Below are 115343 nucleotides of genomic sequence, written 5' to 3'. Positions count from 1 at the left end.
GTCCTTCAGGCGCAGCGGCAGATGCTTGGCATCGACGAGGGCAACAACGGCGTCGAGTTCGGTCTTGGCGCGGACGTCATCATCCATGAAGAAGGTCTGGGCAACCGGAACCGGATCGGCGAGGCCGGTGGTTTCGACGATGATGCCGTCAAAACGGCCGGGACGGCGCATCAGGCCCTCGACGACGCGGATCAGGTCGCCTCGGACCGTGCAGCACACACAGCCATTGTTCATTTCGTAGATTTCTTCGTCGGATTCGACGATCAGGTCGTTGTCGATGCCGATCTCGCCGAACTCGTTGACGATGACTGCATATTTCTTGCCGTGGTTTTCGGAAAGGATGCGGTTGAGCAGTGTCGTCTTGCCGGCACCGAGATAACCGGTGAGCACGGTGACGGGGATGGGCTTCTGCTGTGTCTGGATCGCGTCGGTCATGAGAACCTCGAAAGTAGGATATTGACCCCGAGGGCAAAGTGCGGGGCCTGAATGGGTCGGTTTCATATAGGCGCTTGGAAGCGGCAGTTCAAAGGGTTTTGTATGTTATAAGATCACATTGCTTTCTATGCAAAGCCGCGCCTTCATCGCAGCGTTTCTGTGTCGAAAGCATCGACATCCTGCAGCAGCTCCACCAATCCGCTGACCGCATGGGCTATCAGCGCCTCACCCTTTTCTGCAGTCGCCTTTTTCGCATTGCCTGCAGCGCCTTGCGGGTTGAGATCGGACATCTTCCAGCCGAAGGCATGCGGGCCATAGGCGCGCAGGTGCTTGAAGCACCGGGCGAACTCTGTCTGGTTGGAAGGGAAGTCGGCAGCTTTCTCCATATCCACCCTGTCCGGATAGAGCGCCAGCATGACGGATGTTTCGATATCTCCGCCATGAATGTCTACAGCCTTTTCATCCGGCAAGATCACACCCTCCGGCAGGCCGAAGCGGGTCCAGCTCGTGGAGACGGCCAGCATGCTGAAGCGCACACGCGCTTCCGTGGCGACGATGGTCATCAGCGGCGAGTTGCCGCCATGGGCATTCAGCATCACGAATTTGCGGATACCGAGCTTCGAGAGGTTTTCAGCGATATCGAGCCAGCGCTTTACGGCTGTATCAAAAGGGAGCGTCTTCGTTCCTTCAACATCCATGTGCTCTAAGGAGTAGCCGACCGATTCGATGGGGAGTACGGTGACGGGCAAACCGGCCGGCAGGGCGGTTTTCAGCCTGTTGACGATGCCCTGCGCGATCAATGTGTCGGTTTCGAAGGGCAGATGGGGGCCGTGCTGTTCATGTGCGCCGAGTGGCAGGACCGCTATCCACCGGCGGCGTGCCTCCGGAGCGAGTGCCGGATCATTGTCCTCGAAACGGAACGACGGAACCAACATCGGCCTTGCCTCTTGTTTATGACGAGATGATGGGCAATGTCATAACCCAGCCTGGGCAGTGCTTAAAGATCAAAGGGATGGCAATGGGCAAGAAGCATAAGGACGGCAAGAAGCACAAGAAAAAGAAGGACCAGACCGAGTATACGCTTGTCGATCTTTCGCCGGCTCTGACGCAGGCTGCTCGCTCCATGCGTACGGTCCTGTCGCGCAACCTTCTTGAAAGTGGTCTCTATGCCGGCCAGGACGGGGTCATCACTTCCCTTGCCGAAAGCGATGGTATGACAGCCGGCGGGCTTGCCCAGAAGCTCGGTGTCAAGGCGCCCACCATGACCCGCACCATCGGCCGCATGGAGGCTCAGGGCTTCCTGGAACGCAAGCCTGACGCCGAAGACGCCCGCCTCACCAAGGTATACCTCACTGAACTCGGTCGTGGCAGCGTGCAGGCAATCGAGCTTGCGGCTTCCTCCTGCGACAAGCTGGCGACGCTTGATTTCTCCGAAAAGGAGATCCGCAATCTGGTGCGTCTGCTCAAGGCGATCGACGCCAATCTGCAGGCGGAGGCAGTGCATGTCGACGAAGATGAGGAAGACTGAAAATTTCCTCAAAAGGCGAATTGCCTGCGCCGCTTAAATCTTTTAATTAAACTTTTTAAGGCTGGCGTTGCACTGCGGCAGCCGTCGACCAGCTTCACGCGTTGCCTGGAGGAGGAGACGTGGTTCAGAAGATCAAGCTTTCGACGATTGCCGAAACACTCGGCATATCAACGGCGACCGTTTCCCTTGCCTTACGCGATAGTCCGCTGGTTGCCGGCAATACTCGCGAAAAGATCAAGGAACAGGCCCGCGCGCTCGGTTATATCTACAATCGCCGCGCCGCCAGCCTGCGGACGTCACGCTCCGGCATTATCGGCGTTGTCGTTCACGACATCATGAACCCGTTCTACGGGGAAATCCTGAAGGCGATCGAAAGCGAACTCGATCGCAGCCGCCACACCTTCATTCTCTCCAATCACTACGATTCCGTCGAGAAGCAGCGCACCTTCATCGAAACCCTGCTGCAGCTCGGTGGTGACGGGGTCATCATGTCGCCGGCGATCGGCACGCCGCCGGAGGATATCCAGCTCGCGGAAGAAAACGGCATGCCGGCGATCCTCGTCGCCCGTTCCATGGACAGCCAGGATGTGCCGACTTATCGCGGCGACGACAGCTACGGCATTTCGCTTGCCACCAACCACCTGATCGGCCTCGGCCATCGCACGATCGCGATGATCGGCGGTACGGACCAGACCTCGACCGGGCGCGACCGCTATCAGGGCTATGTCAATGCGCTGCGCAAGGCCGGCATCGAGGTCGATCCGAACCTGCGCATTCCCGGCCCGCGCTCGAAGCAGGGCGGTTTCGAGGCGGCGGTGCATTTCCTCTCCCTGCCGCAGAAGCCTACGGCGGCCGTCTGCTGGAACGATCTGGTCGCGATCGGTCTTATGAACGGCATAGCGCGTGCCGGCCTTGTGCCCGGCAGCGATATCTCGGTGACCGGCTATGACGATCTGGAGGAAGCCTCGATTGCCACGCCGGCACTGACCACCGTCTGGAACGGCCAGACAGAGGTTGGACGTCTTGCCGCCCGCGCCCTACTTGATCGACTTGCGGGCAGTCATGAGCCTGATGGCATCCATCTCATCAAGCCGGAAATGCGTATCCGCCAGTCCACAAGCCCTTATCGGCCGCGTTCCTGACCGCCGAAGCCAAGAGGAAAAGCCATGTCCCGCATTGCCGTTCTCGTTCCCGGGAAGATACATGATCGCGTTCTCGCCCAGCTGAAGGATCGTTTCGAGGTAGTAACTGTCGATCGCGACGAGACGCTGAAGCTCGATGCCGAGACGGCGAAACGTATTCGTGGAGTGGCGCTCAGCGGAGTTTTCCCGGCCGCCTGGTTCGAACAATTGCCGAATGTGGAGATCGTCGCCAGTTTCGGGGTGGGTTACGACGGCATCGATGCGAAGCTTGCAGGTTCGAAGGGCATCATCGTCACCAATACGCCCGACGTGCTGAACGACGAGGTGGCCGACACAGCCATTGCGCTTCTGCTTAACGCCATTCGCGAGTTGCCGAAGGCCGAGGCCTGGCTGCGGGGCGGCAACTGGAAGCCGGGTTCTGCCTATCCGCTGACGCGCTTTTCCCTGAAAGGCCGCCATGTCGGCCTCTATGGCCTTGGCCGCATCGGTCTTGAGATCGCCAAGCGCCTGGAACCCTTCAAGGTGAAGATCAGCTATCACACCCGCTCCCGCCATGCCGATGCGCCCTATGATTATCATCCGACGCTGAAGGGTCTTGCCGAGGCCGTCGACACGCTGATTGCGATCGTGCCGAAAACGCCGCAGACGCACCGTACGATCAACGCGGATGTTCTTTCAGCGCTCGGCCCTGATGGCATCGTCGTCAATGTCGGCCGAGGCTGGACGATGGATGAGGATGCGTTGATTGCTGCGCTCAATACAGGCACCATCGGTGGCGCCGGCCTCGATGTCTTCTATGACGAGCCGAACGTGCCGGCCGGTCTGCTTTCCGCACCGAATACGGTGCTGGTGCCGCATGTCGGCTCGGCCTCCATCCCGACGCGCAATGCGATGGCGGATCTGGTGGCGGAAAACCTCATCTCCTGGTTCGAGCAGGGCAAGCCGGTGACACCCGTGGCGGAAACCCCGGTCAAGCAATAGGCCGTTCCCCACTCCTTCCGTGAAGGCGGAGAGCGCGTTTCGCTTGTTCCTATTTTGCCGTTAGTCTTTTTCCTGTTTCCCACTTGGTCGACCGGGAAGGATTGGCTATGATTGGTTCCGGCCGCGTCCATTCCCAGCGGCCGTGATTTCATCGGCGGCATTTCGCCGTCTCAAGCTTACACATAGCGATTTGATCGGGGAGCGTCTGCTCCGCCCGGCGACTTTTCGTGCGGGCAGCCGGCGCCTCTGGAAGGAGGCAGAAATGGATTATCGCAAGCTCGGTCCCAGCGGGGCCATCGTCACCGCATATTGCCTGGGTACCATGACCTTCGGGAAGGAGTCCGACGAGGCGGCTTCCTTCAAGATGCTCGACGACTACTTCGCCTGGGGCGGCAATTTCATCGACACGGCAGACGTCTATAGCAACGGTGTATCGGAGGAGATCATCGGTCGCTGGCTGAAGGCGCGTCCGACGCAGGCAAAGCAGGCCGTCATCGCCACCAAGGGTCGCTTCCCAATGGGCGACGGGCCGAACGATATCGGCCTTTCCCGCCGCCACCTCAATCAGGCGCTGAACGACTCGCTGCGCCGCCTCGGCGTCGAGCATATCGATCTCTACCAGATGCATGCCTGGGATGCGCTGACACCGATCGAGGAGACGCTGCGATTCCTCGATGATGCCGTTCGCGCGGGCAAGATCGGTTACTACGGCTTCTCCAACTATGTCAGCTGGCACATTGCCAAGGCTTCCGAGATCGCCAAGGCACAGGGCTATACGCGCCCAGTGACGCTGCAGCCGCAGTATAACCTGCTGATGCGCGACATCGAGCTCGAGATCGTCGATGCCTGTCAGGATGCAGGCATGGGCCTGCTGCCCTGGTCGCCGCTCGGCGGYGGCTGGCTGACTGGCAAGTACAAGCGCGACGAGACGCCGACAGGTGCGACGCGCCTCGGCGAAAATCCCAATCGCGGCGGCGAGGCCTATGCTGCCCGCAACGCGCAGGAGCGGACCTGGGATATCATCAGCACCGTCGAGGAGATTGCCAAGGCACGCAGCGTCAGCATGGCGCAGGTGGCGCTTTCCTGGGTGGCCGCGCGCCCGGCCGTGACCTCGGTCATTCTCGGCGCACGCACATCCGAACAGCTCGCCGACAATCTCGCTGCGGCGGAATTCGTGCTTTCGGCGGAAGAGACGGCAAAGCTCAACGAAGTCAGCGCGCCGACGCCGGGGCAATATCCGTATGGTGCGAATGGCACCAACCAGCGTCACCGCAAGATCGAAGGCGGCCGCTGAGCCAATGAGTTGGAGATGAAGAAGGCCGCCGGAGCGATCCGGCGGCCTTTCCGTTTTCAGGCGATTGCTTGCGCCGGAAGCGATGGCAACTTACTGGCGGCGTAATCTCTGACGGCATCGCCGAAAGCGATAAAGAGCTTGTTCGAGGGCTTGTCGGTCTCGGCCCAGTATTCCGGGTGCCACTGTACGCCGACTGCGAAGGCCTTGGCGTCAATGACGGAGACGGCTTCGACCGTGCCGTCCTCTGCTGTAGCTTCGACCTGCAGGCGCGGGGCGGTCTTGGCGATCGCCTGGCGATGCAGCGAGTTGACGCGAATTTCGCCGGCGCCGATGATACCGGCGATGCAGGAGCCTTCCTTGACGAAGACGCTCTGGCGGATCGCATACATGCCGTCGCGATCTTTCACATCGGGTTTCCGGTGGTCCCAGATGCCGGGCTGGTCCTGGATTTCGCTCGCAAGCGAGCCGCCAAGCGCAACATTCAATTCCTGAATGCCGCGGCAGATGGCAAGAAGCGGGATGGCACGATCGATGGCGCGGCGGATCAGCGGCAGGCTCGTGGCGTCGCGGGCGGGATCAAAGGGGCCATCGGCTTCGGTGGCTTCGAGGCCGTAGAGCGAGGGGTGCACATTGCTTGCGGAGCCGGAAACCAGCACGCCGTCCACGCGATCGAGAATGGCATCTATGTCATAGCCTTCTTCAAAGGCAGGAATGATGAAGGCCATTACGCCGGCGGCATTCAGCGCCGCGCGCACATATTGATGCTGCACGGCATGCCAGGTTGCGCCATCAAGGCTGCGGATATCGGCGGGAATCGCAACGATCGGTTTCGTCATTTTTGCCCCGAAGAAAACAATATCGGACGTTTGTGCGGCCAGATCGACCGTGAAGTCAACGCTTGGATGCACGCGGTGGCCAAATTGCGGCGGTTCAAAAGTCCGGTGTTTAGTGGAAGTTGACTAAATAATTGATTTTAAAGTTTTCCAGCTCTTTCAAGTTTCAAACGCGACGATATTGGAATGTCGGTAAATACATCCAATATTGTTGGGGATCGTGTTGCCGAGTGTCATCCCTTGAATTACATTCCAGCCGATTTCTGCAACCTGTGTTCGTAATTTTCGTGCGGCTTGACCGTATCGTTAAGAGGACGGACCAAGAGGATTGACGGCATGTCGGAACCGAAGACGACGGCACTCGAGACGAAACCTGACTTCATGCCCTCGATCGCAGCCGGCGGCCCGCCCGCCGTCGTGACCGTCGTGCTTCCGCCGGAAAAGGCTGGCGATATCAGCGATCTAGCAGAGCGGTATCGGTTGGCGACGGCAGAGCCGCATACGCTTGTTACCTTCGGCCAGGAAGCTATCAGCAGTTTCGGTGCCAAGCTGGATACTATTCTCTCGCAGATTACCAACGCCCAGTCGCCGGTGCTTTTCGAGCTTTTCCGCACGATTCGCGAGGGTGTGAAGGATGCGGATCTGAAAGAGCTGGAGGCAAGCATCCGAGAGAAGCTGAAGGGAAGCTTTCTCGAACGTCTGCTGATGGCGGTCGGTCTTGGCGACCCTGCCAAACGGTTGAAGGCCGTGACGGATGAAGTGCGTGGCATGCTACAGAGCAAGGCGAAGTCGCTCAGCGATCTCATCAAGCCGATGGAAGCCCAGATTGATGAGGAAAGCGGCAAGCTCATTCTCGAAGTCTCGCGTATGAGCACCCTGGCGGAGGGATATCGCGATACGATCGTTTCGCTTGGGGTTTTCGTCGAGGCCGGCCGTCGCATCATCGCTGACGCAAGCAGGGATCTCGAACGACTGAAGCAAGAGGCGGTCTCGGGCGATCCGCTCAAGGTTCAGGAAGCTCGCGACTTCTCGCAGAAGCTGGATATCTTCCAGAACCGCGTGCTCGTTCTTGAAACGGCCTACGCCAAGGCGCCGACGGATCTCGACTCGATCGGCATTGCGCGGGGTGCGGCCCTTGCGACGCTCGCTGATACCGTCACCTCTGCCAATGCCGAATTCAACGACATCAAGTCGATCCTGATCAGGCTGCATGCGCTCTTCCAGATGCAGTCGATCCAGCAGATCAATGCTATGCGGCGTGAGCTGCGGGCCTCGCTGCAGCAGTATGGCTCGCAGGTGCTCGAAGATGTTTCGGTCAATGCGGTAAAGGCAGCCGGCGAAACCCGCCTTGCGGATGCCGATCTTGTGCTCGGTACCGCCCAGCGGCTGCGGGCGATCGCTGACAAGGTCGTTGCCGAAGGCGAGCGCAATAAGGAGCGCTATGCCGCCGCCCGCACCAAGCTTGAACAAGCACGCCAGATCGTGATTGCCCGCCCGATCTGAGACCTCAGGAGAAGACAGCGCATGGCAACCTTTAATCTCAACAAGGGTCAGTCGTTCCAGATCCAGAAAGAGATCCAGCTCGTTCATTCCGGACTGGTCTGGGATCCGCCGGAAGGCTCCGGCCCGGCCTTCGACCTCGATGTCCATTGTTTTGCGCTGGTTCATCCTGGTGGCGATTCAAACCGGGCGCGGCTCTACAATGACGGTTCGCATGCGCTGTGCTACGCGTTCGTGCGCAGCTCCAGCAATCCTGAGGGATCACTGTCCAAGAATGCCGACGGATCCTTCCAGACGGATGACGGCTCCATGTGGCATGAGCGCGACGACCGCACCGGACGTGGCGCTCTCACCAAGCCGGAGCCCGATGACGATGGTGATGACGATCATCATGGCGGCGGTCATCACGACGAGGGCTTTCGCGAGGAGTTCAAGATCGTGCTGGCGAAGCTGCCGCGAGAGATTTCCGAGCTCGCCGTCTGGGCAACGATCCACGATGCCGCTCGCAAGAAGCAGGATTTCGGCAAGGTCAAGAACGCCTATATTGAAGTCTGCGATGCCATGGACGATGAGCTCTGCCGCTATCAGCTGACGGCCGAATTTGCCGGCAAAACGACGATCCAGGTTGCGTCCTTCCTGAAGCAGGCGGACGGATCCTGGAAATTCTATGCCGTCGGCGCGGGATCGAATGCCGGGCTCGGCGATGTCATCCAGGCCTATCTCGGCTGAGCGGAGGCTCTGCTTGACCAGCGGCAAGGCAGATGAACCGCCGGAGAAAAAGCCGGGCGGATCACCCAGGGTGCTTTTCCCGGAAAGTGCCGCGCCTCAGGCTGTCGCCGCTCCGAAGGACGGAAATCAGCCGAAGATACTCTTCGGTGCGCCCCGTGCTCCCACGCCCAAGGGCGATCGCCCGCGGGTTCTAGCCGCTGGGGAGGTGAGGCAACGCATCTCCTGCGGCGTCGCCGACCTTCAGGGCATGGACGCGAACGCGACCGAGGCTGTCGCAAAAGCGGCCTTGCGGATCGTCGACAGCACCAATCTCGATGATCATTATTTCGATGATGTGGTCCGCTTTGGTGCTCCTCTGCAGACCGAGCACGGCAGACTGGCGGAAAGCGAACTCAAGATCGTCGGCAGTGAAGTTGTGGCAGAGGGGAGACGGTTTGCGGCCGAATTGTTGCAGTGCCTGATGGACCTCGATCCGGAAAGGGTGTTTGCTGTCCGCGGCGGTTTTCTCAATACCGTCAAGGCTCTCGCCGCGCCCCGTGATCCAGCCGGCCTTTTTTCTCGCCTCTATCCGGAGGTGCGGGCTTTGGCGACTGAACTTAATGCGCTTGCGCCCGAGATTGTCGCCGTTGCCAAGCAGGTACGCGCTGTCGGCAAGGCCTATAAGTCGCTCTCGAATAACCTTGCCGGGCATATTCTTGCCGGTCGATTCCTCGTCCACCACATCGACAGCCTTCAACTGCCCGACCGCGAGCGGCAGGCTCATTATGCCTCGCAGTCTGAAGCGCTGGAAACACGGACATCAAGCCTTTCGGCAACGAAGACGACCGTCGAGATGAGCATCTGGACCGTTGCGGCCGTCTCGCAGGAAATCGAAGCGCTCGCCCGCTTGGCCGAGGGCCTGCTGCAGGAAGACCTGCCTGCCTGGCATGCGGCATATTCCGCAGCCCTAACGGCAGCGCGAACCGCTCAATCGGCGGAGCAGGCAAGTACAAGGGTGCCGCTTCGCGACCTTCACACCCGCATTCTTGGAAAACTCAAACTGGAGAGGAATAGGCCGTGACGACATTCAAGCTACAGAAGCCGGAGGAAGAAGTTCGCCGCGTCGGCTTCGTTTTGCAGAAGCAGGGCATTCACGAGCGCATTCCGGCGCAGGTCGGCATCAATATCGATGTCTCGGGGTCCATGGGCGACCTTTTCAAATCCGGCGCTGTGCAGGCAGCGCTGGAGCGCATCCTTCCCGTCGCTCTCTATTTCGACGATGATGGCCATATCGATACCTGGGCTTTTTCCAACAAGCAGAATATGGCGTCGCTGACACCTGCCACGGCCAAGAATTACGAGGGCTACATTCAGCGCGAGATTGTCGGCAACAAGGATGTCCAGCCAATCCTGTGGGGTGGCACTGATTACGGTCCGGTCATCCGCTCGAACCTCATGACTTACGGGCTTATGGAGGAAGAAGGGGCAGGTGGCCTGCTCGGCATGATCTTCGGCATGCGGCGCGACGCCTTCGGTGAAGAAACGCGGTCGGGCATTCCGGCAATCAATTATTTCCTGACAGACGGGGAGAATTCCGACCGGGACGCGGCCTGGGACTTGCTGCAGAAGGCCGAACAGGCTGAATCGCAGATTTACTATGTCATGGTCGGTATCGGCGACGAGAAGTTTGAATTCCTGCGTAGCGCCGCGGAGCATTTCCCGAATGTCGGTTTCGTCAGCGTCAGGGATCTCGGAAAGTTCGTCGGCAGCGACGATGCCTACGAAAAACTGCTTCCGGCCGAACTCTGCACCTGGCTGAAACATGAGCATGACGACGAGGACGACGATCATCATTGATCCCGAAGGCAAGCCCGGTCGCTTCATCGCGGAAGCGGCCGGCACGATACAGCTAAGCTGCTGATTCCGATGGATGTGTGGCGTGTGCCACAGAAGCGTCGTGATCCCAAAGACTAATAGACTAAAGCTTGAAACGCTTCTTCCGCCATGCTTAGCTTTGCCATTACTGCGGGTAGGGGTGAGGATTGACCACGCAGTGCCATCTATACGGGAGGTTTTTGATGGATCGTCGTTCATTTATGAAGAAGGCGGGAACAGCCGGCGCCGGTGCCGTTGCCGCGACTGCTTTGGCAGCACCTGCAATTGCGCAGGAAAACCCGAAGATTGCCTGGCGTATGACCTCGTCGTTTCCGAAGAGCCTGGACACGATCTATGGCGGCGCCGAAGATATTGCCAAGCATGTTTCGGCTTCCACTGATGGTAATTTCACGATCCAGCCTTTCGCAGCCGGCGAAATCGTCCCCGGCCTGCAGGCCGTCGATGCGGTGGCGGCCGGTACTGTCGAGGCAGCCCACACCACCTCCTATTATTTCGTCGGCAAGGACCCGACCTACGCCATCGGAACTGCCATTCCGTTCGGACTGAACAGCCGCCTGACCAATGCCTGGTTTTACCAGGGCAACGGCAATACACTGATGAACGAATTCTATGCCACGCAGGGCATGTATGCCCTGCCGGCCGGCAATACCGGTGCGCAGATGGGCGGCTGGTTCCGCAAGGAAATCAATACGCTCGACGACCTCAAGGGCGTCAAGATGCGCATTGCCGGTCTCGCCGGTCGCGTCATGGAGAAGGTAGGCGTCATCCCGCAGCAGATCGCCGGCGGCGACATCTATCCGGCGCTGGAAAAGGGAACGATCGACGCGGCAGAATTCGTCGGCCCCTATGACGACCTGAAGCTCGGCTTCCACAAGGTGGCGAAGTACTACTATTACCCGGGCTGGTGGGAAGGCGGCCCGACGGTGCATGCCTTCTTCAACCTCGATAAGTGGAGCAGCCTGCCGAAGCACTATCAGGCAGCGCTCAACGACGCCTGCGCCTTCGCCAACACCAACATGCTGGCAAAATACGACACGAAGAACCCGAGCGCGCTGAAGCAGCTTGTTGCGGAAGGCGCAACGCTGCGGCCGTTCAGCCAGGAGATCATGGAGGCCTGCTTCCAGGCCGCGATGGGCATCTACGGCGAAATCTCAGGCACGAACCAATATTTCAAGAAGATCTACGATGACCAGACTGCTTTCAAGCGGGATGCCTATCTCTGGATGCAGCTTTCGGAATACACGTTCGATACGTTCATGATGATCCAGCAGCGCGCGGGCAAGATCTGAGGAGCCCCCGCCGCTAACATTGGTGGTTTACACGCACACGATACCAGAACCCCGGATTTCGATCCGGGGTTTTGCTTTTTTGCTGGCTATTTGGCAGGCGCCGGCGGCGCTCCCGGCAGGCCATTCAGCGGCGGCAGGGTCAGGCCCGGGATCTGCGGCGAGCCGTTGTTGCCGCCGAGCGGGGGCAGGCCGAGCTGACCGCCGAAGCCCGGGACTTCAATCTTGATCGAGTTCGGGTCGACCTTCGGGCCATGGTCCAGCCAGTAGGTCACCGATTGTGGCCAGAAGATCACGATCGCCACCAGGATCAGCTGCATGCCGACCCAGGGAAGCGCACCCATGTAAATATCCGAGGTCTTGACCTCGCGGCCGGCGATCGAGCGCAGGTAGAAGAGCGCGAAGCCAAAGGGCGGGTGCATGAAGCTCGTCTGCATGTTGACGCAGATCAGCACACCGAACCAGATCAGGTCGATGCCGAGATTGGAGGCGACCGGGGCGAGCATCGGGATGACGATGAAGGCGATCTCGAAGAAATCGAGGAAGAAGGCGAGCACGAAGATGAAGATGTTGACAAAGATCAGGAAGCCGACCGGGCCGCCGGGAATGCCCGATAGCATATGCTCGATCCAGCGCGAGCCGTCCATGCCCTGGAAGACCAGGCTGAAACAGGTGGAGCCGATAAGGATCATCACAACCATGGAAGTGATGTGCGTGGTCGATGTCATCGCCTCGCGGATCAGCGGCCAGGTGAGGCGCCGGTTCATGGCCGCGAGCGCCATGGCGCCGACGACGCCGAGCGCGCCGGCTTCCGTCGGCGTCGCAAGACCCATGAAGATCGTGCCGAGCACGAGGAAGATCAGCACGATCGAAGGCACCATGCCCATCAGCACCTTCATGAGCAGCGCCCAATTGAAGTCGCCGCGCACTTCCTTTGGCAGCGGCGGCATCGATTTTGGCCGGAAGATCGACAGCACCAGGATGAAGAGCACGAAGATCGCTACCTGCAGGATCGACGGGCCGATCGCGCCGCGATACATGTCGCCGACCGATTTGCCGAGCTGGTCGGCGAGAACGACGAGTACCAGCGAGGGCGGGATCACCTGGGTGATCGTGCCGGAGGCGGCGATGACGCCGGTAGCAAGGCGCGGATTGTAGCCGTAGCGCAGCATGATCGGCAGCGAAATCACACCCATGGTGATGACCGAGGCGGCCACCGTGCCGGTGATCGCGCCGAGCACGGCGCCGACAAGGATGACAGCATAGGCCAGGCCGCCGGGAACGCCACCGAAGAGCTTGCCGGTGCCTTCGAGCAGATCTTCGGCCAGCCCACAACGCTCTAGTATGGCGCCCATGAAGGTGAAGAAAGGGATCGCGAGCAGCAGATCGTTGGAGACGATGCCGAAGAAGCGCAGTGGCAGCGCCTGCAGGAAGACCTCTCCGAAATGCCCGGTCACAATGCCGATGATACCGAAGAAAAGGCCGACGGCGGCGAGCGAAAAGGCGACGGGGAAGCCGTAGAGCATGAAAATGACCATGCCCAGGAACATCGCCGGCGGGATGATACCGTAGTCAAACAAATTTGTTCCTCCAGGCGCGCGTTACTGCAGCGGCTTTTCGTATTTCGTATCGATCTCGATCGTGCCGGACAGCGCGGCGATCCTCTTGATCAATTCCGAAATGCCCTGAAGGGTCAGAAGCGCGAAGCCGGCAAAAAGCACCAGCTTCACAGGCCAGCGGATGAGGCCGCCGGCATTGGCGGAAACCTCGCCCTGCTGATAGGCGAGTAGGAAATAGGGCCAGCAGAGAATGGAAAGGAAGATGCAGGCCGGGATGAGGAAGACGATCAGGCCGACGATGTCGATCCACATCTTTGCCCTGTCAGAGACAGAGCCGTATATCAGATCGACCCGCACATGTTCGTTCTTGCGCAAGGTGTGCGAGGCGCCGAGCACGACGACGAAGGCGAAGAGATACCACTGGATCTCGAGCCAGCCATTTGAACTGTAGTTGAAAGCGTAGCGGACGACGGCGTTTCCGGCGCTGATCAGGCAGCAGAACAACACCATGTATTCGGATAGTTTGCCAATGAACTCGCTGATCGAGTCAATCAGCCGACTGACGGCCAGGAATACCGACATTCGCCTCCCCTTATTGTCTTGCCGTTTTCGGCAGTTCTCCCTCTGCAATCGGTGTAAACTAGGGTTTTTGAAATTGGAAGGATAAATGACCCGCCTTGGAGTATAGTCTTATGCGGCTAGACCCTGTGATCCCTTTGAAAAATTCTGGCAACTCAGGCGCGGATATTTTTTTCAAAAACCTCGCGAGAAAGCTGTATTATCGCGCCTTGGATGAGTAGCTCATCCTATGGTTTTAGAAAAATTGACCAAATGTTTGAACCGTTTGAAATCAATTTTTAAAGGGTTCGGTTTACATTTCCCGCGCACAGGGAAAGTATGGATGAAGCCACATAACCCGAACAGGGTCCCTAAGGATGTGTATCTGTCGTTTGTGAGTTCCCTCTCCGGGAACCGCATGACGCTTCTCGCTGGCGTCATTGTACACTCCGCCACTTTCCTTGCTGTTGCTGCTAAGACTGACTCTCCCGTCTATATATTCTTGGCTGTCGCCGTCATCATGGTGTTCTGCGCCCGCATGGCGATTTTCCGGCTGTTCGATAAGGTAGACAAGGAGAAGCTCTCCTTTGCCGAGATCGAGCGCTGGGAGAAGATTCTCGTGGTCGGCGCAGCCGGCATTACTACACTTCTTGGCATCGGCAGCGGCTATGCCATCTTTTTCACGCGTGATTCCTTTGCCGAGCTCGCCTGTATTGCAGTGACCATGGCGACGATGGTTTCGGTCGTCGGCCGCAACTACGGCTCGCGCATGGCGGTCGACCTGCAGACCTTCTCCTGCTGTCTGCCGATGATCATCTGCAGCGTCATGACGCTCGATTTCTACCGCGGCATCCTGTCAGTCTTCCTCATTCCGTTCTGGCTGACGACACGGGCCATGGCCACCGGCGTGCGCGAGTTCCTCTATGAGAACGTGATCGCACGCCGCGAGATCGCTTCGATTGCCGATCGCTTCGATACGGCACTGAACAACATGCCGCATGGCCTCGTCATGGTCGACGAGGAGAACCGGATCCAGGTCATCAATCGCAAGGCCTGCGAACTCTTGAAAATTGGCGTGCCGGACCGGCTGAAGGACCGCGATCTCGGCGCTGTGTTGCGTTACGGCGCACGCTACAGCTTCATGGACGCTTCGCAGCCGGAGCTGATCCTGCGGCAACTGACACAGGTGGCCGAAGGCAGCCTGTCGCGCACGCTCATTCATTTCCCTGAGGGACTGTCGCTGGAATTCTCGGCAAGCCGGCGCGCAGATGGCGGTGCGGTATTGATCTTCGAAGACGTTTCGAGCCGTGTGAAGGCCGAGCAGAAGATCCTGCATATGGTGCGCTTCGACGCGCTGACCGGCCTGCCGAACCGCGAATATTTCGGCCATCTCGTGCAGGATTATCTCGCCAGACATTCGAAGAAACGCGGTCCCCTCGGCTTTATGATCCTCGATATCGACGAGTTCAAGCATGTCAACGACATGCGCGGCCATGTGACCGGTGACCACCTGCTCTGCGCCATCGCCGTGCGGGTCAAGGAGATGGCCGGCAACGCCATCGTCGGCCGCCTGATGGGCGACCAATTCATCCTCTTCTTCCCGCATGCGCGTGACCGGCAGGTGTTGGATGCCGACATCCGCAAGCTGCATGCCGCGATCCAGGGTCAATATGAAGTCGATCAGGTGACCTTCCTCGTCTCGCTCAGTGCCGGGTACGCCGTCCTCGAGAGCGACGCCTTCGCCATGGACGAATGGAGCGTCAAGGCTGACCTTGCGCTGTTCGAAAGCAAGTCGCGCTTGAAGGGCGGCATCACCGGTTTCGAGCACGAAATGGACGGTCGCTATATCGAGCAGCAGAAGCTCAAAGCGGATCTGCGCGAGGCTGTGGCTGCAAATGCGCTGCACCTCGCCTTCCAGCCGATGTTCAAGGCTGATGGTACGCGCATCGAATGCGCCGAAGCACTGGCTCGCTGGGTGCATCCGGAAAAGGGCTCCATTCCGCCCGACGTCTTCATCCGCCTCGCTGAAGAGATGGGCATCATCTCGCAGATCACGCGTTTCGTGCTCTTCAAGGCCTGTGAAGAATGCATGAGCTGGCCGGATCATATCGCCGTTTCAGTCAACCTGTCGGCGCGCGACCTGCGTGACGCGGACATCCTGTCGGTCGTTGCGGACGCGCTGGCGTATTCCGGTCTTGAGGCATCGCGCCTGCATCTGGAAATCACCGAAAGCAGCCTGATCGACGAGCCGGCGGTCGTGCGCGCCATCCTCGCCGAATTGCGAAGCCGCGACATCACCATCGCCATCGACGATTTCGGCACCGGCTTCTCCAGCCTCAGCTATCTCGACACGCTGCCGCTCGACATCGTCAAGATCGACCGTTCCTTCGTGCGTAACATCGTTGAAGATACGCGCCGTCTGAAACTGTTGCGCGGCACGGTCCACCTTGCCCGCGAGCTCGGCCTCAAGATCGTCGTCGAGGGTGTCGAGACCCCGGAGCAACTGGCGCTTCTCAACAAGCACCGCAGCACGGATCTCGTACAGGGTTACGTCTTTTCCCCGCCAGTCCCCTCGAAGGAAATTGGCATCCTCTCCCACGCTCTCAACCGCCGCACGGCACCGCGTCGCCGCAGCAAGGTCGCCTGATCAGGGCGCTACCTGACGGTGTGACCACGGGCATACTCGCGGCCGTTAACCTTAATGATTCAAATACGTCCAAAATTCTTATCAAATCTTGCGCTTTACTGAATGTGGTATGATTAATGACCCGTTAACAACGGGGTGCATCTATGGCGTCTGTCCCTTTGAGTACGAGCGACTTTTCGAAAAAGGTTCTCGAAGTTCTTGATAATGTCGAATATCGCCGCGTCGAAAGCACTGAGGACATGGAAGGTGTCGAGCGGCTGCGCTACAAGGCCTACAAGGCGCACGACACGCTGGCGCTGGCCCCAAAGGGACTGCTCGACGACACGGATTTCGATAGCCATGCTCATGTTTTCGGGCTCTATTATTACGGCGAGCTGGTCAGCACGATCCGTATCCACCATGTGACACCGGAACATCGCGTCAGCCAGTCGGCCGGAGCCTTCCCGGAAGCAATCGATGCGCTTCTCGATGCCGGCCTCAGCTTGATCGATCCGGCGCGTTTTGCCGCCGATCCTGATCTGACCGCCGATCTGACCTGGATTCCCTACCTGACGCTGCGGCCAAGCATCGTCGCGGCCGCGCATTTCCGTGCACATCGGGTTCTGCAGTTCGTCCGCCCGCCGCATGCGGCATTCTACAAGCGTGTCTTCTATGCAGACACCGTCGTGCCGGGCCAGAAGGCCAAAAATTACGGGATCGACATGACGCTGATGGCGACCAACGTCGTCGAGGTCGGCCGCAAGCTTCTCACGCGTTTTCCCTTCTTCATTTCCAGCGCCAGCGAGCAGCGGATGATGTTCGCGCGCGGCCCGGAAAACACGCGGCCTTCGCTCACCATCGTTCCCACCGCCCGTTTCGTGCCGGAAGGCCAGCTCGGAACGGATCTGCCGCTTTGATTCTTCCATAGGGAACGCCCTCTCCACATCAGGAGAAGGGCGTTCCTGCGGCATTCTCATGCATTGCGCTTTCTCCCGTCATTGTGTAATCCCTGCGGGTGGGGATTTGCCTCGCCGAGGCGAGGGAATCAGGCAGCGCTAAGGCATTTCAGGGAGACGATATTCATGGCCGAACATCATACCGGACCGGTCGAGACCGGCGCGCCGATGGACTACAAGGAACATGAAAAGACCTACAACATGTTCATTGCCGGCACGAAATACGGCTCGATGCTTCTGATCGCCCTGATGCTTGCCATGGCTGCCGGTTTCTTCGGCGGCGCCGGTTTCCTCGGCGGCATCCTCGTCTTCCTCATCATCCTCGTTGCCGGCATCTTCCTGCTCCGCTAAGCGCGGCCTGCGGGAAGACACGGTCTTCCGAACTTTGTGATGTAGATGCTTGGCCCGTGCAGGCAAGCAGCCTGCCACGGCCCAGCTGACCCGGAGGAGGGGGCAGTTGGCCAATATCGTTTTCGTAGCAAAGGAAATCACGGGCGATGAGACGCGCGTTGCCGCGTCTGTCGAAACCGTGAAAAAGATAAAGTCGCTCGGCTTCGATGTCATCGTCGAAGCGGGCGCGGGGGCACTTTCTCGCATTCCGGATAGTGAGTTCGAGGCCGTGGGCGCCGCAATCGGCACGTTCGCAGATGCCGCGTCCGCCGATGTGGTCCTCAAGGTCCGCCGGCCGAGCGAAAGCGAAATTTCCGGCTATAAGACCGGTGCCGTCGTCATTGCCATCATGGATCCCTATGGCAATGACGAGGCGGTCGCCGCGATGGCCCGCGCCGGTCTTTCCGCCTTCGCCATGGAGCTGATGCCGCGCATCACCCGTGCGCAGTCGATGGATGTGCTTTCGTCGCAGGCCAATCTTGCAGGCTATCAGGCGGTCATCGAGGCAGCAGTCGTCTATGACCGCGCCATGCCGATGATGATGACGGCAGCGGGTACTATTCCTGCCGCTAAGGTTTTCGTCATGGGTGCGGGCGTTGCCGGCCTCCAGGCGATTGCGACGGCGCGCCGTCTCGGTGCCGCCGTTTCGGCAACCGATGTCCGCCCCGCAGCGAAGGAACAGGTTGCATCTCTCGGCGCGAAGTTCATCGCTGTCGAGGATGACGAGTTCAAGGCGGCGGAAACGGCCGGCGGCTATGCCAAGGAAATGTCGGCCGACTATCAGGCGAAGCAGGCTGCGCTCGTGACCGAGCACATCGCCAAGCAGGACATCGTCATTACCACGGCTCTCATTCCCGGCCGTCCGGCGCCGCGGCTCGTCTCGCGCACCATGCTGGCCTCGATGAAGCCGGGGGCGGTTGCTGTCGATCTCGCAGTCGAGCGGGGCGGCAATATTGAAGGTGTGGTTACAGGGCAGGTCGCCGATGTCGAAGGTGTGAAGGTGATCGGCTTTCCGAACATGGCGGGCCGTGTGGCGGCCAGCGCCTCAGCGCTTTACGCCAAGAACCTCGTCACCTTCCTGGAGACGATGGTGAGCAAGGAAACGAAATCGGTCGTGCTCAACCTCGAGGACGAGCTCATCAGGGCGACTATGCTGACCTATGCGGGGGATGTCGTGCATCCGGCATTCGGCGGCGCCAAGAAGGGGGATAACTGATGGCCAGTGAAGCAATGGACAAGGCTCTGGAGCAGCTCGACCAGGCCGTCACCGCGGTCATCACCGCTGCTGCCCAGGCGCCTGAAGCGGCAAGTGCCGCCACCGGCGGTGCGATCGATCCCTTCGTTTTCCAGTTCGCGATCTTCGTGCTGTCGATCTTCGTCGGCTACTACGTCGTCTGGTCGGTAACGCCGGCGCTGCATACGCCGCTGATGGCCGTTACCAACGCGATCTCCTCGGTCATCGTCGTCGGTGCGCTGCTTGCCGTCGGCATTTCGACCAGCGGTCTTGCGACCGGCTTCGGTTTCGTTGCGCTCGTGCTCGTCTCCGTGAATATCTTCGGCGGCTTCCTCGTCACGCAGCGCATGCTGGCGATGTACCGCAAGAAGGACAAGTGAGGGGCCGATGACCAATCTTGCAGCCTTCCTCTATCTCGTCTCCGGCGTTCTCTTCATCCTTGCGTTGCGGGGGCTCTCGCATCCGGCGACTAGCCGCAAGGGCAATCTCTACGGCATGATCGGCATGGGGATTGCCATCCTCACGACGCTGGTGCTGGCGACGCCTGACTTCGGCGGCTTCGTGCTCATCATTCTCGGTCTTGCCATCGGCGGCAGCGCCGGCGCCTATATTGCCCGCACCATTGCCATGACCTCGATGCCGCAGCTCGTTGCCGGCTTCCATTCGCTGGTTGGTCTTGCCGCGGTTCTGGTCGCGGCATCGGCGCTCTATACGCCTGATGCTTTCGGTATCGGCGAGATTGGCCAGATCCATACGGAAGCACGCATCGAAATGGCGATCGGTGTGGCGATCGGCGCGCTGACCTTCACCGGCTCGATCATCGCCTTCCTGAAGCTCGATGGGCGCATGTCCGGCAAGCCGATCCTTTTGCCCTTCCGCCACCTGATCAACATCGCCCTCGCTGTCCTGATCGTGCTCTTCATCATCGGTCTGGCGGTGACTGAGAGCCACCTGGATTTCTGGGCGGTCGTTGCGCTCTCGCTGTTACTCGGCATCCTGCTGATCGTGCCGATCGGCGGCGCAGACATGCCTGTCGTCGTGTCGATGCTGAATTCCTATTCGGGTTGGGCTGCCGCCGGCATCGGCTTCACGCTCGGCAATCTGGCGCTTATCATTACCGGTGCGCTGGTCGGCTCATCGGGTGCGATCCTGTCCTACATCATGTGCAAGGGCATGAACCGCTCTTTCCTTTCCGTCATCCTCGGCGGTTTCGGCGGCGAGATGGCAGGCGGCGCGGCGGATACGTCGGAGAAGATCGTCAAGCTCGGCTCGGCTGAGGATGCGGCCTACCTGATGGCGAATGCCTCCAAGGTCATCATCGTGCCGGGCTACGGCATGGCGGTGGCGCAGGCACAACATGCGTTGCGCGAACTCGCCGACAATCTCAAGAAGAACGGCGTGGAAGTAAAGTATGCGATTCATCCGGTCGCCGGCCGCATGCCGGGTCATATGAACGTGCTGCTTGCCGAGGCCAATGTGTCCTATGACGAAGTCTTCGAGCTTGAGGACATCAACTCGGAATTCGCCCAGGCCGATGTCGCTTATGTCATTGGCGCCAATGACGTCACCAACCCGGCGGCGCGCGACGACAAGTCCTCGCCGATCTACGGCATGCCGATCCTTGACGTCGACAAGGCCAAAACATGCCTCTTCGTCAAGCGTTCGCTCGGCTCGGGTTACGCCGGCATCGACAACACGCTGTTCTACAAGGACGGCACGATGATGCTGCTCGGGGACGCCAAGAAGGTGACCGAAGAGATCAACAAGGCAATCGCCCACTAACCGAAAAAGCCCGCTTCGGCAGGCTTTTCTTTTATCGGTGCATTGTCAGATCTCGCCCGGCACCAGCGTCATCTTCTCGACACCGATGGCGAGATTGAGACCTTCTTGCGCCTGCAGGTTCAGCGGCTGCAGCATGAAGGCCTTGTCGGTGCCACCGGCAATGACTTTGGCACCTCCACCGGCGCCGAGGCTGGCATCTGCGCCGATGCCGTAATATTCGCCGGCGAGTGCGAAATCAGGCATGTTGGTGCCGGTCTTGGCGAGCACCTGCCAGATCATCACGCTCTTGCCGGTCTGGCCGATATCGATGCCGAATTTCTCGATCTTGCCGGCATAGACCGCCTTAGGGCCACCGGAAGCCGGCGTATAGGTGCAGATTAGGTTTTTCTCAGAAGTGACGATCAGTCCCTGACCGCCATCCGATCCGCAGACGAGCCGGCCAAGCGACATATAGTCGGCTGCTGCGGCCGAGCTGGCCCAAGTCGCAGCCGAAACGATTGCAGCGGCAATCATGGTTTGCTTGAACATGGTCCTTCTCCTTTTGAATGACCTGTTCGAAACGGGCGATTGCAGTGATTGTTCCGGTCGCGCTACTCGCGCTCCATCGTCCCACGCTGGGCTGTGAGGGTCCAGACGAGACCTTCCGGATGGAAGTCGACATCGACCTTGCCCCGGAAAGCGGAGGCGGCATGCGCCTTGATGACGGTGGTCCCGAAACCGGTGCGCGACGGCGGGCTGACGGACGGGCCACCGCTTTCAGTCCAGGTGAAACGCAACATGTTGTCCTCTGCTGGCTGCCATTCGAAGCGCACACTGCCCTGTGGCACGGAGAGCGCTCCGTACTTCACCGAATTGGTGGCGAGTTCATGCAGCGCCAGGCCGAGATTCTGCACGGCATCGGGCTTGAGGATGAAATCCATGCCCTCGATTTTCACCTGCTCGCGAGCCTGTGGAAAGGCCTGGAGATGAATATCGATGACGCGATGCAGCGAGACGCCGGACCATTGCTCGCCCGTCAGAAGCTCGATCGAGCGCACGAGTCCTTCAAGGCGGTGAGCGACGGCCAGCCGGAATGTCTCGACGCTGTCGGCCTGCTTGGAGAGCTGGCGCATCATTGCGAGAACAAGCGTCAGCAGGTTCTTGGTGCGATGAACCAGCTCATGCATGACGAAGCGCAGCCGGTCTTCGCTCTGGCTACGGTCGAAAGAGGCATTGGAAAGCGCAATCGCCACCTGGTTGGCCTCGATGACACTGGTTTCGACGGGGGAGACGATATGGCCTTCGCCGAGCCGGTTCGCCATGTCTGCTATTTCGCGGATCGTCGAGCGGACCTGCCGGGCAACGGCATAGGTGGCAAGTACGGCAACGAGCAGCAGCACAAGGCCGCCGATCAGTAGGAAGCGCCAGGTGCTGAGGATCGGTGCCTGGGCGGTGGCGATCGGCCCCCATACCACGGTCTTCCAGGACCAGCCGGGAATCTGCGCATAGCCCAACAGGGCGTGCGGGAGGATATCGCTGTCTTCGAAAACGCCGCTGGATGCAACGAGCGAAGGCAGGATGCGCGGGTCGAAGGGTTCGCCAGGCTGCAGATTGGCAGGGCCGCGGCTCGCCACGACATGACCACCCTGATCGATGACCGCCGCTGACCAGCCGGAGGCAAGGCCCTCTGTCGTGACTAGCTTTGCAAGATCGGTGGCATTCTGGGTGATGATCAATGCGGCGACAGGATCCTCGTCACGCGGCAGCGTGACGTTATAGACCCACATGCCGCTCGTCGCGCCCATGAAGACGTCGGAGGCTTCGATCCGGCCGGACTTCATCGCGGCTTCCAAAGCCGCGATGTTCGTCGTCTTGCCGAGCGGCGTGCCGAAGGCGCGACGGGTATTCAGAAATTGCTGCCCGGCTCTGTCGACCGCGATCACATAGAGCGTATCGCCGCGCAGCGCTGTTTCCGTGCGATTGTAGAAAGACTCATAGTCGCCGCTCTCCAGCTCCGGCGAGGAGGACAGCAGCCGAAGCGTCGTTGCCATATCCTGAAGCTGGCGGTCGATGGTGCGTGAGAGGGCGAGCGCATCCTGCGCGGTTTCGCGCTTGAGCGTAGACCGCTGATTGTCTTCCAGCTGCATGAGAAGAAGGGCAACGAAGGCAAAGATCGGCAGTGCAATCGCCACGGCCATGGCGATAAGATATGTTCCGATGGAAGCTTTCGGAAAAAGACGTACGGCGAACCTCATCGATACCGCCCCCGAACTGCCGGGACTGGATGCTGGGGAAGCTCGGTTTCGCAGAGTCTAACGAAAGCAAGAATCCGCATCGCTCGCAAACGCCCCTTACATTTCGTACCGCCCAATAGCCCGCTATCAAAGCGGGGTCATGTTAGGGGGCGGGGCATTTGGTTGCAACCTACTAAAATAGTCAGGTGCAAAATCGTCAATTTTTTAAGGACTATCCTTCGTCGGTGAAGCGCTGCAACCGGAAGGGCGCGAGGCTTTCGTCACTCTTACCTGACAGAAGCTCGTCGGCAGCAAGCATGCCCGCAAGCGGGGCAAGCGTGACACCGGAGTGCATGACCGTGGCATAGAGACCCGGCAGGCCAGCATTGCCGATGATGGGAAAACCATCAGCCGGTGTCGGGCGATAGCCGACCGTGAAGAAATCAAGCTTCAGATCGGCATTGTCTATGATCATCGCTTTTACGCGTGCGAAGAGTTCCGCTGCACTTGCCTGATGATCTTCACCGGGATTGCCGCCACCGAAATCCGAGCCGGCGATGATACGGCCTTCCGCCGTCTGGCGCATATGCAGCTGCGGTGTCATGACGAGGCCGTTCAACCGCTTCGAGACAGGACGGGAGTGCACGATCAGGCCAGCTGGTGCAGACAGCGGCAATGTGATCCCCGCTGAGGCGGCGATCGGAACTGCGCCTGCACCTGCGGCCAGCACGACGTGATCGGCTTCGAGCATGCCTTCCGACGTTACGACCCCGACGATTCGTCCAGCACTCTGCAACAGACCGTTGACCGTGGCATGAACGAACGTCGCACCATGTGCTTCGGCATCAGCAAGCATCAAACGTGCGGCGGCAACAGGCTCCACCGCACCTTCTTCTGCGACATAGAGGGCGAAATCCGGATATTCGCCAAGGCCGGGTTCGAGCAGAGCGCTTTCTTCCCGGTTCAGCCGGCTGATACCGTAGCCCCAGCGGCCATGTTCATCGGCATAGGCTTCGAGATCGGCCGCCGGCATATCCCAGCAGAGGCTGCCGCACCAGGCGAGCGGCAGGCCGGGTAGTTCCCGTGCCAGTCGCTTCCATTCGGCCATCGCCCGACGGCGAAGATGGAAATAGAATTCGGGATTGCCCCAGCTTGCATTGATCCAGGCAAAAGAGCAGGGTGTCGCCACGCCGCCGAGTTCTTCGCCAACGACGGTGACTGCTGCACCCTTGTGTGTGAGATGCCAGGCAATCGAGGCGCCGATAATGCCGGCGCCGACGACAATCACATGCGGTTTCGCTGTCATCGTCGTCACCTCTTCCCGTTATCCGTCAGCCGGTGGTGCCGCCGACGCGGGCAAGTCCGTCCCGGGCCGGCTGGTATTTCGGATCGAGGCCAACAGCGTGGCGGTAGGAGCGGATGGCCTTGTCCTTCTCGCCGCGGCGCTCGTAGACGAGAGCCTGGTTTGCCCAGGATTCGGCGAGGTTGCCGTTGAGCTCGATCGCGTGGTTGAAGTCGGCGAATGCGTTGTCGTTGTCGTTCAGCGCGATATAGGAAATGCCGCGGCCATTATAGGGCTCGGGCGAGTTCGGCGACAGCGAGATCGCCTTGGAGAAGTCGTCGATCGCCTTATCCTGCTGATTACGCTTCTGATAGATCAGGCCGCGATTGTGATAGGCGCGACCATCGGTCGTGCCGAGCTGAATCGCTTTTGAGAAATCGTTGAAGGCCTGATCGTCCTGGCCGGCCATGCGATAGACATTGCCGCGACCGATATAGGCGACGTCATAGCTCGGATTGATCTGCAGGGCGGCGTTGTAATCGGCGATTGCCTGCGGCTGCTGACCCATGTTGCGGTAGACCAGCGCGCGGTTGGCATAGGCCTGGAAGAAGCGCGGGTTGATCTGCAGCGCGGTGTTGAAGTCGTCGAGCGCCTTGCGGAATTCGCCGGCGCGGCCATAGGCTGAGCCGCGAACGTTATAGCCTTCCGGATCGCGCGGATTGGCGTTGATGACGCCGGTCAGCGAAGCGATGTTTTCCTGCGAGCCCTGTGCCTTGTCGATGCGGATCACGGCATCCGAGGTGTTGGTCGTTTCACAACCGGCAAGGCCGAGCGCGGCGGCGAGCGCCAGCGAGACAAGCATGACCGATTTCTGCGAACGCAAAGAGCGGGACGGATTGAAGGTTATTACAGCCATTCGGGCTCGCTTTCCCCATGCATCATATCCGGACAAGCGGATATGCAATCTTCAGCGGCAAAAAATTAAAAAGGCGGCGGCGACACTGATCGCCCCCGCCACACATGCACCTGAAAACGTCGAAAAAACGACGGCACCGCCTCAGCGTGCTGCAACCAGACCTTCGCGCTGAGCGCGCTTGCGGGCCAGCTTGCGAACACGACGAACAGCCTCGGCCTTCTCGCGAGCACGCTTCTGCGACGGCTTTTCGTAGTAGTCGCGCATCTTCATTTCGCGAAAAATACCTTCGCGCTGCATCTTCTTCTTGAGAGCGCGGAGAGCCTGGTCAACATTGTTATCGCGGACAAGTACCTGCACGAGAATCACGTTCCTTTGGTTTGCTTAATGCCGAAAGGCGGCGCAGCGCCTGGGGCAAAAAAATAACGTTCGCGCGGCCGCGGCCTTGCGATTGGTGTTGCGAAATATCAGATCGACGGAATGAAGTCCAGACGGGATATGCGATCGGTTGGAAAAATCCCGCCCATGCCTCTACGGAGCTAGGAGCGTGGCTTCTCGGGTTTCGTTTCGTCCAGAGCTGCGATCGCTTCTTTCAGCGCGGCGATAACACGGGAGCGATCCGCCGGCTCAAGCCGAGCCGTGTCCAGATGCAGGTCCAGTCCGGCCAGATGTTCGCTGAGAATGCGGCTCTTGTGATCGGCGCCGAGCATCAGCCCGTCCACGGCGTAGGGTACGATCTCCCGCTGGATACCCTTCATGGTGATCGGCGGCAAAGGATGGGCATCRACRATATCTTTCACCAGCGCATAGGTTTCGTAGCTGATGACGATCTCCCCGCCCTGGGCGATCGATTGCAGGCGTGCGGCGAGGTTCGCTTCGGCACCGATGATCGTATAGTCCATGCGGTCACTGCTGCCGAAATTGCCGACGTTGCAATAGCCGCTATTGATTCCCATGCGCACCACGAAGGGCTCCTCCGTGCCGTTCCGGCGCCATCTCTCCTTCAGTTCGCCGAGCCGGCGTTGCATGTCGACTGCCATGCGCAGGCAAGCCTTGGCATCTTCTTCGGCTCCCTTGGTTTCCGGATCGCCGAAGAAGACCAGCATGGCATCGCCAATGAACTTGTCTACCGTGCCGCCATGTTTGAGCGCGATCGTGGACATTTCGGTCAGATATTCATTCAGCATTTCCGTCAGCGCTTCCGGCTGCAGACGCTCGGTCGTGGCGGTGAAATCCTTGATGTCGGAGAAGAAGATCGTCAGGCGCTTTCGCTCGGTATGGACGACCACATCCTTCTGGCCGCTGAAGATGCTCTTGTAGATCTGCGGTGAGAGATAGCGGGAAATCTTCAGGGAAACGCTGGCGAGGAATTCGTTAGCTGCTTCAAGATCGCGGTTGGCACTGTGGATGACGCGCGTCTGCTGACGCTGCAGAACAATGAAGCTGATGCCGATGATGGCGACGAAGAAGAAATAGCAGAGCAGATATTTGAAGGCGAGAACGTTGCTCGCATAGGGCTGGCGGATGATGACTTCCTGAATGCCGCGCACATCGCCTACCTTCCAATCCCTGTTCGGGCTTTCAGGATGAGTGTTGTGACAGGCGACGCAAGCCTGGCCCATGATCACAGGCGTGATAAGCCGCAGCGTATCGGTAAGTCCGACGCGGGTGAGGTCGGTCAGTGTTTGGCTGGAATTGGCGCGCAAGGATGCGAGTGAGGCCGTTTCGAAATTGTCGAGATCGTGAGGCGCGCGATTCTTGAAGGGCAGGTCAGAGAGGAAGCGGTAGGTGATGTTGGCCTGCTGCTCCTTGATGACGTCGCCGAGTTCCAGTGAAAGCGTGGCGGGTAGCGGAATGGCGCCTGGAATATTGGCATAGTTGTGTGAGACGACCGTGCCGCTGACATCGCCCGCCTGATGGGCGGCGAGCACTCTGCCGACGACATTCGCTGAATAATAGGAGCGTATGCTGGTGACGAGCGAACTCATGTCCCGCGCCTGCCGGCGCAGCGCACTTTCGGAGAGGTCGCTGATATCAAGCCAGACGGCGAGCGGCAGCCCGGCCAGCATCGCCAGCACGACGGCGATCAGCCAATAGCCGCTTCTGCGGGCGGCAGAGGCCGAGTTTTCCGCAGTTCTTGCCGTGGTCTCTCCTTGCGGATCTGCCATGGCTCATCCCTTCGACAATGATCGAATTGTTAAATCCCCTGAAGGAGAAAAACATTTCGTCGCATGCGCGGCAAGGCCGAAGCTGGAAAGTCTGGCCGCAACGGTTGGCCAAATCTGGAAGTAATTGCTTACTGTGTTGCTGTTACACCGGAGCGAAAATGCTTGGGCGGAACCGACAGCCATATTTCACACGGTTTTTCAGCTTCTGAGCATGAACGAATAGTCTTTGGCGTCAAACAAGCGTAGCTTGCCGGCGGACAGGAAAGCTTTGGTGCGCTTGTAAGGGACTTCGACGGAAGCATGACGCGTTTGCAGCAGATCGGTGTCCTGATCGGCCTCGTCATCGTGGCTGCACTCACGATGTTCCGAGCAAGCGATCCGCCGGTGCTCAGGCAGGTCCGCGACGTTACCTTCGACGAATATCAGCGCCTTGTGCCGCGCAGCTTTGAGGCCGTGCCCGTCAGAGTCGTCGATATCGACGAGGCTTCCCTGCGGGAGTTCGGCCAGTGGCCTTGGCCCCGCGACAGGCTGGCAATGCTGGTCCAGCGTCTCTCGGATATGGGAGCGGCGGCCATCGCCTTCGATGTCATCTTTGCCGAGCCCGACCGGATGTCGCCGCGCAATGTCATCCAGGAGGTGGAGGGCGTCGATCCAGCGCTTGCGGCGCAATTGCCTGACAATGACGAGATATTCGCGCAATCGATCGAAGGAAAGCCAGTCGTTCTCGGCTTCGGGCTTTCCAACGAAGGCAACTACAAGCCGCCGGTAAAAGCCGGTTTTGCCTTTATCGGCGAGAGTCCGCTGTCGGCACCTCCGCATCTTGGTGCTTCGACGCCGCTCCGGCCGGGGCTGGAGGCGAATGCCGCAGGGCTTGGCCATGTCAGTCTCAATCCCGGCAGCTCGTCATCGGTGGTACGCGCAGTGCCGCTGTTCCTTAGCGACGGAGAGCAGTTTTATCCCAATCTTGCGATCGAAGCGTTGCGGGTCGCGCAGGGTGCCTCGACCTATGTGCTGGCCGGCGCACCCGACCGGGCAGGGATCATCACCTCTGCAAAGATCGGCGATTTCATCATTCCGCTGACGGCTGCCGGAGAGATCTGGCTTTATGTGACGCCGAACCGGGCAGAGCGCTATATCTCGGCCGGAAAGGTCCTTGCTGCCGGTGGAGCGGCCGCTGATGTCGCTGCCCAGGTCGAAGGCAGCATCATCTTCATCGGCACCTCTGCTGTCGGGCTGCAGGACATTCGCGCCACCGCTCTCGGAGAAAATGTGCCGGGTGTTTCGCTGCAGGCACAGACTGTCGAGCAGATCCTTTCGGGACGCTACTTGTCGCGGCCGGACTGGGCCGACGGGCTGGAGATCCTGTCTATTGCCGTGGTTGGCTTCCTGCTCGTCATCATAACGACCTTCGTCAGTCCGGCCGTGGCGCTGGTCTGTGGCCTGGCGATCACCGCGATGGCGCTTGCCGCTTCGTGGCTGTGCTTTCTTTATGCCGGTCTGCTGTTCGATCCGCTGGCGCCTATTATCAGCGGCTCCATCACGCATTTCGCGGCAACATCGTTCCGCATCCTCGTCATCGACAGGGAGCGGCGGGAGGTGCGGCGCGCCTTCGGCCATTACCTCTCGCCTTCGCTGCTCCACAGGATCGAGCATACGCCCGATGCGCTGAAGCTCGGCGGGGACGAGCGCGAACTGACCATGATGTTCGTCGATGTGCGCAATTTCACCGAGATCAGTGAAAGGCTGACTCCGACCGCCGTCGTCCAGTTTCTCAATACGCTGCTCGATGCTCTGAGCCGTCATGTTGTCGGGAACGAGGGAACGCTCGACAAATTCATCGGCGATTCCATCATGGCATTCTGGAATGCGCCGGTCGATGTTTCGGATCATGCGGCAAAGGCGCTGCGGGCGGCGCTCGCCATGCGGGAGACCCTAGCTGAGCTCAATGCTCATGACGCCTTCGGTTTCGGCAGCGCTCAGCAGGTGAGAATCGGCATCGGCATCCATACCGGTCTCGCCTGTGTCGGCAACATGGGCGCGAAGACACGCTTCAACTATTCGGCGGTGGGCGACGCGGTGAATGTCGCGGCGCGCATCGAATCCTGCTGCAAGGACGTCGGCTTCGATATCCTGATCTCCGGCACCACTGCACGGGCGCAAAGCGGGGCGGCGCTCTTGGAGGCAGGAGCCATTCCGCTCAAAGGAAAGAGCAGCCGAACGCAGATCTTTGCCGTGGTCGGCGATGAGAAGGTCGCTGCCTCGCCGGAATTCGGCGCGCTGCATCTCGTCCATGAGGAGGTAATGGGGGCCTTGCGCGAGCGTTCGAGGAACAGCCGCAAGCTGATCGGTGGGGCAAAACTCACCGGGGTACAGGTCCTGGCCGGCCTCACGGAATTCTATGAGCGGATATCGGCCAGGAACGATCATTTTCGGGAGGATATCGGCCTGCCGGAACAGCAGTCCGTCGAATAGTCAGTCAGCGGTTGCGGTCCCGATTTCCGTTTCCGCCCCAGCCTCGATTTCGGTTCTGATCCCGATTGTGGCTACGGTCACGATCCCGATCTCTTCCCCCGCTCTGGTCATTGCCGGCAGTTTGATTTTCGCCTCCGCTTCTTTCCTGCGTGCTCGGTCTGTCCTGATGGCTGCGGTCCTGGTGACTATCTGCCCCTTCCGTGCGGCTCGGCCTGTCAGGTGCGTCGTGCCGGTCCGGGCGACCGAACCCTTCGTGCCGGTCCGGCCTTCCATGATCGCCATGGTGGTCGTCTCTATCGTGCTTGTCCCTCCAGCCATGCCCGTCGTGTTTGTCATGCCAGTCGCGCTCCGGCTTATCATGGTGGGGTTTATCATGGTGGGGCCTGTCATGATGCGGCTTGTCGTGATGCGGTTTTTCCGGCCGCTGCGTCGGCGGAGCATCCTGCTTCTGTGGTTGCTGCTGGGGCTGTGGATCCGGATCTCGCGGTCGGGGTGTCTGGCGAAGCCGGTCTTTGCGCTCAGGGTCGACCGAGGCCATCCGGCAGCCGCCAAGTAGACCGAGGCCGCCCGTTAAACTCTGATTGCCAGAGAGGAAGGGAAGGGCGCGCTGGTTGCCCAGCCTCTGCAGCACGCTGCGGTTGACAGGCTGAGCATCCGTCATGTTGCCGTTCGGCCGCGCAATGACGCAATCRCAACGCTGCTGCAATTGCCGGCAGCCGCCAGGACCGCAAAAGGTCGCCGCGCCATTCAGCAGCACCACGGCAGTCGTACCGTCGGGGCCGACGTAGAAATCGAAAGCAGTGCCGCGCACGCCGATCGTGCCCGCCGGCGTCTGGATTTGGTAAGCCGAGGATTTCGAATTGCCGCTGACCCAGCGGAACGTACCCTTGGCCGCCTTGATGGAGAGGCGTTTGACTGAATCGGTATCGTCGTAGACATATTTGTCGATGACAACGGACGAGCCCCAGCCGACGGCAAGCTTGGTGCCGTCGCGGAAGATGAACTGGCCGAGCCCCGATTGGGAGGTGCGGATACGCTCGTTGCGGTGGACTTCGTCATTGACGATGATCGGCCCGCCCTGTCCCGTCACTTCGGTTTTGATGAGAGTCGCCTGGCCGACGGGTTCAGCGGCGAACGCCGGCCACGCGCCTGACAGCGCGAAGCAGATGCCCGCGATCCGTATGCTACGCCAACCCAACATCGTACACCCCACATAAGGGGATACTAACATTTCCAGTAGGCCCGTTCTGCCTGCCCTGTTGGGTGAGAAAAGGGTTATGTCGCATTTGCGAAGGCCGATCGCCGCCAAGCGGCGCGATGCAGCCGTCGCCGTGTCAAAACAAAAGCTCTTTCACGTCGCAAAAGAACCGTTGTGCCGCAATTCGATTTGCGATTTGTATGGCCACGACGAAAATGCCTTTGCCTGAAGGAGATGATGGCGGATGCGGAAATATTCGGTTTTTGCCGTAGCGCGGGAGGCTCTGCGCGGGCACAGGGGCTGGGAAAAGCAGTGGACTTCGCCGGAGCCGCGACCCGAATATGACGTGATCATCATCGGCGGTGGCGGTCATGGGCTGGGCGCAGCTTATTACCTTGCCAAGGAGCACGGCATCACCAATGTGGCGGTGCTGGAAAAGGGCTGGCTAGGCGGCGGCAATACCGGCCGCAACACCACGATCATCCGCTCCAACTATCTCTATGAAGAGAGCATGCACATTTACGAGCATTCGATGAAGCTCTGGGAAGGGCTGTCGCAGGAGCTCAATTACAATGTCATGTATTCGCCGCGCGGCGTGATGATGCTGTCGCACAATGTGCATGACATGCAGAGCTTCAAGCGGCATATCCATGCCAACCGGCTCTACGGCATCGACAATGAATGGCTGACACCCGAGCAGGCCAAGGCCTACTGTCCGCCGCTCGATATTTCGGCGACGGCCCGCTACCCGATCAATGGCGCCGCCTTGCAGCGCCGCGGCGGCACGGCGCGTCACGATGCGGTTGCCTGGGGTTATGCACGTGCGGCGTCAGACCGCGGTGTGCACATCATCCAGAATTGCGAAGTCACCGGCATTCGCCGTGGCCCGGACGGTCGGGTCACCGGCGTCGAGACCAACAGGGGCTTCATCGGCGCGAAGAAGATTGGCGTGTCGGCTGCCGGCCACACGACAACAATCATGAAGATGGCGGACGTGCGCGTGCCGCTGCAATCGAGCCCGCTGCAGGCACTGGTTTCCGAGCCGCTGAAGCCGATCTTTCCCTGCGTCGTCATGTCGAACACGGTGCATGCCTATATCTCGCAGTCCGACAAGGGTGAACTCGTCATCGGTGCGGGTACGGATCAGTATAACTCCTACTCCCAGACTGGTGGCCTGCAGATCATCACGCATACGCTCGACGCCATTTGCGAGCTTTTCCCGATGTTCCGCCGCGTGAAGATGATGCGCCAGTGGGGCGGTATCGTCGACAATACGCCGGACCGTTCGGCCATCCAGTCGAAGACGCCTGTTCCCGGGCTCTACGTCAATTGCGGCTGGGGTACCGGTGGCTTCAAGGCGACACCGGGTTCGGCCAATCTCTTCGCCCATCTGATCGCCCGCGACGAGGTGCACAAGTTCAATGCCGGGCTGACGCTGGAGCGGTTCCGCTCTGGTCGGCTGATTGACGAGGCGGCGGCTGCCGCCGTCGCGCACTGACAGGAGGACGACATGCTGCTGATCTATTGCCCTTACTGTCAGGAAGAGCGCTCCGAGCTCGAGTTCCGTGGTGCCGGTGACGCTCACATCGTTCGGCCGGCCAATATCGCCTCAATCTCTGACGAGCAGTTCGAAGAATATTTCTTCCTGCGCGACAATCCGAAAGGCCTGATCTTCGAGCGCTGGCGGCACATGCACGGCTGCGGGCGCTTCTTCAACGCGGCGCGTGATACCATCAGCGACAAGTTCATCATGACCTACAAGGCCGGCGAACCGAAGCCTGCTATCGGGACTGCGGCCGAGCCGCATGCGCCGGTCGAGACCTACGAAGCAGTTGAAGGAGAGGCCCAATGAGCGGCGCGAACCGTATTGCCGGCAAGGGCCGGCTGACGCCCGCCAAAACCGCGCGTTTCACCTTCGACCGCAAGAGCTATACAGCGCTCGAAGGCGATACTGTTGCCTCGGCCTTGATTGCCCATGGTGTGCATCTTGTCGGCCGTTCGTTCAAATATCATCGCCCGCGCGGGATTCTTTCGGCCGGAGCCGAGGAGCCGAATGCGCTGATCGATGTTGCGCGCGACAGCGCCCGTAAACAGCCGAATGTGCGGGCAACCGTGCAGGAAGTCTTCGACGGCATGATCGTGAAGTCGCAGAACCGTTGGCCGTCGCTTTCCTTCGATGTCGGTGCGGTTAATAACCTGTTCTCGCCCTTCTTCGCGGCGGGCTTCTACTACAAGACATTCATGTGGCCGCGGGCCGCCTGGAAACGTGTATACGAGCCGATGATCCGCCGTGCTGCCGGTCTTGGCGTCGCGCCCACGGAAGACGATCCCGACCACTATGCCAGCCGTTATGCCCATTGTGACGTGCTGGTCGTCGGTGCCGGTATTGCCGGTCTTTCGGCAGCGTTGGCTGCTGCGGAAGCCGGAGCAAAAATCATCCTCTGCGACGAGCAGGCGGAAGCCGGTGGCGCATTGCGCTTCGATGCCGGCGTGAAAGTGGATGAGCTTGATGGTTACGCCTGGGTGCAGAAGACCCTTGCACGCCTGAAGGCGATGGAGAACGTGGAGGTCCTGACCCGAACCACGGCCTTCGGCTACTACAACCATAATTTCATCGGCCTCGTCGAACGTGTCACGGATCATATCGCCCGCCCCGGCCGCGATCTGCCGCGCGAACGGCTGTGGCAGGTCCGCGCCAAGCGCGTCATCCTGGCGACCGGCGCCATCGAACGGCACATGGTGTTTCCGAACAATGACCGGCCGGGCATCATGCTCGCTTCGGCCGGGCGGATGTATCTCAATCATTATGGCGTTGCGGTCGGCCAGAAGGTCGGCATCTATACCGCGCATGATTCAGCCTACGAGGTGGCCTTTGACCTGAAGAGGGCGGGTGTTTCGATCGCTGCGATCGTCGATAGTAGACAGGCGCCGGGTGCAGCAGTATTGGCCGAAGCCCGTACGCTCGGCATCGATGTGCTGACCGGTCAGTCGGTCGTCAATACGTCGGGTGCGCTGCGCATCTCGTCGATGACGGTCGCGCGCAACGGCGGCGGATCACCACGCAAGATCGCCGTCGATGCGCTGCTGGTCTGCGCTGGATGGACACCCTCCGTGCATCTCTTCTCCCAGTCGCGGGGCAAGGTTGCCTTCGATGCCGAGACGCAGCGTTTCCTGCCCGGCACCTATGCGCAGGACTGCCTTTCCGTTGGCGCCTGCAATGGCACTGATGGTCTGCAGCAGACCGTCGAGGAATCGCTTGCCGCCGGCGAGCTGATGGCGCAGGCCGTCGGCAGGCAGGCGGGCAGCAAGATCGGCATTTCTGTCGAGCAGGCCTTCGACTGGACGGGTGGCATGATTGGTGCTGCCGAAGGTGCCGGGCCGGAGACGAATGCCAAGGCATTCATCGACTTCCAGCACGATGTCTGCGCCAAGGACATCCGCCTTGCGGTGCGCGAGGGCATGCATTCGATCGAGCATATCAAGCGCTTCACGACGAACGGCATGGCTTCCGACCAGGGCAAGCTTTCCAACATGCATGGCCTGGCGATCGCTGCCGAAATGCTTGGCAAGGATATTCCGCAGGTCGGTCTTACCACTTTCCGCGCGCCTTACACGCCGGTGACTTACGGAGCGCTGATCGCACATTCGCGTGGGCCCTTGTTCGACCCGACGCGCAAGACGCCGCTGCATGCCTGGGAAGAGGGCCAGGGAGCAGTCTTCGAAGATGTCGGCAACTGGAAGCGCGCCTGGTTTTATCCGCGCGCCGGCGAAACGATGCATCAGGCCGTTGCCCGCGAATGCCGCACGGCGCGCGAAGTTGCCGGTATCTTCGACGCCTCGACGCTCGGCAAGATCGAGATCGTCGGACCCGATGCCGCCGAATTCATGAACCTCATGTACACCAATGCCTGGGACACGCTGAAACCAGGCAAATGCCGCTACGGCATCATGCTGCGCGAAGACGGCTTCGTTTATGACGACGGCGTCGTCGGCCGTCTCTCCGATGACCGTTTCCATGTGACGACCACGACCGGCGGCGCGCCGCGTGTTCTCAACCACATGGAAGACTACTTGCAGACGGAATTCCCGCATCTGAAGGTGTGGCTGACCTCGGTGACCGAGCAGTGGGCTGTAATCGCCGTGCAGGGGCCAAAGGCGCGCGATATCGTGGCGCCGCTGGTCGAAGGGCTTGATATATCCAACGAAGCCTTCCCGCACATGAGTGTCGCCGAGTGTAAGGTGGCAGGTATTCCGGCACGTCTCTTCCGTGTCTCCTTTACCGGCGAGACCGGCTTTGAAATCAATGTGCCCGCCGACTATGGCCAGTCGGTGCTGGAGGCAGTCTGGGCCAATGCCGAGCCACTCGGCGCCTGCGTCTACGGCACCGAAACCATGCATGTGCTGCGCGCCGAGAAGGGCTACATCATCGTCGGCCAGGATACGGATGGTACGGTGACGCCTGATGACGCCGGGCTCTCTTGGGCTGTCTCGAAGAAGAAGGCGGACTTCGTCGGTATTCGCGGGCTGAAGCGGCCCGATCTTGTCAAGGACGGCCGCAAGCAACTCGTCGGTCTTGCGACGAAGGACGCGAAGCTGGTGCTCGAAGAGGGCGCGCAGATCGTCGCCAACCCGAACCAGCCTAAGCCGATGACGATGCTCGGTCACGTGACATCGGCCTACTGGTCTGAGAATTGTGGTCGCTCGATCGCCTTTGCACTGGTTGAAGGTGGCCGCAATCTGGTGGGCGAAACGCTCTATGTGCCGATGCCGGACCGGACCATTCCGGTCGAGGTGACGGATCTGGTGTTCTTTGACAAGGAAGGAGGCCGTATCCATGGCTGAGGTCGCAATTCGCAAACCGGCTCTCTCTGGTCTCCTTGCTGGTTCGGCGACGGTGCGCCTGACGGTGGCACCGGTCGCAAGCCGCCTTGCGCTGCGTGCGCCGGCTGAATCCGTATCGGCACTCTCTTCCGCGCTGGGGCTGACTTTGCCGACATTACCCAAGACCTCCGGCCGTGCCGGGGGGCGTTCGGCGCTCTGGCTCGGCCCGGACGAATGGCTCGTAATTGACGAGGCTGGTTCGGATCTTCCGGCGCTTCTTTCAGGCGCTGATGTCCTGCATTCGGCGGTCGATGTCTCCCACCGCAACGTCGGTATCATTGCTTCCGGACCGGGTGCGGAGACGACGCTGTCCGCCGGCTGCCCGCAGGACCTCTCTCTGGAAATTTTCCGGGTGGGCGCTTGCTCGCGGACGATCTTCGGCAAAGTCGAGATCGTGCTCTTCCGCACCGAGGAGGATACGTTCCGGGTGGAATGCTGGCGGTCGTTTTCGGATTATGTCTTCGGGCTGCTCGCCGAAGGCGCCGAGGACGCGAGCCATTAAGGCCTGCAAAGGTCCTTAAACGTCTTCCGGCCGGTCTTTCGGGTCGAACTGGATGATGGTGATCCAGCGGGTGGTGAGCGCCGGCTTCTTTTCGTTCTCGATTTCGATCGAGACATCATAGGTCGTCATCAGCATGCCGGCGCCGCGGAAGCGGGCGTCCGAGAGCACGAAGTGGCCGCGGATGCGGGTGCCGCTCTTGACCGGCGACATGAAGCGGACTTTGTCGAAGCCGTAATTGATGCCCATCGTCTGCTCACGCACGTTGGGCAGGCAATTGTAATTCATCGTCGACAACAGCGAGAGTGTCAGGAAGCCGTGGGCGATGGTTCCGCCGAAGGGACTTTCGGCTGCTGCGCGAACAGGATCGACGTGAATGAACTGATGGTCGCCGGTTGCCTCGGCAAAGGCATCAATCATCTTCTGATCGACGAGGATCCAGTCAGACAATCCTGTTTCCGTGCCAACCAGCCCCCGGACATCCGAGAGCGAAATTTCCATGACCATGCATTCCTCGTAAAAAGCCGCAGCCGCAAGCCTTATCGCGCATTCGTGACGATTGCGATAACGATTCGTACTCGCGGGTTTCGTGGATCAATTTTCCACGAAATAGGCAACCGAACGCGGCTCAACGGTGGCGCGACCACCGACTTTCCGTGCGCCATCCGGCAGAAGCTGGCGCCAGTTTGCTTCGCCGGCTGAGGGAAGCGTGAAGAGTTGATGCTGTTCGGAGCGGTTGAAGAGCACGGCGAGGCGGGTCTCTTTGCGGTTGGAACGATCGTGCGTTGCAAGCACTATGCCGAGGGTGGAGAGCGAGGGCGTTTCCCATTCGCTTGTTGTCATCGGCTCGCCGGCGAGCGAAATCCACTCCACATCGCCGTTACCGGAAAAGAAGGCCAGGTCGGAGAAGACCGAGAAACGGCGGCGAAGCGTGGCGACGAAGGCGGTATGGGCGATCAGGTCTTCGTCCAGCAGCTTCCAGTCGACCCAGGTGATCTCGTTGTCCTGGCAATAGGCATTGTTGTTGCCGTGCTGCGTGCGGCCGCCCTCGTCTCCGGCCGTCAACATCACGCTGCCGCGGCTGGCAAAGAGGGTGGAGATGAGCGCTATGACATCGGCCTTGCGGCGTTCCCGGATGACGGGATAGGCGGTTTCACCTTCGACGCCGTTGTTCCAGGAATGGTTCTCGTTGTGGCCGTCGCGATTGTTCTCGCCGTTAGCCTCATTGTGCTTGCCGCTATAGGACACGAGGTCGAGGAGCGTGAAACCGTCATGGGCAGCGAGGAAATTGACGCTTCGGGTCTCTGTCCCGCCGTTGGCTGAGAAAATGTTCGACGAGCCGGCCAGCACGGTCGCGAGCGAACCCGTCTTCCAGCCATCGCCACGCCAATAGCACCTGATGTCATCGCGGGCACGGTCGTTCCACTCCAGGAAGGGTGCCGGGAAATTGCCGAGCTGATAGCCGCTTGGGCCGATATCCCAGGGTTCGGCGATCATGATGCGATCGGCGAGCAGGTCGTCGGCGAGGATCGCGGCCAGAGTGCCGTTGCGGTCGAAGCCGTTTGCTGTGCGGCCGAGAACGGGAGCGAGGTCGAAACGGAAGCCGTCGATGCCGGCATTGCGGACGAAATGGCGCAAGCTGTCGATGATGAGCCGCTGGACGTAGGGATGGTCGCAGGCAACCGTATTGCCGGTGCCGGTATCGTTGACGAGCACGGATGGCCGGTCCGCTACGTGGCGGTAGTAGCTGAGATTATCGATACCGCGCAGCGACAGCGTCGTGCCGTATCGGTCGCTTTCGCCAGTATGGTTGAAAACGAGGTCGAGGATGACGGCGATGCCTTCCTCATGCAGCTTCGCCACTGTTTCGCTGAGCTCTACGATACCACCCGGCACGATACGCGGATCGAGTGCCATGAAGGCAACGGGATTGTAGCCCCAGCCGTTCGTCAGGCCGAGCGGCGGCAGATGCCGCTCGTCGATCCAGGCGGTGATCGGCATCAGCTCGACAGCATCGACGCCGATGCGCTTCAGGTGAGCGATTACGGAGGGATGAGCCAGAGCGGCGACGGTGCCGCGCTGAGCTTCCGGCACGTCCGGATGCAGGATGGTGAAGGGCTTGACGGCCACCTCATAAATAAAGCCGCCCGGTTTGAAGAGCGGCTTTCGGCTTTTGAGGGGCGCGTCTTTGGTGACGACCGACTTCGGGATCAGGTGCTGCGTATCTTCGCCGAAGATGCCGAGCCGCGGGTCGTAATGGAAAGGCCCATCGACCGCCTTGGCATAGGGATCGATCAGCAGCTTCGAGGGGTCGAACCACAGGCCGTTATCCGGAGCGTAAATGCCGTCCGCGCGGTAGCCGTAGCGCGCGCCTTCCTTCAATCCATCGACAAAAAGACGGAAGATGTGGTCGCTGTCGCGGGCCATGGGGAGCCTCGCATATTCCTTGCCGTCATCGTCGAAGAGGCAGAGATCGACCTGCGCTGCATGATGCGACCAGACAGAAAACTCCACGCCTGTTTCAAAGACGATGGCACCGCCCTGTGCGGAACTGTTGCCCCCCATATGCCCCCCCGGGATCAGGTGATCACGGTCGGCTCGTTGCGTCCCGTGCGCTCACGAATGTTGGCGATGCTTTCGGCGGCCGCGATGAGATCGGCGAGCGCTTCCTGCGTTTCGATATTATGGCGAGTCGAATCCGGCTCATAGCGTTCGATATAGACGCGCAGGGTTGCGCCAGACGTGCCGGTGCCGGAAAGGCGGAATACGACGCGGGAGCCGCCCTGGAAAAGGACGCGGATACCCTGATGTTCGCTGACCGACTTGTCGACAGGATCGTGATAGGCGAAATCGTCAGCCTTCTCGACTGTCAGATCGCCGAAGGTCTTGCCGGGCAATGTGGACAGCTGGCTGCGCAGATTGTCGACCAGACTGTTTGCGGCATCGCTGTCGACACCTTCATAATCATGGCGGGAATAGTAGTTGCGGCCGTAAGTCTGCCAGTGCTGGGTTACGATTTCCTGCACGCTCTCGCCGCGGACGGCCAGGACGTTCAGCCAAAGCAGAACGGCCCAGAGGCCATCCTTTTCGCGGACATGGTTGGATCCGGTACCGGCGCTTTCTTCACCGCAGATCGTCGCCATGCCTGCGTCGAGCAAGTTGCCGAAGAATTTCCAGCCGGTCGGGGTCTCGTAGATGCCGATGCCGCGCTTTTCCGCCACACGGTCTGCCGCGCCCGATGTCGGCATGGAGCGGGCAATGCCGGCGAGGCCGCCGGAATAGCCGGGCGCCAGGTTGGCATTGGCAGCGAGGATTGCAAGACTGTCGGACGGGGTGACGAAAATGCCGCGGCCGATGATGAGATTGCGGTCGCCGTCGCCGTCGGACGCAGCGCCGAAATCGGGCGCATCCTCACCCATCATCTCGTCATAGAGTTCCTTTGCATGAACGAGGTTCGGGTCCGGATGATGGCCGCCGAAATCCGGGAGCGGCATGAAATTGCGAACGGAGCCGGAGGGCGCGCCGAGACGGTTCTCGAAGATTTCCTTGGCATAGGGGCCGGTAACAGCACTCATGGCATCGAAGGCGATGCGAAAGCCAAGGCTGATAAGATTGCGGATTGCGCCGAAATCGAAGAGTTCTTCCATCAACGCGGCATAGTCCTCGACCGGGTCGATGACCGAGAGGATCATGCCGCCCGGCAGCTCTTCCTTGCCGATGCGGTCGATGTTGACGTCGGCGAAGTCGGCGATCTTGTAGCTCTCGATCGCCTTGGAGCGGGCAAAGATCGCGTCGGTGATCTTTTCCGGGGCCGGGCCGCCATTGTTGACGTTGTACTTGATGCCGAAGTCTTCGGTCGGGCCGCCGGGGTTATGGCTGGCCGAGAGGATGATGCCGCCGAAGGCCTTGTACTTGCGGATGATGTGAGAGGCTGCGGGCGTCGAAAGAATGCCGCCCTTGCCCACCATGACCTTGCCGAAGCCATTGGCAGCGGCCATCTTGATGGCCTTCTGGATGACTTCGCGGTTGTAGTAGCGTCCGTCGCCGCCGATGACCAGGCACTTGCCCTGATAGCCCTCCAGCGAATCGAAGATCGACTGGATGAAGTTCTCCGCGTAGTTCGGCTGCTGGAAGACGGGAACCTTCTTGCGCAGACCTGACGTGCCGGGTTTCTGGTCCTGATAGGGCGTGGTGGGAACGGACTTGATCATTTTAGTTCACATGCCTTTCGAGACGAGGCTTGAATACAGGGCAACATAACGTTCGGCGCTCTTCTCCCAAGAGACATCCGACTTCATGCCCTGCTTTTGCAATTGGGTCCAGACTTTTTGATCCGCGTAAAGGTGCATGGCGCGGCGCAGTGCCTGTAGCATGCTTTCTTCGTTTACAGGTGCGAATTGTATGCCTGTCGCCACCTTTGCCGCAAGTGCGGCATGATTGGCATCGATCACGGTATCGTTGAGCCCGCCGGTGCGCGCCACGATCGGCACGCAGCCGTAACGCAGGCCATAGAGCTGGGTAAGACCGCAAGGCTCGAACCGCGACGGGATGATGATGGCGTCGCAGCCGGCCTGCATGAGGTGCGACATCGGCTCGTTGTAACCGATGGAAACACCGATGCGGCCGGGGTTGCGGTTGGCGGCGGCGAGCAGCGCACCTTCGAGGGCTGCCTCGCCGGATCCGAGCACGACGAGCTTGCCACCGAGTGCGACGATCTTATCTGCAGTGCTTGCGACAAGATCCATGCCTTTTTGCCAGGTCAGCCGGCTGATGACGCAGAAGATCGGCGCGTCGTCATGGTCGAGATGGAAGAATTCCTCGATCGATCTGCGGTTCTCCAGACGGTTTTTCAGCGTCGTCGGGCCGTAGTGCGTGTGGACGACCGGATCAGTCGCCGGGTTCCAGATGTCAGCATCGATGCCATTGACGATGCCATGCAACACGTCACGGCGGCTGGCGATGACGCCTTCGAGACCCATGCCGAATTCGGGAGTGAGGATCTCGTCGGCATAGGAGGGACTGACCGTGGTGATGGCGGAGGCAGTCTGCAGGCCGCCCTTCAGGAAGCCAACGGTGCCGTAGTATTCGATGCTTTCGGTGGCAAAGGCATGGGGCGGCAGACGCAGGCCGGGGAAGATATCGGCGCCGAACTGGCCCTGGAAGGCGATGTTGTGGATCGTCAGGATGCTCGGCAGTTCGGGTGTCGGATAATAGCGCATATAGACCGGCACCATGGCGGCCTGCCAGTCATGGGCATGCACGAGATCCGGCCGCCAGCCAGGCAACAGGCCCGCGGCGATTTCGGAACCAGCCAGCGACAGGGCGGCAAAACGGCGCCAGTTGTCCGGGTGATCCTTGCCGGTCGTATCGAGATAGGGACCACCCGGGCGGTCGTAATAGACTGGAGCGTCGAGCACGAGGATGTCGAGACCCTGGTGCTCCACCTCCAGCACTCTTGCCGGCTGGCCGAGCAAGTCCGGAAACTCCAGCCGGACGACCGGATTCTGCAGCATCCTCATGACGCTGGGATATCCAGGCATAAGGGTCTTGGTTTCAACGCCGAAGGATTTGAGGGCTATTGGCAGGGCGCCTGCCACGTCGGCAAGGCCCCCTGTCTTGATCAAAGGGAAGACTTCGGACGAAACCGAAAGAACTTTCATAAGTCAGATATCCAGCTTGTCGATCATCGGCTGCGTGATCAGGCAAATGCCGCTTTCGGTCCGTCTGAAGCGCCGCGCATCGAGCTCCGGATCCTCGCCGACGACAAGACCTTCCGGGATGACGACACCATGGTCGATCACAACATCTTTGAGCTGCGCGCGCCGGCCGATCTTCACGTTGGGCAAGATGACCGCTCCATCCAGCTTGGAGAAGGAATTGGCCCGCACGCCGGTGAAGAGAAGGCTCCGGTTGAGGCTTGCGCCTGAGATAATGCAGTCGCCGGCGACGACGGACGAGGTTGCCGAACCGCGGCGGTCTTCGTCGTCATGGACGAATTTCGCCGGCGGGGTGATCTCGGCGTAGGTCCAGATCGGCCAGGACTTGTCATAGATATCGAGGGCCGGAACGATCGCTGTTAGATCGATATTGGCCTGCCAGTAGGCATCGATCGTACCAACGTCGCGCCAGTAAGGCTCATGTTCGAAATCTGAACGCACGCAGGATTTGGCGAAACGGTGGGCGACCGCTTTACCGTGCTCTACGATATAGGGGATGATATCCTTGCCGAAATCGCGGCTGGAGGTCGGATCGGCGGCATCACGTCGTAGTGCCTCGATGAGGAACTTCGTGCGGAAGACGTAAATGCCCATGGAGGCGAGGGCGAAATCCGGCTTATCCGGAATGCCTGGCGGATCGGCCGGCTTTTCGATGAAGGCGAAGATTTCGTCCTTTTCGTTGACATGCATGACGCCGAAACCGACCGCATCCATGCGCGGGACTTCAAGGCAGCCGATGGTCACGTCCGCGCCGGTATCGACATGCTGCTGCAGCATGTATTCATAGTCCATCTTGTAGATATGGTCGCCAGCCAGGATGACCATGTACTCGACGCCGTAATCCTCGATGATATCGATATTCTGATAGACGGCATCGGCGGTGCCTTCGTACCACTGCGTTTCGGAAACGCGCTGGGAGGCAGGCAGGATGTCGAAGCTCTCGTTGCGCTCCGGCCGGAAGAAGTTCCAGCCACGCTGCATGTGGCGGATCAGTGAATGTGCCTTGTACTGGGTGGCGACGCCGATGCGGCGGATGCCGGAATTCAAGGCATTGGACAATGCGAAATCGATGATGCGCGCCTTGCCGCCGAAATAGACGGCTGGTTTGGCGCGTCGGTCGGTCAGTTCCTTGAGGCGGCTTCCCCTACCGCCGGCGAGAACATAGGCCATTGCATCGCGGGCAAGTGGCTGAATGCGCTTTTCTACCATTTTCTCCTCCCACCAGTCACTAATTCTCAGGTTCAAGCATGATCGTCGCCAACGGCGGCAGGGTTATCGAGCAGCTTATCTCGCCGCCGGCATCGACGGCCTGCACGCGCCCGCCATTGCCCTTTCCGCTGCCGCCATAGATGTCGGCATCGGTATTGAGGATTTCCCGCCAGCGCCCCGCCGAAGGCAGTCGGATCGAGTAGTTCTCGCGATAGACAGGCGTGAAGTTCGTGATGACGGCAACCGGCTTCTGGCCGGGCGCCTTGCGCAGCCAGGCGAAGACCGAGTTCTCGTAGTCATCTGCGATCAGCCATTCGAAGCCGTCGCCTTCGCAGTCGCGTGCATGGAGTGCTGCCTTGCTGCGGTAGGTGAAATTGAGGTCGCGCACCAGGCGGCGCATGCCTTCGTGCATGCGATATTGGAGCAGATTCCAGTCGAGCGACTTGTTTTCGCTCCATTCGGCCCACTGGGCAAATTCCTGCCCCATGAAGAGCAGCTTCTTGCCGGGATAGCCCCACATGAAGGCGTAGTAGGCGCGCAGATTGGCGAATTTCTGCCAGTCGTCGCCCGGCATCTTGGCGATCAGCGAGCCCTTGCCGTGCACGACTTCGTCGTGGGACAGTGGCAAGACAAAGTTTTCCGAATAGGCGTAGAGCAGCCCGAAGGTCAACTCATTGTGGTGATGCCTGCGGTGCACCGGTTCGCGGCTCATGTAGCTCAGTGTGTCGTGCATGAAGCCCATATTCCACTTGAAACCGAAGCCGAGGCCGCCTTCGTGAACTGGTTGCGAGACTTTCGGCCAGGACGTCGATTCCTCGGCGATGGTCATGACGCCGGGATGCTCACCATAGATGCGGGTATTGAGGCTTTGCAGAAAGCGGACGGCTTCGAGGTTTTCATTGCCGCCATACTCGTTCGGGATCCATTCGCCGTGCTTGCGCGAATAGTCGAGATAGAGCATCGAAGCGACTGCATCGACGCGCAGACCGTCGAGATGGAATTTCTCCGCCCAGTAGAGCGCGTTGTTGACGAGGTAAGATACGACTTCGGTCCGGCCAAAATTGTAGATCGCCGTATTCCAGTCCGGATGGAAACCCTTGCGCGGGTCTTCGTGCTCGTAAAGCGCGGTACCGTCGAACCAGCCGAGACCATGTTCGTCGGTTGGGAAATGTGCCGGTACCCAGTCGAGAATGACGCCGATGCCGACCTTGTGACAGCCGTTGACGAAGCGGGCGAACCCCTCCGGCTCACCGAAGCGGGCGGTCGGGGCATAAAGACCGGTCGTCTGATAGCCCCAGGAGGGGTCGTAAGGGTGTTCGGTAATCGGCAGGAATTCGATATGGGTGAAACCCATGTCGACGCAATAGGGGATGAGGCTCGAAGCAAGCTCATCCCATGACAGCATGGAGCCGTCCTGGCGGCGCTGCCAGGAGCCGGCATGAACTTCGTAAATGCTGATCGGCTGACGGCGTTTGTCAGTCTCGCGCCAATGCTTCAGATGCGGCTCGTCCTGCCAGTCCTGTATAAGCTCGGCTGCGGTCACGGAGGCCGTCTTTGGGCGCAGTTCGCTGCGGCGGGCAAAGGGGTCAGCCTTCAACGGCAACAGAACGCCGTCATGACCGCGGATTTCGAATTTATAGGGAACGCCGAGCGGCACGTCGGGAGCGAAGATCTCCCAGATCCCGCTGTCGGAACGGAAGCGCATGACATGACGCCGTCCGTCCCAGTTATTGAAATCGCCGACAACGGAAACGCGCTGGGCATTCGGTGCCCAGACGGCAAAATGGATGCCGGTCGCGCCTTCATGCTTGATGCGGTGGGCGCCCATCTTGTCGAAGAGCCGCAGATGCGAACCCTGCCGGGCGTAATAATCGTCCATCGGGCCGAGTACGGGGCCGAAGCTGTATGGGTCCGTCACTGCCCATTCGGCGTCGGCGCGCCGGGCGCGATAGCGCACCGGCTGGAATTTTGTGATGGAGACCTGGCCGCCGAAAATACCGTCAGGATGGAGCTGGTGGAGATCGCCGATCGGCGTTCCATCCAGCGCCATTGCCGTGACAGCTTCGGCGCCCGGAAGGAAACACCTGGTGATGAAGGCCTCGCCGGCCTGATGCACGCCCAGGACGGCAAAGGGATTGTCATGCGAGCCACTGAGGATTGCCGCTATTTCGTCAGCCGAAATTTCCCAGGGAAGCTTCACTTCAGGGGCGGCTTTCGGCGGCTTCATCAAGCTCTCCAGATCTCGTCTGCATATTGCCGGATTGTGCGGTCGGAAGAGAACCAGCCCATCCGCGCCGTGTTGTTGATTGTCTTCTCATACCAGGAGGACTGGTTGGTCCAGATCTGGTCGACCTCGCGCTGGGCGGCGGCGTAGGCATCGAAATCGCCAGCGACCATGAACCAGTCATGGGAATATATGCCGTCGATGAGGCCGGTGTAGCGGTTGCGGTCGTCAGGAGAGAAGACGCCTGAGCTGATGGCGGCAAGCGCCTGTGCCAGCTCACGCGAACCTTCGATGATTGCACGAGGATTGTGGCCCTCGCTACGGATCTTGGCGACTTCATCTGCCTGCAGGCCGAAGATGACGATGTTGTCTTCGCCGACATTGTCGCGCATTTCGACATTGGCGCCATCGAGCGTGCCGATCGTCAGTGCGCCGTTCAGGCCGAACTTCATGTTGCCGGTGCCTGATGCTTCCATGCCGGCCGTGGAAATCTGCTCGGAGAGGTCTGCCGCCGGTACCATGACTTCCGCGAGCGTGACATTATAGTTCGGCACGAAGACGACCTTCAGCAGGCCGCGGACCGACGGGTCATTGTTGATGGTGCGGGCGACATCATTGATGAGCTTGATGATGAGCTTGGCGTTATAATAGCTCGGCGCCGCTTTGCCGGCGAAGAGTTTTACGCGCGGCACCCAATCCAGCTCCGGATGCGAGCGGATCTGATCGTAGAGCGCGACGGCTTCGACGATGTTGAGGAGCTGGCGCTTGTATTCGTGGATGCGCTTGATCTGGATGTCGAACATGGCCGACGGATCGAGCTTCACGCCCATGCGGCTGGCGACGAGATTGGAAAGAGCCACTTTGTTGGCGCGCTTCACGGCCGCGAACTTCTGCTGGAAACTCGGGTCCGTTGCAAACTTGTCGAGTGCACGCAGCTTCTCGGCGTCATCGAGGAATTCGTCGCCGATCGCTTCGCGCACCAGGCCGGTCAGACCGGGGTTGCACTGCTGCAGCCAGCGACGGGGGGTGATGCCGTTGGTCTTGTTGTTGATGCGATCAGGGTAGAGCTTGTGCAGGTCCGCAAAGACCGTAACCTTCATGAGGTCGGTGTGCAGCGCGGAGACGCCGTTGATCGAATGCGAGCCGACGAAGGCGAGGTTGCCCATCCGCACGCGGCGGTCACCGCTTTCATCGATCAGCGAGATCGAACGGATTTCGGTGTCGGAGAAATTCCGCGTCTTGCGCGCTTCGATCAGGATCTTGGCGTTGATCGCGTAGATGATCTGCATATGGCGCGGCAGCAGACGTTCGAAGAGCGGAACCGGCCAGCTTTCCAGCGCTTCGGGAAGGAGCGTGTGGTTGGTGTAGGAGAAGGTGCGGCGGGTGATATCCCAGGCCGTATCGAAATCCATGCCGTGCACATCGCAGAGCAGGCGCGTCAGTTCGGCAACGGAAACCGCTGGGTGCGTGTCGTTGAGCTGGATCGCCACCTTGTCCGGCAAGGAGGTGAAGTCGTCATACTGCTGCAGGTGACGGCGCAGGATGTCCTGCAGAGAGGCGGAGGAGAAGAAATATTCCTGGCGCAGGCGCAGCTCCTGGCCGGCAGGCGTTGCGTCTGCCGGATAGAGAACGCGGGTCAGGCTTTCAGCTCTGTTGCTCTCGCGCAGCGCGCCGATATGGTCGCCGGCGTTGAAGGCGTCGAGCAGGATCGGGTCTATCGGCTGTGCCGACCAGAGGCGCAACGTATTGACGCGTTTGCCACGCCAGCCGACGACAGGTGTGTCGAAGGCGGCGGCGATGACGCGCTCGGCCGGCTTCCAGACGTATCGTGGCTGCTCGTCATGGCTGTTGATGACCTCGATCGAGCCGCCGAAGCCGATTTCATAGGCGCTTTCGCGGCGCTCGAATTCCCAGGGATTGCCGTGCGCAAGCCAGTTTTCCGGCAGCTCGACCTGCCAGCCGTCCGCCATCTGCTGACGGAAAAGGCCGTGGACGTAGCGGATGCCGTAGCCATAAGCCGGAACATCGACAGTTGCCATCGACTCCATAAAACAGGCAGCAAGACGGCCGAGACCGCCGTTGCCGAGTGCGGCATCCGGTTCGAGGCCGGCAATGACGTTGATATCGACGCCGAGCGAAGCGAGCGCATCCCGAACCTCTTCCATCAGGTTGAGATTGGACACGGCATCGCGCATCAGGCGGCCGATCAGGAATTCGAGAGACATGTAGTAGACGCGCTTGGCGCCTGTTTCATAGACCTTGCGGGTGGACTCCATCCACTTGTCGATGATGCGGTCACGCACCACGAGAATGGTTGCCGTCAGCCAGTCATGCGGCTTGGCGACCTTGGCATCCTTGCCAATGCGGTAGGTCAGACGCTCGATGATTTCCTCAGCGAGGATTTCTGGCCGGGAACTGCGCGGAGCTGGTGAGGGGATGATCGGCTTCGAAACAGTATTCATGTCAGGTCTCGCCAATTTTGATTTGGTTACAGTATCTTACGCCTGATTCAATCGATTTGTCGCTTATACCGACAGGGCAGTTTATGCACCGTTATCACGCACTTGCAACAAGGGAATTGGGCAAACGAAAAATTTGCGGAACCTTCATATTCGACAGGCCCAAGGGACTTGATTTCAATCGGTTTTCCCGATCTGATGGGCCGAATAAAGTCTAAACGAAAAGCCGCCCCGGTTTGTTCCGGAGCGGCTTTTTGCTGTGGTGAAATACGGGCTGCGGCCGTCAGTTCGTCAGCAGTGTGAGAGCCTTCGTCGCCTCCTGTGCGATGCTGGTGAAGGATGCCACCAGTTTCTCCATGGTCTCGGCCTCATAGTAGTTGCCGCCCGGCGAAGCGCAGTATTGAAGCAGGCTCTTGCCCTTGTCTGGAGCCATGAACGCGACGGTGAAGATCTTGATGCCCGCTGTTTTGGTCGCATCGCATTGGTCACGAACATTTTGGTCGTAGGTCTTCTGCCATTCGCCTGTGTTGCCCGTCATTTCGCCGTCGGTCATCAGGACAATGTAGCGCGATACGTTTTTGTTGCCCTTGGCCTCGTGTGCCATGCTTTCAACATCAGAACCGTCCTGGGCTTTCTGGACGGAAAGAGTTGCTTGTCTCATCGGTTCGGTGGCATCCGTGCCGCCGGTCGCAGTAATGCCGCTTACATAGGTTGCGGTCGTCGCCGTGCCCCACGCCATGGCGCTCATGCTTTTGATCTGGGTCTTTTTTGAATTATAGATAAGACCATTATTGTAAGAGTATGCGCCAGTCCGCACGAGGCTGTGATCCGGATCGGCGGTGTTCAATGCCGAAAAGAGAGCATTGGCTGCCTGCTTGAGCGCGTCGATCTTGATAACATAGGTCTTGCACTTTGTGCCATTATACGTGGCGCAGGTGCTGGTTTTGTCGCCCATCGAACCCGACTGATCGAGCACCAGTTCCATCGAAAGGGCGCTCTTGGTGTCGTTCGTGCCGCTCGTCGTCGAGCTCGTCGTGCCGACATTCATCGTCTTGTAGCCGAGGACGCCCATGAACGGCGTGGTGGCAAGAGCGTAGGAGCTGTTCACCGTAACCTTAAAGCTCTTGCTGGTTGCCGTCGTGCTGGTGTCGATGTTGATGCTCGTTGCGGCCTTGATGTCGTCCACGGCGTCAGTGCCGACATAATTGGCCATCTGGCCGCTGACGAAATCCTTCGCAAGAGCTTCGGCGGCAGCGCTGTTGGCGGCCGTTCCGTTGGCAAGCGCGGTTGCGGCTGCCAGAGCGCCGGCGTCCGTCGCTTCCTGAAGCTCGCGCTTGGACAGGATCGCATTTGAATAGTCGATAGCCAACCCCGCGGCGCCGATAAGCACAGGCAGCAAGATGGCCGTCATGATACCGAAATTGCCGCCACGGTCGCGCCGCAGCCGATCAAGAAGCGAATGCAGGGTGTTCATCATGTCCACCGGTTCGAAGGAGCCCTATTTGGCTCTTGATGGACCAGATGACTTTAATGGGCGCTAAAGCCGGTCTCTAAAATTGCAGGCAACTGGCTGTTTTTTCCAATTTCGGGATTATTTGAGCGGAATTACGTCCACTGCCTGCACGGAACGCTGGCTGCCATAACTCTTGAGCACACCGATAACGGGAGCGACATCGGCATAGTCGCGGCCGTATGCGACGACGATATGGTCGGTTCCAGCAGGGATATTGTTGGTGGGATCGAGCTCAATCCAGCCGGCCGTTTCGCCGCACCAGACGCGGACCCAGGCATGCATGGCGTCAGCCCCTTCCAGCCGCTCCTTGCCCGGCGGCGGGATTGTGCGCAGGAAGCCGGAGACATAGCCGGCGGGAATGCCGAGGCTGCGCAGCGCGAGGATCATGACATGAGTGAAATCCTGGCAGACGCCGCGCTTCAGTTTGAAGGACTCCAGCGGCGTGGTGTCGACGGTCGTCGCTTCCGGATCGTAGGTGAAATCCTTGTTGATGCGAGCGCACAGCGCATAGGCGATCTGCATGATGGTCAGCGACGGCTGTACACAGGTCTTTGCGTATTCACTGATCGCCTTGGTTTCGGTCAGGCGCGGACTGTCGCCAAGGAAATGGTGGGGCGATTCCGAATCGAGCGACCAGATTCCGGCGACTTCCTCCGGCAGGTTAGCCAGCAGCGGCGAGAAGTCGGCCGACATGACCTGGCTTTCGACCTGCACGCGGGCCTGCATGCGGATATCGAGCGTTTCATGCGGCGAGCGCAGCAGGAAGGATGTTGCCGGATGCTGGAAGAAATCGACGAAATGCGACTGTTCGTCCGGCTGCGGCGAAATGCTGATCGAGCCCGCGACAAGCCGCTGGCGGTTCGCCAGCGAGAGCGGCATGAGGCGCATGATATGGCGCGCGCCTGACGCAGGCGTGTCGTAGGCATAGCCCATATGCAGGGTGAGATCGTATAGCACCGCCGTCATCCGAGATAGGTCTGTGCCAGGAGGTCGGAGAGGTGTTCCAGTTCGCGCTCCAGCCGATGATAGACATCGTCGCTCATCGTCTCCGGCGTCATGACGGCTAGGCCCGAATGCAGGCGCATCGCCTCGCGGTAGAAGGGCGACATCTGGCCGTTCATGAAGGCGTTTGGAAGCTGCTCCACCTCGCGATGGATCTCGTTCATCTGGAAGAGGATCGAGCGCGGATTAAGAGGATCGAGCGCCAGGAGATCGGTGACCGTCAGCCGCGCCGTGTTGACGTTGTAGCGGCGGCGGTGGGTCATGACGCTGTCGCCGATTTCGAGCAGCATGTCGAGCGCGCCATCGGGCGCTTCCGGGCCGGACATGTGGCCGAGCAGCCGCGTCATATGCAGGCCGCGCTCAATGTATCGGCCAAGCGAGAGGAAGCGCCATCCGGTGAAGCGGTACATGTTTTCATGCACGAGACCGGCGAAGCCCGCGAGCTTGCGCAGCAGGATGGTCATGGCGTGGCTGGCATCGTCACCGGCGGTGATAGTCGAGTGGAAGCGGCGGGCGGTCTTGGCGAGATCGTTCAGTGCCAGCCAGCCATCCGGCGAGAAGCGGTCGCGGATATTGCTCGCCGAATAGACGGCGCTGTCGATATTGCGCAGCAGCGATTCCGGCACAGGCTCGGCGGTGTCGATATCGACGGCGGCAAGATATTCGGTGACGTCGGCAAGCAGCGGCTGGTTCGGGTCGGCCGCCTCGGCATAACGTGCATGCCAGGCGCGCAGGATGCGCAGCGCCCCTTCGGCGCGTTCGATATAGCGGCCCAGCCAGAAGAGGTTATCGGCCGCGCGGCTCGGCAGGCTGCCCGGCATGTTGCGGGTGAAGCTGCCCTCGGCGGGCAGAAGAGTGTGGCGCTCGACCGGCTTGTCGCTGACGATCCAGACATCGGCCGCCGCGCCACCGGATTGCATGGCGATGGCGGCGACATCGTCTCCCGAGCCGATGCGGGCAAAGCCGCCGGGCATGATCTGCCAGCCGTTGGCGGTACGGGCGGCGAACACGCGCAGCGACATCGGCCGCGGCGTCAGCTTGCCGTTGACCCAGGCGGGTGTGGTCGAGAGGGTGACGACTTCCTGACCGACGAGCTTTGCGCCGTCGCTTGTCAGCCAGTCTGTAATCGAGTTCTTCGCTGTGGCGCGCAGCGACGAGCCGAGGACGGATTCGCCGCTGTCATCGAAGAAGGGGGCGCGGGAATAGGCCGGGCCGATCACCATCTTCTCGATATTGGCAGCCACGTGGTCACGCTCGTCCTTCTGGCCGCACCACCATGTGGCGATGGACGGCAGGCGCAGATCTTCGCCCAGCAGCTGGCGACAGACGGCGGGCATGAAGGCGAGCAGGGCGCGCGTTTCCAAAACGCCGGTGCCGAGCGCGTTGACGATGGTGATGGTTTCGGCGCGCAGCGACTCCACAAGGCCGGGGGTGCCGATATGCGAGTTCTGGTTCAGCTCCAGCGGATCGGCATAGGCGGAATCGAGACGCCGCCACAGAACGCCGATCGGCTTCAGGCCGGCGACGGTGCGCACCATGACGCGGCCGTTGACGACAGTCAGATCCTCGCCTTCCAGCAGCATGAAGCCGAGGTAGCGGGCAATGTAGGCGTGTTCGTAGTAGGTTTCGTTTGCGGGGCCGGGCGTCAGAACTGCGATGCGGTCGTCACCCGAATGTTTCATCGTCTGCAGTGCATCGCGGAAGGCGCCGAAGAAGGAAGCGAGGCGGTGGACCGGCGTTTCGGCGTAGATATCGGAAAAGGCGCGGGTGGTCGCAACCCGGTTTTCCAGCGCAAAGCCTGCGCCCGAGGGGGCCTGCGTGCGGTCGGCAAGTACCCACCAATTGCCGTCAGGGCCACGGCCGATCTCGAAGGCGCAGAAATGCAGATAGTGCCCGGTTGCCGGTTTTACGCCAACCAGAGGTCGTTGGAATTCCGGATTGGCAGCGATGAGGGCGGGCGGAAAGATGCCCTCCTCGACGAGCTCGTTGTCGCCGTAGATATCGGCAACCATCGCTTCGAGGAGATTGGCGCGCTGCACGAGGCCTGCCGAAAGAGCCTGCCATTCACGCTCGTCGATCAGCACTGGAATGTGGGAGAGCGGCCAGGCACGCTCGCCGCTGCCCTTGGCGCCGTAAGCCCGGTAAAAGACGCCGGCGTCGCGCAAATAGCGGTCGGCGCGGGCGAACCGCTCGGCCAGATCCTTTTCCGGCATGATGTTCAGATGGGCGAGGAAGCGCTGCCAGACCGGACGGATGGTGCCGTTATTATCCACCATCTCGTCGGCGATACCGGGCAAGGGCTCATAATCGAAGACCGCGTCCGCGCCGGCGCGTTCTTCGATTTCGTCCCTCAGTTCTAGTGCAGGCTTCTTGCCCATCAGACCCAGTTTCTTCAAATTCCAGCGGGCCGCCTCAGATCCAGCGTGAGCGGGAATTCAGGCGAAACCGTTTCGGCGCGCGGGATATAACCACCCGCCGTATGCCCCCACGGTTCGAAACGGGCAAGCCGCCGCGCTTCCGCTTCGTTGCCGTTGACCGGGAAGGTTTCATAATTCCGACCACCCGGATGGGCAACGTGATAGATGCAGCCGCCGATCGAACGTTTCGACCATGTATCATAAATATCAAAAGTCAAAGGCGTATTCACCGGCAATACAGGGTGCAGGCCAGAAGCCGGCTGCCAGGCCTTGAAACGCACGCCAGCGACCGACACGCCCGATGTGCCCGTCGGCATCAGCGGTACGATTCGGCCGTTGCAGGTGACGATGTAGCGCGAGACGTTGTTCGTTTCGAGCCGAACCTGAAGGCGCTCGACGGAGCTGTCGACGTAACGGACAGTGCCGCCCGGCGCGCCTTCCTCGCCCATGACGTGCCAGGGCTCCAGCGCCTGGCGCAGTTCCAGCTTCGAACCCTCGTATTCGACCTCGCCGCAGAAGGGGAAGCGGAATTCGAGCTGCGCCTTGAACCATTCGGGGCTGAGGTCGAAGCCGTTTTCGCGCAGGTCGGCGAGCACATCGAGGAAATCCGTCCAGACGAAATGCGGCAGCATGAAACGGTCGTGCAGTGTCGTACCCCAGCGGACGAAATTGCCATCGGCGGGGTTCTTCCAAAAGCGGGCGATCAGCGCGCGCACCAGCAATTGCTGGGCAAGCGACATACGCGCGTTCGGCGGCATCTCAAAGCCGCGGAACTCGATGAGGCCGAGCCGTCCAGTCGGGCCATCCGGCGAGAACAGCTTGTCGATGCAGATCTCGGCACGGTGCGTGTTACCGGTGACATCGGTCAAAAGATTTCGGAACAGCCGGTCGACGAGCCAGGGCAACGGCAGTTGACCGCGACCCGGCGCTCCGATCTGCGCCATGGCGATTTCCAGCTCATAGAGGCTGTCGTGGCGGGCCTCGTCAATCCGCGGCGCTTGGCTGGTCGGCCCGATGAACATGCCGGAAAAGAGGTAGGAGAGCGAGGGATGGCGTTGCCAGTGGAGAATGATGCTTTTCAGCAGGTCCGGGCGGCGCAGGAACGGGCTGTTGTTTGGATTGGCGGCGCCGACGACAACGTGGTTGCCGCCGCCGGTGCCGGCGTGGCGACCATCGACCATGAACTTGTCGGCGCCGAGCCGGGTGGCGCGGGCTTCCTCGTAGATCGCCGTGGTGATGTCGACGCAATCCTGCCAGTTGGAAGCTGGATGGATGTTGACTTCGATGACGCCTGGATCGGGAGCGACGCGGATAACGTTGATGCGCTCGTCCTGCGGCGGCGGATAGCCTTCGATGTGAACGGGAAGCTTGAGTTCGGCAGCGGCGTTTTCGGCAGCGGCGATCAGTTCCAGATAATCCTCGACGCGCTCCACCGGCGGCATGAAGACGCAGAGCCTGCCTTCGCGCGGTTCGACCGACAAGGCAGTGCGCACGGCACCACCTATGTCGCCAAGGGTCTGTTCGACACGGACGGCGTGGCTTTCGTCCGTCTGGAATGATGCTTCCGGCATGGCGCGGCCGGCGGGTACGAAGACATCAGGCAGCGGCGGGCGCGGTATCGACGGATCTGCGGGGTGGATATAAGGGTAGCGCGCCGGCGGGACATAGGGCAGCGTGCCGAGTGGCAGGCGATAGCCGATCGGGCTATCACCCGGTACGAGAAAGATCTTTCCGCGGCGCGTGCGCCATATTTCGCTGACCCAGGTGCGGCTTGCGGCAGCCTTGGCATTCCATACCTGAACGGGAAGGATATAACCCGTCGGCACGGTGAGGCCGCGGGCGAAGACGCGGGCAATGCGGTTGCGCTCCTCGGGGTCCTTCAGCTTCGAATTGGACGGATCGACATTTTCGGGAAGGCTGCCTTCCTTGATGATCCAGTCTGCAGGATCCTCATAGGCCGGCTGCACCATATCCGGCTTGATTGCCAGTTCCCTGGCGATCGCCGTCAGAAGCTTTTCGGCATCCTCGGCCTTGACGCCGGTATCCTTGCCTTCAGCGGCGATCAGGTCGAGGTTCTGCCAGATCGGTTTGCCGTCACGGCGCCAGTAGAGAGAGAAGGTCCAGCGCGGCAGGCTTTCGCCGGGATACCATTTACCCTGGCCGTAATGCAGGAAGCCGCCGGGCGCGAAGCGCTCCTGCAGCCTGCGGATCAGGCTGTCGGCCTTTTCGCGTTTGGTCGGTCCGACGGCGGCGGTGTTCCATTCCTCGGACTGAAAATCGTCGATCGAGACGAAAGTCGGCTCGCCGCCCATCGTCAGGCGTACATCCTCGGCTTCGAGGACGCGGTCGACCTTCTCGCCGAGCTGGTTGAGCTCGTCCCAGCTCTCATCAGAGAAGGGTTTGGTGATGCGCGGGTGCTCGGCGACGCGGGAGACCTTCATGTCGAAGGCGAATTCGGTTTCGGCCTCGCCGAAATAACCGCCGGAGATCGGGGCGGCATTGCTGAAATGCGGCGTGGCGGCGAGCGGAATATGGCTTTCGCCGGTCAGCAGGCCGGAGGTCGGATCGAGACCGACCCAGCCGGCGCCGGGCAGATAGACCTCCGCCCAGGCATGCAGATCAGTGAAATCGACCTCGGTACCTGAAGGACCGTCGAGGGCCTTCAGGTCTGGCGCCAACTGGATGAGATAGCCGGAGACGAAGCGGGCGGCGAGCCCGAGATGGCGCAGGATCTGCACGAGCAGCCAGCTGGTGTCGCGGCAGGAGCCCTTGGCGGTTTCCAGCGTCTCCTCCGGCGTCTGGACGCCGGCTTCCATGCGGATGACATAACCGATCTGCCGCTGCAGACGGGCATTGAGACCGACGATCATGTCGACCGTCGGCTGATCGGGCGACCAGTCGAGCGTCGGCAGGAGTGCCTTTAGGCGCGGGCCAGCCGGCTCCGGCATCATGTAGATCGAGAGATCTTCACGGAGCGATTCCGGGTAGTTGAAGGGCCACTTCGTCGCTTCCTCCTCGACGAAGAAATCGAAGGGATTGTAGACCGTCATGTCGGCAACGAGATCGACCTCGATCTTGAATTCGGTCACCGGTTCGGGAAAGACGAAGCGCGCGAGGTAATTGCCGTAAGGATCCTGCTGCAGGTTCACGAAGTGGTTCGACGGCGTGACCTTCAGAGAATGGCTCAAAACCCGCGTCTTCGAATGCGAGGCCGGTTTCAGACGGATGATCTGTGGGCCGAGGCGGACCGGTTTGTCATACTGATAATGGGTCAGATGATAGATGCTGGCTTTGATCGACATATTGCTCTTTTATCTGCTTGCCGTTGATCGGCTTAGCTGTTCCCAAAGCCAGTGTGTGCAATGCAGCGAAAGAATGCAAGGCGGAAAGGTTAACGCGGTGACGGCATTCAGGCGGCTCTGTTGAACGTCACTGATGCCTTCAGACCCCTACCGCCGCGCCCCGGTATCAGTACAAGTCTCGCATTGAAAAGATTAGCGATTTCCTCGACGATCGGCAGGCCGAGGCCGGCACCGGGTGCGCCGGACTCATTCCCGCGGGAGAAACGCTTTCTGACGGCTTCCAGCTTTTCGGGCGGAATACCCGGACCGTTATCCTCGACTTCCAGTCTGACCGTTTCCGCATCCTCCATAATACGGACAGTCACTTCCGCGCCCTTGCCGGCATAGGCGATGGCATTGCCGGCGAGATTGCGCAGCATCTCGCCGATCAGCAGCGGCTCGGCGCGGATCATCGCAGGCCCTTCGCCCTCGAAGCCGAGATCGATGCCGGCTTCGGCAGCGCGGGGGATCTGCTCGCCGGTGATCTCCTGAGCAATGGCCGTGAGATCGATGGCCGAGACCGTCAGTGCTTCCTTGGCGGTCGCGGCATCGATCTTGGCCATCAGCAGAAGCTGGGCAAGGATGCGCTCGGCATGGGCAACAGCCTGATCGCCTTTGAGTGCGGCATGTTGCGCCTCGTCGAGAGAACCGGCGCGGGCTGAAAGAGCAAGCTGTGTGCGGATGATCGTGAGCGGCGTGCGGAGCTGGTGGCTGGCATTGCCGGTGAAATTGCGCAGCGCATCGAGCGCCGATTGCAAGCGCACCATGAAGGAGTTGACCGTATCGACAAGTGGCTGCACCTCACTCGGAACGGATTGCTCGATCGGATGCAAGTCGCCCGGGTTGCGCTCGCCGATAGCGTCGCCGAGCTTGTAGAGCGGCCGTAGCGCCACCGTAACGGAAATCCAGACGATAACGGCGGCACCGGCTATCATGACGGCGAGGCGCAGCGCCGAGCGGACGAGGATTGCCTGCGCCAGATGACGGCGGGCAATGGTGGTTTCGGCGACGGTGACGACGAAGGGCACAGAGCGGATGCCGGTCGAGGCGGAGCGTCCCAATGTCGCCACACGGATCGGCTCGCCGCGGAAGATGTCGTCGGCAAAGGCGGCCGTATCGCCCTGCGTTTCCTTCAGCACCGGCAGCGCTTGGTAGCCGGTGATGAAATTTCCGGGTGGGCCGTCGACACGGTAGAAGACGCGGTCCTGTGCCGCCGATGTCAGCATTTCCAGCGCGACATAGGGAATATCGACCTCGAGCGTGCCGTCTTCGGCGACGACGACACGTTCGGCGATGGCCAGCGCCGAGCCGGCCAATACGCGGTCAGAAACGATGTTCGAGGTCTGGACGGCTTCGCGCCAGGTATCGGCGAGCGCCAGCGTGCCGATAACGGCAGTCGAAACAAGCAGCCAGAAAAGCAGTCGGCGCCGGAGCGAATAGGCCGCCGTCATGAGGGCTCGGGCAGCTTGTCGAGATAATAACCGATGCCGCGGGCGGTCCTAACCGTCAGTCCGTGCGGTGAAAGCCTCTTTCTCAGGCGGCTGACATATTGCTCGATGGCATTGGCGGAGATGTCGTCATCGAAGGCAGTCAGCGACTGCATGATCGCCTCCTTGGCGACGACCTTGCCGGCGCGCATGAAAAGAATTTCGAGCAGGCCGAGCTCGCGGGAGGGGATGTCGAGCGGCGTGGCACCGGCCGAAAAGGCGCGAGAATTCAGGTCGAGTGAGATCGATCCGAAGCTGACTGTCGAGGAATGCAGCCCGGCCTGGCGGCGCAGAAGCACGCGCACACGCGCTTCGAATTCAGCAATGTCGAAGGGCTTGATGAGGTAGTCGTCAGCACCGAGATCCAGGCCTTTCACACGCTCTTCCGGCGAGCCGCGGGCCGTCAGGACGAGCACGGCAGCCCGGCTGCCGCGGGCGCGCATGGCGCGCAGCACATCAAGGCCGTCCATTTCGGGAAGGTTCAGATCGAGAATGACGAGATCGAAATTTTCCGCTGCGATGACGGCATTGGCCGAAGCCCCGTCATGGACGACATCCACTGCATGGCCCGTGCCGCGCAAGATCGCCGACAGGCCGTCGGCCAACGCGATATTGTCTTCGGTAAGCAGGATGCGCAACGGATGTTTCCCTCGATTTTTCGGGGAGTTTATCAGGGATGACAGCCCGATGTCACAGCGATTCTGGGAATTGGTGAATGGAGGATAGCAGGATTTTATTCGCCTTCCGGCCCTGCGCATCATCAGCCCGATCGCCACGACGCCATGGGCCGGTTTCGATCCGCACCGAGATGTCGATGGCGGGGCGCAGACCGTCGTGGTAAGGACAAGGGGAGTTTGGGGAGGCTTTGCAGATGCGGAACCTGTCGGTCGGGCTTGTGGAAAGCCCGGAAGAGATCGATGCCGTTCGGCATCTCAGCCGTGCCTTCCGACAATGGCTTTACGACAACTATCCCGACGAGCGGGCGCAGATAGAACTTTACTACAGTCCGGAAAAATTCGAGGCTATGCTCGCCGACCTGCCGAAGATCCATGCAAGGCCACAAGGGGCAATGTTCCTGGCGCGGCTGGATGGAGAGATTGTCGGCTGCGTGATGCAGCATGAGATCGCGCCGAGCATATCGGAGATGAAGCGGCTCTTCGTTTCCGAGCAGGCACGCGGCAGTGGCGCAGCACTGGCGCTTTGCGAAGCGTCCCTCGCGCAGGCCAAGAAGGATGGCTACCGGATGATGCGGCTCGATACCGGCCATCGGCAGGTCGCTGCCCAGAAGCTATATCGCCGCCTGGGTTTTCGCGAGCGAGACGCCTACTACGAGATCCCTGATGATCTGAAGCCGATCCTGATGTTCTTCGAGCGCGAGCTTTGAGGTCTGGCTGTAGCCACCACTGGAAGCCGACCCTTGTCTGGCTTGTGCGGCTCGGGCATTCTTGCGCGATGAGGAGCCTTTTCATTCTGTTCCTGTGTCTGGTGCCCGGCTTTGCGGCAGCGGATCAGGTTTTTTATCCGGCGAAGTCGGGCAATACCGATGCGCCGGTGCTGACAGTCTATTCCTCGCTCGACGAGCCCTTGGCGCAGCCGATGATCCGCGGCTTTCAGGAGGCCAATCCGGATGTGGCAGTCAAATACGAGGACATGCTGACCGGGGATATTTACGACCGCATCGTCAAGGAAACGGATACCGGTCACAAAACGGCGGACTTCGCCTTCTCCTCTGCGATGGACCTGCAGGTGAAGCTTTCGAACGACGGCTATGCGCAGGTGAGCAACCTGCCGATGAGCGCCCAATGGCCGAAATGGGCGAACTGGCGCAACACCGCCTATGCGCTGACCTTCGAACCTGCCGTCTTCGTCTATCACAAGCCGAGCTTTGTTCATGAATCGGTGCCGAGCTCGCGGGCGGAATTCGTCGACTATTTGAAACGCAAGGGCAATGTGGTTTATGGGCGGATCGGGACCTATGACATTGAACGTTCCGGCGTGGGCTTTTTGTTCATGGCGCGCGATCAGGAACAGTTCGGCGATATCTGGTCGGTGATCGGGGCGATGGGGGCCGCCGGCGTGAAGCTCTACTCCACGAGTTCGGCAATCCTCGAGCGGGTGGCTGATGGGCGCTTCGTGCTCGGCTACAATATCCTCGGCTCTTATGCGGCCGACTGGGCCTCGCGTCATCCTGACGTCGGCATCGTGTTGCCGAAGGATTATACGGTCGTGATGTCGCGCATTGGCCTGGTGCCGCAGGCTGCCGCCGAGCCGGAACTCGGGCGGCGCTACCTTGCCTTCTTCATGTCGAAGGAAGGTCAGACGATCATGGCCCGCGAGTTGCAGATCCCGGCCGTCAGCCCGGAAGTGGCGGGCGAGAATACCGCCAATACGTTGCAGGAACTGCTCGGCGCACAGTTGCGTCCGGTGCCTGTCAGCCCCGGTCTGATGGTCTATCTCGATCAGGTGAAGCGGGCTCGGCTGATTGCGCACTGGAATGAGGTGCTGCGGACGCAGTAAAAACCTCGCTCGGCCAGTAGGAAACCTGTGGGCTGACCAAAATAAATCACATGTTCTCAATGACTAAGCGCTGATCCATTCGGCAGGAATGGTCCGAGCTCTAACTCAAGAATATAAAGGGCGAGGTTGCTGCTAGCGAACCTCGCCCTTTCGCATTTATGCCGTGACGGCAGCTACGGTCAGCCTTTGCGTATCACCACTTCCAGATATTCAGCCGGCACGACCATGGTGCCGTCCTTGGCGCGGTTGAAGCGGGCGATGAGCGCAAGGAAATCCTCTTCGAGAGCCGCCTTGCCCGGCTGTGGCAGAGCTTCGAAGGCCTTGTGGACAGGGCCGTACCAGGTGCGGAACACTTCCAGCCAGTGGGCGGGTGAGCGGTAGCGGAAATTATACATACGTGACGTCGCCTCGATGCTGGCCTGGCCGCCGAACATTTCTTCCAGCCTTGCCTTCGTGCCCCACAGCGCCGGCGACCTGAGGCCCGGCATCGGTGGAATATGCTTGCCTATCGTCTTGAAGACCTGGCCGATGAAGCTCTCCGGCGTCCAGTTCGCCATGCCGATGCGCCCGCCTGGCCGGCAGACGCGCAGCATTTCCTTTGCCGCCTTGTCCTGATCCGGCGTGAACATGACCCCGAAGGTGGAGACGACGACATCGAAGCTTGCATCCTTGAAGGGCAGGGCCTCGGCATCGGCCTGCTGGAACTCCACCGCCAGACCGTTTGCCATCGCCCGTTCGCGGCCGCGCTCCAGAAGCTCCGGCACGTAGTCGGTCGAGGTCACCTCGGCCCAACGCCGCGCAGCGGCAAGCGTCGCATTGCCGTTGCCGGCGGCGATATCGAGAACCTTTTCGCCGGAGCGCAGGTCCAGGGCTTCGCACAGGCTTTCGCCGACGATCTGCAGCCGGGCGCCGATGACGGAATAATCGCCAGAAGCCCAGGCGACCTGCTGGCGCGACTTCAACGCGGCGAGATCGGGTGTGGGCTGTGTCACGGCATTCGCTGTGGTTTGCATGGAATGTCTCCTCTCGTCTCGGCGAACGAAGGCCAGAGCCGCGAGCGCCCGCCGGTTTTTGATATCCAGATATAAGCGCAGCGTTCGACCAGCCTCTTGGAGTGCCCCAGGTCCGCTCGCAGGTAGATCGTGCCTCGGGTTGGGCAATCGGCCTAGTGTAGAAAATGGACTGGAACCGATACAGAAAATGGATCAGGCGGCGTAGGAGCTGCGCACCATCCAGTTTCCGATGCTTGTGGCGAGCGACATGTCGCCGATGAAGGAGATGCGTTCCCTGGCGATCTCGGTATCGAGGCTGGAATGGCCCATCCAGGCCGAGGTCATCGCCTTCAAATCGGCGGTGACGAAGAGGTCGACATCGTAACCGGGATCTGTGAGGCAGAGGTCCACAGGCGTGCCTAGCCGCGCCACGAGCCAGTAATGCCGTTCGTCACGCGGCAATTCGGGATAGGTGAACTGGATGACGCTGCGCTTGCGCGAGGGCAGGGCGGCGGCATTGACCTTGCGGCGCATGTTCCACATCAGAATGCGGGCATCGAGCTTTTCGAGGGTTACGTTGGCGTCGATATTGCGATGCGCCCAGGTGCCGAGCGCATGCACGATCGGCTCCAACTCGTTGGCGATCTCGGTCGTCCGATAGACGATCTCACCCGTGATGCGGTTTTCCGAGCGGGTGACGAGGCCGTTTGCCTCCATCTCGCGCAGCCGTTTTGCCATGAGGGTCGGTGACATTCCCGGTACGCCGCGTCGGATCTCGTTGAAACGTGTGGAGCCGGACCACATTTCGCAGAGCAGCAGCAAGGTCCATCGCGGCTCGAGCAGCTCGCACGCCTTGGAAACCGGACAAAACTGGTTGTAACCGCCATTTGCCATCGGATCGCCCTCCGCGGCCGAGTATCGGCCAAGTTCCTGAGAGCGTCCAGTACTGACAATGTACTAGTCCAGTCGCATTTCGCGGGAAGGTAGTCGAATTACGGCAAAAAAGTGTCTTGCCGCACTGGATATCCCGCCGATGTCAGCTAAATGACAGCTTCATATGATGGCTTGGGCTACTTCCTCTCCGTGGAGGCGGAGAGTTGAAGATTTTCCGGGAGGACTTCCGCTCGCTATCAGGACAATTGCGTCCACCGATCGGTGATCTCTCCTCATTTTCAAAAATAGCACAGGCGGTCCGCTCAGCCGCAGCACGGAGGACACATCGTGAAGCACACTTTCATCGCAACCCTTTTAGCAGCGGCCATTGCGCTGCCGGCCTATGCGGCTGATTATACCATCATCGCTCCGGCAGCGCCCGGCGGCGGCTGGGACCAGACGGCCCGCTCGCTGCAGACGGTGCTGCAGCAGGAAGGTATCTCCAAAAGCGTCCAGGTTCAGAACGTACCGGGCGCCGGCGGCTCTATCGGTCTTGCCCAGTTCAGCAGCCAGAGTGCCGGCAATCCGAACGCTCTCATCGTCGGCGGCTACGTCATGGTCGGCGCACTGCTGACCAACAAGTCCGTCGTCACGCTGAAGGACGTTACCCCGATTGCCCGCCTGACCGGCGAGTACGAAGCCATCGTCGTTCCGGCCGCATCCGACATTAAGACGCTCGCCGATCTCGTCACCAAGCTGAAGGCTGATCCCGGCGCCGTTTCCTGGGGCGGCGGTTCTGCCGGCGGCACGGACCACATCGCCGTCGGCCTGATCGCCAAGGCTTCCGGTGTCGATCCGACAAAGATCAACTATGTCGCCTTCTCTGGCGGCGGCGARGCACTCGCCGCTATCCTCGGTGGCCAGGTCACGGCCGGCATTTCGAGCTACAGCGAGTTCGAATCGCAGGTCAAGGCCGGCACGCTGCGTCTGCTCGGCGTTTCCAGCGATGCCCGCATCGCCGGCGTCGATGCGCCGACCTTCAAGGAAGCCGGTACCGACGTTTCCATCCAGAACTGGCGCATGGTCGCTGCCGCCCCGGGCCTGACCGATGAAGAAGTCGCCTCGATTGCAGCAGACTTCGACAAGCTCCACAAGTCTGCTGCCTGGCAGGAAACCCTGAAGACCAAGGGCTGGGCCGACACCTATCTCGCAGGTGACGAGTTCAAGGCACAGCTCGAAAAGGATGTCTCGGCCACCGAAGGCATTCTCAAAGACATCGGTCTCGTTCAATGAGCGAAGCCGACATCTCATCGGCAACGAAGCGCCGCCCTGATTGGGCGGCGCTGGTCATTGCCGTCTTCCTCATTGCCGTCGCTGTCGTGGTGTTCTGGGATGCCTCGCATCTGAAGACGATTGCGCAATATGACCGCATCGGCCCGTCGACGGTGCCGAAAGTCGTCGCTCTCGGCCTGTTCTGTCTCGGCATCTGGACGGCGATCGAAGCCTGGCGCGGCGATTTTCCGGAACGCGAGCATCAGGAAGTGGCACCCGTCATCTGGATCGTCGCAGGCCTTGCCGGGCAGATGCTGCTCCTGCGCATCGCCGGTTTCTCAATTGCGACCGGCGTGCTCTTTGCGCTGACCGCGCGCGGTTTCGGCAAGCGCCAGATCTGGTTCTCGCTGCCGATCGGCATCATCATGAGCTTCATCGTCTGGGCGATCTTCTCGCAGCTCCTGCAGCTCACGTTGCCAGCCGGGCCGCTCGAACATCTGTTCTTCTGATAGCGCTCGCCTCGCGCCGGGCGCTTTCAGTTCTCTAGTTTTTGCGCGGACGGTCCTGTGCCCCCTCAGGAGCCGCCGCTTGGGATAAAACCATGAGCACATTCGAATTCCTATGGCAGGGCATTCTGGTTGCTGCGCAGCCGATCAACCTGCTCTACGCCTTCATCGGCGTGACCCTTGGCACCGCGGTTGGCGTACTGCCGGGCATCGGCCCGGCACTGACGGTCGCGCTGCTCTTGCCCGCCACCTACAAGCTCGATCCGGGCGGCTCGCTCATCATGTTTGCCGGCATCTACTACGGCGGCATGTATGGCGGCTCGACCACGTCGATCCTTTTGAATACGCCGGGTGAAAGCGCTTCGATCGTCACCGCGCTCGAGGGCAACAAGATGGCGCGTGCAGGTCGCGGCGGACCGGCATTGGCGACAGCGGCCATCGGCTCGTTCGTCGCCGGTCTCATCGCCACGCTCGGACTTGCTTTCGTCGCCCCCTATATCGTGAAACTGGCGTTGATCTTCGGTCCCCGCGAATATTTCGCACTTATGGTGCTGGCATTCGTGACCGTCTCTTCGGCCTTTGGGGATTCGGCGTTGCGTGGCCTCACCTCGCTCTTCATCGGCTTTGCGTTCGCCATGGTCGGGATCGACCAGCAGACGGGCCAGGCGCGCCTTTCCTTCGGCATACCCGACCTGCTCGACGGTATCGAGGTGACGACGCTGGCTGTTGCCATGTTCGCCATTGGCGAGACGCTCTACATCGCCGCTCAAGGAAAGCGCGGCGAGGACAAGGTGGAAGCGGTTCGTGGCTCGCTCTGGATGAACAAGCAGGACTGGGCACGCTCCTGGAAGCCGTGGCTGCGTGGCACGATCATCGGCTTCCCCATTGGCGCGATGCCGGCGGGCGGCGCCGAAATCGGCACGTTCCTCTCCTACGCCACGGAAAAGCGCCTGTCGAAGAACCCCGAGGAATTCGGCCATGGCGCCATCGAAGGCGTTGCCGGTCCCGAGGCTGCCAACAATGCATCGGCCGCCGGCACGCTGGTGCCGCTGCTGACGCTTGGCCTGCCGACGTCAGCGACAGCGGCGATCATGCTGGCCGGCTTCCAGCAATACGGCCTGCAGCCGGGTCCGCTGCTGTTTGCGACCAACCCGCAGCTCGTCTGGGGTCTCATCGCCAGCCTGCTCATCGCCAATGCGATGCTCCTAGTCCTGAACCTGCCGATGATCGGTCTCTGGGTTCGCCTGCTGACGGTTCCAAAGCCGTGGCTCTATGCCGGCATCCTGCTGTTTGCCACGCTCGGCACTATCGGGGCCAATCCTTCGGTCTTCGAGCTCGGCATGCTGCTTGGTTTCGGCGTGCTCGGTTATATCATGCGGATCTTCGGCTATCCGATCGCGCCCACCGTCGTCGGTCTCATCCTCGGGCCGCTGGCCGAGCAGCAGCTTCGCCGAGCGCTCTCGATCAGCCAGGGCGACGTGACCACGCTCGTCATGTCGCCGATCGCCTGCGGCCTGCTGATCGTCGCCGCTGCGGCCTTCCTCATTCCGCTGATCCTGAGATTGCGTGGCCGCGGCCAGGTTCTTTCTCAGCTCGCGGCAAATGAAGACTAAAACAAAAAGACGACCCCGACCCCTAATTCAGGCCGGCCGTGGCAACATGGCCGGCCTTTTCTTTGCCTTTCACAGCCTGTGCAATTTCGTCCTGAAGAAAAGCTAATAAGTATGGCTCTTGTTCTGTGGCGCGGTAATTTCGCAGTGACAGATCCAGCCGACGTTTAATTTAAATTTAAGCGAATCTCCCAATATTTTGCATCACCACTGCCCTGGATGCAGGCATGAAGCCCTCATCAGCCTGCCGCTTCCCCTCTTCTATCAGGAACATTGTATGAGACGCCCACGCGTAAAATTATTACTCTCCGTTGTCTTTGCCGTCATTGCCATCATGTTCGGCCTGCTTGCGTGGATGTCGATCAGCAGCATGCGGCTCTTGAACCGCCAGACGGAAGTCATCGCGACCAACTGGATACCGAAAATCGCTACCGGCAAAAGCATTGAGAGTGCTTTCTATCGGCTGAACTCGGCCTATTTCGAGCATATCCTGGCCGATACGCCCGAAGCAACGAAGACTGCGGAGACCGAGATCGCGCAACGCACCGACACGCTTTCGCAGCAGATTGAAAAGTACCGACCACTCGTTACCACCCAGCGCGGTGGTGAACTTCTAAAGGCTATCGAAGGCGGCGTCGCCGACTATAAGCAGGTTGCGGTGCAGATGATCTCTCTATCGAGTACCGGCAAGAAAGCGGAAGCGAAGGCGCTGCTTTCCGGCGACATGCGCACCAAGCTCGACAAGGCGTCCGGTTATCTCAGGGACCTGCTCGACTTCAATACGTCAAGCTCCGACAAGATCTACCGCGATGGCATCTCGGTCTTCCAGACGACGGTTCTGGCAGCCGCTATCCTGATTGCAGTCTGTGCTGCGATCCTGCTGGCTGCAGTGGCGTTTGCCATCATCGGCGTTGCCCGCCCCATCGAGATGATCACGGCTTCGATGAAGAAGCTGGCAGCCGGCGATACGGATAGCGCCATTCCCTTCCCGGGCCGTTCCGACGAGATCGGCGACATGGCTGGGGCTGTCGAAATCTTCCGCGCCAATTCCGTCGCCAATCGCCGTCTGGAGCAGGAGGGCGAGGCACAGCGCAATCTCACAGAGGAAGAGCGTCGTCGCAGCGCCGAACACGAACATATCAAGGCTGAGGAGATGCGACGGGCCACGGCTGGCCTCGGGGACGGTCTGAAGCACCTTTCCGCCGGTGACCTCACGTTTCAATTGAGGGAACCGTTTGCCGCCGATTTTGAATCGTTGCGTGCCGATTTCAATTCGTCGGTTACACAACTCGCCGATGTCATGCGTGCCGTCGCCGCCAGCGCCTCATCCATCGACAGCGGAACCCGCGAGATCAGCCAGAGTGCAGACGACCTCTCCCGCCGTACCGAGCGGCAAGCCTCCTCTCTGGAGGAGACGGCGGCAGCGCTTGACGAAATCACCGTCAATGTCGCGAATTCCTCCAAGCGCGTCGATGAAGCCAAGTCGGTGGCAATCCAGGCAAACGACAGCGCAGCAAAATCCGGTGCCGTCGTCGCTGATGCCGTCCACGCAATGGAGCGGATCGAACAGTCTTCGAGCCAGATTTCCAATATTATCGGCGTCATCGATGACATCGCCTTCCAGACGAACCTGCTGGCGCTCAATGCCGGTGTCGAGGCCGCTCGTGCCGGCGAAGCGGGCAAGGGGTTTGCGGTTGTCGCCCAGGAAGTGCGCGAACTCGCTCAGCGCTCTGCTCAGGCGGCTCGCGAGATCAAGGATCTCATCAGTGCCTCGACAGGTGAGGTTGCCGTCGGCGTGAAGCTGGTGCGTGAAACGGGTGGGGCTCTGAGCACGATCGGCGACTATGTCGTGACGATCAACAAGCACATGGAAGCAATTGCCACGTCAGCACGGGAGCAGTCCACGGGACTGACGGAGGTCAATTCTGCTGTCAACCAGATGGATCAGGTGACACAACAGAATGCTGCGATGGTCGAGGAGAGCAACGCGGCGAGTGCCACGCTGGCAACCGAAAGCCGCAGACTGCGCGAGCTGATTGCCCGCTTCGATCTCGGTCAGGGCAATGCTTCGACGCACCGGACCGCTACTCCGCCTTCTGCATCGGCCAAGCCGGCGGCTACGCGCACGGCTGGATACGTGAGTGTCGGAAATGTCGCCTTGAAGCAGGAATGGTCAGAGTTCTAACCGGCTGAATTGTTAGTCGAATTCCGAAGCGGCTCGGAGCGAACCTGAGCCGTTTTTCGTTTGCCGGCGAAAGAAATATGCGCTTCTTGCATGGCAGCGGTGATTTCTTGCGCGTTGTAGGTGCATCCGGATTTCCCCATCTAGGAAGGGTCAACGAAAGAGCGAGAGGAAAAGAAGATGTCCGCTTTCAGAAAGTCGATCCATAATGGTTTCCTGGCCCGCGCCATTGCAGCGCTCGGTGCCGCAAACGCAGTCAGCGCCGCTGTCGAAGGTGGCCGCAAGCCGCGCGCACGTGACCTGCAGGAACTCGGTATCGATCCGGTAAGCTTTGGCCGTGTCATCCGGTAAGACGTGCCGAATGCGTAGATTGAGTGTCAGATCATCTATTGAATGAATAAGCCCGCAACCGTTGGTCGCGGGCTTTGTTTTTTGGACTATGCAAGCCGCAGCACCAGACCACAGCGGCTTTTTAATTGTCAGGCGTGCAGGCGCTCCCGCTCGGGGACATCAGCTTCCTTCTGCCGCTCTTGCCTGTTGTAGCGGATCGAGGACCAGAGCGAGATGCCGATCAGGGCTGCGCCGCCAAGGCCGGTGATGACCTCGGGAATGTGCGTCAAGGTCTGCACATACATGATCACCGAGAGGATCAGAATGGCGTAGAAGGCGCCGTGTTCCAGATAGCGGTATTCGGCCAGCGTTCCCTTTTCCACCAGCATGATCGTCATGGAGCGCACATACATGGCGCCGATGCCGAGGCCGATCGCGATGATGAAGAGGTTCTGCGTCAGTGCGAAGGCGCCGATGACGCCGTCGAAGGAGAAGCTGGCATCCAGCACTTCCAGATAGATGAAGGCGCCGAGGCCACCCTTTGCCGCCTCGCTCATCGCACGCTGCGATGCATCGAGAAGGCCGCCGATGACTTCTACCACTAGGAAGGTCACAAGACCGTAGATGGCGCAGTAGACGAAGGTGGTCGCGTCTTCGCCTTCGAGGAGATAGGAGAACAGCAGGATCAGCAGGAGCACGAAGGCGATCTCGACACCCTTGATGGTAGCCGAACGCGCCATCAGCCGCTCCAGCGAGCCGATCCAGTGGACTTCCTTCTCATGGTTGAAGAAGTAGCTGAGGCCAACCATCATCAGGAAGGTGCCGCCGAAGGCTGCGATCGGCAGATGCGCATCATTCATGATGCGGGCATATTCGGCAGGTTCACGCGCGGCAAGCACGAGCGCTTCCCACGGGCCGATCTTTGCCGCGATGGCGACGATTGCCAGCGGAAAGACGATACGCATGCCAAAGACGGCAATAACGATACCCCAGGTCAGGAAGCGATGCTGCCAGACAGGGGTCATTTCTTTCAGCTTATTGGCATTGACAATGGCGTTGTCGAAGGAGAGCGAGATCTCCAGCACAGCCAGTACCGTGCAGATGAAGAAAACAGTGGCCATGCCACTCAGCGTGCCGGTCGACTGCCAGCCGAGAAATGCGCCGAGTGCCAGGCCGAGTGCGGTGACGATGAAGGCCCAGCGGAAATAGCCGAGCGAGGATTTGTGGGATTGAAGCTGGTTCATGGCTGCACCTCGCAGCCGCAAACCGTTTCTGAAGATGGGGTGAAAACAGAAAAACGCATACCACATAGGGCATGCGCTATTGGCATGGTGAGCTTTTTCATCGATGAAAAATCCGCCGGCTAATTTGCAGGCGGTACCGACATCACGAGAGCGCCGTAAAAACTCTCGCCAGAGGGGCCCGGCACCAGGGTTCCCCCGCAGCCGATGTCTGGATGAGGCGGCGGGTGCTCCACTAGGTAGTCATGTTGCTGCGCCAGTCAAGATGCACGGACGGGCAAGGTTATCGATTTCTTTGGAACCATACTGGCGCTCACCCGTTCCGTCCTAGCTGAGCCGATGAAACATCTCAGATACTCTTGAAGGAGGGCGACGATGCACAATTCGACCCATGTTCCCGACAAGCGCACGGAAGCGTCGGACCGTATGAAGCGGGCGAAACCCAATCGCATGCAGAGGGCGCAGGTTCTGCCCCCGCACCAAGTGGACCTGACGCTGACCCCGGGCGCAATACACGACATTCATGTGCCGGCGCATATGACCGGCAGCGACCTTTCCAAGGGCGGGCTTGATATCAAGAGCGACGATGCCAACGTCGCAAAGCCTGTGCGCTGAAAACCAGTTTCGCAACCGATAAGACAGGTGAAATACGAATGACGATCAATCTTGTGCCGCGGGATATCTTCATCCAGCACGAATATGAGTGGCAGGCCGTGCGCGAGGCGGCCGAACGCCGGCTCGATATAGGCAAGCGCGAGACGCCATCCGCGCAGTCAAGCGGGCAAACCGCAAGGCCCGCTGCTGCAACCTCGGCAGCGCAAGGCTGCTGAACACAGGGCAGAATTTGAATGAGACGCCCGGCCACGCGCCGGGCGTTTTCTTTTCCGACGAGTTCTGGTCTGGGAAAGCGACCCACGGCCATATCTTGCCAACCTTTCCGAAAGGATTGGACAGCGATAATCCGGCCCATTCAAGGGAATCGGATCGATGGCCAAGACAGCGACACGCCGCCGCAAGGCGCCGGCAAAAAGGAAGAGCAGTGCGTCCTCCAGCGGCGCGATGCCTTGGATGGTGATAGGCATCGCGGCGGTGGGCGCCATTGCCGCCTATGACAATTGGAAGAGCATCCGCCCGATGCTTGGCAAGGCACCTGCCGCCGTCATCAGTGAGGCGGCTGAAGGCAAACCTCAGACATCCAAGGAAGCGCCGAAGCAGGTTGCCGTTGCGGCTCCTGCTGTCAAGCCACGCCAGACAAACGATCCAGTACCACCTGCAGCGATCCCCTCGGCTCCGGTGCCGGCGGCAAAGATCGTGCCGGCCTCTATTTCTCCTGCTACCCCATCCTCGTCGGAAACCGCCAAGGCGGCTTTCGGATATTGCGGGCAGGGTGAGCATATCAATTGCGTCGGTGACGCAGGTACCTTCTGGTATAAGGGCGAGAAGATCGTCATCGCCGATATGGTCAGCCCGGACGTGGACCGTGCACGCTGCGAAGACGAACGGAAGATTGCCTTTGCTGCCAAATCGCGTTTGCTTGCGCTGCTGAATGCCGGTCCGTTCGACATGAATGCTGTCGGCAAGGCAGATGACCGGGGTGCGCCGCGTGTCATTTCGCGCGACGGGCGCTCTTTCGGCACGCGGCTTATCAATGAGGGCCTGGCCAGGAAGCCGGGATCTGCCGGCGGTTCCTGGTGCGCTTGAGGCCCCCGGTCTGACGATCGCTTATTTTCGCGTGTTATTTCCGTGCTGGCGCCTTGCCGCTGGTGCGGAAGCTGCCGGTGAAGGCCGAATCCTTGCTTTCGGCCGTGCATTCGATGGCAGTCGGCTTACCGGAATAAGGATTGCCGAAGGTGCACGAGCCGGCAACCTTCACCTCACCTGTCATCTTATTTCCAACGCCCGTGGTGACGAGGCTGAGCGGCAGTCGGGCATTGCCATTGGACGCGGGCTTGATGCCCTTCCCATCGCCCTGGAAGCCCAGCAGCTTACCATCAGAGGTGAAGATGAAGGTCACGGTGCCGTTGACGAGCGTCACGCTTGCCAGCTCTCCCTTGCAGCCCTTCGTGGCATCGAACTTGGCAACGACGAGCTTCTGGCACTTGCCACCAAGGGCAATGACGCCGGGCGCACCCGGAAAATTGTCGTCGGCCTGCGCTGCAGCTGCAAAAGCGAGGGTGGAGAAGGCGGCGATGGCAAGCGCGGATAATTTCATTTCGATTCGAACCCCATGTCCTGACGAGGCGAATCAACGCCTCGGGCTCTATTATCGCGCATGGCATGGCTCTGTGTCCGAATTTGGTTTCGATCCCTTCGGATAAGATTTGAGACGAGCCGGTACAGGTGGCTTGGTCTGGAATGCGAATCCGGCAACTTAAAACCGGAAACTAAAGGCCTTTCGATTTCTCGAAAGGCCTTTGCTTTTCAGCGAATTAGGATGGTGGGCGTGACAGGGATTGAACCTGTGACCCCTACGATGTCAACGTAGTGCTCTCCCGCTGAGCTACACGCCCATCCGATGGCGGCGCATAGATCACAAAACCTCCGGAGCCGTCAATAGGCTTTTTTGAAGTTTTGTGACGAGCCGCCAAGAAGCCTTATGCGGCAAGCATCTTGTTGACCTCGTCAACGAGATCGCGCAGGTGGAAAGGCTTGGAAAGGACCTTTGCATCCTTCGGAGCCTTCGAATCAGGGTTCAGTGCAACGGCTGCGAAGCCGGTGATGAACATGACCTTCAGGTCAGGATCGAGTTCGGTCGCACGGCGCGCCAACTCGATGCCATCCATTTCCGGCATGACGATATCGGTCAGCAGCAGCGAGAACGGCTCCTCACGCAGGCGGTCATAAGCGCTAGCGCCGTTGTCGTAGGAAAGGACCTTGTATCCGGCCTTTTCGAGCGCCTTCACGAGGAAGCGGCGCATGTCATTGTCGTCTTCGGCGAGAAGTATCTTCTGAGTCATTAATCCGGACCGCTGATCACTGATGTTTTTCTAGGATACCAGCCGTCTACACTAAACTTCGCCCGGTAAACAACCGGTGAAATCACCCTAGCCACGACCGCCATCCCTTCTATGTAGTATGGACTTAAGGGCAGGCAACTGGCAACATAGCCGTCATAGCCACTTGATGACATGGTAAAGAGGGCAGAAAGTGCCGGAAATACGCGAATACGAGCTTTTTGAAGTGCATGAGCCCGTGTCGCAGACCATTCCTTTCGTCTACAACTCCCCTCATAGCGGTCGCGTTTATCCACCGGAATTCATCGCGCAGTCGCGGCTGGAAGGTATCTCGATACGCCGGTCTGAAGACCATTATGTCGACGAGCTGTTCGGCGCTGCCGTGGATCTTGGTGCGCCACTCCTCCTTGCGAATTTCCCGCGCGCCTACCTGGACGTCAACCGTGAGCCTTATGAGCTCGATCCGCGCATGTTCGACGGGCTGTTGCCGCCCTATGCGAATATCAACTCGCTAAGGGTTGCGGGTGGACTTGGCACCATTCCGCGCATCGTGGCCGAGAACATGGAAATCTATGCGCGCCGGCTGCCCGTTCAGGAGGGGCTGGAACGTGTCGAAAGCGTCTACAAGCCCTATCACTCGACGTTGCGGCGGCTGATTGCACGCACCCATGTACAGTTTGGCTTCGGCGTCCTGATCGACTGCCATTCCATGCCGGGCAACGTGCGCGTTGCCGGCAGCAATGCGCGGCCCGATTTCATCATCGGCGATCGCTACGGCACCAGCGCTTCGGCAGAGCTTTCGCGTACGGCAATCGGCATCCTCGAGGAAATGGGTTTTGCAGCGATCCGCAACAAGCCCTATGCCGGTGGCTTCATCACCGAACATTATGGCCGCCCGTCACGCGGGCTGCATGCGCTGCAGATCGAGGTCAACCGTTCGATCTACGTCGATGAGGTCACGCTGGAGAAGCGGCCCGATTTCGACATCGTTGCAACCGCCGTCACGTCGTTCATGCGGCAGATGGCTGAGTATGTCGAGAAATTCTCCGGCGACCGGGCGCTTGCGGCCGAGTGATTTCTGCCTTCAGGTCAAAAAAAACCGCGCTTTGTCAGCGCGGCTAAGTCTAGGGAGGAAACACCCAAGGAGGGTATTTACAGTCAGAAGACTGTAGGTAAGAAACTACTGCTGCATTGCACAATTGTCAAGCAATATATTGCACTGCAAAATATTTAGGCAGCTAATCGGAAATTGCCTGTTGTGTTTGCATTCCGCCGGTTTTTCGCTATGAAAAACGCCATTTCCCGCCAGCTATGTGGATTTCTCCATGCTTCCTGACCGTTCGTTCTTCAACCGTCTCGCCGAAGCTGCCAAGGCGGAAACCCTGCCGCGTTTTCGCTCGGGCACCAATGTCACCAACAAGCTGTCGTCCGGCTTCGATCCCGTCACTGAAGGCGACAGGGCGGCGGAGACAGCCATCCGTGCGCTGATCGAAGCGCATTTCCCGGAGCACGGTATTCTGGGCGAAGAACATGGCAATGTCGGCCTCGACCGCGAGCATGTTTGGGTGATCGACCCGATCGACGGTACGCGCGCCTTCATTTCCGGCGTTCCGGTCTGGGGTACGCTGATCGGCCTGCAGAAGAATGGCCGGGCGGTTGCCGGCATGATCGAACAGCCTTTCACCGGCGAGCGTTACTTCGGCGACGAAAACGGTTCGACCTATAGCGGGCCTGAGGGCGAACGCCGGCTGCAGGTGCGTGACTGCGGCGCTCTTTCCAATGCCATCCTCTTCACGACCTCGCCGCATCTCTTCGTCGGCGAGGAGATGGAGAAATATCGCGAGATCGAAAGTCAGGTGCGGCTCTTCCGTTATGGCTGTGACTGTTATGCCTATGCGCTGCTGGCGGCAGGCCATGTCGATCTCGTGATCGAGAACAGCCTCAAACCCTATGATGTCGGTGGGATCATTCCTGTCATCGAGGGCGCCGGCGGCATCATGACCACCTGGGACGGCGGACGGCCGGAAAACGGCGGCTCCATTATCGCTGCCGGCAGCAGGGCGGTCTATGAAGAGGCGATCGCCATCCTGCAGCGCTAACGCGCGTCGTGCAAAAGTGTGCAGCGGTTTTGCGATAACCACATGCGTAAAATAAGAACTTAAAGCATGGCGAGCGAATCCTGGAGACCGCGATGGGTTTAAGTTTCAGACGCCGATCGCCGTCACGTCATCGGTCGCCTCGGCGTCGCTGCCGGGAATGAAGGCGTGGAAGGCGGCAAGTGCTGCGGTACGATACATATCCCTTTCCTGGAATATCTCGTGGCGGGCGCCGTTGATCGGTACGAGCTGACCGGCGCGGAAATAACGCGAAAGCCTCTCCTGCACCGTATAAGGCACCAGCCCGTCGCGTGTCGGGGCGATGACGACAGAGGGAATGGTGATCGAAAAGAGATGATAGGGCTGGGTCACCCGGTCGATCGCCTTCATGCATTCATACATCCAGCGCGCGGTCGGCGCTCCCAGCGCAAGCTCCGGGTGGGCTTTTGCTATAGCCGCATTGCGCTCGAAGCGCGTTTCGTCCGATGTGAGCGGATTATCAAGGAATTGCAGCTCCTTCATCTTGCCGAGCGGCATCCCGCCGAGGCCAACAGCACAGAGTGAGCTCGATACCGTGCGGATGACGCCTTGGGAGGCGGCCTGGCCGATGAGGCCGAGGAAAGGGGCAGAGAGCACCATGCGCTCGATACGCGTCGAGAGATAGGGTGCGGCGGAAAGCGCAATCAGCGCGCCTGTGGAATGAGCAAGCATATAGAAGGGCAGGCGGGTATCCGGGAGCACGACCTTTTCGAGGAAGGCATCGAGATCGCGCTCGTAATCGGAAAAGCGGCGGATGTGGCCATGATTGCGTTTCTTAATCAGCCGAGGCGAACCACCCTGGCCGCGCAGATCGAAAGTCGCGACCCAGAGGCCCTTGGCGGTGAGATCTCGGATCGTCTCGAAATACTTCTCGATATATTCGCTGCGCCCGTGCAGGAGCACCACCGTTCCATGGGCGACCGGTGCCTGCGACCGGAAGACGGCATAACGCAACCTATGGCCGTCGTAGGTCTCGAAAAAACCTTCGGTGCGGTTCTCTGGCGCCGGATTGTCTGGGGTCGAGTAAAGAACCTGTTCCATAGGCAGAATGTTTCTTCGCGTGAGAGATATACTAGGGGATAGCGCAGAGGCCGGGAAAATCAATGGCGAAATTGTGGCTTAATATAAGCGAGGTATAATACATTAAGATTTTTCTATATGGCAAGCTTCGCGAAAGCAGAGACACGCTATGGTTAGTGCGAACGAAAGATTTGTCCCGGCATGAGGCCGGTTATCCGCACGTTCATGACTGAAGATTGGGGCGCCGGGAGGCTGGCCATGAGTTCGGTTTCTTCCGTCGGGCCTGTCAATTCCGGCGTCCACCAATCAACCGGTCCGCAGCGGCCGGAGTCCATTCTCGATTATTTGCAGTCGGACTATCTCGATATCGATCCGCCGGATGTGCATCCGGCGATCCTGAAACTGCTCAGCGACAATTCGAAGTCGCAGGCAGCTTTCGCGCGGGAATATTCTGCCGTCATGGCAATGCCGCAGAATGCCGACATTTCGCCGGAAAACGGCCAGTTCCTTGCGCTCGAGCAGATGATCGTTGACAATCGCGACGCCTTTCCGGCGGAGGGTTTCACGATCAGCACGAAGCTGCCGGGCGGCGGTTCCATCGTTGCCGAGGTGCCGCCTTCAAACAGCGGCGGCAAAGAGGACAGCAGTCCTTTGTCGATATTTTCAAGCAGTGATTCAGCTGCGCTGTCGCGCATCGTCAGCGCTCTCATGCTGAGCCATCAGGATGCCGCGGCTGATAGGCTGGATGCGACGCAGGATCAGCTTGCAGAGCTTTACGCCTGAAGAAAAAAGGCCGGCGGAGCTGAGGGAGCTCTTGGCCGGCCGAATTTAGGCTGAAGAAGAAGGGACGATACACTTCAGCCTTCGGGCCAGTGTCACCCGATGCCTCTATCTCTAGACAGCAGCGCCTGAACCTTCGCCGAACCTGCCGTTCATGCGGGGTTCACGCAGCCATCCCGGGTGCTTTGAAGAGGGCTTGAAGTCCCAGAAAGCCATACCCATCTGAACTCTGCGGACGCCAGAAGGGTCCGCGCAACCGTCCCGAAGCCGCCAAGAACGGGGTTTCAGGGCATGATATCGCAACACGTCGCTTCCCTAGGAGGACATCATGCGTCACGTAGACTTCTCTCCCCTTTATCGTTCCACCGTCGGTTTCGACCGCCTCTTTACCATGCTCGACAGCCTCTCCCAGCCGGAGCAGGTTCCGAGCTATCCGCCGTACAACATCGAGCGGACCGGTGAGAACACCTACCGTATCACCATGGCCGTTGCCGGCTTCGACGAAACCGAACTCTCCATCGAATCGCATGCCCACGCGCTCATCGTGAAGGGTGAAAAGCGCGAAGAAAATGCTGATGGCAGCGAGTTCCTATATCGTGGCATCGCAAAGCGCGCCTTCGAGCGCCGCTTCCAGCTTGCCGACCATGTCGAAGTGACCGCCGCTTCGCTGAAGAACGGCCTCCTGCACATCGACCTTCTGCGCAGCATCCCGGAGGCTCTCAAGCCCCGCAAGATCGCTATTGCTGCCGAGCCGGTCGAGGCTCCGAAGGCGATCGAAGCACAGGTCGTCAACAACTAATCCGCTTTGACGGATCAGACGGAAACGGCGCCCTCGCGGGCGCCGTTTTTGTTTGCGGTCATTCTGTTCAATCAGGCTGGGCTTGCCGCTTCTTCAAGCTGCTTTTCGGTGGCCCGGCGGGCTGCGGCGGCGGCATATTTCTGGGCGATGACGGCGCAGACCATCAGCTGGATCTGATGGAAGAGCATCAGCGGCAGGACGATTGCGCCGATCGACTGGCCGGCGAAGATGACGTTTGCCATCGGAACGCCGCTTGCGAGGCTCTTCTTCGACCCGCAGAAGGTGATGGTGATCTCATCGGCCCGGTTGAAGCCGAGCCAGCGGCTGCCATACATGGTGATAACGAGAACGAGCGCCAGCAGTACCATGTCGGCGATGATGACGGCGGCGATGTCGCCGATGGAGAAGGTGTGCCACAGGCCCTCGACGACGGCCGTCGAGAAAGCCAGGTAGACGACCATCAGGATGGAGCCGCGGYCGACCGGCATCAGGATCTTCTTCTTGGAGCGGATCCATTCGCCGATCCAGGGCTGCAGGATCTGGCCGACGACGAAGGGGGCGAGGAGCTGGAGCAGGATCTGTTCGAGCGCATCGAAGGAAAAGCCGCCGTGGCCGCCGACCGAAAAGAGCAGGCCGACGAGCAACGGCGTCAGGAACATGCCGAAAATATTGGAAGCCGAAGCCGAGCAGATCGCTGCCGGCACATTACCACCCGCCATTGAGGTGAAGGCGATCGAGGACTGCACAGTCGACGGCAGCACGCAGAGGAAGAGGATGCCGAGATAAAGCGGCTGCGGCAGGATCGAATCCGGGATGAAGCCTATCGCCAGGCCGAGGATCGGGAAGAGTCCGAAGGTGGTCAGCAGAATGACGAGATGCAGCCGCCAGTGTAGCAGACCGGCGATGACAACATCACGCGAGAGTCGCGCGCCGTGCAGGAAGAACAGCAGCGCAATGGCAAAATCAGTCGCCACACCGAACCAGCCGGCAAAGGCGCCGCTTGCTGGGAAGATCGAGGCGAGGATGACGGTGCAGACGAGCAGGATCGTGAATGTGTCGGGTAAGAAGCGGCGCATGGCGGTCTCGCTGAGATAAATGAGTCATTGTTTTGTCGCTCATTATGATACAGGATGCAAGGAATAACAGTTATCGCGAATCTGGATTCGCCTCATGCTGGACCTCTCACAGCTACGCAGTTTCGTCACCGTCGAGCAGATGGGTAGCTTCACGCTGGCCGCCGAGAGGCTGGGCCTCGGCCAGTCTACGGTCAGCCAGCATATCCAAAGGCTGGAAACTTCGCTGGGGCGACGGCTGCTGGAGCGCGATACGCATAAGGTCGTCCTGACCGGTGATGGCGAGGCCCTGCTTTCGCATGCGCGCGCCATGTTGTTGATCGAAGGACAGGTGCAGTCGCTGTTCAAGGGCGGCAGCCTGCGCGGGCGGCTGCGGCTCGGCGTTTCCGAGGATTTCGTAACGAGCCAGTTGCCGGCGGTGCTGGAAGATTTCGTGCGCTCGCATCCCTCGGTCGATCTGGAGCTGACGGTGGCACTGTCCGGCGTGCTCTATGAAATGCAGGATGCGGGGGTCATCGATCTGGTGCTGGCGAAACGACGGCTCGGCGATGAGCATGGAAAGCTCGTCTATCGCGAGCCGCTCGTCTGGCTGGCGCGTGATCCGGAACATGTACTCGCCGCCGGTCCGCTACCCCTGATCGCCTTTCCGCCGCCAAGTGTGACGCGGGCCATTGCGCTCGAGGCACTCGGGCGGCATGGCGTGCCCTGGCGGATTGTCTGTACCTGCGGCAGCCTGAGCGGGCTGACGGCTGCGGCGCGCGCCGGCATGGGCGTGCTGGTGCAGCCGCGCAGCATGGCGCCTTCGGGGCTGAAGGAGATTGCTGTCGGCAGGCTGCCCGTTCTCGAGGATGTCGAATTCGTGCTGGTGCCGCGCAAGGGGGCCGATCAGGCGCTGGTGGCGGCACTTTCGAATGATATTCTGAAGAAGGTCAGGAACTTGCGGTCGGCTTGAAACAAAATTCCCGCCGATACTGGCGGGATCTTGTTTTGTGACCGTGATGGTTGCCGTCGCAGGAACTCAGGCCGCCAGGCACTTCAGGAAGCCATCGACATCAGCTTCGTTGGTGGCGAAACTGGTGACGAGACGGACGAGCGTTTCGCCCTCCGAAACGAGGTCCGGCATGCCGGCCGGGATCGGCCACTCGTAGAATTTTGCGCCTCTGCCCTCAGCCGTTTTTGCCGCTGATTTCTGAATGACTGCGAAAACTTCGTTTGAGGCGGTCGGCCAGGCGAGCCGAGCCGAGTTGCTGGCGCCGATGCCTGCGCGCAGACGCTCGGCCATGCCGTTGGAGTGACGGGCGAGATCGAGCCAGAGGCTATTTTCGAAATAGGCGTCGAACTGGGCGGAGATGAAGCGCGACTTGGAGAAGAGCTGGGCGGCGCGCTTGCGGATGAAGGGCATTTCCTTCGCCTGCTCCGGATTGAAGAAGATGATCGCTTCCGCGCACCAGCAGCCATTCTTGGTGCCGCCGAAGGAGAGAATGTCGACGCCGCGTTTCCAGGTCATTTCGGCAGGCGTTGCATTGAGTGCGACGAGCGCATTGGCGAAGCGGGCGCCATCCATGTGCAGCGGCAGATTGCGCTTCTTGGCGATGGCGGAGATTTCGCCGATTTCCGGCAGAGAATAGACGGTGCCGATTTCAGTCGCCTGGGTGATGGTGACGGCACTTGCACGACCATGATGGACCGCGTCCTCAGGGAAGGCGGCAATCTTCGCGGACAGTTCTGCCGGATCGATTTTGCCGAAATCGCCGGCGACCGGCATCAGGCGGGATGCACCGGAGAAGAATTCGGGGGCGCCGCATTCGTCCTGGGCGACATGGGCTTCCTGATGGCAGAAGGCGATGCCGCCGGGGCGTTGCACGCTTGCGAGCGAAAGCGAGTTGGCGGCGGTGCCGGTGGCGACGAAGAAGACCGAGACCTCGCGTTCGAAGATTTCGGAGAAGCGGGCTTCAACCTTCTTATCGTAGTCGCTGTTGCCGTAGGCGGCGGCAAAATCGGCAGATTCAGCCAGCAGGCGCTCGGCAATGGATTTATGGGCGCCAGCCCAGTTGTCGGAAGCAAAAAACATGGAAGAAACCATTGAAAATGATGGGGCGGGAGTTAGGAAAGGGACATTACGCCAAAGCTTCACAGGATCAAGCGCGGAAGTCCTGATCCATCACAGAAATTGAACCGCGTAATCAAAAAACAAAATACTTTCTCGATGAGCAATTTTATGTCGTGGTTTCGACTGATTTGGCAATCTTCCGTCGCAAATTGGCGTTTTTTTAAGAGCACACTCTTGCGAAGAGGAATTGTTTCTGTCATTGAACTGATGAACTAGGACAGGGTTGCTGTCCTATTTTGGCCTTCCCGGCCGAAGAGGCGCCGAAAGCCCTGGAACAGAGCGGCTTTCACGCTATAGTTCTTTCGAGTGCTGAGCCTTCACATGGCGGCGCGCGGAGGCGAATGGCAGGCGCGGAACGCGACGGTTTGCTTTCCTTGAAAAGCAGACGTCTGCGACCGGATCTTCACGATGCAACAGCGCTGTCACGCGCCGGACCTATCTTAAAGGGTGCGGTGCGCGACGAAAAGCCGCCCGCAGCCCCGCGGGCTTCGACAGGAGGAAGACGATGACGAAGAAGACGCCATCCACGCAGATTGACCAGTTCGCAGCAGCAAACGTGCGCGCAACGGCCAATACGCGTAAATTCGCCTCCGGCTTGCCGAAAAAACAGGGGCTCTACGATCCGCGCAATGAACATGATGCCTGCGGTGTCGGCTTCGTTGCGCATATGAAGGGCCAGAAGTCGCATCAGATCGTCAAAGACGGTCTCTTCATTCTTGAAAACCTGACGCACCGCGGTGCCGTCGGCGCCGATCCGCTGATGGGCGACGGCGCGGGCATCCTCGTGCAGATCCCCGATCGCTTCTTCCGCGAGGAAATGGCCCTGCAGGGCATCACCCTACCGAAGGCCGGCGAATATGGTGTCGGCCATATCTTCATGCCGCGCGACGAAAAGCAGATCGAGCACTTCAAGAAGGTGATCAAGGACGTCATCACCGAAGAAGGCCAGGTCCTCATCGGATTCCGTGACGTTCCGGTCGACAATTCCTCGCTCTCCAAGGCGCCGGCAATTGCCGCGACCGAGCCGCATCACGTGCAGGTCTTCATCGGTGCCGGCAAGGATGCCGCGACGAACGATGAATTCGAGCGCCGGCTCTTCACGCTTCGCAAGGTGATCTCCAACCGCATCTATGACGAGTTCGACGGCGAGGAGAGCCACTTCTATCCGGTGTCGCTGTCGAGCACGACCGTCGTCTACAAGGGCATGTTCCTGGCCTATCAGGTCGGCGCCTATTATAAGGACCTGGCGGACCCGCGCTTCGAGAGCGCCGTGGCACTCGTACACCAGCGGTTCTCGACCAACACCTTCCCGTCCTGGAAGCTTGCGCACCCGTACCGCATGGTCGCCCATAACGGCGAAATCAACACGCTGCGCGGCAACGTCAACTGGATGGCGGCGCGCCAGGCCTCTGTCTCCTCTCCGCTGTTCGGCGAAGATATCTCCAAGCTCTGGCCGATCTCCTATGAAGGCCAGTCGGACACGGCCTGTTTCGACAACGCGCTCGAATTCCTCTTGCGCGGCGGCTATTCGCTTTCGCATGCGGTCATGATGCTGATCCCGGAAGCCTGGGCTGGTAACCAGTCCATGTCGCCGGAGCGCAAGGCATTCTACGAATATCATGCTGCTCTCATGGAACCTTGGGATGGCCCGGCTGCCGTTGCCTTCACCGACGGCAAGCAGATCGGCGCGACGCTCGACCGCAACGGCCTGCGTCCCGCTCGTTATCTCGTCACAGACGATGATCGCGTTATCCTCGCCTCCGAAGCCGGCACGCTGCCGGTTGCCGAAGAGAGCATCATCCAGAAGTGGCGCCTGCAGCCAGGCAAGATGCTGCTGATCGACATGGAAGAAGGCCGCATCATCTCCGACGACGAGGTGAAGGCGCAGCTTGCAAACGCGCATCCCTATCGCAGCTGGCTTAACCGCACGCAGCTCATCCTTGAAGACCTGAAGCCGGTCGAACCGCGTGCGCTTCGCCGCGACGTCTCGCTGCTCGATCGCCAGCAGGCCTTCGGCTACACGACGGAAGACACCAAGATCCTGATGTCGCCGATGGCGACGACGGGTCAGGAAGCGATCGGCTCGATGGGCACGGATACGCCGATCTCGGCCATGTCCGAGAAGTCGAAGCTGCTTTACACCTATTTCAAGCAGAACTTCGCGCAGGTGACGAACCCGCCGATCGACCCGATCCGTGAAGAACTCGTCATGAGCCTTGTGTCATTCATCGGTCCGCGTCCGAACATCCTCGACCACGAAGGCATGGCAAACGCCAAGCGTCTCGAGGTGCGCCAGCCGATCCTGACCAATGGCGATCTCGAGAAGATCCGCTCGATCGGTCACACGGAAGACCGTTTCGACACAAAGACACTTGATTTCACCTATGATGTGGAGCGTGGCGCCGAAGGCATGCCCGAGATGCTCGACCGCCTCTGCGAACGGGCGGAAGCGGCCGTCAAGGGCGGTTACAACATCATCGTGCTCTCCGACCGCCAGATCGGCCCCGATCGTATCGCGATCCCGGCGCTGCTTGCGACCGCTGCCGTGCACCATCACCTGATCCGCAAGGGGCTGCGCACCTCGGTCGGTCTCGTCGTCGAAACCGGCGAGCCGCGCGAAGTGCACCATTTCTGCCTGCTGGCTGGTTATGGTGCTGAAGCGATCAACCCCTATCTCGCCTTCGACACGCTGCTGGATATGCATGCCAAGGGCGAATTCCCGAAGGAAGTCGACGCCAGCGAAGTCGTCTATCGCTACATCAAGGCTGTCGGCAAGGGCATCCTGAAGGTCATGTCCAAGATGGGCATCTCGACCTATCAGTCCTATTGCGGCGCGCAGATCTTCGATGCGATTGGCCTGCAGTCGGAATTCGTCGACAAGTACTTCTTCGGCACGGCGACGACCATCGAAGGCGTCGGCCTGGAGGAAATCGCCAGCGAGACGGTCATCCGCCACAAGTCAGCCTTCGGCCGCGATCCGCTGCTCGCCAGCACGCTCGATATCGGCGGCGAATATGCCTACCGCATGCGCGGCGAAAGCCATGCCTGGACGCCGGATGCCGTGGCTGCCCTGCAGCATGCGGTTCGCGGCAATGCCGAGGATCGCTACCGCGAATTCGCCGAGATGGTGAACACGTCGGCGCTCCGTATGAACACGATCCGCGGCCTCTTCAAGATCAAGAGCGCCGAGGCACTCGGCCGCAAGCCGGTGCCGGTCGACAGCGTCGAGCCGGCGGTCGATATCGTCAAGCGCTTCTCCACGGGCGCCATGTCCTTCGGCTCGATCAGCCGCGAGGCGCATACAACGCTGGCGATCGCCATGAACCGGATCGGCGGAAAGTCGAACACCGGTGAGGGCGGCGAAGAGAGCGATCGCTACATGCCGCTGCCGAATGGTTCGTCGAACCCCGAGCGCTCGGCCATCAAGCAGATCGCGTCCGGCCGTTTCGGCGTGACGACGGAATATCTCGTCAATGCCGACGTGCTGCAGATCAAGGTCGCGCAGGGTGCCAAGCCCGGCGAAGGCGGCCAGCTGCCCGGCCATAAGGTCGATGCGGTCGTTGCCAAGACCCGTCATTCGACGCCGGGCGTCGGCCTGATTTCGCCGCCGCCGCACCATGACATCTATTCGATCGAAGATCTGGCGCAGCTGATCTACGACCTGAAGAACGTCAACCCGACCTCGGATGTCTCGGTCAAGCTTGTCTCGGAAGTCGGCGTCGGCACGGTTGCCGCCGGTGTTGCCAAGGCGCGCGCCGACCACATCACGGTTGCCGGTTTCGACGGCGGCACGGGCGCTTCACCGCTCACCTCGTTGAAGCATGCAGGCTCTCCCTGGGAAATCGGCCTTGCCGAAACCCAGCAGACGCTGGTGCTGAACGGTCTGCGCTCGCGCGTTGCCCTACAGGTTGACGGTGGTCTGAAGACCGGCCGCGACGTCGTCATCGGCGCGCTGCTTGGTGCCGATGAATTCGGCTTCGCGACGGCTCCGCTGATCGCTGCCGGCTGCATCATGATGCGCAAGTGCCATCTCAACACCTGTCCGGTCGGCGTGGCGACGCAGGATCCCGTCCTGCGCAAGCGCTTCAAGGGCACGCCGGAGCACGTCATCAACTACTTCTTCTTCGTCGCCAACGAAGTGCGCGAAATTCTGGCCTCCCTCGGCTTCACCAGGCTCGATGAGATCATCGGCGCTTCGGAGTTGCTCGAGAAGGACGAGATGCTGGCGCACTGGAAGGCTAGGGGACTCGACTTCGCGAAGATCTTCCACAAGGTCGATGCACCGAAGGAGGAGACCTACTGGACGACGCGTCAGAAGCACCCGATCGACGACATTCTCGACCGCAAGATGATTGCGGCGGCCGAGCCGGCGCTGGCATCGAAGACGCCCGTTGCCTTCGAAGTCGACATCAGGAACGTCGATCGTTCCGCCGGTGCGATGCTCTCGGGCGAGGTGGCCAAGCGTTATAACCATCGCGGCCTGAAGGAAGACACGATCAACGTCACCCTCAAAGGAACAGCAGGCCAGAGCTTCGGCGCATTCCTGGCACGCGGCGTGACCTTCAACCTGATCGGCGACGGCAATGACTATGTCGGCAAGGGCCTCTCGGGCGGCAAGATCATCATCCGTCCGCCGGAAAACTCGAGGATCGTCGCTGAGAACTCGATCATCGTTGGCAATACCGTTCTCTACGGTGCGACCGAGGGCGAGTGCTACTTCCGCGGTGTCGCGGGTGAGCGTTTCGCAGTTCGTAACTCCGGTGCGATCGCCATCGTCGAAGGCGTGGGCGATCACGGCTGTGAATATATGACGGGCGGCGTGGTCGTCGTGCTCGGCGAAACGGGCCGCAACTTCGCGGCCGGCATGTCGGGCGGCGTGGCCTATGTTCTCGACGAGGCCGGCGATTTCGCCAGCCGCTGCAACATGGCCATGGTCGAGCTCGAGCCGGTTCCGGAAGAGGATGACATGCTGGAGAAACTGCACCATCACGGCGGCGACCTCATGCATAAGGGACGTGTCGACGTCTCCGGCGACATGACGCGTCACGACGAGGAGCGCCTATACCAGCTGATCTCAAACCACCTGCACTACACGGGCTCCACCCGCGCCAAGGAAATCCTTGAGCACTGGGCTGACTACCGCCCGAAATTCCGCAAGGTCATGCCGGTTGAATACCGTCGCGCGCTTGAGGAAATGGAGCGCAGCCGGATGGGCATCGCTGCCGAGTAGTTGCACCGAACAATCCGCCACGCCTGAAAAGCGCGTGGCGGGTGACTGAAATATCTCAATGACACACGACGATGAGCCACGAGCTTGAAGCTTGTGCAACTGCGTGGATGGCGACAGGGGATATGTTCGAATGACGGTCAAGACAAACAACCTGCCTCCGCGATCGAGGCTGAACAGACAACTGGCCGCGGGCGAGGCGGTCATGAGGGTAAGGGACGAAAATATGGGTAAGGTTACAGGTTTTCTGGAAATCGACCGGCAGGTAGCGAAGTATCAGCCTGCGTCGGATCGTATCCGTCATTTCCGCGAATTCACGATCCCGATGTCGGACCCGGAAGTGCAGAAACAGGCAGCCCGCTGCATGGACTGTGGCATCCCCTATTGCCACGGCCCGACCGGCTGCCCGGTGCATAACCAGATTCCGGACTGGAACGACCTCGTCTACAACAACAACTGGGAAGCAGCGATCCAGAACCTGCATTCGACCAACAACTTCCCTGAGTTCACTGGCCGGGTCTGCCCCGCGCCTTGCGAGGAGGCCTGCACGTTGAACCTCGAGGATACGCCGGTCGCCATCAAGACGGTCGAACAGGCGATTGCCGACAAGGCTTACGAGCTCGGCTTCATCCGTCCGCAGCCGGCAACGATCCATACCGGCAAGAAGGTTGCAATCATTGGCTCCGGCCCTGCCGGCATGGCGGCCGCCCAGCAGCTCGGTCGCGCCGGCCATGACGTGCATGTCTACGAGCGTGAGACGAAGCCCGGCGGCCTGCTGCGTTACGGCATTCCKGAYTTCAAGATGGAGAAGAACTTCATCGATCGCCGCGTGGAGCAGATGAAAGGCGAGGGCGTGACGTTCCATTGCGGCGTCAATGTCGGCGTCGACGTCAAGGTCGAGCAGCTGCTCGCGGATTATGATGCCGTGCTTTACTGCGGCGGCTCCGAGACGCCGCGTGCTGCCGGCATTCCGGGTATCGATCTCACCGGTGTTCACGATGCAATGCCGTATCTGGTTCAGCAGAACAAGCGCGTCGGCCGCGAGAATATCGACAGCACCGGTTGGCCGTCCGATCCGATCCTGGCCGGAGCCAAGCATGTCGTCGTTGTCGGCGGTGGTGATACGGCGTCGGACTGCGTCGGCACGGCCTTCCGTCAGGGTGCGGTCAAGGTGACCCAGCTCGACATTCGTCCGCAGCCGCCGGAAAAGGAAGACAAGCTCGCCGTCTGGCCGTTCTGGGCCACGAAGATGCGTACCTCCTCTTCGCAGGCCGAAGGCGCGATCCGCGAATTCCAGGTCGCCACGCTAGAATTCGTCGGCGAAGATGGTGTCCTGACAGGCGTGAAGTGCTGTGAAGTCGATGAGCGCCGCCGGCCGGTTCCGGGTACGGATTTTGTCATCAAGGCAGATCTTGCCTTTATCGCCATCGGCTTCAGCGGTCCGTTCAACGACAGCGTGCTGAAGGAGCTCGACGGCAAGCTGATACTCAATATCGACAAGCGCGGATCGACCAACGTCGTTGCCAACGACCTTGACTACAAGACCTCGATCGACAAGCTCTGGACGGCGGGCGACGTGCGCCGCGGCCAGTCGCTGGTGGTCTGGGCAATCCGCGAAGGCCGCCAGGCCGCGCGCGCGATCGACGAGGCGCTGATGGGCTCCACCGTCCTGCCGCGCTGATCGGCCACAAACAATTCGTCGAGCAATAAAACTCCGCCGCATTCCGGCGGAGTTTTTCGTGGTGCGACCGGTTGACGCGCCGCGGCTTCCGGCAAGCTTCATGCAATTCCCGAGCTGCAGTTTTCCTGCGTATGCAGGCCCGAACCGGCCTGCGGCGACTGGCCGGACATGCCCCCGCCCGTTCAGTCGTGAGGCGTTTCACTGTTGGCCGCGGCGCAAGGGACATGGTTGCTGCGGACCATCACAAAGGACAAACCATGGTTTCCGCAATCGACAGTACGCGGCTGGTCTCAGCCCAATACGCCCTGAAGAACCTGCGCGGTTCCGATGAGGACAGCAGTCAGAGTGCCACCGAATCCTCCAGCGCTGCCAGCATTCTCAGCAGCTACGGTCTGGACCCGGACACGTCTTCGCTGCTTTCCAACAATGCGCTTGCAAGCCTGCTCGATACGCTTTCGACGCAGAACGATCAGACCGACGAGACGACGGACACATGGAGCGAAAATCCCGATGTGACGAGTTCGTCCTTCATGGCCATGCTAAAAAAGCAGCTTGAAGAGGCGGCCCAGCAGGAAGGCACCGATGGTACGGCACATGATATGCTGGCAGCTCTTGAAAACGGTACGCTGACGGTCTCCGATCCGACGCAGGGCGTTTCCATCGCCGCCTGGGATGTCGAAAATCCGGATGAAGCGAATACGGACAGCAAGCCCGGCACCGATATCGACGCCAGCGGCTGGAACGACTTTCTCAACGCGCATCTGAAGCGCGGCGATGATGCCTCGTTCGTCAAGCAGGCCGGTCACTATGTGGATAAGGTCGACAACAGCAATGCCTATTTCGGCCAGATCGGCTCTAACTTCTACTATCTGACTTGGCCGCAGGCGGCAGCCAAGTAATCCGGACCGTCGATTTTCGGGTCGATGCGTAGATTCAAAGAGTTAGAGCGTCCCTAATGCGTCCGAATGGGCGCACGGCGCTCTAACGGCCGTTTCTCATTTCACGGAAACTTCCGCCGTCGTCTTCAGCGTCGGCATGCGATAGTCGTCGATACGGCCTGCCGGCGCCGGTGCCATCTCTCCCTGTTCGACCAGCAGATCACGTGGCGATTTGGTCAGTGTTGCCGGCGGCGTCTTGCTGGCGCCAAGCAATTCCGCTCCACCATCGAGGTTCGGGTCGGACAGGCTGATCGGCTGCGTGTGTTCCACCGGATTGGTGGGCAGCGTCAGTGCCGGCAGGTTGCCGGGGTCGAGGCGCACGAGATCGGGACTTGCCTGGGTGCCGAGGAGGCGGCGCGCCGGTTTTTCCACGTAGAATGCGAGCTTGCGGCGGCCGGCCTGGGTCAGGTTGATGCCGTCAGTGGTGCGCAGGCGCACCTGCTGGCCGTTGACATCGGAGCCGGTGACGATGAACTTGCCGTTCTCGTCCACGAAACCGTCCCAGATGTCGACGAATTCGCCACCGATGCTTTCCATCTGGTTGCGGTAGAGCTGGTTCATCTGAACGGCATCGGCCGTCATCGAATCGGATTCAAAGGCAGGAAGTCCGACCCAGAGCAGCGGGATCTTGCGGCTCGTGATCTCTTTGCCGAAGGCCAGCACGCGGCGCTGATACTCGGTAAACCAGCCGTCGGTCCGAAATTTTTCCTTGCCAGCATCGGTCACCATCTGCTGGCGATCATTGGCGCCGATCATGACAACGACCATTGCCGGCTTCAGCTCGTCGATCATCTTCGGCAATTCGCCGGGCCAGTTGTAATAGTCGTCGCGCACGAGACCGGAAGAGACATTGCTGCGGGCCTCGACCACGACGCCGGGCGAGGTTTCAAAGGCGGCGGTGAGGCCGTCGCCCAGGCCGCCGGCGAGAAAATCACCGACGATCAGGATTTTCTGGGCATTGTCCAGCTTTTGGACCACGGGTTCAGCGGGCGCGACCGGCGCCGTGCGCATTGGCGTCACGGCCTTCTGCGCGGGTGCGCGCCTACGTTGCTGTTGTTGCCGCCGCGGTTGGCCGCGCATTTCGGGCTGCGGGTTCTCATCGATGTAACGGCGACCGAGAAAGAAATCGAGGATGGAGCGGCGTTGATAGCGAAGCTCCTGCGCCTCAGCATAGTCGGCCGGCAGCATCGAACCAAGGCAAAGGGAAAGCGTGGCTGCGGCAAGCGCAAGCCCACGAATCCATCGGGTCCGGTCAATTTGTCTTGTCATCGGGCAGTTCCGCATCTGCCGGGCATCTTGCATAGGCAGCTGCTTTCCGTCCACACCACCAATATTATTTAGGTCAGGCTTTCCCCGCTTCTACAGCATCGGCCCGAAAATCGGAATGATTTTCGGAAAGCACGATACGTAGATTCAAGGAGTTAGAATGTCCTTTGTGCGTCCAAATGGACGCACGACGCGCTAACGGCGCAGCGCGTCGAGAAGCGAAAGTGAAGGCTCACCATCCGGCTGCATGCCGATGCGCTCCTGAACAGCGGCGATGGCTGCCTTGGAGCCGGAGCCGAAATTGCCGTCGACATCACCACTGTAATAGCCGAGCGTCTTCAGGCGTGTCTGCAATTCGAACTTCTCGGTGATGTCGAGCGCACCTTCCGGACGCGGCCAGCGCTGCTGCATTCCGCCAAAGCCGGCAATCTGGTCTGCAAGCAGGCCGACGGCGAGCGCATAGCTGTCGGAGGCATTGTAGTTCTTGATGGTGAAGAAGTTCGCCGTCATCAGGAAGCCCGGACCATCGCTACCTGCCGGCATCTTCAGCATGGCGCGGGTGTCGCCATCCTTGAAAGGCTTGCCATTCGGACGCTTCAGGCCAAGGGCTGCCCACTGGGCGAGCGTGCGCGTCTTGCCGACCTGCTGCGCGGCAGATGCCGGTACTGCGACTTCGTAGCCCCAGGTTCTGCCGGCGTCCCAGCCGTTCTTCATGAGGAGATTGGCCGAGGTCGCCAGCGCGTCGGGCACGGAATTCCAGATGTCGCGATGGCCGTTGCCGTCAGCGTCCACCGCATAGAGAAGATAGCTTGTCGGGATGAACTGGGTGTGGCCCATGGCGCCAGCCCATGAGCCGGTCATTTCCTTGGCGGGCACGTCACCGTTCTGCAGGATCTTCAGGGCTGCGATCAACTGCTTCTTGGCAAACTTGGCACGCTTGGGATCGGCAAAGGCAAGCGTTGCCAATGCGCGCGGCACATAGTGAAGGCGCTCATCCTTAGCGAGAACTGCGCCGTAGTTTGATTCCATCGACCAGATGGCGAGCAGAATCGATTTGTCGACGCCGAAGTGGCGCTGGATCACATCCAGCGTCTTGGCATGCTTGGCGGCCATCTTGCGGCCGATTTCCACAGTGTAGGGATTGACGCGGGAATCGATGTAATCCCAAATCTTCGATGTGAATTCAGGCTGATAAGTCGCCTTTTCCAGCACAGTGGGGTCAGGTTCGCTTACCCCAGAAAAGGCTTTCTGATACGTTGCCTTACTGATGCCACTCTGCGCGGCAGTTTGGTAGAAGTCCGCGATCCACTTCTGGAACCGGGCATCAGCTTTTGCGTTATTGGGGGCCAGTCCGGTCGCGGTGGCGACAACGAGGGCGAGAGCAAGACCACGAAGGGAGTTTATATATTTCTGGGTCATCGGCAGTCGTATCCGTCATCTTCAGTTTTAGCTTGGGCGGTACGTCATGTCCGTCCTACGCCGAAATTACAGGAACGGAGTCAACAAATTCTTTACCATGCCCGGCCGGTCCAGTCACCATTTGCAAAACGGTAGCAATTCTATACTAGTTCAAATCGATGTAGCGTTTCGTTAAAAGCGGTATAGTCAAAACAGGAGGTCGGTGTGGCTCTGAATAAGAAAGTTCGCAAGGCAGTATTTCCAGTCGCAGGTCTGGGAACGCGGTTCCTTCCAGCCACTAAAGCGGTTCCAAAGGAAATGCTGACGGTCGTCGATAAACCAATCATTCAGTATGTTGTCGACGAAGCACTTGAAGCAGGCATTGAACATCTGGTTTTTGTTACTGGTCGTAACAAGCACGTCATCGAAGATTACTTCGATATTCATTTCGAACTTGAGCAGACGCTCAAGGAGCGCGCCAAGAAGGCGGAGATCACCTTGCTGCAGCAGCAGCTTCCCAAGGCAGGCACGGTGAGCTTTACCCGTCAGCAGGAGCCGCTCGGCCTCGGCCACGCCGTCTGGTGCGCCCGCGAGATCGTCGGCGACGAACCTTTCGCATTGCTTCTTCCCGACATGATCATGAAGGATCAAAAGGGCTGCATGAAGGGCATGATCGAGCTCTACGAACACAGCGGCGGCAATATCATCGCTGTCGAGGAATGCGCTCCCGACCAGGCTCACAAATATGGCATCGTCGGCGTTGGCGAAGCTATCGGCGAAGGCTTCCGGATCACCGGCATGGTTGAAAAGCCTGCCAAGGGTACGGCTCCTTCAAACTTCTTCATCAACGGTCGCTACATCCTGCAGCCGGAGATATTCAAAATCCTGGAAACCCAGGAACGCGGCGCAGGTAACGAAATCCAGCTCACCGACGGCATGCTGAAGCTGCTCAAGGAGCAGGATTTCGCTGGCTACCACTTCAAGGGTGAAACTTACGACTGCGGCGCCAAGGATGGCTTCATCCTCGCCAACGTTGCCTTCGCTCTTGAGCGTGCGGATATCCGTCCGACGGTTGAGGGCGGCTTCAGGGACCTTCTCGCCGGCCTGAACTAAGGCCCTTCAGCGCTTCACCTTGAGACCGACGCCGGCTCGCCATTGCTGCGAGTCGTCGCCTTCCTTGCGTGTCGTCAGCTCGTAGCCAAGCGTGCTGGTGAAGTCGAGGTAGCGGTTGATGTTCCAGACAAGACCTGTCGAGGCGGTGTAAACCGTCTCGTCGTTTATCGTGCTGCCGCTCGGATAATCGCGCAGCGTCACGCCGCCGATGACCGTCGCCACCAGATTGTCGCGCAGCTGATGATCGACGGTAGACGTTAATTGATGCGAGACATAGCCGCTTTCACCCGCTGCGGTGGAAGGCTGGATGCTGGTCTGGAGGTCCAGATTGACATTCGTTCCGCGGATCGGCGACCAGAGCAGGCTAGCATCGAGTGTCGCCGTATCGATCGATTTCAGCCTGTCATCATCGAAATCCGCCGTCGCATAGCCGACCGCGACCTCGCCCTTGAGTTTTTCGCCCATATCGACCTGAACGCCGCCCTTGGCGCCGTAGCTGTCCCCCGAACGCCGATAACCGGAGGAATCGGTGCGTTCATCATAGTTGGTCTTGCCGATCGACGCCTCGATGAAGGGAATGAGTGCCGGCGAGAGTTCATAGCCGATGCGGCCGCGCACCGTGCCCGTGGTCTGGTTGCGGTCACTCATGGAGACTGTCGTGCCGTTGGAGAGTTCGGCATCGGAATAGATCGAGCGCGAAAGCGCAACGGCGGCGGTTCCCCGCAGGATGCCGAAGTCGTGCTCAATGGAGGCGCCGCCGGTAAATTCCTGCACATCGGATTGCTGATCGGCGTTGGTGATCGCATCCGGATCATCAGTGTCTTCGCGGTAGAAATTATAGCCACCAGTGATGTGGCCGACGGTATCGCGCGTCAGGTCCAGGCGCAGATCGCCATTGATCTTGAAGGATGGCTGTTCTTCACCCTCGCCGCTGATGTTCTTTTGCCAGGCGCCCTCGGAGGTGACGGTCAGCTGATGCCGGCTCCAGTCGGAGGTCAGCGTCGCGCCCATATCGGTCTCGAGGAAGCCGCGGCTCTTTTTCGTTCCACCGTCCTTCGTGGTCTCGGTATTGATCGTTTGGGTGACGCTCGGGCGCAGGACAAAGCTGCCGAGAGGGATGCCGGGCGTCTGCTCGGTCGAGATACTTTCCGGTACCTTGCGCGCCGGCGTTTCGTCCAGGCGCGGTTCGCGGGTGTTCAGCCTGCGCATATCCTCGTCGAGGATCGCGCCGGTAATCTCATCGTCGGGCTGTGTTGTCGGAGTGCGGCCAGCCGCTGCGTCCGAATCCTGATCCCGGACATTGTTGGCAGGAGTGGTCGCGGCATCGCTCGTATCGCCGAAATCCGGCGCCGCATTGTACGTGGTTGCGCCCTGTGTGGCTGTCGTGCGGGAATTTGCCGTGCTTGCCGGTGCTTGTTGAGACGTCGTCTGCTGTGCGAAAGCGGCGGGCACGACCAGCAGGCCGATAGCCACGATGGAGACGGCATGGCTCATGGCGCGGAGCGGCGTCACACTGCTCGTCTGTTTTCCCTGGCCCATTCAATCCGCGCCTGAAATGCTTCGAAGTCTTACCCAAGCGTAAAGCCTTGTGGTTAACCATTCGTTGCCGTGCGGGGTGCGCGTTCATACATGGGAAACATTGTCGGGTGGACAGGTAAAGTGAAAAGGTCTAACGCATTGCCATGATCAGGAGAGCGGTAAAACTCGTCGAAAACAGCGTGCTGGAGTCGGGCAAGCGCACCGTCAGCATCGAAAGACGTGCCCTTGAGGCGTTGGAACGTGCCTTCGATGATGGGCTGGCGGGCCCCTTTACTCGTGCGGTCGAGATGATTGGCGAGAATACCGGCCGTGTGATCGTGACCGGCGTCGGCAAGAGCGGCCATATCGGCACGAAGATCGCAGCCACCTTCGCTTCAACGGGAACGCCTGCCTTTTTCGTGCATGCGGCGGAAGCCAATCACGGCGATCTTGGCATGATTGCCGGCGATGATCTGGTGCTGGCGATCTCCAAGGGTGGTGAAAGCGCCGAACTGAAGAGCATCATTTCCTACACGCGGCGTTTTTCCATTCCGCTGATCGCCATGACCTGCAGCCCACAGTCCTCACTGGCGACGGCCGCAGATATCGTGCTGCTGATCCCCAATGAGGAAGAGGCCTGTCCCAACGGGCTGGCACCAACCACATCGACGATGATGCAGCTTGCGCTCGGTGATGCACTGGCGATTGCGCTTTTGGACGCGCGTGGCTTCACGGCGACCGATTTCCATGTTTTCCATCCTGGCGGCAAGCTGGGCGCGAGCCTGATGCATGTTGCCGACGTCATGCATACCGGTGACCGCCTGCCGCTGGTCGCGCAAGGCACGTCCGTGCCGGCGGCGATCAAGGTTCTGTCGCACAAGCATTTCGGCTGCGTCGGCGTGCTGGATGCGGAGGGTCGGCTTTGCGGCATCGTCACTGATGGTGACATGTCCCGCAACCTCAGCCGCAATCTCGCGGAGTTGACAGTCGATGACATCATGACGCGCGCGCCGAAGACGGTCAGGCCGACGATACTGGCGACTGCAGCCCTGGCACTGCTCGAACAATACAAGATCGGTGCGCTTATGGTCATCGATGACGAGCAGCGCCCAATCGGGCTCGTTCACTTCCATGATCTGTTGCGGATCGGTGTGGCTTGATCAGGTCGGTTCGACCGTCAGGTCGCGGCCGTTGCTCGAAACCACTTTGACCTGCGTTCCGGCCGGAAGATCCGGCCCCATGACCTGCCACGTCGTGTCATCGAGACGAATGCGGCCGCGGCCTTCGCGGATCGGCTCGCGCAGCGTCGCGGTACGGCCAACGAGGCTCGCGCCGCGCTGATTGAGGAACGGCTCATCCGTCGTGGCATTGCGCAGTGTCAGCCGCCGGCCGATGAGCGTGGCTGCGACCGCGAGGATGGCGAAGAGGATCGCCTGAAGCTCCCAGATCCAGAAAGCGGCATCCCAGAAGAGCAGCGACAAAACACCGACGGCAAGTGCGGCAAGCCCGATCCAGACCAGGAAGAAGCCCGGCACGACCATCTCGGCTGCAAGCAGCACGAGGCCTGCCACCCACCAGCTCCACGGCCCAAGTTCGCCGACGATCTTCGCCAGCATGGCTTATCGCTCCGGATTGGGATTGAAGGGATTGGCCGGAGCCGGGCCGACCGACGGCGTGGAGCGCGCCGGAACTGCCCGGGGAGGCGGAGGCGGCTGATTGTTGCCTTCCCCAAAGACCTCCCGGGCAATCGCGCCGATGCCGCCAAGCGAGCCGAGAATGGAAGACGCTTCCATCGGCATCATGACGATCTTGGAGTTGGGCGCCGAGCCGATTGAAGCGAGCGCCTCGGTGTATTTCTGGGCAACGAAATAGTTGATTGCCTGGACGTCGCCGGCGGCGATCGCTTCCGAGACCATCTTCGTCGCCTTGGCTTCGGCTTCTGCCAAGCGTTCGCGGGCTTCGGCATTGCGGAAGGCGGCTTCGCGCTGCCCTTCGGCCTGAAGGATGGCGGACTGCTTGGCGCCTTCTGCTCTCAAGATCTGCGCGTTGCGCGAACCTTCAGCTTCCAACACCTGGGCACGTTTCTCGCGCTCGGCCTTCATCTGGCGGGCCATCGCGTCGACGAGGTCGCGCGGCGGCTGGATATCCTTGATCTCGACGCGGGTGACCTTGATGCCCCAAGGCTGTACGGCTTCGTCCACGACGCGCAGCAGCCGGTCGTTGATCGCATCACGATTGGAGAGCAGTTCATCAAGATCCATAGAGCCCATGACGGAGCGAATATTGGTCATGGTGAGGTTCAGGATGGCATTTTCCAAATTGGAAACCTGATAGGCGGCCTGAGCGGCATTCAGCACCTGGTAGAAGGATACGGCATCGGCTGAGACCGAGGCATTGTCCTTGGTAATCACCTCTTGGGTCGGCACGTTCAGCACCTGCTCCATCACGTTCATCCTGGCGCCGACACGTTCGATGAAAGGGGTGATCAGGTTCAGGCCGGGTTCCAGCGTGCGCGTATAGCGGCCGAAACGCTCGATCGTATAACGGTAGCCCTGTGGAACCGTCTTGATGCCCGCAAAGAGCACCAGGATGACAAAAACCACCAATACGATCACGACGATATCGAAGCCGCCCAGCAGCATGTATTCCTCCCTAAGCCCACCTATCTGACGTGGTGAGTTATCACGTTCTTTGCAAGGAAGGAATGACGGCCTCGCCTGTCAAATCAGGGTGATAGGCCGGCATCATCGAGCTCGCTCTTTGTGATATAGCCGCCCATCAGGCAATTGGTGAGAAACGGCTGATCGTCCGGCTTCAGATTGCCGGTTTTGACGTCGCGGAGGCGAAGCTGACATGCGACCTGACCGACGATGCCTTTGGGAGGGGCGTTGGCATAGACCCGCTGATAGCGTTCCCACGCGAGATAACCGCCACCTGCGATGACGAGCAAGCAGGCGAGGACAATCAATTTTCTGAAAGCCGAAATCATAAAGTACGTCCAGATCGATAAAGCAGCAGGCCACGAATCTGCGGGCCGCAGCCGCGCCTCTGGCGCGATTGCGATCGCCTATCGGCCATTCTTTAGATCTGGCGCGCGGGATATTTTTATCTATTGCAGGGCGCCAGAAAATCTGGGGCCGCGTCTGTCATGCCCAGCCCAGCAGTTCACGGCGCACGACTTTTTCCAGCACCTGCATGCCGTCCTCGCTGTCATTCAGGCAGGGAATATGCGTGAACTGTTCGCCGCCATTGTGCTTGAAAGAATGGGCGGCCTGTTCGGCAATCTCTTCCAGCGTCTCCAGACAGTCGGAAACGAAGCCGGGATTCATGACGGCGATGCGCTTGACGCCGTCCTGCGCCAGCTTCTCGACGGTCTTGTCGGTATAGGGCTGCAGCCATTCCTCCGGTCCGAAGCGGGACTGGAAGGTGACCATGAAATTTTCCTTTGTCAGCCCGAGGCGTTCGCGCAGCAGCCGGCCGGTCTTCTGGCACTGGCAGTAATAGGGATCGCCCTGTTGGAAGTAGGAGAGCGGAATGCCGTGGAAGGAGGCGAGCAGCATCTCGGGCTTCCAGTCGAGGGTGGCAAGGTGCCGCTCGACGGATTTGGCGAGCGCTTCGATATAGGTCTCGTCGTCGTGATAATCAGGCACCGTGCGCAACGCCGGTTGCCAGCGCATGGTTAGAAGCTTCTGGAAGGCCTTGTCATTGACGGTCGCGGTGGTAGCCGCCGCATATTGCGGATAGAGCGGGAAGAGCAGGATGCGGTCACAACCCTCGTCCTTCAGCGCTTCGATACGCGAGCGGATCGATGGCGTGCCATACCGCATTGCCCAATCGACCTTGACGTTTGGCAGGTCGCGCAGCCGTTCGGCCATGAAGTCCGATTGGTTGCGGGTATAGGTGCGTAGCCAGCTTTCATTCAGATCCTTGTTCCAGATCGTCTCATAGGCCTTGCCCACCTTCTGCGGGCGCGTGTTGAGGACGATGCCGAACAGGATCGGATACCATTTCCAGGGCGACCATTCGATGACACGCTTGTCGGTCAGGAATTCGCGCAGGTAGCGGCGCATGGAGGTGTAATCAGTACCATCCGGCGTACCAAGATTGACCAGCAGGACGCCGACCTTGCCGAACTTGACGGCGGGATGGTCCGCCGGGCGGAGTGAAGTATCTGTCATTCTGGCCCCAACGCGCTTTCGTGTCTCGCCGGATCATACGCAGCCGGCCGATCACGGTTCACCCTATAAGAAGAAAAGCCGGCCCGGGGAACCCCGGACCGGCTCTGATGATCAGGACAAATCGTCTTACTTGGCGGGAACCTGGATTTCCTCGCCGACCCGCAGATGGCGCGGGTTCGGGCTGCCATTGGCTTCCGACAATTTGTGCCATTCGGCGCCATCGCCGTAGAAGGTCTTGGCGAGATCCCAGAAAGTATCGCCGGCAGCGATGATATGGGTCGAAGGCGCAGCCGGTGCGGAGGCTGCCGGGGTAGGTTCAACTGCCGGAGCGGGAGCGGCTGGGGCTGGTGCTGCAGTAGCTGGGGTCGGTTCGGCAGATGGAGCCGGGGCCGCGGGCGCAGGTGTTGCGGGAGCCGGCTCTGCGGAGGGAGCAGGTGCCGCCTGCGCAATTTCAGTGATGCGGCCGTCCGTATAAGGCTTATAGGGCGAGTGCGCGGCAATATATTCGGCTGTCACGTCGGCCAGGTCCGGACCGTAGTCATAGGCATTCTGGCCGTCTTTGAAGGCGACATAGCCATCGCCGCCGGCGCGCATGAAGTTGTTGGTGGCGACGCTATAGGTCTTGGCATTGTCGATCGGCACGAAATTGTCGCCGTCCTTGACCTGGACGTCGCTGACGCGGCTGCCGACCGGCTTCGACTGGTCGAAAGTGAATTTCAGACCGGCGACCTGCGGGAAACGGCCGGCGCCCTGGTCGATCTGGCTGACGCCGTTTTCGAGCGCCTTGATGATATCGGCGCCGGTCAGCTGGAAGGTTGCGAGCGTGTTCTGGAAGGGCAACACGGTGATGACTTCGCCCTGGGTGACGTCGCCGCCATCGATGGAGGCGCGCAGGCCGCCGCCGTTCTGGATGGCAATGGTCACGCCCTGGTTCTTGCTACGGTCGAGGATAGCATCGGCCACCAGATTGCCCATCGAGCATTCCTTGACGCGGCAGACCTTGCGGTCGCCCTCGATGGGGCCTTCGGAGGAGCCGATCACCTTCTTGCGCAGGTCTTCAATCGGCTTTGCCAGTTCGACAATGCGTGCCGTGACAGCCGGATCAGGCGTGAAGGAAGAATCGATCAGGATGGGATCACCCTTGGCTTCCTTGACGACGCCATTATCATCGAAATTAACGACGAGATCGCCGAGATATTTGCTGTAGGAGGCTGCCTGCACCACCGGTACCTTGTACCCGCCGGGATTGTCGACCATCGTCGGATAGGGGCCTTCGGCCTTCGGATCGGTGTTCGACAGCAGGCTGTGTGAATGGCCACCGACGACCACATCGACATCAGGGATCTTGGCGATCATCGCGAGGTCGCGCGGGTAGCCGACATGGGTGAGCGCAATGATCTTGTTGACGCCTTCGCCCTTCAGTTTCTGAACCTCTGCCGTGATGCTCTGGACGTCATCGGCAATCGTCACGTTCGGGCCGGGCGAGGAAAGCTCCGGCGTGTCATTGGTGACGGCGCCGACGATACCGATCTTCTGGCCGCTGACGTCAAGCACGAGAGAAGGTTTGACGCGGTCGCCAAGCTTGGAGGCAGCACTTGCCTTGACGTTGGCGGCGACGACGGGGAATTGCACCTTGTCGAGGAAGGTTGCGAGCCCATCCTCGCTGTCGTCGAATTCATGATTGCCGACCGTCATGGCGTCGAACTTCATGAGGTTCAGCATTTCGGCTTCGGCCGCGCCCTTGTAGGTCGTGTAGAACAGCGAGCCCTGGAAATTGTCGCCGGCGTTGAGCAGCAGCACGTTCTTGCCCGTCAGAGCCTGACGGCGCTGGTCGATAGCGGTCTTCAGACGGGCGGCGCCGCCGAAGCATTCGTTCTTGCCTTCCTCCTCGACCGAGCAGGTGGAGTCGAACTTGTTGATCGATTCAATGCGTGAATGGAAATCGTTGATATGAAGAATATTGAGTTCGTAATCCGCGAAAGCGGCGCCTGTGCTCAGCGCCAGCATGGACGCGGTCAAAAGACCGAAGCTGAAAGACTTCGTCATCCCTGTTCTCCTGATTAAAAGGGCGAAGATCCCCCTGATCCTCGCCAGTCCCTTCCATGGTCAGCCCGGGCGGTTTCCCGGCATGCGGATGTTCCATCAGACGATGCGCCGCCGCAAGGGAAAGCTGGGCCAGGAGAGCCGCTTTCCAAGGGGGAACCGGGCAAAAAAGCCGACTGGTTATCCCACGCATTCTCCGGCGGCAGCGTTTCGGTAGAGTTCGCGCATGGCCTCTGCAATATTCGGAAATGTGGCGAGCGCGACAATCAAGCAAAGAAGGGAAACGATGCGGTGAAAGCGCCGGCCGGCCCGATAGGCAAGGACTACGCCTGCGCCGTAGATCAGGACTGCCGGCGCGGCGAAGATCAGCACCTGCAGCGGCCCGTCGCAATCGGGGGCGGCGATACCTTGGGCACGATAGACATTAGCCGGCAAAATGACCGCAAGTGCGGCAAGCGGCGTTGCGAGCAACAGGACGAGGTAACCAGCGAAAGCCCGCATGGTGCTTAGCCTTCACCTCATCTGCTCTATTCAGCTGCGGCGGGTCAGGACGAACTGTGCGCCGGCATCCGAGGTGCAATTCAGCTGGCTCGTCGTAACGAGGGCGCAATTGACCTTCGACTGAGTGTTGCGAACCAGCGAGGTCATGTTGATTTCCACCAGCGTCGGCGAGGTTTTGGTATAGGTGCCGGAGGCCAGAAGCTGGTTGCTGTCGGTCGTGCGCGTCGTGAAAGTGCCGGACTGGAAGGTGGAGACGATGCCGTTCGGATCGGCCCAGGTTCCTTCGACACCGGTAGGAGTGGGTGCTGATGCAACGGGGAGGGGGCGCGGGCCGGAGGAAACACAGGCGGCAAGAGCTGCCGATGCAACCGCAAGAACGAGACCAGTTCTGACTTTCATAAGGCTTCTCCCGGCGAATCTAAGCGGAAGCTTTCCGCGACAGTCCGCCAAAAACATGGCGCGGGCCTTCCGCGAAGGCAAGCCTTCGACGGGGGTCGGCCGGCATTTAGACAGCAGGCGTTACAAAAATGCCCGCCTAACAGCGGGCATCTTCGAAAGCGTTAGGGCAGGCTTCAGCGAACGAGGATGTTCTTGAACTGCCACGGATCCTTGGTGTCGATGTCTTCCGGGAACAGGCCCGGACGGCCGTCGAGCGGGGTCCAGTCGGTGTAGTGGCCTTCGACCGGGCCGAGATAGGGCAGCTGCACTTCGAGGCAGCGCTTGTAATCCATCTCATCGGCTTCGACGATGCCGGCCTTCGGGTTTTCAAGAGCCCAGACCATGCCGGCGAGAACGGCAGAGGTTACCTGCAGACCAGTCGCGTTCTGGTAGGGGGCGATGCGGCGGGTTTCTTCCAGCGACAGACGCGAACCATACCAGTAGGCGTTCTTGTCGTGGCCGTAGAGCAGCACGCCGAGCTCGTCGACGCCATCGACCAGTTCGTTCTCGTCGAGAACGTGGAGAACCGGCTGTGCCTTGCCGCCGTTGCCGAACATCTCATGCAGCGAGAGAACGGCATCATTGGCAGGATGGTAGGCGTAGTGGCAGGTCGGACGATAGGAGACGTCGCCGTCCTTGTCCTTCACCGTGAAGAAGTCGGCGATCGAGATCGACTCATTGTGGGTGACGAGAAAGCCATACTGCGGGCCGGGCGTCGGGCACCAGGTGCGCACGCGGGTGTTGGCGCCGGGCTGTTCCAGGAAGATGGCGGCCTTGGAGCCCTTCTTATGCTTCTTGGCGTTCTTCGGCATCCAGTTTTCGTGGGTGCCCCAGCCGAGTTCTGCCGGCTGCAGGCCTTCGGAGATGAAGCCTTCGACCGACCAGGTGTTCCAGAAGACGTTGAGCGGCTTCGGGTGGATGGTGCGCTGCGTGTCGCGTTCGGCGATGTGGATGCCCTTGACGCCGACCTTCTTCATGAGCTTTGCCCATTCTTCGCGGTCGTCCTGGCCCGGCTCATCGAACTTGAGGCCCATATCACGGGCAAGGTTCAGCAGGCCCTGCTTGACGAACCAGGAGACCATACCCGGATTTGCGCCGCAGGTGGAAACGGCCGTGGTGCCGCCGGGGTTCTTCGCCTTTTCCTTGCGAACGGTTTCGCGCAGCGCGTAGTTGGTGCGTTCCTCGTTCTTCATGTCCTTATCGAAATAAAAGCCGAGCCAGGGCTCGACGACGGTATCGATATAGAGCACGTCAAGCTTGCGGCAGAGTTTGATGATGTCGAGCGACGAGGTGTCGACCGAGAGATTGACGCAGAAGCCCTGGCCTTCACCTTCAGTCAGGAGCGGCTTCAGCAGCTCCTTGTAGTTGTCCTTCGTCACATGCGCCTGGATGTGCTTGACGCCGTGCTTTTCCAGAATGTGGGCATCGTCCGTGCGCGGGTCGATGACAACCATCCGGCTCTTGTCGAATTTGAAGTGGCGCTCGATCAGGGGCAGCGTGCCGCGGCCGATGGAGCCAAAGCCGATCATGACGATCGGACCGGTAATTTCGCCATATACCGGATAGTTCTGTTCCGTCATTCTTTTCTCCTATTGGAAGGGAACGAAGGCTTTCAGCCTAAAGAATTCATGTGAAAATGCCGCGAAGCTCGCGAAGTGACCGGCTCTAATCACAAAATGGCGTCACAATAAAGAGCGTTCCCCTGCAAAGGTCAAATATCGGCGCTGCAAAGTGCTCGCAGTTTCCGCACGAGTTCCGTCCGCTGCAGGGTCAGCCCTTTGTAGACGGTCTGCTGGACGTCGAGTGCTTCCAGTTGGTCGGCAAAGCTGGCTGCGAGTTTCCGCGCCTGCGGATGCCGGGCAATGACGGCGACCGGATCGATATAGATGCGGATGGTGAAGAGAATGTCGCCCGAGACAGGCAGCTTGCGAAGGGTCTGGCGCTCGACGCGGACGAAACGCTCTTCGAGCGTGAAGGCCTCGACGTAAGGCGGCCGGCGATGTTTCGAGACGGGAAGGAAGAGATCATCAGTGGCGTTGACCGACCAGTTCAGCCGCTCGACCGGCTGGGCACTCTGCAGGCCGTCGAAGATGCGGGTAATCAGTGCGGCATTGCGCGTGCCTTCGCCGAAGCCCGGCACATCCCCATGGATCTCGTGCATCGGCCGACCGAATTTCTCATGCAGTGACCACGAGGAGGGAAAGGCGACATGGGCGGCAACGAGATGCCAGCCATCGGCCTTGCGGCGCATCAGAACAAGATCATCCTGGATGAGTGAACCGGCCTTGAAGAGCGGCGGCAGATCGGATGTATCCTGCCGGAGCATCGCCGGATGCCGATCGGCAAGGTGAGCGAGGAGAATATTCAGCGCCTCCTGCTGGGCTGCTTCCGTCCCATCCTCTGCGACGAAGATGTCGTCGAGGCACTCGCCTGCCAGCCGCGCCTTTTCCTTGAGGTAGCGGTTGAGATCTTCGTCGGGTTCGATCCAGCGGGCGGGATCGAACGGCATCAGACCGATCGTGAAGGGCCGGGCCGAGCCGTCATAGGGCGTGTAGGTCGGACGTTTCATCGCCGCTCCTTTTCGAGCCTGACGATTTGCCGGGTGCGGTTTGTAACTCAGCGCTTCAGAGCCTCCAACCCTTCCGTCACCGTCGTCAGCGCGACTTCTGTGATGTCATATTCGGCAACACCATGGATGGTGAAAGGGTCGGCTGCGACATAGGCTTCAATTTGGGCGCGGTCGCCGATGGCGAGAACGACTCCGCCGGTGCGTGGTACCTTCCGGCCGGAAGCGAGGAACCAGCCCTTCGCATATCCTTCCTTCACCCAGACCATATGCGGCTCCATGTGCTTGTCGGCCTCTTCATTGGGCTTCACATAGGTCAGGGAGAGGATCAGCATGGTCAGTCCTTTTGCAGCGTGGCGCGGATCAGGCCGCGTAGCGAATTTCCAACGTAAAGCATACCCTTGTCCAGATCATCGAGCGTGATGCGACCGACGCGGGCCTTTCGCTGGCAGATGAGCTCGGTGCGGAGCACGCCGGCGAGCAGGCCGCAGGAGATCGGCGGTGTCCTGAGAATGCCGGAGCCGTCATCAAGGAAGACAGACGTAATGGTTCCCTCGCAGACGTCCTGCCGTTCGTTGAGCAGGATGACTTCATCCGCTTGCTGCGGCGTAAACTCGGCGCGCGCCGCTTCATACACGGCCCGGCATGTGGTCTTGATACGTAGCAGCCTGTCAGTGGAATCGAGACGCGTGCTAGCGATACGGAATTTCCAGACCGTGTCTTGCGGCAGCGGCGTGAAGGGCGCGGTGGCAATATCGATCCGGCCCTGGCTGTCGAAAGTCAGCCTGACACGACGCGGCTCCTTATCATCCTTTACCGCATCTTCCAGCTTCGCGACCACATCCGTCGGTTCGGGAAAACCGATGCGGCGGGCGGAGCGGGAGAGGCGGGCGAGATGAAGGCGCAGGCGAATGAAGCCTTCGTCCGGTTGCCAGCGCAGGGTTTCGATCAGCGAAAAATCCTTCATCGGGCAATCCATTGGTCGCCGATGGCGAAGCGGGCCTTGAGCAGGCATTCCTCATATTCGGCTTCAGCCGTGGAATCGAAGACGATGCCGCCGCCGACGTTGAAGACTGCTTTGCCGCCGTCGAAGAGCGTCATTGTGCGGATGGCAACGGAGAAGCGCATCGCGCCGTTGGGCGCGATCATGCCGATTGCGCCGCAATAGGCATCACGCGGACCATCCTCGAGGTCGTGGAGGATTTCCATGGCGCGGATCTTCGGCGCGCCGGTGATCGAGCCGCAGGGAAAAAGGGCGGCAAAGATGTCGCGGATGGAAAGATCGGGTAGGAGCTTCGCCTGAACGTGGCTGACCATCTGGTGGACGGTGGGATAGGTCTCGATTTCGAAGAGTTTTGGAACGTCGAGCGTGCCGACTTCGGTGATGCGCGAGATATCGTTGCGTAAGAGGTCGACGATCATGCGGTTTTCCGCTTGCGTCTTGATGTCGGCCTTCATGGCTTCGACGATTTCGGCATCTTCGGCCGGTGTCGCGCCGCGTTTGGCCGTACCTTTCATCGGGTGCGTCTCGATCCAGCCATCTTCGTCGGTGCGGAAAAACAGTTCCGGTGAGCGGGAAAGAATGATGGGACCGCCGAGATCGGCAAACGCGCCATATTTCACGGGTTGGCGGTCGATCAGCGACCAGAAAGCGGCAAGCGGATCGCCGCTCCAGCGGGCTTCGATCGGCATCGTCAGGTTGGCCTGATAGATATCGCCGAGGCGCAGATGCCGGTGGAGGTCTTCGAAACGCTCTTTATATATAGCGAAGTTCCAGGCTGCCTTCGGTGCAGTCAGGAATTCCTCGTTTTCGTGGCGCTGCCGTGGCCTTGCGAGAGGATGGTCATCTGGCTGCGGCGCATCGAAGACACCGAACAGCAGCAGCGGCGTCTCGCGGTTCTCTTCCGCGAAGGGAGCAAGCTTTTCTTCGAAGAAATGGCCAGCCTCATAAGCGATGTAACCGGCAAGCCATTTGCCGGTCTGTCGCGCCTCTTCCATCCGCTTGAGCGCAGGCACGAATTCCGCCTTCGTGCGGGCGATAATCATGTCTACCGGGCCGGCGAAGAGCATGACTTCGCCGGTCGTGTCGTCCCGGAACAGGATGAAGGGTTCGGACGCTGCCATTGCCTTTCCAGCGAAGCCGCGGTTTGGGCGGTTTTATGCCTTGTCCAGTGCCTCGAGTTCGTCGATCAGGCCTTCGATCATCGACAGGCCCTTGCTCCAGAAGGAAGGATCGGTTGCATCCAGGCCAAAGGGCTTCAGCAGTTCGGAATGATGCTTGGTGCCGCCGGCCTTCAGCATCTCGAAATACTTGTCCTGAAAGCCCTTCTCGGCCTTCTGATAGACGGCATAGAGCGAGTTCACCAGGCAGTCGCCGAAAGCATAGGCGTAAACATAGAAGGGCGAATGGATGAAGTGGGGGATATAGGCCCAGTAGGTCTCATAACCCTCGGAAATCTTGATCGCCGGGCCAAGGCTTTCCGACTGGACGGAAAGCCAGAGTTCGCCGATGTCGTCGGCGGTCAGTTCGCCGGCTTTGCGGGCGGTATGAACCTTGCGCTCGAACTCGTAGAAGGCGATCTGGCGCACGACCGTATTGATCATGTCTTCGACCTTCTGGGCAAGCATGGCCTTGCGTTCGCGGTTGTCAGTCGTCCGGTTCAGCAATGCCCGGAAGGTCAGCATCTCGCCGAAGACGGAAGCGGTTTCGGCAAGCGTCAGCGGGGTCTGGCACATGAGCGCGCCTTGCGCGCCGGCAAGTACCTGATGCACGCCGTGACCGAGTTCATGGGCGAGCGTCATCACATCGCGCGGCTTGCCCATATAGTTGACGAGCACATAGGGATGGGCCGACGGAACGGTCGGATGCGCAAAAGCGCCGGGCGCCTTGCCGGGGCGCACGGGGGCGTCGATCCACTGTTCGTCAAAGAAGCGCTTGGCGATCGCAGCCATTTCCGGCGCGAAATTGCCATAGGCGGACAGCACTGTGTCCCTGGCTTCGGTCCAGGAGATGATGGCGCTTGAGGTTTCCGGAAGCGGCGCATTGCGATCCCAGAAGTTCATCTGCTCCATGCCGAGCCATTTGGCCTTCATCTTGTAATAGCGATGCGAAAGGCGCGGATAGGCTTCCTTCACCGCCGCAGCAAGCGCATCGACCACTTCGCGCTCGACGCGGTTCGCCAGATGGCGGCTGTCGGCAATGTCTTCGAAGCTGCGCCAGCGATCGGAGATATCCTTGTCCTTGGCGAGCGTATTGGTGATGAGCGTGAAGATGCGGATATTGGTCTTGAAGGTTTCGGCGAGCGCCATTGCCGCTTTGCGGCGCACTTCTGGATCCTTTTCCTGCAGCATGTTCAATGCCACTTCGAGCGGCAGCTTCTCGCCGTCGATCTCGAAGCGCAGCTCCGCCATCGTCTCATCGAAGAGACGGTTGAAGGCGGCAGCTGATGTCATCGATTTTTCGAGGAAGAGCTGCTCGAGCTGGTCTTCGAGCTGGTAGGGCTTGTCCATGCGCAGGTCGACCAGCCAGGGGCGGTAATGGCCGGCAAGCGGATCGTTCGCCATGCAGGCATCGATCACGGCATCGTCGATGCGGTTGAGTTCGAGAGCGAAGAACAGCAAGCGGCCGGAATAGTCGGTAAGCTTGGCCTGGACGTCGCCATAGAGCTTGCCGTTTGCCGGGTTGGACGTATCCGAGAAATAGGTAAGGCCAGCGAAAGAGCCGAGGCGGCCCATAATATCGTCGAGTGCCTCATATTCCTTCAGCGCCTGGCCGATGCCTTCCTCGCCCTTCTTGGCGGCTGCTTCGGCAAGTTTGCCCTTCCATTTCTCTTCAAAAGCGGAAGCGGCCTTGCCGGCTTTTTCCATGTCGGCGACGAAGGCGGTGGAGGTGGCCGAGGGGTAGAGATCCTGCAGCCGCCAGGAGGGAAGCTCGCCCAGAGCCGGGTCCGATGCTGCAGCGGGAGCCGTTGCCGAAAGGTGAAGATCGGCGTGCGCAAGCATATGTCTCATGGGGCGGTTCCTCTTCCTCTTTTATAACAGGTCTGACTGTCTACAGCATCGGCCCGAAAATCGGAATCGATTTTCGGAAAGGCTGATTGCGCAGTTTCAAAAAGAGAGACGTCCTTTGCGCGTCCGAATGGACGCGCGGCGCTCTGGGCGCCGAAAGGTCTAGCATCAAGGGGTTTTCGGCGTGTGAAAGGGCTCGTAACGGCACGAAAACGGCCTGTCAGAACAGTTAAAATGCAATTGTTTCTCAAAACAGGATGTTCAAGCCTTTCTGTCAGAGTGCGCTCTATGGTTTCGCATGAAGTGAGGCGACAATGACCGGTTACAATGAGCTCAAAGGGGCAGGGCAGATCCTTGTGGTCGAGGACGATCCCGTCCAGCGCCGTCTGCTCAAGAACGCGATCGAGCGTAGCGGCCATGTGGTGCATCAGGCCGAAAACGGCCGCATCGGGCTGGAGATGGTGAAGCGCGATCCCGGCCTTTTCAACGTCATCGTGCTCGATTTGATGATGCCGGAAATGACCGGCCTCGAATTCCTCGAAGCATTGCATGATTTCGGCACCCAGATTCCGGTCATCGTCCAGACGGGGCAGGGCGGCATCGAAACGGTGGTGCAGGCCATGCGCGCCGGGGCTTTCGATTTTGTCGTCAAGCCGGTTTCTCCGGAGCGTATCAATACGTCGATCTCCAATGCGATGAAGCTCGACCAGCGTGAGGTGAAGGCCCGTACCGGTCGCCGTTCACGCTCGGGCTCCGTCGGCTTCGACGACATCGTTTCGGCAAGCCCGGCGATGATCCGTGTCATCGATCTGGCGCAGCGCGCCTCGCAGTCCAACATCCCGGTCGTGCTCGAAGGCGAATCGGGTGTCGGCAAGGAGTTGGTGGCGCGCGCCATCCAGTCGGGGGGCGATCGCGCCACCAAACCGTTCGTGACGGTCAATTGCGGTGCCATTCCGCACAATCTCGTCGAAAGCATCCTCTTCGGTCACGAAAAGGGTGCGTTTACCGGCGCGACCGAAAAGCATATCGGCAAGTTCATGGAAGCCGATGGTGGCACCATCTTCCTCGACGAGATCGGYGAYCTGCCGCTCGAGGTGCAGGTGAAGCTATTGCGCGCCGTTCAGCAAGGCGAGATCGAGACCGTCGGTGCGCGCACTGCGCACAAGGTCAATGTTCGCCTCATCTCAGCGACGAACAAGGATCTGATCGAAGAGGTCAAGAACGGCCACTTCCGCGAAGATCTCTACTATCGCCTGAACGTCTTCCCGATCACCATTCCGGCGCTGCGCAAGCGCAAGGAGGACATTCCGCATCTGGTGCGCGTCTTTGCCGACCGCTTCTCCAGCGAACAGAAGAACGGCCGCCGCATGACGGTCAATGCCGGCGCGCTGGCATTGCTGACCACCTATGACTGGCCGGGCAATATCCGCCAGCTCGAAAACGCGATCTTCCGCGCCGTTGTGCTTGCCGAAGGTCCGGAGCTGACTGAGGCGGACTTCCCGCAGATCGCCGCCCAGCTTCCGAACTACGAGGTCGTGGACCATCTGGCGCTCGTTGCCGACAATTCGCACCTCGATCCTGACGCGGAATTCCCCGAGGATTATCAGGCGGAATCAGTCGCCGAGACGATGCGCCGCGGGACCGAGGCTTCCGATAACGCGATATCGAGCGTCAATCAGTCCGGTGATGTTCGGCGTCTTGCTGATGTCGAGGAAGAACTGATTCGTTTTGCCTTGAAGTTCTACCGAGGGCAAATGAGTCAAGTGGCAAGAAAGCTAGGTATCGGGCGATCCACACTTTACAGAAAGCTCAAGGACTACGGTATCGACCCCGATAATCCTCAGAAAGATGCGGCATAAGCGCATTTTTATTAAGAATAAGGCAACCACATTTGGTTACCGTCCATAAACCACTTGTTAGCAGCTCGTTCACTCTATAAAGAAAAGGTTGATCATGTGTGGCATTTTTGCCATCGTGTGACCGCATTTGACAGCCATTTGAGACAGCATTGGACATTGACTGTCTGACGGGGATCGAGTTGCAGAATCTGAATGGGAATACCAAGCTTTCGCGCTTGAGTTGGCGTTTGTGCGCCAAGATTGGCGGAAAGGCAATTAGGACGGCAGCGGCCGCCCTTCTTGCACTCGCGGTTTCCTCACCGGTATTCGTAAGCACACCGTCTCAGGCTGCCGGGGATACCCGCAGCCTGAAGCTCTATTTCATTCATACCGGCGAAAAGGCCGTCATCACCTACAAGCGAAACGGCAAATTCGACCCCAAAGGTCTTGAGCAGCTCAACCGTTTCCTGCGCGACTGGCGCAAGAATCAGCCGACGAAGATGGACCCGCGCCTCTTCGACCTCATCTGGGAAGTTTACCGCCAGTCCGGCTCCAGGGATTACATCAACGTCGTCTGCGGTTTCCGCTCGCCTGCTACCAACGAGATGCTGCGCGGTCGTTCGCGTAAATCCGGTGTCGCCGAAAAGAGCCAGCATATGCTTGGCAAGGCGATGGACTTCTTCATTCCAGACGTAAAGCTCGCCACGCTGCGCGGTATCGGCATGAAGATGCAGGTCGGCGGCGTCGGCTTCTATCCAAAGTCCGGTTCGCCTTTCGTGCATATGGATGTCGGCGGCGTTCGCGCCTGGCCGCGCATGAGCCGCGACGAACTGGTCAGGCTCTTCCCTGACGGCAATACCATTCATATTCCCGCCGATGGCAAGCCGCTGCCAGGCTACCAGCAGGCAATGGCCGATTACAAGCGGCGCATGGCGAACGGCAGCCAGATCATGATGGCTAGCGCCGGCGCTTCCGTTTCCGATGACGAACCTCGCAAGCAGAAGACGCTGTTTGCCTACCTCTTTGGTGGCGGCGCTGACGAGGAAGAGGATAATTCGGAGGATAGCACACCGGTGGCTGTCGCCAAGGCAACGCCGCCGAAGGCTGAGGCTGTCCCAGCAGCTGATGAACCGCAGCCGCAGACCGAAGTTGCGAGCGTGAATGCACCAGTGCCGCAGGTTCGCCCGGCCTTCAGCAACCAGCTTGCCGGCAACGAGGTTGCCAATGCTCTGGTGCCGCCATCTGCAGGTAATGCGGCTCAGCAGGCGCTTGCCGCCATGCCCGCAGGCCAGCCGCAGGAACCGGAGCATTTCGCCGATCTCAGCGGTTACAGCATTCCGGTTCCGTCGCTCCTTGGGCAGCGTCGTGCGCCGGGTGATGCAGAACTTGCCTCTGTCGATCCGAGCCTGATGTCGACGAGCGTTCCGACCCCAGCCGAACGTCCGGCCGTTGCCGAAAACCTGCTTGCTGCACAGAATGCCGATCCTGAAGCGGGTGAAGACGAAGCTGATCAGGACACGCTTTCGCCCGCCATGGCGGCAGCACTTGCAAAGCAGCAGGATCAGAGCGGTGGCACTGAGGTAGCTATGAACGCACCTTCTGAGCCGCAGACTGTCGAGCAGGCAATYAACGCCGCCGCACCGAAGAATCCGCCGGCACTAGACAAGCCGCCGCTGCAGCTTGCGGCACTTGCTCCGATGACGAAGTCTGCAAGCTTTGCTGCTCCTCCCGCAGCACCGAAGCCTGTCACCGTCGACAGCCCGGTCGCGCAGGGCCTTCCCACCAAGGGTGGTCGTCCGACGAAGCAGGAAGCTGTAGCCGCTGACGAAAGCCGTCAGACAGTGCGTACGGAGCCGAAGCTGACCCAGAAGATGATCTCGCAGTGGGCTCTTACCAATGCCCGCCTGGAAATGGCGTCCAAGAAGGTGCAGGCACCGCGCTTTGTCAGCCAGGAGCTGCGCGCCCAGCCGACCTCGGTTTATGCCGAAGGCTTCCAGAAGACTGCTTCGATCGACCCTGGTCGCTTCAGCGGCACGGCCGTCAATTTCATGGAAGTGCGTAAGTTCAACACGCGCTGATCCGGCCATATTTCGAATAAGCAAAAGCCGCTGGATCGTCTCCGGCGGCTTTCGTTTTTGGGCCGGCGGCACGGCGAAAACGGCGCTGGTACTTTGATGAGATCAAAAGAAAAGCCGCCGAAACGGCGGCTCTCTGAAAATGCGGTTGGATGATCCTCAGCCTTCCGGCGGGGATTCGATCATGCCGAGAGCGTGCAGGTAGGTATCGAGGATCGCATCTTCTTCCATGCGTTCCTGCTCGTCCTTCTTGCGGAGCGCAACGACCTTCTTGAGGATCTTGGTGTCGAAGCCCATGCCCTTGGCTTCGCCATAGACGTCCTTGATGTCGTCGGCGATGGTCTTCTTTTCTTCTTCCAGGCGTTCAATGCGCTCGACAAAAGCGCGAAGCTGATCGCGAGCGACGCCATGTGCATCAGACATCGTGTTCTCCTGATTTCGGGATATGCATTCGGGTTGCCAGTGACTGCCGCGAAGTGCCGCCAGCGTCAAGACGATTTGAGAGCGGGTGGACTATTTGTGCGGGTTGTTCACCTCAAAAGTCGCCTTTTGCACAGGCGATGCTTCCGTCTGGTGAAGGTTCTTCCAGTCTTCGTAGGGCATGCCGTAAACGATCTCGCGCGATTCGTCCTTCGTCATAGTGACGCCTTCGGCCTCCGCAGCTTCGCGGTACCAGTTGGAGAGGCAGTTGCGGCAGAAGCCGGCGAGATTCATCAGATCGATGTTCTGCACGTCGGTTCGTTCGCGAAGATGCGTGATGAGCCGGCGGAAGGCGGCTGCCTCGAATTCCGTCTGTTGTTCCTTGCTGAGCGTGGTCATGGGCCAAGTCCTTTTCACTCAATAGGGGCCGGTGCGGGAAGCGTGCACGCTGTATGCATGAAGGGCCGGATCGTCATTCATCTCCGCAAAAATGGGCGCCAGGCGCGCCGCCCATTCCTCGATGCCGGCCTCGTTGCCGATGAGGTCCTGACGCACTTCTAGAAGCGCGTGCGGGATGCCCGTCATCATGCAATGACGATACATGGTGTCGCCCTTCAGGGCACCGTCATAGGGTTCGTTGTCACCGACGACGAGATCGGGATCAGCCCGCAGTTTTTCAAGCAATGGGGCGACGGCGCGGTGGTCACTATCCCAGAGCACTGCTGCATGCCAGGGGCGGGGAACGCTCTTCCAGGCAGGCGTGAAGGAGTGGAGGGACAGTACCAGCGGCGCTTTGCCGGTCGCGTTCGCCACCCTATCAATCGTCTCCGACACGGCTTTGTGATAGGGTCTGTGGAAGGTTTCGATCCGGTAGTTCCACTCCTCCTCAGTAATCGGATGATTGCCGGGGATGATGGCGCCGTCGGAGATTTTCATGATCAGTGTCGGGTCGTCCTCGCCGCGATTGGGGTCGATCAGCAAGCGCGAAAAACCGCCGAGCACGCCCGGCACGCCCAGCTGTGCACACAGCTTGCGGGCAAGGCCCTGAATGCCGATGTCATAAGCGATGTGCCTGGAGAAGGCACTTTCCGGTAGGCCGAGCCGGCCATATCGTTCGGGCAGACGGTTCATGGCATGATCGCCAAGGATCACCATGCCTTTGTCATGTTGGCCAGATAGGATTTCAAAGGATTGGAAGTGATCCATCAGGAAATTGCCAATTGTCATTTCGCGTCTTCGCCCAGTGATTGCATGCGCGTTCGGCCGGTTCAAGCGTGATGGGCGGACCAACGCGACAAGATGCGCCCGATCGGCGGTTATGAAAGGAAATATAATCGATTAGCATTGCGTTGACTTTCGCCTGATGGCGGCGCAAGAAGACACGGATAACGAATAACCGTGGAGCTATTTGGGAGCCGTGTTGATCCAAGCCGCGCCAAGTTTCCTCACGCGGTCCGGGCCGCTGGTCCGTCTCGCATTGTTCGCTCTTGCAGCCGTCTCGCCGTTCTTCATTGCCGATGCCGCGCGCGCGGATTTCCGTGTATGCAACGGTACGCAAAATCTGGTTGGCGTTGCGATCGGATATAGAGCGAAGGATGGCTGGGTCACGGAGGGTTGGTGGCAGGTGCCGGCAACGACCTGCGCCACGCTGATCGAGGGAGAGTTACAGTCGCGTTATTATTACCTCTATGCTGAAGACGCCGCCCGGGGAGGCCGATGGACGGGTGACGTGCAGATGTGCGTGGCGGAAAACGAATTCAAGATCACGGGTGTGCAGGACTGCTACGCCCGGGGTTATCAGAAAATGGGATTCAAGGAATATGATACGGGCCGCCAGGGAAGCTGGATGGTTCAACTCTCCGACACCCCAGGGACGCAAGAAAGCCAGAATTGATGAAGCGTAACCGCAAAGTTAAAATCCTCGCCACCCTCGGCCCCGCCTCCTCCGAGGAGTCGATGATCGAGAAGCTGCACCAGGCGGGTGCGGATATCTTCCGCATCAATATGAGCCATGCGAGCCATGACGTGATGCGCACGCTCGTGCAGCGCATTCGCGCCGTCGAAGCCCGCTCGGGTCGGCCGATCGGTATTCTGGCCGACCTGCAAGGTCCGAAGCTTCGCGTCGGGAAGTTTGCCGATGTTAAGGTCGAGCTGAAGCCCGGCCAGACATTTACGCTCGACAACAACGATACCCCCGGCGACAACACCCGCGTGTTCCTGCCGCATCCTGAAATTCTCGAAGCCGTGCAGCCGGGCCATCGCCTGCTGATCGACGACGGAAAACTGGCTCTCCGCGCAGAAAAGTGCGACGGCAAGAGCATCGTCACGACCGTCATCGCCGGTACCAGCATTTCCGACCGCAAGGGCGTCAGCCTGCCCGATACGCTGCTTGGCGTTGGCGCGCTGACCGACAAGGACCGTGTCGACCTCGACGCCGTTCTCGCGACCGACGATGTCGACTGGGTGGCGCTTTCCTTCGTCCAGCGTCCCGACGACCTTGCTGAAGTGCGCAAGATCGCCCGTGGCCGCGTCGGCATTATGTCGAAGATCGAGAAGCCGCAGGCGCTGGAACGCATCGAAGAAATCATCGAGCTTTCCGACGCACTGATGGTCGCCCGCGGCGATCTCGGCGTTGAAATGCCGCTCGAAGCCGTTCCGGGTATCCAGAAGCAGCTCATCCGCTCCTGCCGCCGTTCGGGCAAGCCTGTCATCGTCGCCACGCAGATGCTGGAATCGATGATCTCCTCGCCGGTTCCGACACGTGCCGAAGTTTCGGACGTTTCGATCGCCGTCTTCGAAGGCGCGGATGCAATCATGCTGTCGGCCGAGTCGGCTTCCGGCGCTTATCCGGTCGAAGCCGTCTCGATGATGGCCTCGATTGCGAGCACCGTGGAGAAGGATCCGCACTATCCGGGCATCATCTACGCGCAGCGCGCCCAGCCGGAAGCAACCGGCGCCGACGCCATCTCGCTTGCCGCCCGCCAGATCGCCGAGACGCTGAAGCTGTCGGCTATCGTCTGTTACACGTCTTCCGGCACGACCGGCCTGCGCGCCTCGCGTGAGCGTCCTCAGGTGCCGATCATCGCTCTGTCGCCGATCATCAAGACCGCGCGCCGTCTGTCCGTCGTCTGGGGCATGCATTGCGTCGTCACGCATGACGCGACCGACCTCGACGACATGGTCAACCGCGCCTGCCGCATCGTCGCTGCAGAAGGTTTCGGCAAGCCGGGCGATCGCATCATCATCTCCGCTGGCGTGCCGCTCGGCACACCTGGCGCGACCAACATGCTGCGTATCGCCTATATCGGCTCCGACGGCCAGAGTGGCATCTGATCGCTTTCAGGCCTGAAAAAACAAAGCGCTCCTCGAAAGAGGGGCGCTTTTTTTGCTTTCCGATTCTGCCTTTGGTGCTCTTAGCCGCGGGAGAGGTGACCGACGCGATAGATCTGGTTGGTGCCTGACGCGGGCGGGGCTTCCGCACAAAGTCCAAAACGGACCATCGTCCAGTCATGCGGGTCAAAGGCGGTAATGCGGGCGAGCAGATGTCTGCCGCCGGCTTCCTGCTTTGCCAGATCAACCTCTTCCTGCCGTAAGTTGGGCAGAGATACATGCGGTTCGATAGGGAGGTGTTCGCTGTAAGCAAAGCGGGCGTTGGCGGGGTCCGGTGAGACATGCGTATGCCAGACGATCCAATGGCGAATGAGCGGCCGACCGAAGGCGTCCGTCAGCGCGGCAAAGCCGGGACCGCAGATGAAGTTGCTGGCGCCTTCCGGCTGGTCCCAGATATAAAAGGGCGAGTACAGATTTTCCCGGCTGCCGAATTCACCGCGGCGAGCGCTCAGAAAAGCCTTGAAACCGAGGTGGGGGAAGCCGTCCATCGCCGGCCCCTTGTCGCGGATGCGGCGATCGATGATCTGCATGTCGTAATCTGCCGGCAAGGTGAAGGAATATTGCATGGCCATCATGGCTGTGTCTCCTCAGACCAGTCGACGAAGCGTCCCTTCTCAAAACCCTGGATGCTAAGATATCCGAAAGGGC

Annotated in this window: 97 protein-coding genes, 1 tRNA gene and 1 pseudogene (2 of these 99 running past the window's edge); 44 read left to right on the top strand and 55 right to left on the bottom strand. The window is 60.1% G+C overall.

All coding sequences use genetic code 11. The features are described from left to right. On the bottom strand, positions 1-435 hold the 5' end (the start) of the coding sequence (locus tag AC1DTN_RS06335; RefSeq protein ID WP_442206441.1) for a CobW family GTP-binding protein. The gene continues 657 nt to the left of window position 1, outside the view; only the first 435 of its 1092 coding nucleotides appear in the window; its start codon is at positions 433-435; its stop codon lies off the left edge, out of view. A 143-nt stretch (positions 436-578) separates the two neighbouring features. Next, positions 579-1370, bottom strand: a complete 792-nt coding sequence (locus AC1DTN_RS06330) for a creatininase family protein (RefSeq protein WP_442206440.1) — start codon at positions 1368-1370, stop codon at positions 579-581. Positions 1371-1453: 83 nt separating this feature from the next. Here AC1DTN_RS06330 and AC1DTN_RS06325 point away from each other — a divergent pair, with 83 nt between their 5' ends. The 4 genes from AC1DTN_RS06325 to AC1DTN_RS06310 all read left to right on the top strand — a co-directional run bounded on the left by AC1DTN_RS06325 (position 1454) and on the right by AC1DTN_RS06310 (position 5380). Then, entirely contained in the window at positions 1454-1963 is a 510-nt protein-coding gene (locus tag AC1DTN_RS06325; protein ID WP_442206439.1) for a MarR family winged helix-turn-helix transcriptional regulator, read from the top strand. 119 nt (positions 1964-2082) lie between these two features. Continuing rightward, a complete protein-coding gene (locus tag AC1DTN_RS06320) occupies positions 2083-3105 on the top strand; it encodes a LacI family DNA-binding transcriptional regulator (RefSeq protein ID WP_113321897.1) in 1023 nt (340 codons plus the stop codon). A 24-nt stretch (positions 3106-3129) separates the two neighbouring features. Then, the gene (locus AC1DTN_RS06315) at positions 3130-4086 is read left to right on the top strand and encodes a 2-hydroxyacid dehydrogenase (protein WP_113321896.1); all 957 of its coding nucleotides are present in this window, start codon (positions 3130-3132) and stop codon (positions 4084-4086) included. A gap of 262 nt (positions 4087-4348) precedes the next feature. Further along, entirely contained in the window at positions 4349-5380 is a 1032-nt protein-coding gene (locus tag AC1DTN_RS06310) for an aldo/keto reductase (RefSeq protein ID WP_442206438.1), read from the top strand. Between the two features lie 56 nt (positions 5381-5436). On the opposite strand, the gene AC1DTN_RS06305 is transcribed toward AC1DTN_RS06310, so the two are convergent. Continuing rightward, positions 5437-6216 carry a gamma-glutamyl-gamma-aminobutyrate hydrolase family protein gene (locus AC1DTN_RS06305; RefSeq protein ID WP_442206437.1) on the bottom strand — a complete coding sequence of 260 codons (780 nt, stop codon included), beginning with the start codon at positions 6214-6216 and terminating at the stop codon, positions 5437-5439. A 333-nt stretch (positions 6217-6549) separates the two neighbouring features. On the opposite strand from AC1DTN_RS06305, the gene AC1DTN_RS06300 reads away from it, so the two are divergent. From AC1DTN_RS06300 to AC1DTN_RS06280, 5 genes are all read left to right on the top strand, one after another. Then, positions 6550-7716: a toxic anion resistance protein gene (locus AC1DTN_RS06300; RefSeq protein ID WP_442206436.1), complete on the top strand. Its 1167-nt coding sequence runs from the start codon at positions 6550-6552 to the stop codon at positions 7714-7716. A 21-nt stretch (positions 7717-7737) separates the two neighbouring features. After that, on the top strand, positions 7738-8442 hold the full coding sequence (locus AC1DTN_RS06295; RefSeq protein WP_037103435.1) for a TerD family protein: 705 nt from the start codon (positions 7738-7740) through the stop codon (positions 8440-8442). A 13-nt stretch (positions 8443-8455) separates the two neighbouring features. Continuing rightward, a complete protein-coding gene (locus tag AC1DTN_RS06290) occupies positions 8456-9502 on the top strand; it encodes a hypothetical protein (RefSeq protein WP_442206435.1) in 1047 nt (348 codons plus the stop codon). Next, positions 9499-10278, top strand: a complete 780-nt coding sequence (locus AC1DTN_RS06285; protein ID WP_442206434.1) for a VWA domain-containing protein — start codon at positions 9499-9501, stop codon at positions 10276-10278. Before AC1DTN_RS06290 ends, AC1DTN_RS06285 begins: the two co-directional genes overlap by 4 nt. A gap of 221 nt (positions 10279-10499) precedes the next feature. Further along, entirely contained in the window at positions 10500-11606 is a 1107-nt protein-coding gene (locus AC1DTN_RS06280; protein ID WP_442206433.1) for a TRAP transporter substrate-binding protein, read from the top strand. An 86-nt stretch (positions 11607-11692) separates the two neighbouring features. Here the strand turns inward: AC1DTN_RS06280 and AC1DTN_RS06275 are convergent, their stop codons facing one another. Then, positions 11693-13183 carry a TRAP transporter large permease gene (locus AC1DTN_RS06275; RefSeq protein WP_439016592.1) on the bottom strand — a complete coding sequence of 497 codons (1491 nt, stop codon included), beginning with the start codon at positions 13181-13183 and terminating at the stop codon, positions 11693-11695. 21 nt (positions 13184-13204) lie between these two features. Then, on the bottom strand, positions 13205-13744 hold the full coding sequence (locus AC1DTN_RS06270; RefSeq protein ID WP_113325766.1) for a TRAP transporter small permease subunit: 540 nt from the start codon (positions 13742-13744) through the stop codon (positions 13205-13207). Positions 13745-14063: 319 nt separating this feature from the next. Here AC1DTN_RS06270 and AC1DTN_RS06265 point away from each other — a divergent pair, with 319 nt between their 5' ends. The 6 genes from AC1DTN_RS06265 to AC1DTN_RS06240 all read left to right on the top strand — a co-directional run bounded on the left by AC1DTN_RS06265 (position 14064) and on the right by AC1DTN_RS06240 (position 20708). Next, the gene (locus AC1DTN_RS06265; protein WP_439016591.1) at positions 14064-16367 is read left to right on the top strand and encodes a putative bifunctional diguanylate cyclase/phosphodiesterase; all 2304 of its coding nucleotides are present in this window, start codon (positions 14064-14066) and stop codon (positions 16365-16367) included. Positions 16368-16510: 143 nt separating this feature from the next. Beyond that, entirely contained in the window at positions 16511-17263 is a 753-nt protein-coding gene (locus tag AC1DTN_RS06260; RefSeq protein ID WP_477920108.1) for an N-acyl amino acid synthase FeeM domain-containing protein, read from the top strand. Positions 17264-17428: 165 nt separating this feature from the next. Next, positions 17429-17653, top strand: coding sequence for an aa3-type cytochrome c oxidase subunit IV (locus tag AC1DTN_RS06255; protein ID WP_007817412.1), 225 nt, complete (start codon positions 17429-17431; stop codon positions 17651-17653). A gap of 106 nt (positions 17654-17759) precedes the next feature. Next, a complete protein-coding gene (locus AC1DTN_RS06250; RefSeq protein ID WP_442206432.1) occupies positions 17760-18908 on the top strand; it encodes a Re/Si-specific NAD(P)(+) transhydrogenase subunit alpha in 1149 nt (382 codons plus the stop codon). Then, entirely contained in the window at positions 18908-19306 is a 399-nt protein-coding gene (locus tag AC1DTN_RS06245; protein ID WP_007817406.1) for a proton-translocating transhydrogenase family protein, read from the top strand. Before AC1DTN_RS06250 ends, AC1DTN_RS06245 begins: the two co-directional genes overlap by 1 nt. A gap of 7 nt (positions 19307-19313) precedes the next feature. After that, positions 19314-20708: an NAD(P)(+) transhydrogenase (Re/Si-specific) subunit beta gene (locus tag AC1DTN_RS06240; protein WP_113320970.1), complete on the top strand. Its 1395-nt coding sequence runs from the start codon at positions 19314-19316 to the stop codon at positions 20706-20708. Between the two features lie 45 nt (positions 20709-20753). Here the strand turns inward: AC1DTN_RS06240 and AC1DTN_RS06235 are convergent, their stop codons facing one another. From AC1DTN_RS06235 to AC1DTN_RS06210, 6 genes are all read right to left on the bottom strand, one after another. Beyond that, a complete protein-coding gene (locus AC1DTN_RS06235; RefSeq protein WP_310383724.1) occupies positions 20754-21236 on the bottom strand; it encodes a DUF992 domain-containing protein in 483 nt (160 codons plus the stop codon). A 62-nt stretch (positions 21237-21298) separates the two neighbouring features. Then, complete coding sequence (locus AC1DTN_RS06230; protein WP_442206431.1) at positions 21299-22942, bottom strand: sensor histidine kinase; 1644 nt, start codon at positions 22940-22942, stop codon at positions 21299-21301. A 211-nt stretch (positions 22943-23153) separates the two neighbouring features. Further along, the gene (locus AC1DTN_RS06225) at positions 23154-24227 is read right to left on the bottom strand and encodes an NAD(P)/FAD-dependent oxidoreductase (protein ID WP_442206430.1); all 1074 of its coding nucleotides are present in this window, start codon (positions 24225-24227) and stop codon (positions 23154-23156) included. 25 nt (positions 24228-24252) lie between these two features. Continuing rightward, a complete protein-coding gene (locus tag AC1DTN_RS06220; RefSeq protein ID WP_113320966.1) occupies positions 24253-25119 on the bottom strand; it encodes a tetratricopeptide repeat protein in 867 nt (288 codons plus the stop codon). Positions 25120-25260: 141 nt separating this feature from the next. Continuing rightward, the gene (rpsU, locus tag AC1DTN_RS06215) at positions 25261-25476 is read right to left on the bottom strand and encodes a 30S ribosomal protein S21 (protein WP_003542939.1); all 216 of its coding nucleotides are present in this window, start codon (positions 25474-25476) and stop codon (positions 25261-25263) included. A 179-nt stretch (positions 25477-25655) separates the two neighbouring features. After that, positions 25656-27284 carry an adenylate/guanylate cyclase domain-containing protein gene (locus AC1DTN_RS06210; RefSeq protein WP_442206429.1) on the bottom strand — a complete coding sequence of 543 codons (1629 nt, stop codon included), beginning with the start codon at positions 27282-27284 and terminating at the stop codon, positions 25656-25658. Positions 27285-27584: 300 nt separating this feature from the next. Between AC1DTN_RS06210 and AC1DTN_RS06205 the strand changes: the two genes are divergently transcribed. After that, on the top strand, positions 27585-29756 hold the full coding sequence (locus AC1DTN_RS06205) for a CHASE2 domain-containing protein (protein ID WP_442206428.1): 2172 nt from the start codon (positions 27585-27587) through the stop codon (positions 29754-29756). A 4-nt stretch (positions 29757-29760) separates the two neighbouring features. Here AC1DTN_RS06205 and AC1DTN_RS06200 read toward each other — a convergent pair whose 3' ends face one another. Then, positions 29761-30957, bottom strand: a complete 1197-nt coding sequence (locus tag AC1DTN_RS06200) for a FecR family protein (protein WP_442206427.1) — start codon at positions 30955-30957, stop codon at positions 29761-29763. Between the two features lie 241 nt (positions 30958-31198). Between AC1DTN_RS06200 and AC1DTN_RS06195 the strand changes: the two genes are divergently transcribed. From AC1DTN_RS06195 to AC1DTN_RS06180, 4 genes are read left to right on the top strand one after another with little or no spacing between them, the layout of a single operon-like run. After that, a complete protein-coding gene (locus AC1DTN_RS06195) occupies positions 31199-32452 on the top strand; it encodes a sarcosine oxidase subunit beta family protein (protein WP_113320962.1) in 1254 nt (417 codons plus the stop codon). 12 nt (positions 32453-32464) lie between these two features. Further along, positions 32465-32806 (top strand): sarcosine oxidase subunit delta, encoded by a 342-nt coding sequence (locus AC1DTN_RS06190; protein WP_007817381.1) that lies wholly within the window; start codon positions 32465-32467, stop codon positions 32804-32806. Next, on the top strand, positions 32803-35796 hold the full coding sequence (locus AC1DTN_RS06185) for a sarcosine oxidase subunit alpha (RefSeq protein WP_442206426.1): 2994 nt from the start codon (positions 32803-32805) through the stop codon (positions 35794-35796). The genes AC1DTN_RS06190 and AC1DTN_RS06185 overlap by 4 nt, the downstream gene beginning before the upstream one ends. Beyond that, positions 35789-36337, top strand: coding sequence for a sarcosine oxidase subunit gamma (locus tag AC1DTN_RS06180; RefSeq protein ID WP_442206425.1), 549 nt, complete (start codon positions 35789-35791; stop codon positions 36335-36337). The genes AC1DTN_RS06185 and AC1DTN_RS06180 overlap by 8 nt, the downstream gene beginning before the upstream one ends. A 15-nt stretch (positions 36338-36352) precedes the next feature. On the opposite strand, the gene AC1DTN_RS06175 is transcribed toward AC1DTN_RS06180, so the two are convergent. From AC1DTN_RS06175 to AC1DTN_RS06115, 13 genes are all read right to left on the bottom strand, one after another. Continuing rightward, positions 36353-36841: a MaoC family dehydratase gene (locus AC1DTN_RS06175; protein WP_439016579.1), complete on the bottom strand. Its 489-nt coding sequence runs from the start codon at positions 36839-36841 to the stop codon at positions 36353-36355. Between the two features lie 87 nt (positions 36842-36928). Beyond that, a complete protein-coding gene (gene glgX / locus AC1DTN_RS06170; RefSeq protein ID WP_439016578.1) occupies positions 36929-38899 on the bottom strand; it encodes a glycogen debranching protein GlgX in 1971 nt (656 codons plus the stop codon). A 14-nt stretch (positions 38900-38913) separates the two neighbouring features. Continuing rightward, positions 38914-40545, bottom strand: a complete 1632-nt coding sequence (locus tag AC1DTN_RS06165; protein ID WP_442206424.1) for an alpha-D-glucose phosphate-specific phosphoglucomutase — start codon at positions 40543-40545, stop codon at positions 38914-38916. A gap of 6 nt (positions 40546-40551) precedes the next feature. Then, positions 40552-41994 carry a glycogen synthase GlgA gene (gene glgA, locus AC1DTN_RS06160; protein WP_442206423.1) on the bottom strand — a complete coding sequence of 481 codons (1443 nt, stop codon included), beginning with the start codon at positions 41992-41994 and terminating at the stop codon, positions 40552-40554. A 3-nt stretch (positions 41995-41997) separates the two neighbouring features. Further along, a complete protein-coding gene (glgC, locus tag AC1DTN_RS06155; RefSeq protein ID WP_113320954.1) occupies positions 41998-43260 on the bottom strand; it encodes a glucose-1-phosphate adenylyltransferase in 1263 nt (420 codons plus the stop codon). A 19-nt stretch (positions 43261-43279) separates the two neighbouring features. Then, positions 43280-45487, bottom strand: a complete 2208-nt coding sequence (gene glgB / locus AC1DTN_RS06150; protein ID WP_442206422.1) for a 1,4-alpha-glucan branching protein GlgB — start codon at positions 45485-45487, stop codon at positions 43280-43282. Further along, positions 45487-47946, bottom strand: a complete 2460-nt coding sequence (locus AC1DTN_RS06145; RefSeq protein WP_442206421.1) for a glycogen/starch/alpha-glucan phosphorylase — start codon at positions 47944-47946, stop codon at positions 45487-45489. Before AC1DTN_RS06145 ends, glgB begins: the two co-directional genes overlap by 1 nt. Before the next feature lie 280 nt (positions 47947-48226). Next, positions 48227-49417, bottom strand: a complete 1191-nt coding sequence (locus AC1DTN_RS06140; RefSeq protein WP_442206490.1) for a pilus assembly protein TadG-related protein — start codon at positions 49415-49417, stop codon at positions 48227-48229. A 117-nt stretch (positions 49418-49534) separates the two neighbouring features. After that, entirely contained in the window at positions 49535-50422 is an 888-nt protein-coding gene (locus tag AC1DTN_RS06135; RefSeq protein ID WP_442206420.1) for a transglutaminase family protein, read from the bottom strand. After that, the gene (locus tag AC1DTN_RS06130; RefSeq protein WP_442206419.1) at positions 50419-52836 is read right to left on the bottom strand and encodes a circularly permuted type 2 ATP-grasp protein; all 2418 of its coding nucleotides are present in this window, start codon (positions 52834-52836) and stop codon (positions 50419-50421) included. The genes AC1DTN_RS06135 and AC1DTN_RS06130 overlap by 4 nt, the downstream gene beginning before the upstream one ends. Before the next feature lie 14 nt (positions 52837-52850). Further along, entirely contained in the window at positions 52851-56177 is a 3327-nt protein-coding gene (locus tag AC1DTN_RS06125; protein ID WP_442206418.1) for a transglutaminase family protein, read from the bottom strand. Between the two features lie 107 nt (positions 56178-56284). Next, on the bottom strand, positions 56285-57667 hold the full coding sequence (locus tag AC1DTN_RS06120; protein WP_113320948.1) for a sensor histidine kinase: 1383 nt from the start codon (positions 57665-57667) through the stop codon (positions 56285-56287). Further along, positions 57664-58341, bottom strand: a complete 678-nt coding sequence (locus AC1DTN_RS06115) for a response regulator (protein ID WP_113320947.1) — start codon at positions 58339-58341, stop codon at positions 57664-57666. The genes AC1DTN_RS06120 and AC1DTN_RS06115 overlap by 4 nt, the downstream gene beginning before the upstream one ends. A 233-nt stretch (positions 58342-58574) precedes the next feature. Between AC1DTN_RS06115 and AC1DTN_RS06110 the strand changes: the two genes are divergently transcribed. Both AC1DTN_RS06110 and AC1DTN_RS06105 read left to right on the top strand, forming a co-directional pair. Beyond that, complete coding sequence (locus AC1DTN_RS06110) at positions 58575-59087, top strand: GNAT family N-acetyltransferase (protein ID WP_310383667.1); 513 nt, start codon at positions 58575-58577, stop codon at positions 59085-59087. 68 nt (positions 59088-59155) lie between these two features. Further along, complete coding sequence (locus tag AC1DTN_RS06105; protein ID WP_442206417.1) at positions 59156-60220, top strand: ABC transporter substrate-binding protein; 1065 nt, start codon at positions 59156-59158, stop codon at positions 60218-60220. Positions 60221-60399: 179 nt separating this feature from the next. Here AC1DTN_RS06105 and AC1DTN_RS06100 read toward each other — a convergent pair whose 3' ends face one another. Both AC1DTN_RS06100 and AC1DTN_RS06095 read right to left on the bottom strand, forming a co-directional pair. Next, complete coding sequence (locus AC1DTN_RS06100; protein WP_113320945.1) at positions 60400-61233, bottom strand: class I SAM-dependent methyltransferase; 834 nt, start codon at positions 61231-61233, stop codon at positions 60400-60402. A 192-nt stretch (positions 61234-61425) separates the two neighbouring features. Beyond that, a complete protein-coding gene (locus AC1DTN_RS06095; protein WP_113320944.1) occupies positions 61426-62106 on the bottom strand; it encodes a winged helix-turn-helix transcriptional regulator in 681 nt (226 codons plus the stop codon). A gap of 327 nt (positions 62107-62433) precedes the next feature. Between AC1DTN_RS06095 and AC1DTN_RS06090 the strand changes: the two genes are divergently transcribed. The 5 genes from AC1DTN_RS06090 (at position 62434) to AC1DTN_RS06070 (ending at position 68006) form a co-directional block, all read left to right on the top strand. Beyond that, complete coding sequence (locus AC1DTN_RS06090) at positions 62434-63378, top strand: Bug family tripartite tricarboxylate transporter substrate binding protein (protein ID WP_037103547.1); 945 nt, start codon at positions 62434-62436, stop codon at positions 63376-63378. After that, complete coding sequence (locus AC1DTN_RS06085) at positions 63375-63866, top strand: tripartite tricarboxylate transporter TctB family protein (RefSeq protein ID WP_037103549.1); 492 nt, start codon at positions 63375-63377, stop codon at positions 63864-63866. Before AC1DTN_RS06090 ends, AC1DTN_RS06085 begins: the two co-directional genes overlap by 4 nt. A 92-nt stretch (positions 63867-63958) precedes the next feature. After that, positions 63959-65476 carry a tripartite tricarboxylate transporter permease gene (locus AC1DTN_RS06080; protein ID WP_442206416.1) on the top strand — a complete coding sequence of 506 codons (1518 nt, stop codon included), beginning with the start codon at positions 63959-63961 and terminating at the stop codon, positions 65474-65476. A 274-nt stretch (positions 65477-65750) separates the two neighbouring features. Further along, the gene (locus AC1DTN_RS06075) at positions 65751-67658 is read left to right on the top strand and encodes a methyl-accepting chemotaxis protein (RefSeq protein WP_442206415.1); all 1908 of its coding nucleotides are present in this window, start codon (positions 65751-65753) and stop codon (positions 67656-67658) included. A gap of 177 nt (positions 67659-67835) precedes the next feature. Continuing rightward, positions 67836-68006, top strand: a complete 171-nt coding sequence (locus tag AC1DTN_RS06070; RefSeq protein ID WP_439016566.1) for a hypothetical protein — start codon at positions 67836-67838, stop codon at positions 68004-68006. Positions 68007-68134: 128 nt separating this feature from the next. Here AC1DTN_RS06070 and AC1DTN_RS06065 read toward each other — a convergent pair whose 3' ends face one another. Beyond that, positions 68135-69229 carry a DUF475 domain-containing protein gene (locus tag AC1DTN_RS06065; RefSeq protein WP_442206414.1) on the bottom strand — a complete coding sequence of 365 codons (1095 nt, stop codon included), beginning with the start codon at positions 69227-69229 and terminating at the stop codon, positions 68135-68137. A 372-nt stretch (positions 69230-69601) separates the two neighbouring features. Between AC1DTN_RS06065 and AC1DTN_RS06060 the strand changes: the two genes are divergently transcribed. The 3 genes from AC1DTN_RS06060 (at position 69602) to AC1DTN_RS06050 (ending at position 70927) form a co-directional block, all read left to right on the top strand. After that, a complete protein-coding gene (locus tag AC1DTN_RS06060; protein WP_037103557.1) occupies positions 69602-69841 on the top strand; it encodes a hypothetical protein in 240 nt (79 codons plus the stop codon). 38 nt (positions 69842-69879) lie between these two features. Then, positions 69880-70056 (top strand): hypothetical protein, encoded by a 177-nt coding sequence (locus AC1DTN_RS06055; protein WP_310383652.1) that lies wholly within the window; start codon positions 69880-69882, stop codon positions 70054-70056. Positions 70057-70213: 157 nt separating this feature from the next. Further along, positions 70214-70927, top strand: a complete 714-nt coding sequence (locus tag AC1DTN_RS06050) for a hypothetical protein (RefSeq protein ID WP_113320940.1) — start codon at positions 70214-70216, stop codon at positions 70925-70927. Between the two features lie 34 nt (positions 70928-70961). Here AC1DTN_RS06050 and AC1DTN_RS06045 read toward each other — a convergent pair whose 3' ends face one another. The 3 genes from AC1DTN_RS06045 to cpdR1 form a co-directional block, all read right to left on the bottom strand. Beyond that, positions 70962-71438 (bottom strand): hypothetical protein, encoded by a 477-nt coding sequence (locus AC1DTN_RS06045; protein ID WP_007822806.1) that lies wholly within the window; start codon positions 71436-71438, stop codon positions 70962-70964. A 223-nt stretch (positions 71439-71661) separates the two neighbouring features. After that, positions 71662-71736: transfer RNA gene (locus AC1DTN_RS06040), tRNA-Val, on the bottom strand. A gap of 84 nt (positions 71737-71820) precedes the next feature. After that, complete coding sequence (gene cpdR1, locus AC1DTN_RS06035; protein WP_003542883.1) at positions 71821-72183, bottom strand: response regulator CpdR1; 363 nt, start codon at positions 72181-72183, stop codon at positions 71821-71823. A 190-nt stretch (positions 72184-72373) separates the two neighbouring features. On the opposite strand from cpdR1, the gene AC1DTN_RS06030 reads away from it, so the two are divergent. Both AC1DTN_RS06030 and hisN read left to right on the top strand, forming a co-directional pair. Next, a complete protein-coding gene (locus tag AC1DTN_RS06030; protein ID WP_113320939.1) occupies positions 72374-73255 on the top strand; it encodes an N-formylglutamate amidohydrolase in 882 nt (293 codons plus the stop codon). A 250-nt stretch (positions 73256-73505) separates the two neighbouring features. Continuing rightward, on the top strand, positions 73506-74279 hold the full coding sequence (hisN, locus tag AC1DTN_RS06025; RefSeq protein ID WP_113320938.1) for a histidinol-phosphatase: 774 nt from the start codon (positions 73506-73508) through the stop codon (positions 74277-74279). Between the two features lie 105 nt (positions 74280-74384). Here the strand turns inward: hisN and AC1DTN_RS06020 are convergent, their stop codons facing one another. Beyond that, complete coding sequence (locus AC1DTN_RS06020; RefSeq protein WP_113320937.1) at positions 74385-75356, bottom strand: alpha/beta fold hydrolase; 972 nt, start codon at positions 75354-75356, stop codon at positions 74385-74387. Positions 75357-75593: 237 nt separating this feature from the next. On the opposite strand from AC1DTN_RS06020, the gene AC1DTN_RS06015 reads away from it, so the two are divergent. Both AC1DTN_RS06015 and AC1DTN_RS06010 read left to right on the top strand, forming a co-directional pair. After that, complete coding sequence (locus AC1DTN_RS06015) at positions 75594-76118, top strand: hypothetical protein (protein WP_439016559.1); 525 nt, start codon at positions 75594-75596, stop codon at positions 76116-76118. A gap of 325 nt (positions 76119-76443) precedes the next feature. After that, positions 76444-76914 (top strand): Hsp20 family protein, encoded by a 471-nt coding sequence (locus AC1DTN_RS06010; RefSeq protein ID WP_007822816.1) that lies wholly within the window; start codon positions 76444-76446, stop codon positions 76912-76914. Positions 76915-76985: 71 nt separating this feature from the next. On the opposite strand, the pseudogene AC1DTN_RS06005 reads toward AC1DTN_RS06010, so the two are convergent. Then, positions 76986-78033 (bottom strand): annotated as a pseudogene (locus tag AC1DTN_RS06005) (bile acid:sodium symporter family protein). Between the two features lie 51 nt (positions 78034-78084). On the opposite strand from AC1DTN_RS06005, the gene AC1DTN_RS06000 reads away from it, so the two are divergent. After that, positions 78085-78939, top strand: a complete 855-nt coding sequence (locus AC1DTN_RS06000) for a LysR family transcriptional regulator (RefSeq protein WP_113320934.1) — start codon at positions 78085-78087, stop codon at positions 78937-78939. 66 nt (positions 78940-79005) lie between these two features. Here the strand turns inward: AC1DTN_RS06000 and AC1DTN_RS05995 are convergent, their stop codons facing one another. Then, the gene (locus AC1DTN_RS05995) at positions 79006-80058 is read right to left on the bottom strand and encodes a threonine aldolase family protein (RefSeq protein WP_113320933.1); all 1053 of its coding nucleotides are present in this window, start codon (positions 80056-80058) and stop codon (positions 79006-79008) included. A 544-nt stretch (positions 80059-80602) separates the two neighbouring features. Between AC1DTN_RS05995 and gltB the strand changes: the two genes are divergently transcribed. The 3 genes from gltB to AC1DTN_RS05980 all read left to right on the top strand — a co-directional run bounded on the left by gltB (position 80603) and on the right by AC1DTN_RS05980 (position 87904). Continuing rightward, positions 80603-85327 (top strand): glutamate synthase large subunit, encoded by a 4725-nt coding sequence (gene gltB / locus AC1DTN_RS05990; RefSeq protein WP_113320932.1) that lies wholly within the window; start codon positions 80603-80605, stop codon positions 85325-85327. A gap of 223 nt (positions 85328-85550) precedes the next feature. Further along, entirely contained in the window at positions 85551-87005 is a 1455-nt protein-coding gene (locus tag AC1DTN_RS05985; protein WP_442206413.1) for a glutamate synthase subunit beta, read from the top strand. Positions 87006-87262: 257 nt separating this feature from the next. Beyond that, positions 87263-87904, top strand: a complete 642-nt coding sequence (locus AC1DTN_RS05980) for a hypothetical protein (RefSeq protein WP_442206412.1) — start codon at positions 87263-87265, stop codon at positions 87902-87904. 96 nt (positions 87905-88000) lie between these two features. Here the strand turns inward: AC1DTN_RS05980 and AC1DTN_RS05975 are convergent, their stop codons facing one another. Next, positions 88001-89212: an SGNH/GDSL hydrolase family protein gene (locus AC1DTN_RS05975; RefSeq protein WP_442206411.1), complete on the bottom strand. Its 1212-nt coding sequence runs from the start codon at positions 89210-89212 to the stop codon at positions 88001-88003. A gap of 192 nt (positions 89213-89404) precedes the next feature. Continuing rightward, positions 89405-90628: a lytic murein transglycosylase gene (locus tag AC1DTN_RS05970; protein WP_310383624.1), complete on the bottom strand. Its 1224-nt coding sequence runs from the start codon at positions 90626-90628 to the stop codon at positions 89405-89407. Positions 90629-90832: 204 nt separating this feature from the next. On the opposite strand from AC1DTN_RS05970, the gene galU reads away from it, so the two are divergent. Next, positions 90833-91720: a UTP--glucose-1-phosphate uridylyltransferase GalU gene (gene galU / locus AC1DTN_RS05965; RefSeq protein ID WP_310383622.1), complete on the top strand. Its 888-nt coding sequence runs from the start codon at positions 90833-90835 to the stop codon at positions 91718-91720. Positions 91721-91726: 6 nt separating this feature from the next. Here the strand turns inward: galU and AC1DTN_RS05960 are convergent, their stop codons facing one another. Next, positions 91727-93259 (bottom strand): outer membrane beta-barrel protein, encoded by a 1533-nt coding sequence (locus AC1DTN_RS05960; RefSeq protein WP_442206410.1) that lies wholly within the window; start codon positions 93257-93259, stop codon positions 91727-91729. A 143-nt stretch (positions 93260-93402) separates the two neighbouring features. On the opposite strand from AC1DTN_RS05960, the gene AC1DTN_RS05955 reads away from it, so the two are divergent. Beyond that, complete coding sequence (locus AC1DTN_RS05955) at positions 93403-94398, top strand: KpsF/GutQ family sugar-phosphate isomerase (RefSeq protein WP_113320928.1); 996 nt, start codon at positions 93403-93405, stop codon at positions 94396-94398. On the opposite strand, the gene AC1DTN_RS05950 is transcribed toward AC1DTN_RS05955, so the two are convergent. From AC1DTN_RS05950 to AC1DTN_RS05890, 13 genes are all read right to left on the bottom strand, one after another. Next, positions 94399-94854: an NfeD family protein gene (locus tag AC1DTN_RS05950; protein WP_113320927.1), complete on the bottom strand. Its 456-nt coding sequence runs from the start codon at positions 94852-94854 to the stop codon at positions 94399-94401. A gap of 3 nt (positions 94855-94857) precedes the next feature. After that, positions 94858-95880 carry an SPFH domain-containing protein gene (locus AC1DTN_RS05945; RefSeq protein WP_442206409.1) on the bottom strand — a complete coding sequence of 341 codons (1023 nt, stop codon included), beginning with the start codon at positions 95878-95880 and terminating at the stop codon, positions 94858-94860. Between the two features lie 83 nt (positions 95881-95963). Further along, entirely contained in the window at positions 95964-96227 is a 264-nt protein-coding gene (locus AC1DTN_RS05940; protein WP_442206408.1) for a hypothetical protein, read from the bottom strand. A gap of 157 nt (positions 96228-96384) precedes the next feature. Continuing rightward, positions 96385-97416: a ferrochelatase gene (gene hemH / locus AC1DTN_RS05935; protein ID WP_442206407.1), complete on the bottom strand. Its 1032-nt coding sequence runs from the start codon at positions 97414-97416 to the stop codon at positions 96385-96387. Between the two features lie 126 nt (positions 97417-97542). Next, positions 97543-99462, bottom strand: a complete 1920-nt coding sequence (locus tag AC1DTN_RS05930) for a 5'-nucleotidase C-terminal domain-containing protein (protein ID WP_442206406.1) — start codon at positions 99460-99462, stop codon at positions 97543-97545. A 177-nt stretch (positions 99463-99639) separates the two neighbouring features. After that, positions 99640-99960, bottom strand: a complete 321-nt coding sequence (locus AC1DTN_RS05925) for a hypothetical protein (RefSeq protein ID WP_442206405.1) — start codon at positions 99958-99960, stop codon at positions 99640-99642. 30 nt (positions 99961-99990) lie between these two features. Beyond that, on the bottom strand, positions 99991-100359 hold the full coding sequence (gene omp10 / locus AC1DTN_RS05920; protein WP_442206404.1) for an outer membrane lipoprotein Omp10: 369 nt from the start codon (positions 100357-100359) through the stop codon (positions 99991-99993). Positions 100360-100532: 173 nt separating this feature from the next. Continuing rightward, positions 100533-101978, bottom strand: coding sequence for a homospermidine synthase (locus AC1DTN_RS05915; protein ID WP_029868533.1), 1446 nt, complete (start codon positions 101976-101978; stop codon positions 100533-100535). Positions 101979-102109: 131 nt separating this feature from the next. Next, positions 102110-102967 carry a heme-dependent oxidative N-demethylase family protein gene (locus AC1DTN_RS05910; RefSeq protein WP_442206403.1) on the bottom strand — a complete coding sequence of 286 codons (858 nt, stop codon included), beginning with the start codon at positions 102965-102967 and terminating at the stop codon, positions 102110-102112. A gap of 47 nt (positions 102968-103014) precedes the next feature. Then, on the bottom strand, positions 103015-103299 hold the full coding sequence (locus AC1DTN_RS05905) for a YciI family protein (protein ID WP_310383605.1): 285 nt from the start codon (positions 103297-103299) through the stop codon (positions 103015-103017). Between the two features lie 2 nt (positions 103300-103301). Continuing rightward, positions 103302-103931 carry an aminotransferase class IV family protein gene (locus AC1DTN_RS05900; protein ID WP_442206402.1) on the bottom strand — a complete coding sequence of 210 codons (630 nt, stop codon included), beginning with the start codon at positions 103929-103931 and terminating at the stop codon, positions 103302-103304. Beyond that, entirely contained in the window at positions 103928-105088 is a 1161-nt protein-coding gene (locus tag AC1DTN_RS05895; protein ID WP_113320917.1) for an aminodeoxychorismate synthase component I, read from the bottom strand. Before AC1DTN_RS05895 ends, AC1DTN_RS05900 begins: the two co-directional genes overlap by 4 nt. Before the next feature lie 33 nt (positions 105089-105121). Then, positions 105122-106975 carry a M3 family oligoendopeptidase gene (locus AC1DTN_RS05890; RefSeq protein WP_113320916.1) on the bottom strand — a complete coding sequence of 618 codons (1854 nt, stop codon included), beginning with the start codon at positions 106973-106975 and terminating at the stop codon, positions 105122-105124. Positions 106976-107286: 311 nt separating this feature from the next. Here AC1DTN_RS05890 and AC1DTN_RS05885 point away from each other — a divergent pair, with 311 nt between their 5' ends. After that, positions 107287-108831 carry a sigma-54-dependent transcriptional regulator gene (locus AC1DTN_RS05885; protein WP_113320915.1) on the top strand — a complete coding sequence of 515 codons (1545 nt, stop codon included), beginning with the start codon at positions 107287-107289 and terminating at the stop codon, positions 108829-108831. Between the two features lie 179 nt (positions 108832-109010). Continuing rightward, entirely contained in the window at positions 109011-110888 is a 1878-nt protein-coding gene (locus AC1DTN_RS05880; RefSeq protein WP_113320978.1) for a peptidoglycan L,D-endopeptidase MepK, read from the top strand. 156 nt (positions 110889-111044) lie between these two features. Here the strand turns inward: AC1DTN_RS05880 and AC1DTN_RS05875 are convergent, their stop codons facing one another. The 3 genes from AC1DTN_RS05875 to AC1DTN_RS05865 all read right to left on the bottom strand — a co-directional run bounded on the left by AC1DTN_RS05875 (position 111045) and on the right by AC1DTN_RS05865 (position 112511). After that, positions 111045-111308, bottom strand: a complete 264-nt coding sequence (locus AC1DTN_RS05875; protein WP_007822869.1) for a DUF2312 domain-containing protein — start codon at positions 111306-111308, stop codon at positions 111045-111047. 90 nt (positions 111309-111398) lie between these two features. After that, a complete protein-coding gene (locus tag AC1DTN_RS05870) occupies positions 111399-111704 on the bottom strand; it encodes a DUF1244 domain-containing protein (RefSeq protein WP_439016537.1) in 306 nt (101 codons plus the stop codon). A gap of 18 nt (positions 111705-111722) precedes the next feature. After that, complete coding sequence (locus tag AC1DTN_RS05865) at positions 111723-112511, bottom strand: N-formylglutamate amidohydrolase (protein WP_442206489.1); 789 nt, start codon at positions 112509-112511, stop codon at positions 111723-111725. Positions 112512-112725: 214 nt separating this feature from the next. Here AC1DTN_RS05865 and AC1DTN_RS05860 point away from each other — a divergent pair, with 214 nt between their 5' ends. Next, positions 112726-113199: a DUF1036 domain-containing protein gene (locus AC1DTN_RS05860; protein WP_037103631.1), complete on the top strand. Its 474-nt coding sequence runs from the start codon at positions 112726-112728 to the stop codon at positions 113197-113199. Beyond that, on the top strand, positions 113199-114638 hold the full coding sequence (gene pyk / locus AC1DTN_RS05855; protein WP_007822873.1) for a pyruvate kinase: 1440 nt from the start codon (positions 113199-113201) through the stop codon (positions 114636-114638). The genes AC1DTN_RS05860 and pyk overlap by 1 nt, the downstream gene beginning before the upstream one ends. An 80-nt stretch (positions 114639-114718) precedes the next feature. Here pyk and AC1DTN_RS05850 read toward each other — a convergent pair whose 3' ends face one another. Together AC1DTN_RS05850 and AC1DTN_RS05845 are read right to left on the bottom strand one after the other, a co-directional pair. Beyond that, entirely contained in the window at positions 114719-115270 is a 552-nt protein-coding gene (locus AC1DTN_RS05850; RefSeq protein ID WP_113320913.1) for a DUF4865 family protein, read from the bottom strand. Further along, positions 115267-115343 carry the 3' portion of a cupin domain-containing protein gene (locus AC1DTN_RS05845; RefSeq protein ID WP_442206400.1) on the bottom strand. 322 nt of this gene lie beyond the right edge of the window, so only the last 77 of its 399 coding nucleotides appear in the window; its start codon lies beyond the right edge, outside the window; it ends in the stop codon at positions 115267-115269. Before AC1DTN_RS05845 ends, AC1DTN_RS05850 begins: the two co-directional genes overlap by 4 nt.

It is taken from the genome of Rhizobium sp. 01T444 (assembly GCF_056398305.1).
Note: the sequence above shows the minus strand (reverse complement) of the source record. Positions and strands in the feature narration are given on the sequence as shown.

Coding starts and splice junctions, on each gene's coding strand:
- AC1DTN_RS06330 (WP_442206440.1), bottom strand. CDS start 1,370: ATGTTGGTTCCGTCGTTCCGTTTCGAGGACAATGATCCGGCACTCGCT.
- AC1DTN_RS06325 (WP_442206439.1), top strand. CDS start 1,454: ATGGGCAAGAAGCATAAGGACGGCAAGAAGCACAAGAAAAAGAAGGAC.
- AC1DTN_RS06315 (WP_113321896.1), top strand. CDS start 3,130: ATGTCCCGCATTGCCGTTCTCGTTCCCGGGAAGATACATGATCGCGTT.
- AC1DTN_RS06305 (WP_442206437.1), bottom strand. CDS start 6,216: ATGACGAAACCGATCGTTGCGATTCCCGCCGATATCCGCAGCCTTGAT.
- AC1DTN_RS06300 (WP_442206436.1), top strand. CDS start 6,550: ATGTCGGAACCGAAGACGACGGCACTCGAGACGAAACCTGACTTCATG.
- AC1DTN_RS06295 (WP_037103435.1), top strand. CDS start 7,738: ATGGCAACCTTTAATCTCAACAAGGGTCAGTCGTTCCAGATCCAGAAA.
- AC1DTN_RS06280 (WP_442206433.1), top strand. CDS start 10,500: ATGGATCGTCGTTCATTTATGAAGAAGGCGGGAACAGCCGGCGCCGGT.
- AC1DTN_RS06270 (WP_113325766.1), bottom strand. CDS start 13,744: ATGTCGGTATTCCTGGCCGTCAGTCGGCTGATTGACTCGATCAGCGAG.
- AC1DTN_RS06265 (WP_439016591.1), top strand. CDS start 14,064: ATGAAGCCACATAACCCGAACAGGGTCCCTAAGGATGTGTATCTGTCG.
- AC1DTN_RS06260 (WP_477920108.1), top strand. CDS start 16,511: ATGGCGTCTGTCCCTTTGAGTACGAGCGACTTTTCGAAAAAGGTTCTC.
- AC1DTN_RS06255 (WP_007817412.1), top strand. CDS start 17,429: ATGGCCGAACATCATACCGGACCGGTCGAGACCGGCGCGCCGATGGAC.
- AC1DTN_RS06245 (WP_007817406.1), top strand. CDS start 18,908: ATGGCCAGTGAAGCAATGGACAAGGCTCTGGAGCAGCTCGACCAGGCC.
- AC1DTN_RS06240 (WP_113320970.1), top strand. CDS start 19,314: ATGACCAATCTTGCAGCCTTCCTCTATCTCGTCTCCGGCGTTCTCTTC.
- AC1DTN_RS06235 (WP_310383724.1), bottom strand. CDS start 21,236: ATGTTCAAGCAAACCATGATTGCCGCTGCAATCGTTTCGGCTGCGACT.
- AC1DTN_RS06230 (WP_442206431.1), bottom strand. CDS start 22,942: ATGAGGTTCGCCGTACGTCTTTTTCCGAAAGCTTCCATCGGAACATAT.
- AC1DTN_RS06225 (WP_442206430.1), bottom strand. CDS start 24,227: ATGACAGCGAAACCGCATGTGATTGTCGTCGGCGCCGGCATTATCGGC.
- AC1DTN_RS06220 (WP_113320966.1), bottom strand. CDS start 25,119: ATGGCTGTAATAACCTTCAATCCGTCCCGCTCTTTGCGTTCGCAGAAA.
- AC1DTN_RS06205 (WP_442206428.1), top strand. CDS start 27,585: ATGACGCGTTTGCAGCAGATCGGTGTCCTGATCGGCCTCGTCATCGTG.
- AC1DTN_RS06195 (WP_113320962.1), top strand. CDS start 31,199: ATGCGGAAATATTCGGTTTTTGCCGTAGCGCGGGAGGCTCTGCGCGGG.
- AC1DTN_RS06190 (WP_007817381.1), top strand. CDS start 32,465: ATGCTGCTGATCTATTGCCCTTACTGTCAGGAAGAGCGCTCCGAGCTC.
- AC1DTN_RS06185 (WP_442206426.1), top strand. CDS start 32,803: ATGAGCGGCGCGAACCGTATTGCCGGCAAGGGCCGGCTGACGCCCGCC.
- AC1DTN_RS06180 (WP_442206425.1), top strand. CDS start 35,789: ATGGCTGAGGTCGCAATTCGCAAACCGGCTCTCTCTGGTCTCCTTGCT.
- AC1DTN_RS06175 (WP_439016579.1), bottom strand. CDS start 36,841: ATGGTCATGGAAATTTCGCTCTCGGATGTCCGGGGGCTGGTTGGCACG.
- glgX (WP_439016578.1), bottom strand. CDS start 38,899: ATGGGGGGCAACAGTTCCGCACAGGGCGGTGCCATCGTCTTTGAAACA.
- AC1DTN_RS06165 (WP_442206424.1), bottom strand. CDS start 40,545: ATGATCAAGTCCGTTCCCACCACGCCCTATCAGGACCAGAAACCCGGC.
- glgA (WP_442206423.1), bottom strand. CDS start 41,994: ATGAAAGTTCTTTCGGTTTCGTCCGAAGTCTTCCCTTTGATCAAGACA.
- glgC (WP_113320954.1), bottom strand. CDS start 43,260: ATGGTAGAAAAGCGCATTCAGCCACTTGCCCGCGATGCAATGGCCTAT.
- glgB (WP_442206422.1), bottom strand. CDS start 45,487: ATGAAGCCGCCGAAAGCCGCCCCTGAAGTGAAGCTTCCCTGGGAAATT.
- AC1DTN_RS06145 (WP_442206421.1), bottom strand. CDS start 47,946: ATGAATACTGTTTCGAAGCCGATCATCCCCTCACCAGCTCCGCGCAGT.
- AC1DTN_RS06140 (WP_442206490.1), bottom strand. CDS start 49,417: ATGAACACCCTGCATTCGCTTCTTGATCGGCTGCGGCGCGACCGTGGC.
- AC1DTN_RS06135 (WP_442206420.1), bottom strand. CDS start 50,422: ATGACGGCGGTGCTATACGATCTCACCCTGCATATGGGCTATGCCTAC.
- AC1DTN_RS06130 (WP_442206419.1), bottom strand. CDS start 52,836: ATGGGCAAGAAGCCTGCACTAGAACTGAGGGACGAAATCGAAGAACGC.
- AC1DTN_RS06125 (WP_442206418.1), bottom strand. CDS start 56,177: ATGTCGATCAAAGCCAGCATCTATCATCTGACCCATTATCAGTATGAC.
- AC1DTN_RS06120 (WP_113320948.1), bottom strand. CDS start 57,667: ATGACGGCGGCCTATTCGCTCCGGCGCCGACTGCTTTTCTGGCTGCTT.
- AC1DTN_RS06110 (WP_310383667.1), top strand. CDS start 58,575: ATGCGGAACCTGTCGGTCGGGCTTGTGGAAAGCCCGGAAGAGATCGAT.
- AC1DTN_RS06105 (WP_442206417.1), top strand. CDS start 59,156: ATGAGGAGCCTTTTCATTCTGTTCCTGTGTCTGGTGCCCGGCTTTGCG.
- AC1DTN_RS06100 (WP_113320945.1), bottom strand. CDS start 61,233: ATGCAAACCACAGCGAATGCCGTGACACAGCCCACACCCGATCTCGCC.
- AC1DTN_RS06095 (WP_113320944.1), bottom strand. CDS start 62,106: ATGGCAAATGGCGGTTACAACCAGTTTTGTCCGGTTTCCAAGGCGTGC.
- AC1DTN_RS06085 (WP_037103549.1), top strand. CDS start 63,375: ATGAGCGAAGCCGACATCTCATCGGCAACGAAGCGCCGCCCTGATTGG.
- AC1DTN_RS06080 (WP_442206416.1), top strand. CDS start 63,959: ATGAGCACATTCGAATTCCTATGGCAGGGCATTCTGGTTGCTGCGCAG.
- AC1DTN_RS06075 (WP_442206415.1), top strand. CDS start 65,751: ATGAGACGCCCACGCGTAAAATTATTACTCTCCGTTGTCTTTGCCGTC.
- AC1DTN_RS06070 (WP_439016566.1), top strand. CDS start 67,836: ATGTCCGCTTTCAGAAAGTCGATCCATAATGGTTTCCTGGCCCGCGCC.
- AC1DTN_RS06065 (WP_442206414.1), bottom strand. CDS start 69,229: ATGAACCAGCTTCAATCCCACAAATCCTCGCTCGGCTATTTCCGCTGG.
- AC1DTN_RS06060 (WP_037103557.1), top strand. CDS start 69,602: ATGCACAATTCGACCCATGTTCCCGACAAGCGCACGGAAGCGTCGGAC.
- AC1DTN_RS06055 (WP_310383652.1), top strand. CDS start 69,880: ATGACGATCAATCTTGTGCCGCGGGATATCTTCATCCAGCACGAATAT.
- AC1DTN_RS06050 (WP_113320940.1), top strand. CDS start 70,214: ATGGCCAAGACAGCGACACGCCGCCGCAAGGCGCCGGCAAAAAGGAAG.
- AC1DTN_RS06045 (WP_007822806.1), bottom strand. CDS start 71,438: ATGAAATTATCCGCGCTTGCCATCGCCGCCTTCTCCACCCTCGCTTTT.
- cpdR1 (WP_003542883.1), bottom strand. CDS start 72,183: ATGACTCAGAAGATACTTCTCGCCGAAGACGACAATGACATGCGCCGC.
- hisN (WP_113320938.1), top strand. CDS start 73,506: ATGCTTCCTGACCGTTCGTTCTTCAACCGTCTCGCCGAAGCTGCCAAG.
- AC1DTN_RS06020 (WP_113320937.1), bottom strand. CDS start 75,356: ATGGAACAGGTTCTTTACTCGACCCCAGACAATCCGGCGCCAGAGAAC.
- AC1DTN_RS06015 (WP_439016559.1), top strand. CDS start 75,594: ATGAGTTCGGTTTCTTCCGTCGGGCCTGTCAATTCCGGCGTCCACCAA.
- AC1DTN_RS06010 (WP_007822816.1), top strand. CDS start 76,444: ATGCGTCACGTAGACTTCTCTCCCCTTTATCGTTCCACCGTCGGTTTC.
- AC1DTN_RS06000 (WP_113320934.1), top strand. CDS start 78,085: ATGCTGGACCTCTCACAGCTACGCAGTTTCGTCACCGTCGAGCAGATG.
- AC1DTN_RS05995 (WP_113320933.1), bottom strand. CDS start 80,058: ATGTTTTTTGCTTCCGACAACTGGGCTGGCGCCCATAAATCCATTGCC.
- gltB (WP_113320932.1), top strand. CDS start 80,603: ATGACGAAGAAGACGCCATCCACGCAGATTGACCAGTTCGCAGCAGCA.
- AC1DTN_RS05980 (WP_442206412.1), top strand. CDS start 87,263: ATGGTTTCCGCAATCGACAGTACGCGGCTGGTCTCAGCCCAATACGCC.
- AC1DTN_RS05975 (WP_442206411.1), bottom strand. CDS start 89,212: ATGACAAGACAAATTGACCGGACCCGATGGATTCGTGGGCTTGCGCTT.
- AC1DTN_RS05970 (WP_310383624.1), bottom strand. CDS start 90,628: ATGACCCAGAAATATATAAACTCCCTTCGTGGTCTTGCTCTCGCCCTC.
- AC1DTN_RS05960 (WP_442206410.1), bottom strand. CDS start 93,259: ATGGGCCAGGGAAAACAGACGAGCAGTGTGACGCCGCTCCGCGCCATG.
- AC1DTN_RS05955 (WP_113320928.1), top strand. CDS start 93,403: ATGATCAGGAGAGCGGTAAAACTCGTCGAAAACAGCGTGCTGGAGTCG.
- AC1DTN_RS05950 (WP_113320927.1), bottom strand. CDS start 94,854: ATGCTGGCGAAGATCGTCGGCGAACTTGGGCCGTGGAGCTGGTGGGTG.
- AC1DTN_RS05945 (WP_442206409.1), bottom strand. CDS start 95,880: ATGCTGCTGGGCGGCTTCGATATCGTCGTGATCGTATTGGTGGTTTTT.
- AC1DTN_RS05940 (WP_442206408.1), bottom strand. CDS start 96,227: ATGATTTCGGCTTTCAGAAAATTGATTGTCCTCGCCTGCTTGCTCGTC.
- hemH (WP_442206407.1), bottom strand. CDS start 97,416: ATGACAGATACTTCACTCCGCCCGGCGGACCATCCCGCCGTCAAGTTC.
- AC1DTN_RS05930 (WP_442206406.1), bottom strand. CDS start 99,462: ATGACGAAGTCTTTCAGCTTCGGTCTTTTGACCGCGTCCATGCTGGCG.
- AC1DTN_RS05925 (WP_442206405.1), bottom strand. CDS start 99,960: ATGCGGGCTTTCGCTGGTTACCTCGTCCTGTTGCTCGCAACGCCGCTT.
- omp10 (WP_442206404.1), bottom strand. CDS start 100,359: ATGAAAGTCAGAACTGGTCTCGTTCTTGCGGTTGCATCGGCAGCTCTT.
- AC1DTN_RS05915 (WP_029868533.1), bottom strand. CDS start 101,978: ATGACGGAACAGAACTATCCGGTATATGGCGAAATTACCGGTCCGATC.
- AC1DTN_RS05910 (WP_442206403.1), bottom strand. CDS start 102,967: ATGAAACGTCCGACCTACACGCCCTATGACGGCTCGGCCCGGCCCTTC.
- AC1DTN_RS05905 (WP_310383605.1), bottom strand. CDS start 103,299: ATGCTGATCCTCTCCCTGACCTATGTGAAGCCCAATGAAGAGGCCGAC.
- AC1DTN_RS05900 (WP_442206402.1), bottom strand. CDS start 103,931: ATGAAGGATTTTTCGCTGATCGAAACCCTGCGCTGGCAACCGGACGAA.
- AC1DTN_RS05895 (WP_113320917.1), bottom strand. CDS start 105,088: ATGGCAGCGTCCGAACCCTTCATCCTGTTCCGGGACGACACGACCGGC.
- AC1DTN_RS05890 (WP_113320916.1), bottom strand. CDS start 106,975: ATGAGACATATGCTTGCGCACGCCGATCTTCACCTTTCGGCAACGGCT.
- AC1DTN_RS05875 (WP_007822869.1), bottom strand. CDS start 111,308: ATGTCTGATGCACATGGCGTCGCTCGCGATCAGCTTCGCGCTTTTGTC.
- AC1DTN_RS05870 (WP_439016537.1), bottom strand. CDS start 111,704: ATGACCACGCTCAGCAAGGAACAACAGACGGAATTCGAGGCAGCCGCC.
- AC1DTN_RS05865 (WP_442206489.1), bottom strand. CDS start 112,511: ATGGATCACTTCCAATCCTTTGAAATCCTATCTGGCCAACATGACAAA.
- pyk (WP_007822873.1), top strand. CDS start 113,199: ATGAAGCGTAACCGCAAAGTTAAAATCCTCGCCACCCTCGGCCCCGCC.
- AC1DTN_RS05850 (WP_113320913.1), bottom strand. CDS start 115,270: ATGATGGCCATGCAATATTCCTTCACCTTGCCGGCAGATTACGACATG.